Origin of the sequence: Sphingomonas cynarae, assembly GCF_039537815.1 — a bacterium.
Lineage (GTDB): Bacteria > Pseudomonadota > Alphaproteobacteria > Sphingomonadales > Sphingomonadaceae > Sphingomonas > Sphingomonas cynarae.
Map to the genome: position 1 here is coordinate 624,665 of NZ_BAABBF010000001.1, position 89,867 is coordinate 714,531.

The 89,867-nt window shown below is 65.0% G+C and carries 74 protein-coding genes, 1 tRNA gene and 3 pseudogenes (1 of these 78 cut by a window edge); 41 read left to right on the forward strand and 37 right to left on the reverse strand.

Features of this window, described 5'->3' with window-relative positions; all coding sequences use genetic code 11:
- The 6 genes from ABD719_RS02910 to ABD719_RS02935 all read left to right on the forward strand — a co-directional run.
- On the forward strand, window positions 1–645 hold the 3' portion of the coding sequence (locus ABD719_RS02910; RefSeq protein WP_344691859.1) for an acyl-CoA dehydrogenase family protein. The gene continues 498 nt to the left of window position 1, outside the view; the window shows 645 of its 1,143 coding nt (coding positions 499–1,143); its start codon lies off the left edge, out of view; it ends in the stop codon at window positions 643–645.
- A 121-nt stretch (window positions 646–766) separates the two neighbouring features.
- Window positions 767–1,813 carry an enoyl-CoA hydratase/isomerase family protein gene (locus ABD719_RS02915; protein ID WP_344691860.1) on the forward strand — a complete coding sequence of 349 codons (1,047 nt, stop codon included), beginning with the start codon at window positions 767–769 and terminating at the stop codon, window positions 1,811–1,813.
- A 12-nt stretch (window positions 1,814–1,825) separates the two neighbouring features.
- Window positions 1,826–2,602 (forward strand): enoyl-CoA hydratase, encoded by a 777-nt coding sequence (locus tag ABD719_RS02920; protein ID WP_344691861.1) that lies wholly within the window; start codon window positions 1,826–1,828, stop codon window positions 2,600–2,602.
- Window positions 2,603–2,608: 6 nt separating this feature from the next.
- The gene (locus ABD719_RS02925) at window positions 2,609–2,731 is read left to right on the forward strand and encodes a hypothetical protein (protein WP_344691862.1); all 123 of its coding nucleotides are present in this window, start codon (window positions 2,609–2,611) and stop codon (window positions 2,729–2,731) included.
- Entirely contained in the window at window positions 2,731–3,618 is an 888-nt protein-coding gene (mmsB, locus tag ABD719_RS02930) for a 3-hydroxyisobutyrate dehydrogenase (protein ID WP_344691864.1), read from the forward strand. Before ABD719_RS02925 ends, mmsB begins: the two co-directional genes overlap by 1 nt.
- A gap of 109 nt (window positions 3,619–3,727) precedes the next feature.
- Entirely contained in the window at window positions 3,728–4,963 is a 1,236-nt protein-coding gene (locus ABD719_RS02935; RefSeq protein WP_344691866.1) for an NAD(P)/FAD-dependent oxidoreductase, read from the forward strand.
- Window positions 4,964–5,073: 110 nt separating this feature from the next.
- On the opposite strand, the gene ABD719_RS02940 is transcribed toward ABD719_RS02935, so the two are convergent.
- The 3 genes from ABD719_RS02940 to ABD719_RS02950 form a co-directional block, all read right to left on the reverse strand.
- A complete protein-coding gene (locus ABD719_RS02940; protein WP_344691867.1) occupies window positions 5,074–5,829 on the reverse strand; it encodes an SDR family NAD(P)-dependent oxidoreductase in 756 nt (251 codons plus the stop codon).
- Between the two features lie 105 nt (window positions 5,830–5,934).
- On the reverse strand, window positions 5,935–6,855 hold the full coding sequence (locus ABD719_RS02945) for a LysR family transcriptional regulator (RefSeq protein ID WP_344691868.1): 921 nt from the start codon (window positions 6,853–6,855) through the stop codon (window positions 5,935–5,937).
- A gap of 283 nt (window positions 6,856–7,138) precedes the next feature.
- Window positions 7,139–8,425 carry an Hsp70 family protein gene (locus ABD719_RS02950; RefSeq protein WP_344691869.1) on the reverse strand — a complete coding sequence of 429 codons (1,287 nt, stop codon included), beginning with the start codon at window positions 8,423–8,425 and terminating at the stop codon, window positions 7,139–7,141.
- 531 nt (window positions 8,426–8,956) lie between these two features.
- On the opposite strand from ABD719_RS02950, the gene ABD719_RS02955 reads away from it, so the two are divergent.
- A complete protein-coding gene (locus ABD719_RS02955; protein ID WP_344691870.1) occupies window positions 8,957–11,887 on the forward strand; it encodes a TonB-dependent receptor plug domain-containing protein in 2,931 nt (976 codons plus the stop codon).
- Between the two features lie 60 nt (window positions 11,888–11,947).
- Here the strand turns inward: ABD719_RS02955 and clpB are convergent, their stop codons facing one another.
- The gene (gene clpB, locus ABD719_RS02960; RefSeq protein ID WP_344691871.1) at window positions 11,948–14,527 is read right to left on the reverse strand and encodes an ATP-dependent chaperone ClpB; all 2,580 of its coding nucleotides are present in this window, start codon (window positions 14,525–14,527) and stop codon (window positions 11,948–11,950) included.
- 160 nt (window positions 14,528–14,687) lie between these two features.
- Here clpB and ABD719_RS02965 point away from each other — a divergent pair, with 160 nt between their 5' ends.
- From ABD719_RS02965 to ABD719_RS02975, 3 genes are all read left to right on the forward strand, one after another.
- Window positions 14,688–17,531 carry a M16 family metallopeptidase gene (locus ABD719_RS02965; protein ID WP_344691872.1) on the forward strand — a complete coding sequence of 948 codons (2,844 nt, stop codon included), beginning with the start codon at window positions 14,688–14,690 and terminating at the stop codon, window positions 17,529–17,531.
- A gap of 11 nt (window positions 17,532–17,542) precedes the next feature.
- Complete coding sequence (locus ABD719_RS02970; protein ID WP_192128634.1) at window positions 17,543–17,842, forward strand: hypothetical protein; 300 nt, start codon at window positions 17,543–17,545, stop codon at window positions 17,840–17,842.
- 1,298 nt (window positions 17,843–19,140) lie between these two features.
- A complete protein-coding gene (locus ABD719_RS02975) occupies window positions 19,141–19,500 on the forward strand; it encodes a nuclear transport factor 2 family protein (RefSeq protein WP_344691874.1) in 360 nt (119 codons plus the stop codon).
- A gap of 154 nt (window positions 19,501–19,654) precedes the next feature.
- On the opposite strand, the gene ABD719_RS02980 is transcribed toward ABD719_RS02975, so the two are convergent.
- The 10 genes from ABD719_RS02980 to ABD719_RS03025 all read right to left on the reverse strand — a co-directional run bounded on the left by ABD719_RS02980 (window position 19,655) and on the right by ABD719_RS03025 (window position 29,926).
- Window positions 19,655–21,820 carry a sodium-translocating pyrophosphatase gene (locus ABD719_RS02980; protein ID WP_344691960.1) on the reverse strand — a complete coding sequence of 722 codons (2,166 nt, stop codon included), beginning with the start codon at window positions 21,818–21,820 and terminating at the stop codon, window positions 19,655–19,657.
- 89 nt (window positions 21,821–21,909) lie between these two features.
- A complete protein-coding gene (gene thiL / locus ABD719_RS02985) occupies window positions 21,910–22,830 on the reverse strand; it encodes a thiamine-phosphate kinase (protein WP_344691875.1) in 921 nt (306 codons plus the stop codon).
- 179 nt (window positions 22,831–23,009) lie between these two features.
- A complete protein-coding gene (nusB, locus tag ABD719_RS02990) occupies window positions 23,010–23,465 on the reverse strand; it encodes a transcription antitermination factor NusB (RefSeq protein ID WP_344691876.1) in 456 nt (151 codons plus the stop codon).
- A 51-nt stretch (window positions 23,466–23,516) separates the two neighbouring features.
- A complete protein-coding gene (locus tag ABD719_RS02995) occupies window positions 23,517–25,388 on the reverse strand; it encodes a methyl-accepting chemotaxis protein (protein ID WP_344691877.1) in 1,872 nt (623 codons plus the stop codon).
- A 135-nt stretch (window positions 25,389–25,523) separates the two neighbouring features.
- Entirely contained in the window at window positions 25,524–26,819 is a 1,296-nt protein-coding gene (hisD, locus tag ABD719_RS03000) for a histidinol dehydrogenase (protein ID WP_344691878.1), read from the reverse strand.
- Complete coding sequence (hisG, locus tag ABD719_RS03005; protein ID WP_344691961.1) at window positions 26,816–27,481, reverse strand: ATP phosphoribosyltransferase; 666 nt, start codon at window positions 27,479–27,481, stop codon at window positions 26,816–26,818. Before hisG ends, hisD begins: the two co-directional genes overlap by 4 nt.
- A gap of 93 nt (window positions 27,482–27,574) precedes the next feature.
- Window positions 27,575–28,453, reverse strand: a complete 879-nt coding sequence (locus tag ABD719_RS03010) for an alpha/beta fold hydrolase (RefSeq protein WP_344691879.1) — start codon at window positions 28,451–28,453, stop codon at window positions 27,575–27,577.
- Window positions 28,450–28,905, reverse strand: a complete 456-nt coding sequence (locus ABD719_RS03015; protein ID WP_344691962.1) for an NUDIX hydrolase — start codon at window positions 28,903–28,905, stop codon at window positions 28,450–28,452. The genes ABD719_RS03010 and ABD719_RS03015 overlap by 4 nt, the downstream gene beginning before the upstream one ends.
- Window positions 28,905–29,612 (reverse strand): glutathione S-transferase, encoded by a 708-nt coding sequence (locus ABD719_RS03020; protein WP_344691880.1) that lies wholly within the window; start codon window positions 29,610–29,612, stop codon window positions 28,905–28,907. The genes ABD719_RS03015 and ABD719_RS03020 overlap by 1 nt, the downstream gene beginning before the upstream one ends.
- Window positions 29,613–29,641: 29 nt before the next feature.
- On the reverse strand, window positions 29,642–29,926 hold the full coding sequence (locus tag ABD719_RS03025; protein WP_344691882.1) for a BolA family protein: 285 nt from the start codon (window positions 29,924–29,926) through the stop codon (window positions 29,642–29,644).
- A gap of 36 nt (window positions 29,927–29,962) precedes the next feature.
- Here ABD719_RS03025 and ABD719_RS03030 point away from each other — a divergent pair, with 36 nt between their 5' ends.
- A complete protein-coding gene (locus ABD719_RS03030) occupies window positions 29,963–30,571 on the forward strand; it encodes a J domain-containing protein (RefSeq protein ID WP_344691883.1) in 609 nt (202 codons plus the stop codon).
- 18 nt (window positions 30,572–30,589) lie between these two features.
- On the opposite strand, the gene ABD719_RS03035 is transcribed toward ABD719_RS03030, so the two are convergent.
- Window positions 30,590–31,315, reverse strand: a complete 726-nt coding sequence (locus tag ABD719_RS03035; protein ID WP_344691885.1) for a PEPxxWA-CTERM sorting domain-containing protein — start codon at window positions 31,313–31,315, stop codon at window positions 30,590–30,592.
- A gap of 223 nt (window positions 31,316–31,538) precedes the next feature.
- Here ABD719_RS03035 and cobS point away from each other — a divergent pair, with 223 nt between their 5' ends.
- The 8 genes from cobS to ABD719_RS03070 all read left to right on the forward strand — a co-directional run bounded on the left by cobS (window position 31,539) and on the right by ABD719_RS03070 (window position 39,376).
- Window positions 31,539–32,558, forward strand: coding sequence for a cobaltochelatase subunit CobS (gene cobS, locus ABD719_RS03040; RefSeq protein WP_344691963.1), 1,020 nt, complete (start codon window positions 31,539–31,541; stop codon window positions 32,556–32,558).
- A gap of 70 nt (window positions 32,559–32,628) precedes the next feature.
- Window positions 32,629–32,937, forward strand: a complete 309-nt coding sequence (locus tag ABD719_RS18670; RefSeq protein WP_425567101.1) for a nucleotidyltransferase family protein — start codon at window positions 32,629–32,631, stop codon at window positions 32,935–32,937.
- Entirely contained in the window at window positions 32,856–33,197 is a 342-nt protein-coding gene (locus ABD719_RS03045; protein WP_344691886.1) for a HepT-like ribonuclease domain-containing protein, read from the forward strand. The genes ABD719_RS18670 and ABD719_RS03045 overlap by 82 nt, the downstream gene beginning before the upstream one ends.
- On the forward strand, window positions 33,197–35,023 hold the full coding sequence (cobT, locus tag ABD719_RS03050) for a cobaltochelatase subunit CobT (protein WP_344691887.1): 1,827 nt from the start codon (window positions 33,197–33,199) through the stop codon (window positions 35,021–35,023). Before ABD719_RS03045 ends, cobT begins: the two co-directional genes overlap by 1 nt.
- Before the next feature lie 3 nt (window positions 35,024–35,026).
- A complete protein-coding gene (locus ABD719_RS03055; protein ID WP_344691888.1) occupies window positions 35,027–35,326 on the forward strand; it encodes a ribbon-helix-helix domain-containing protein in 300 nt (99 codons plus the stop codon).
- 57 nt (window positions 35,327–35,383) lie between these two features.
- Window positions 35,384–37,891: a TonB-dependent receptor gene (locus ABD719_RS03060; RefSeq protein WP_344691889.1), complete on the forward strand. Its 2,508-nt coding sequence runs from the start codon at window positions 35,384–35,386 to the stop codon at window positions 37,889–37,891.
- A 70-nt stretch (window positions 37,892–37,961) separates the two neighbouring features.
- Window positions 37,962–38,645 carry a Fe2+-dependent dioxygenase gene (locus ABD719_RS03065; protein WP_344691890.1) on the forward strand — a complete coding sequence of 228 codons (684 nt, stop codon included), beginning with the start codon at window positions 37,962–37,964 and terminating at the stop codon, window positions 38,643–38,645.
- 26 nt (window positions 38,646–38,671) lie between these two features.
- Entirely contained in the window at window positions 38,672–39,376 is a 705-nt protein-coding gene (locus ABD719_RS03070; RefSeq protein ID WP_344691891.1) for a hypothetical protein, read from the forward strand.
- A gap of 175 nt (window positions 39,377–39,551) precedes the next feature.
- Here the strand turns inward: ABD719_RS03070 and ABD719_RS03075 are convergent, their stop codons facing one another.
- Both ABD719_RS03075 and ABD719_RS03080 read right to left on the reverse strand, forming a co-directional pair.
- The gene (locus ABD719_RS03075) at window positions 39,552–44,171 is read right to left on the reverse strand and encodes an NAD-glutamate dehydrogenase domain-containing protein (protein ID WP_344691892.1); all 4,620 of its coding nucleotides are present in this window, start codon (window positions 44,169–44,171) and stop codon (window positions 39,552–39,554) included.
- Between the two features lie 33 nt (window positions 44,172–44,204).
- Window positions 44,205–45,257: a PAS domain-containing protein gene (locus ABD719_RS03080; RefSeq protein ID WP_344691893.1), complete on the reverse strand. Its 1,053-nt coding sequence runs from the start codon at window positions 45,255–45,257 to the stop codon at window positions 44,205–44,207.
- A 176-nt stretch (window positions 45,258–45,433) separates the two neighbouring features.
- On the opposite strand from ABD719_RS03080, the gene ABD719_RS03085 reads away from it, so the two are divergent.
- A tRNA-Thr gene (locus ABD719_RS03085) sits at window positions 45,434–45,509 on the forward strand.
- Here ABD719_RS03085 and ABD719_RS03090 read toward each other — a convergent pair.
- Together ABD719_RS03090 and ABD719_RS03095 are read right to left on the reverse strand one after the other, a co-directional pair.
- On the reverse strand, window positions 45,480–47,102 hold the full coding sequence (locus ABD719_RS03090) for a recombinase family protein (RefSeq protein WP_344691894.1): 1,623 nt from the start codon (window positions 47,100–47,102) through the stop codon (window positions 45,480–45,482). The genes ABD719_RS03085 and ABD719_RS03090 overlap by 30 nt on opposite strands.
- Before the next feature lie 6 nt (window positions 47,103–47,108).
- A complete protein-coding gene (locus ABD719_RS03095) occupies window positions 47,109–47,333 on the reverse strand; it encodes a hypothetical protein (RefSeq protein ID WP_344691895.1) in 225 nt (74 codons plus the stop codon).
- Window positions 47,334–47,564: 231 nt separating this feature from the next.
- Between ABD719_RS03095 and ABD719_RS03100 the strand changes: the two genes are divergently transcribed.
- Entirely contained in the window at window positions 47,565–48,140 is a 576-nt protein-coding gene (locus ABD719_RS03100) for a hemerythrin domain-containing protein (protein WP_344691896.1), read from the forward strand.
- Between the two features lie 314 nt (window positions 48,141–48,454).
- Here ABD719_RS03100 and ABD719_RS03105 read toward each other — a convergent pair whose 3' ends face one another.
- Window positions 48,455–50,143, reverse strand: a complete 1,689-nt coding sequence (locus ABD719_RS03105; RefSeq protein WP_344691897.1) for a hypothetical protein — start codon at window positions 50,141–50,143, stop codon at window positions 48,455–48,457.
- A 57-nt stretch (window positions 50,144–50,200) separates the two neighbouring features.
- On the reverse strand, window positions 50,201–51,286 hold the full coding sequence (locus ABD719_RS03110) for a dsDNA nuclease domain-containing protein (protein ID WP_344691898.1): 1,086 nt from the start codon (window positions 51,284–51,286) through the stop codon (window positions 50,201–50,203).
- A gap of 397 nt (window positions 51,287–51,683) precedes the next feature.
- Here ABD719_RS03110 and hsdR point away from each other — a divergent pair, with 397 nt between their 5' ends.
- From hsdR to ABD719_RS03135, 5 genes are all read left to right on the forward strand, one after another.
- Window positions 51,684–54,143 carry an EcoAI/FtnUII family type I restriction enzme subunit R gene (hsdR, locus tag ABD719_RS03115; RefSeq protein WP_344691899.1) on the forward strand — a complete coding sequence of 820 codons (2,460 nt, stop codon included), beginning with the start codon at window positions 51,684–51,686 and terminating at the stop codon, window positions 54,141–54,143.
- 3 nt (window positions 54,144–54,146) lie between these two features.
- Complete coding sequence (locus tag ABD719_RS03120) at window positions 54,147–55,604, forward strand: type I restriction-modification system subunit M (protein WP_344691900.1); 1,458 nt, start codon at window positions 54,147–54,149, stop codon at window positions 55,602–55,604.
- A complete protein-coding gene (locus ABD719_RS03125; RefSeq protein ID WP_344691901.1) occupies window positions 55,601–57,235 on the forward strand; it encodes a restriction endonuclease subunit S in 1,635 nt (544 codons plus the stop codon). Before ABD719_RS03120 ends, ABD719_RS03125 begins: the two co-directional genes overlap by 4 nt.
- A gap of 2 nt (window positions 57,236–57,237) precedes the next feature.
- Window positions 57,238–58,464 carry a DUF3644 domain-containing protein gene (locus ABD719_RS03130; RefSeq protein ID WP_344691902.1) on the forward strand — a complete coding sequence of 409 codons (1,227 nt, stop codon included), beginning with the start codon at window positions 57,238–57,240 and terminating at the stop codon, window positions 58,462–58,464.
- 130 nt (window positions 58,465–58,594) lie between these two features.
- Entirely contained in the window at window positions 58,595–59,617 is a 1,023-nt protein-coding gene (locus ABD719_RS03135; protein ID WP_344691964.1) for a DNA N-6-adenine-methyltransferase, read from the forward strand.
- Window positions 59,618–59,656: 39 nt separating this feature from the next.
- Here ABD719_RS03135 and ABD719_RS03140 read toward each other — a convergent pair whose 3' ends face one another.
- From ABD719_RS03140 to ABD719_RS03150, 3 genes are all read right to left on the reverse strand, one after another.
- Window positions 59,657–60,157 (reverse strand): hypothetical protein, encoded by a 501-nt coding sequence (locus ABD719_RS03140; protein ID WP_344691903.1) that lies wholly within the window; start codon window positions 60,155–60,157, stop codon window positions 59,657–59,659.
- A 55-nt stretch (window positions 60,158–60,212) separates the two neighbouring features.
- Entirely contained in the window at window positions 60,213–60,731 is a 519-nt protein-coding gene (locus ABD719_RS03145) for a hypothetical protein (protein WP_344691904.1), read from the reverse strand.
- A gap of 110 nt (window positions 60,732–60,841) precedes the next feature.
- A complete protein-coding gene (locus tag ABD719_RS03150; protein ID WP_344691905.1) occupies window positions 60,842–61,117 on the reverse strand; it encodes a hypothetical protein in 276 nt (91 codons plus the stop codon).
- Between the two features lie 434 nt (window positions 61,118–61,551).
- Here ABD719_RS03150 and ABD719_RS03155 point away from each other — a divergent pair, with 434 nt between their 5' ends.
- Both ABD719_RS03155 and ABD719_RS03160 read left to right on the forward strand, forming a co-directional pair.
- The gene (locus tag ABD719_RS03155) at window positions 61,552–63,774 is read left to right on the forward strand and encodes a S8 family serine peptidase (RefSeq protein WP_344691906.1); all 2,223 of its coding nucleotides are present in this window, start codon (window positions 61,552–61,554) and stop codon (window positions 63,772–63,774) included.
- A 136-nt stretch (window positions 63,775–63,910) separates the two neighbouring features.
- Entirely contained in the window at window positions 63,911–64,576 is a 666-nt protein-coding gene (locus ABD719_RS03160; RefSeq protein WP_344691907.1) for a hypothetical protein, read from the forward strand.
- A gap of 57 nt (window positions 64,577–64,633) precedes the next feature.
- Here ABD719_RS03160 and ABD719_RS03165 read toward each other — a convergent pair whose 3' ends face one another.
- Window positions 64,634–65,275, reverse strand: coding sequence for a hypothetical protein (locus ABD719_RS03165; protein WP_344691908.1), 642 nt, complete (start codon window positions 65,273–65,275; stop codon window positions 64,634–64,636).
- Between the two features lie 98 nt (window positions 65,276–65,373).
- Window positions 65,374–67,515, reverse strand: a complete 2,142-nt coding sequence (locus ABD719_RS03170; protein ID WP_344691909.1) for a MobA/MobL family protein — start codon at window positions 67,513–67,515, stop codon at window positions 65,374–65,376.
- Between the two features lie 232 nt (window positions 67,516–67,747).
- On the opposite strand from ABD719_RS03170, the gene ABD719_RS03175 reads away from it, so the two are divergent.
- From ABD719_RS03175 to ABD719_RS03185, 3 genes are all read left to right on the forward strand, one after another.
- Complete coding sequence (locus tag ABD719_RS03175) at window positions 67,748–68,404, forward strand: hypothetical protein (RefSeq protein ID WP_344691910.1); 657 nt, start codon at window positions 67,748–67,750, stop codon at window positions 68,402–68,404.
- An 11-nt stretch (window positions 68,405–68,415) separates the two neighbouring features.
- Window positions 68,416–68,631: a hypothetical protein gene (locus ABD719_RS03180; protein WP_344691911.1), complete on the forward strand. Its 216-nt coding sequence runs from the start codon at window positions 68,416–68,418 to the stop codon at window positions 68,629–68,631.
- A gap of 101 nt (window positions 68,632–68,732) precedes the next feature.
- Window positions 68,733–70,136 carry a hypothetical protein gene (locus ABD719_RS03185; protein ID WP_344691912.1) on the forward strand — a complete coding sequence of 468 codons (1,404 nt, stop codon included), beginning with the start codon at window positions 68,733–68,735 and terminating at the stop codon, window positions 70,134–70,136.
- 240 nt (window positions 70,137–70,376) lie between these two features.
- On the opposite strand, the gene ABD719_RS03190 is transcribed toward ABD719_RS03185, so the two are convergent.
- Complete coding sequence (locus tag ABD719_RS03190) at window positions 70,377–71,333, reverse strand: bifunctional helix-turn-helix transcriptional regulator/GNAT family N-acetyltransferase (RefSeq protein WP_344691913.1); 957 nt, start codon at window positions 71,331–71,333, stop codon at window positions 70,377–70,379.
- A 78-nt stretch (window positions 71,334–71,411) separates the two neighbouring features.
- Here ABD719_RS03190 and ABD719_RS03195 point away from each other — a divergent pair, with 78 nt between their 5' ends.
- The gene (locus tag ABD719_RS03195; protein ID WP_344691914.1) at window positions 71,412–71,876 is read left to right on the forward strand and encodes a GNAT family N-acetyltransferase; all 465 of its coding nucleotides are present in this window, start codon (window positions 71,412–71,414) and stop codon (window positions 71,874–71,876) included.
- A gap of 215 nt (window positions 71,877–72,091) precedes the next feature.
- Here the strand turns inward: ABD719_RS03195 and ABD719_RS03200 are convergent, their stop codons facing one another.
- Window positions 72,092–72,460 carry a winged helix-turn-helix transcriptional regulator gene (locus ABD719_RS03200; protein WP_344691915.1) on the reverse strand — a complete coding sequence of 123 codons (369 nt, stop codon included), beginning with the start codon at window positions 72,458–72,460 and terminating at the stop codon, window positions 72,092–72,094.
- Between the two features lie 107 nt (window positions 72,461–72,567).
- On the opposite strand from ABD719_RS03200, the gene ABD719_RS03205 reads away from it, so the two are divergent.
- Window positions 72,568–73,314, forward strand: coding sequence for an NADPH-dependent F420 reductase (locus ABD719_RS03205; RefSeq protein WP_425567093.1), 747 nt, complete (start codon window positions 72,568–72,570; stop codon window positions 73,312–73,314).
- A gap of 51 nt (window positions 73,315–73,365) precedes the next feature.
- Here ABD719_RS03205 and ABD719_RS03210 read toward each other — a convergent pair whose 3' ends face one another.
- The 3 genes from ABD719_RS03210 to ABD719_RS03220 all read right to left on the reverse strand — a co-directional run bounded on the left by ABD719_RS03210 (window position 73,366) and on the right by ABD719_RS03220 (window position 76,517).
- Complete coding sequence (locus ABD719_RS03210) at window positions 73,366–74,358, reverse strand: zinc-dependent alcohol dehydrogenase family protein (protein ID WP_344691916.1); 993 nt, start codon at window positions 74,356–74,358, stop codon at window positions 73,366–73,368.
- A 155-nt stretch (window positions 74,359–74,513) separates the two neighbouring features.
- The gene (locus ABD719_RS03215) at window positions 74,514–75,503 is read right to left on the reverse strand and encodes a zinc-dependent alcohol dehydrogenase family protein (protein ID WP_344691917.1); all 990 of its coding nucleotides are present in this window, start codon (window positions 75,501–75,503) and stop codon (window positions 74,514–74,516) included.
- Window positions 75,504–75,530: 27 nt separating this feature from the next.
- Complete coding sequence (locus tag ABD719_RS03220) at window positions 75,531–76,517, reverse strand: LLM class oxidoreductase (RefSeq protein ID WP_344691918.1); 987 nt, start codon at window positions 76,515–76,517, stop codon at window positions 75,531–75,533.
- A 123-nt stretch (window positions 76,518–76,640) separates the two neighbouring features.
- Between ABD719_RS03220 and ABD719_RS03225 the strand changes: the two genes are divergently transcribed.
- The gene (locus tag ABD719_RS03225) at window positions 76,641–77,570 is read left to right on the forward strand and encodes a LysR family transcriptional regulator (RefSeq protein WP_344691919.1); all 930 of its coding nucleotides are present in this window, start codon (window positions 76,641–76,643) and stop codon (window positions 77,568–77,570) included.
- A gap of 272 nt (window positions 77,571–77,842) precedes the next feature.
- Here the strand turns inward: ABD719_RS03225 and ABD719_RS03230 are convergent, their stop codons facing one another.
- Both ABD719_RS03230 and ABD719_RS03235 read right to left on the reverse strand, forming a co-directional pair.
- Window positions 77,843–79,183 (reverse strand): sigma-54-dependent transcriptional regulator, encoded by a 1,341-nt coding sequence (locus ABD719_RS03230; RefSeq protein ID WP_344691920.1) that lies wholly within the window; start codon window positions 79,181–79,183, stop codon window positions 77,843–77,845.
- Entirely contained in the window at window positions 79,180–80,922 is a 1,743-nt protein-coding gene (locus ABD719_RS03235) for a sensor histidine kinase (protein ID WP_344691921.1), read from the reverse strand. The genes ABD719_RS03230 and ABD719_RS03235 overlap by 4 nt, the downstream gene beginning before the upstream one ends.
- 163 nt (window positions 80,923–81,085) lie before the next feature.
- Between ABD719_RS03235 and ABD719_RS03240 the strand changes: the two genes are divergently transcribed.
- Genes ABD719_RS03240 through ABD719_RS03260 form a run of 5 tightly spaced genes read left to right on the forward strand, consistent with a single transcriptional unit; the run spans window position 81,086 to window position 84,088 of the window.
- Window positions 81,086–81,409 (forward strand): hypothetical protein, encoded by a 324-nt coding sequence (locus tag ABD719_RS03240; RefSeq protein WP_344691922.1) that lies wholly within the window; start codon window positions 81,086–81,088, stop codon window positions 81,407–81,409.
- Window positions 81,410–81,420: 11 nt separating this feature from the next.
- On the forward strand, window positions 81,421–82,698 hold the full coding sequence (locus ABD719_RS03245) for an SDR family oxidoreductase (protein WP_344691923.1): 1,278 nt from the start codon (window positions 81,421–81,423) through the stop codon (window positions 82,696–82,698).
- Window positions 82,691–83,164 carry a DUF2269 family protein gene (locus tag ABD719_RS03250; protein WP_344691924.1) on the forward strand — a complete coding sequence of 158 codons (474 nt, stop codon included), beginning with the start codon at window positions 82,691–82,693 and terminating at the stop codon, window positions 83,162–83,164. The genes ABD719_RS03245 and ABD719_RS03250 overlap by 8 nt, the downstream gene beginning before the upstream one ends.
- On the forward strand, window positions 83,158–83,694 hold the full coding sequence (locus tag ABD719_RS03255; protein WP_344691925.1) for a DUF4166 domain-containing protein: 537 nt from the start codon (window positions 83,158–83,160) through the stop codon (window positions 83,692–83,694). Before ABD719_RS03250 ends, ABD719_RS03255 begins: the two co-directional genes overlap by 7 nt.
- Window positions 83,687–84,088, forward strand: coding sequence for a thiol-disulfide oxidoreductase DCC family protein (locus ABD719_RS03260; RefSeq protein ID WP_344691926.1), 402 nt, complete (start codon window positions 83,687–83,689; stop codon window positions 84,086–84,088). The genes ABD719_RS03255 and ABD719_RS03260 overlap by 8 nt, the downstream gene beginning before the upstream one ends.
- 266 nt (window positions 84,089–84,354) lie before the next feature.
- On the opposite strand, the gene ABD719_RS03265 is transcribed toward ABD719_RS03260, so the two are convergent.
- Window positions 84,355–84,630, reverse strand: a complete 276-nt coding sequence (locus tag ABD719_RS03265; protein WP_344691927.1) for a hypothetical protein — start codon at window positions 84,628–84,630, stop codon at window positions 84,355–84,357.
- Between the two features lie 7 nt (window positions 84,631–84,637).
- Complete coding sequence (locus tag ABD719_RS03270; protein WP_344691928.1) at window positions 84,638–85,558, reverse strand: hypothetical protein; 921 nt, start codon at window positions 85,556–85,558, stop codon at window positions 84,638–84,640.
- Between ABD719_RS03270 and ABD719_RS03275 the strand changes: the two are divergent.
- A pseudogene (locus tag ABD719_RS03275) lies at window positions 85,558–86,269 on the forward strand (IS5 family transposase). The gene ABD719_RS03270 and the pseudogene ABD719_RS03275 overlap by 1 nt on opposite strands.
- 96 nt (window positions 86,270–86,365) lie before the next feature.
- On the opposite strand, the gene ABD719_RS03280 reads toward ABD719_RS03275, so the two are convergent.
- Window positions 86,366–87,823: an O-antigen ligase family protein gene (locus ABD719_RS03280; protein ID WP_344691929.1), complete on the reverse strand. Its 1,458-nt coding sequence runs from the start codon at window positions 87,821–87,823 to the stop codon at window positions 86,366–86,368.
- A gap of 594 nt (window positions 87,824–88,417) precedes the next feature.
- On the opposite strand from ABD719_RS03280, the pseudogene ABD719_RS03285 reads away from it, so the two are divergent.
- A pseudogene (locus tag ABD719_RS03285) lies at window positions 88,418–89,241 on the forward strand (IS3 family transposase); the annotation flags it as partial.
- Window positions 89,242–89,270: 29 nt separating this feature from the next.
- Here the strand turns inward: ABD719_RS03285 and ABD719_RS03290 are convergent.
- Window positions 89,271–89,867, reverse strand: a pseudogene (locus tag ABD719_RS03290) (integrase core domain-containing protein); the annotation flags it as partial.

Consider the following 89,867-nt stretch of genomic DNA (forward strand, 5'->3'; position numbering starts at 1 on the left):
TACGTAACCATGGTCCGCACCGGTGAAGAGGGGCCGAAGGGCATCTCCGCGCTGGTGATCGAGAAGGACATGCCCGGCGTCTCGTTCGGCGCCAACGAGCGCAAGCTCGGCTGGCATTCGCAGCCCACCCGGCAGGTGACGTTCGATGGCGTGCGCGTGCCGGGCGAGAACCTGGTCGGCGAACTGGGCGAGGGGTTCCGGATCGCGATGACCGGGCTGGACGGCGGCCGGCTCAACATCGGCGCCTGTTCGCTGGGCGGCGCGCAGCGCTGCCTCGACGAGGCGATCCGCTACACGAAGGACCGCCACCAGTTCGGCAAGGCGATCGCCGAGTTCCAGAACACGCAGTTCACGCTGGCCGACATGGCGACCGAGCTAGAGGCGGCGCGCGCGCTCCTCTACATGGCGGCGGGCAAGGTGACCGCGAACGCGCCCGACAAGACCCGCTTCGCCGCGATGGCCAAGCGGCTCGCCACCGACATGGGCTCCGCCGTCGCCGACCGCGCGTTGCAGTTGCATGGCGGCTATGGCTATCTGATGGACTATCCGATCGAACGCTTCTGGCGCGACCTGCGCGTCCATTCGATCCTGGAGGGCACCAATCAGGTGATGCGCATGATCGTCGGCCGGGACCTGACACGATGAAACCGCGCGCAGCGCCTTCCATTACCTTCTTCTCCGCGCCTCCGCGTCTCCGCGTGAACAGGAAGATCGGGTTCACGCGGAGACGCGAAGACGCGGAGGGGGTGCGCTTGGAATGGCTGTCATGACCGACCAACTGATCGTCGAGGTGCAGGGGCCGGTCGGCCGGATCGCCCTCAACCGACCCAAGGCGCTCCACGCGCTGACGGCGGAGATGTGCGACGGCATCCTCGCTGCGCTGGAGGCATGGCGCGGCGACGACGGCATCCGCGCCATCATCCTCGACCATGCGGCGGGTACGCGCGGGTTCTGTGCGGGCGGTGACATCCGGATGCTGGCGGAAAGCGGCGCGGGTGACGGTGCGGTGGCGCGGCACTTCTTCGCCACCGAATACCGGATGAACCACCGGCTGTTCACCTATGCGAAGCCGATCGTCGCGGTGATGGACGGGATCACGATGGGCGGCGGTGTCGGCGTGTCGCTGCCCTGCCGCTATCGGATCGCGACCGAGAACACGAAGTTCGCAATGCCCGAAACCGGGATCGGCCTGTTCCCCGATGTCGGCGCGGGCTGGTACCTGTCGCGCCTGCCCGGTCGCATCGGGCAATATCTGGCACTGACCGGTCAGCGGCTGGACGGGGGCGAGGCCCATGCCCTCGGCCTCGCCACCCATTACCTCCCCGCCGACCGGCTGGACGAGGCGAAGGCCCGCATCCTCGCCGATCCGACCGCGATCGACGCCGCGCTGGCTGCGCTGTCCGCGCCGCCGCCCGAGGCCCGCATCCTCGCCGATCGCGCCGCGATCGACCGGCTGTTCGCCGCCGACACGCTGGAGGACATCCTGGCCGCGCTGGACGCGGACGGCGGCGAATGGGCCACCCGGCAACGCGCCACGCTCGATACCAAGTCGCCGCAGGCGATGAAGGTGTCGCTGCGCCTGCTGAAGGACGGGGCCGGCATGGCCAGCTTCGCCGACGAGATGGCGCACGAATATGCCGTCGCCGCCCGCGTGGTGCAGCGCCACGACTTTACCGAAGGCGTGCGCGCGGTGATCGTCGACAAGGACAATGCCCCCCGCTGGAACCCCGCCACCCCGGACGGCGTCAGCGATCACCTGATCGACCAGATCTTTGCCCCCCTGCCGCCGGCAGAGGCGTGGACCCCGGAATAGAGGAAATACCGCATGGCCGACTACGAAACCCTGATCGTCGAACGGCGCGACCGCGTCACGCTCGTCACGCTCAACCGGCCGCAGGCGCTCAACGCCCTGAACGCGCAGGTGCTGGACGATCTGTTGAGCGTGATGGCCGCGCTCGATGCCGACCCGTCGCAGGGCTGCGCGGTCATTACCGGGTCGCCCAAGGCGTTCGCGGCCGGTGCCGACATCAAGGAGATGCAGGCCCAGGGCTTCGCCACCATGTACGGCCATGATTTCTTCGCCGGCTGGGACCGGTTCACCCGCACCCGCAAGCCGGTGATCGCGGCGGTGGCGGGCTATGCGCTGGGCGGCGGCTGCGAACTGGCGATGATGTGCGATTTCATCCTCGCCGCCGACACCGCGAAGTTCGGCCAGCCCGAGATCAAGCTCGCCGTCTCCCCCGGCATGGGCGGGTCGCAGCGGCTGGCCCGCGCGGTCGGCAAGGCGAAGGCGATGGAGATGTGCCTGACCGGCCGGATGATCGACGCCGACGAGGCGGAACGGGCCGGGCTGGTCAGCCGCGTGATCCCCGCCGCCGATCTGGTCGAGGAGGCGGTGAAGACCGCCGCCGCCATCGCCGCCATGGCCCCGCTCGCGGTGCTGGCGAACAAGGAGATGGTGAACATGGCGTTCGAAACCGGGCTGGCGGCGGGCGTGCAGTTCGAACGCCGCCTGTTCCACGGCCTGTTCGGCACCGCCGACCAGAGCGAGGGCATGGCCGCCTTCGTCGAGAAGCGCGCCGGTGCGTGGACGGGGAAATAGCACGCGATGATCTGGCTGGCGCTGGGCGTCGCGGCGATCGTCGCGCTGATCGGCGGCGTCCCGGCCGCGCTGAGTGCCTTTCTCGGCTGGCTCCGCCGGGACCATAAGCACAGGAAGAGGATGAACTGATGGCACGCATCGCCTTTATCGGGCTCGGCAACATGGGCGGCGGCATGGCCGCGAACCTCGCGAAGGCGGGTCACGCGGTCCATGCCTTCGACCTGTCCGCCGACGCGCTCGCCCGCGCCGAGGCCGCCGGCTGTACCGCCGCCGCCAGCGCGGTGGCGGCGGCTGAAGGTGCCGAGGCGGTCGTCACCATGCTGCCTGCCGGTCGCCATGTCGCCGAGGTGTATGCGGCGCTGTTCCCGGTGCTGTCGGGCAACGCGCTGCTGATCGACTGTTCGACGATCGACGTCGCCACCGCGCGGGCCGTCGCCGGCGATGCCGCCGCGCGCGGGCTGGTCGCGGTCGATGCGCCGGTATCCGGCGGGATCGCGGCGGCGGCGGCGGGCACGCTCACCTTCATGGTCGGCGGCGACGACGACGGGTTCGCCCGCGCGGAGCCGATCCTGTCGCAGATGGGCAAGGCGGTGATCCGCGCCGGCGGCAACGGCGCGGGGCAGGCGGCCAAGATGTGCAACAACATGATCCTCGGCGCGACGATGGTCGCGACGTGCGAGGCGTTCGTGCTGGCGGAACGGCTGGGGCTGGACGCGCAGGCCTTCTACGACATCGCCAGCGTCTCGTCGGGGCAGAGCTGGTCGATGACCAGCTACTGCCCGGTGCCCGGCGTCGGCCCCGTCACCCCCGCCGACAACGACTATCGCGGCGGTTTCGCGACCGCGCTGATGCTGAAGGACCTGCGTCTCGCCACCGACGCCGCGGCGGACGCGGGCAGCCCCGTGCCGATGGGCGACCGCGCCCGCGACCTGTACGAGGCGCTGGCCGCCGCCGGGCAGGGCGACCGCGACTTCTCCGCGATGCGCCCGTTCCTGCGCGATGGTAGGAACCACTAGCTTCGTCATTGCGAGCGCAGCGAAGCAATCCAGAGCGTGTCGCGCAACGGCTGGATTGCCGGGTTGCATCGAACGTCGAAGCCGGCACGATACCGCACGGAGGCTCCCCTTGCCCGATCCCCATTACGACATCCTGATCGTCGGCGCCGGCCATGGCGGGGCGGGGGCAGCGATCGCGCTGCGCCAGCGCGGCTTCGACGGCACGATCGCGCTGCTCGGCAGTGAGGATGCGCTGCCCTATGAACGCCCGCCGCTGTCGAAGGAATATCTGGCCGGCGACAAGCCGTTCGACCGCATCCTGCTCCGCCCCGCCGCCTTCTGGACGGACCGGGCGATCACGCTGCTGCCCGGCCGCACCGTCGTGGCGGTCGATGCCGGTGGCCACCGCGTCACCACCGCCGATGGCACGACCATCGGCTATCGCCACCTGATCTGGGCGACCGGCGGCGCGCCGCGCCGGCTGGCCTGTGCGGGTCACGATCTGCGCGGCGTCCACGGCGTGCGGACTCGTGCCGATGTCGACCGGATGATCGCCGAACTGCCCGCCGTGACGCAGGTGGTGGTGATCGGCGGTGGCTATATCGGGCTGGAGGCGGCGGCGGTGCTGACGAAGCTGGGCAAGCCGGTGACGGTGCTGGAGGCGTTGCCCCGCGTGCTGGCGCGCGTCGCGGGCGAACCCCTGTCCCGCTTCTACGAGGCGGAGCACCGCGCCCACGGCGTCGACCTGCGCACCGGTGTCGCGGTGGCATGTATCGAGGAACGCGACGGCGCGGCCTCCGGCGTCCGGCTGGCCGATGGCCGCGTGCTGGCGGCGGACATGGTGATCGTCGGCATCGGCATCGTCCCCGCGGTCGACCCGCTGATCGTGGCGGGTGCGGCGGGGCAGGCGGGTGGCGTGATGGTGGATGCGCAGTGCCGCACCACCCTGCCCGATATCGTTGCGATCGGGGATTGCGCCGCCCATGCCAACGCCTTTGCCGGCGGCGCCACGATCCGGCTGGAATCGGTGCAGAACGCCAGCGATCAGGCGATGGTGGTGGCCAGGACGCTGACCGGCGCCCCCGAACCCTATCAAGCGGTGCCGTGGTTCTGGTCGAACCAGTACGACCTGAAACTGCAGACGGTCGGCCTCTCCACCGGCTACGACGCCACCGTCCTGCGCGGCGATCCGGCGACGCGCAGCTTCTCGCTGGTCTATTTCCGCGCCGGCCGCGTCATCGCCCTCGACTGCGTCAACCGCGTCCGCGACTATGTACAGGGCCGCGCGCTGGTGACCGGCGCCGTCATGGCGGACCCGGCAGCCGTCGCCGATCCCGCGCGGGATTTGAAGACGCTGATCGAATAGAAGGCCGGGTCAGCCGAAAATGCCGGCCGCAGTCGACGTAGCGCGGCACCGCCTCTCCCAAAAACGATCGGATTTCGAAAGAGCGGCAGCTTTCCCGACAAATGGTAACGTCAGAGAGACCATCCGCCATCGATGACGGTCGCAGCGCCCGTGACGAACCCGCCAAGGTCTGAGCACATCCACAGCACCGCCTCGGCGATCTCTTCGGGCTTGCCAAGCCGGCCGACGGGTTCGAGGTCGATCGCCTTCTGAATATCCCCGCCCGTGAAGCGGTCCATCATTGGCGTCTCGATATTGCCCGGCAGGACGGCATTCACGCGGATGCCTTTCGCAGCATAATCGAGCGCGGCCGAGCGCGTCAGCCCGATGATAGCGTGCTTGGACGCTGAATAGGCCGCGCCGCCTGCGACACCGCGAATGCCCGCACCCGACGACGTATTCACCACCACGCCACTGCCCTGCGCGACCATCTGCGCCAATTCATGTTTCATGCAGGTGAAAGTACCGCGCAGGTTGATGTCGAGAATACGGTCCCATTCGTCCATGTGGATTTCGTGAACCGACGCTGCCTTGTTCTCGACTCCGGCATTGTTGAACGCACAGTCGAGCCGGCCGAACCGCTCAACGGTGCGGGCGATGGCCGTCTCGACTTGCCCTGGTTCGGCCACATCGCACGTCACCGCCAGCACCTCGCCACCGTTGCGTTCGATCTCGGCGCGTAGTTGCTCCAGCGCGTCTTCTGACCGGTCGCTGATTGCGACCTTCGCGCCTTCGCGTGCGAAGGCAATGGCGGCGGCGCGGCCGATGCCGCTGGCGGCACCGGTGACAAAGGCAACCTTGCCGATGAAACGTTGAGCGTTGGTCATGTGACGGGTGTCTCGTATGCGGTTGATCCGTCATCGAGATAGGTGGAGTAGCTACATCGGTCAGGCCATTCAGGTCTCATCGAACCGATGAACCTCGTTCATCGCTCACGACCGCGTTCCGAGCGGGGCCACTTCGCGGATAAGGTCGATGAGCAGGCGCAGGCCAATCGGAAGCTGTCGGCGGCTGGGATAATAGACGTGAAAACCCGGTCCGCTCGGGGCCCAATCCGACAAGATGATCTGTAGCGCTCCTTGCGCCACTGCCGGCGCGACGCAGGCTTCGGGAAGATAGGCGCAACCTCCCCCCGCCGCGGCAAGCGTCAGGCCGAACTGGGTATTATCGATCGTCACCGGTCCCGGCACGTCGATCTCCACCCGATCGCCGCCCCGCTCGAATTCCCAATGGTAGAGCCGGTCATCGCCGAGCCGAACACGGATACAGCGGTGGGCGCGCAGATCCTCCGGGTGCGCCGGAACCCCATACCGGTTGAGGTAGGCCGGGGCGGCGACCACCACCCAGCGAAGATCGGCGGACAGGCATTGCGCCACCATATCTTCGGGTACGGTGCCGCCATAACGGATGCCGGCGTCGGCACCGGCCGCAACCACGTCCAGCATGTCGTTGGTCACCCGGACATCCACCTCCACGCCCGGATGTCGTTCGGCGAAAATGGGCAGGACGGGGGCGATGAGAAGCGTGCTGGCATGTTCCAGCACGTTGAGGCGGATGCGCCCCATGATTTCGCCCATAACCCGATAACGGTTGAGGCTGTCGTACGCGGAGCCGATCGCCGACACGGGCCCATCAAGCGCCGCGAATAATTCCTCGCCGGCCGCCGACAGGGTGACGCTCCGACTCGTACGGTTGAGCAGACGGACGCCAAGGCGCGCCTCCATCGCCTTCAGCGCGTGGCTGACCGCTGACGCGCTGACGCCCAGCTCGCGTCCGGCGCGCCGGAAGCTACGCTGCCGGGCAAGGGCCAGGAACGTGGCCGTATCAGCGAGATCGGCGCGACCGGCAGGCATTTTGGATTGCTCCAGCAATAGCTTCTACGAAGCGAATGATCCCGCACGGGCCACCGACTTTCTCACAAACGAATCCATAGCGGAACAGTCGCCCTGCTGATTTTGCTCAAGAGCGCTTGAAGCATCCGCTTTCCCGGAGTCCGTTTCCGAATTGCCGTTTGAAGACGCAGAGACGGGAATGGTCGCGGCGTGCGAATGACGGCTTTCAGGAGTATAGATTTTCAGCCGCGATGTCCGGGTGTGGGCGCTTCCCGCCATTCATCCGCCCGCCCATGCCGCGCCGTCACCCGCTCGCCCAGGCCGCGATGTCGTCCTGTCGCCCGATCAGCGCCAGCCCGTGCGCGATCGACGTCAGTTCGCCGCCGGTCGCGATCCGTCCTTCGCCGAACCGGTCCACGAACAGCCGGCGGATGCGCGGGGTCAGCGAGGTGCCGCCGGTCAGGAACACGCGGGTGATCGCCGCGTCCCCGGTGGCGGCGGCGGCCAGCGCGCGGTCGACCGTCTGGTCGATGCGTGCGATGTCGGGCGCGATCCATGCCTCGAACGCCGCGCGCGTCACCGGCGCCTCGATCGCCAGCCCCGCGCCCTCGAACCGGAACGTCGCTTCCTCCGCGGTCGACAGCGCGCGCTTCAGCCGGCCGACCGCGTCGTACAGTTGATAGCCCAGTTCCTGCTCGACCACCGCGATCATCCGCTCGATCGCCTCGGGATCGATCGCGGCGCGCCGCAATGTGTCGAGCGCGGCCAGCGTGCGGCGGTTGCGCATCAGGGCAAGGCGCGACCAGTCGGAAAAATCGCTGAAATAGCCGCCCGGTATGTCCAGTATCTTGTCGAACGATCGATACTGTCCGCCCTTGCCCAGCATCGGCATCACCAGATGGTCGACGATGCGGGTATCGAACCGGTCGCCGGCGATGCCGACCCCGGCATGGCCCAGCGGGACGCAGCGTCGCGCCGCGCCCGGCGCCTCGACCCGCACCACCGAGAAATCGCTGGTGCCGCCGCCGAAATCGGCGACCAGGATCGTGGCGGGGTCGGTCAGCGTCGCCGCATGGCTGAACGCGGCGCCCAGCGGTTCGTAGACATAATGGACCTCCGCCCCCAGCGACCCGAACACCGCGTCGTAGCGCGCCCTGGCCAGCGCCTCGTCCGGGCGGCTGCCCGCGAACGCCACCGGCCGGCCGACCACGACGCGCGTGGCGCCCCCGTCCATCGCCCCGCCCGCATGCGCTGCCATCTTCGCGACGAACTGCCGCCCCAGATCCTCGAAGCGCATCCGCCGCTCGAAGATCGTGGCATGCTCGAAACTGGCGCTGGCGGCCACCGACTTGAACGACTGGATGAAGCGGCTGCCTTCCGGGAAGTCGAGATATTCGCGGATCGCCCATGGCCCGGCCTCCACGCCCAGTCCGCCCGGCTGGTCCCCGTCCTCCCAGAAGCACAAGGCCGACCGGAACACCGACTCGCCGCCATCGGGGCCGGCCATGGTCACCAGCGCGGCGCCATCGCCCGACGCGACCGCGGCGACGGAATTGGTCGTCCCGAAATCGAGGCCCAGCGTTCCGGTCATCGTATATGGGCCTCCATCGCCGATGTCGTGTCCATTATCGGTCGGGCGGGCGTTTCAACCCCGTCATCGATGCACGACATCGACCGTGCGCTACCAACCGGTTCAAACATCATTGCAGCCATCGTTTCCGTGTCAACGTCGCAGCCCTGCATCGAATAGGCCGGAAGATATCCAGGCAGGGTCTGCCGGACAATGGCGGCGGATTGTGGGTCGGTCGGAGCAGGGCGCCATTATACTGGCGGTATGAAATATTCGGATACCTGTCCCAAATGGCCATCGTTGACCGGCATCCGCTCAATCGATTGTATACTGGTCAGCAATATTCCGACTATAGGACATGCAATGTGCCATTTTGACCACAGCCTGATGTCAAACGTATGTTGATCCTGTTGCAATGGCTTTACAGGAAAATCCCGTCCGATCATGCCCTTCCCAGCGTCCCTCGGTCAATTGATCAGGCTATGGGGCATTGGTAGAACCGACATCGGCATTGTCACAAAGCAAGCCGATGTGGGCAGGCGAGGTATAACCATGAATACGACCCATCGTTCCACGCGGAAGGCTGCGCTGCTTGCGGCAGTGATGCCGTTCGCGGTGATACTATCGACGGCCGCCCATGCGCAGGCCGCGCCCCAGACCCCGGCGGACCCCCAGGCGACGGAAAGTGCCGATGACATCGTCGTCACCGGTTCGCGTATCGCTCGTCCCGAAGTCGACTCGCCCGTGCCGGTCACGACGATCACGAATGCGCAGTTGCTGCAACGTGCATCGCCGAACGTCTCGGATATCCTGAACGAACTGCCTCAGGTCGCGGTCGGATCGACCCGCACCAATTCGAATTTCCTGACATCGGGCACGGGTATCTCCACCGTCAATCTGCGCGGCCTTGGATCGAACCGCACGCTGGTGCTGGTGAACGGCCGTCGCTTCATCGGTGGTTTCGGTGGCGATACCGCCGTCGACCTCAACAATATCCCGGTCGATCTCATCGAGCGCGTCGACAACATCACTGGTGGGTCGTCCGCCGTTTACGGGTCGGACGCCATCGCGGGTGTCGTGAACTTCATCATGCGCGACAGCTTCGAAGGGCTGCAGGTACGCGCGCAGGGTGGCATCACGGAGCGCGGCGATAGCGGTCGCTATCTCGTCAGCGTGACCGGCGGCACGAAATGGGGCGCTGACGATCGCGGCAACGCGCTGTTCAATGTGTCCTACGACCGGGATCAGGGCCTGTTCTCGTCGGACCGGGCCATCTCGGCTCAGGATTGCGCCAATCTCGTCTGCGGCCCGGCGTCGTACAGCTCGTTCGCACCGCAGGGGCAATTCCAGCTCATCAACGGGGCCAACGCGGCGGTATCCGCACTGCCCGGTGGCGTATCGAATTTCTCGTATAATCCCGATGGATCGCTGGCGTTGCTGCGGGGCTATCAGGGCGGCGCCTATGGGTTCAACCGCAACGGCGTCCGGCGTATCTCGGTGCCGCTCGAGCGGTATCTGGCCAACGCGATCGTCAACTACGAGCTGACCGATTCGATGAAGGCCTATGGTGAAGTCACTTATGGCCGGACCAGCTCCAACGCCTCGCTGGAGGCATCCGCGCTGGCCGAAACCGATATCTACGCCAGCGGTGGTATCCCGATCACCAACGCCTTCATCCCGACCTCGATCGCCAACGCGATCAATCTGGCGAATTCGGATGCCAATTCCGCCAATGACATCACGTCGATCGCGTTTCGCCGTCGTCAGAACGATGTGTTCAGCCGCAGCAACCGGGCGAAGCGCGATACGTGGCGCGCGGTTGCGGGCGTACGCGGCGATCTGGGGTCGAAGTTCAACTACGACGTCAGCTACGTCTTCGGCCATCTGAACGACTTCAACGCAAGTCAGGATGTCGATACCGCCCGGTATCGCCAGTCGCTCGATTCGATCCGGATCGGCGCCGGCAACGTCGTCGGCACCGATATCGTCTGTCGCGATGTCGCCGCACGGGCGAATGGCTGCGTCCCGATCAATCTCTTTGGTCTCAACACGGCGGACCCGCGGGCGGCCTCCTATGTCCAGGCGGTCGTGCCTAAGTCGGAGGAGATCACCAACGAACAGCATGTCATCACGGCCAGCGTGTCGTCGTCGTCGCTGTTCGATCTGGGTGCCGGCGGGGTCGGCGCGGCGATCGGCGTCGAATATCGCAAGGAATCGGTGGTCGACGATCTCGATATCCTGACCAACACCGGCGGCAATTCGGGCAACCAGATCCCCGATCTGCGCGGTTCGCAAAGCGTTCGCGAAGTGTTCGGCGAAGTGAACGTGCCGCTGCTGTCGGATCGTGGCCTCTTCCGCTATCTCGGCGTGAACGGCGCGATCCGTTATTCCGATTACAACACGATCGGCGGCGTCCTGAGCTGGAATGCCGGTGCCGAATGGGAACCGGTGCGCGGCCTCCGGCTGCGCGGCCGCTACGCGGTCGCCAACCGGGCACCGAACAACAGCGAGCTGTTCAGCGCCCCGAGCGAGACGTTCGCCGGCGTGACCGATCCCTGCGACGGCATCACTCGTACCTCGACGGGTGGCGGCGATGCGGCCTGTCGCGCCGTCCCCGGGATCGCGGCCTTCTTTGCCGCCAATCCGAACGGGACGTTCGCTTATACGCTGGCCGACACGCAGGGCATCAACGGCTTCGTCGGCGGTAACCGCAACCTGAAGGAGGAAACGGCCAAGACGATCACGGCCGGCTTCACCTTCACGCCCGATTTCCTGCGCGGTTTTCAGTTCACGGCGGACTATTTCGATATCCGTGTTGACGATGCCATCAACACGCTCGATCGCAGCGACACGGTCGAAAAGTGCCTGCTGACCGGTGATGCGGTGTTCTGTGACAATGTGCTCCGCTTCGCACCGACCGGCTATCTCCAGACGGTGAACGCGCAGCTCATCAACGTCGCCGGCTACAAGGTCCGTGGTATCGATGCGTCGGTGCGTTACAGCCGGCCACTGGGTCTGACGGAAAACGACAATCTGTCGATCATCGGTAACTACACCTATCAGATCGACTACCGGTTGCAGACCGATCCGGCGTCCCCGGTGGACGAATTCGCCGGCTCGTTCGGTCGCGGCTTTTCGGAACACCGCGCCAATGTCCGGGCGACCTATCGGACCAATGGCACCGGTCTGAGCTGGCAGACGACGTTCCTGAGTGGAGGGCCGTTCACCGTCAACAATTTCATCAGCAACGATCCGGCGGTCGTCGCCCTCAATGACGTCAAGGATTACTGGCTGCACAACCTGCAGATCAGCCAGGAAGTGACGGCCGGGTTCACCTTCTTCTTCAACATCGACAACGTCTTCGACAAGAAGCCGCAATATCTGCCCGGTACGCCGTTCAACACGCCGACCGGTCTGGAAACGTCCGCCGACTTCGATCTGTTCGGCCGGGCCTTCACGGCTGGTGCCCGCTTCCGGTTCTGAGCAGGGCGACCATCGATCTAGAAAAAGGGGCGGCGCAGCGATGCGTCGCCCCTTTTCGCGTTACCCGACGACCAGCGCCAGTTTGCCGTCGCCCTCGTCGACCGCCACGGTCGTGCCGTCCTTCACCTCGCCGCGCAGGATCATGTCCGCCAGCGGGTCCTGCAAATGGCGCTGCACCGCGCGCTTCAGCGGCCTCGCGCCGTATACCGGGTCGTAGCCCACCCGGCCCAGCCACGCGCGTGCCGCATCGGTCAGGTCCAGCGTCACCTTGCGGTCGGCCAGCAGCTTGCCGACGCGCCCCACCTGGATATCGACGATCGGGCCCATATGCGCCTGTCCCAGCCGGTGGAACAGGATCACCTCGTCCAGCCGGTTGAGGAATTCCGGGCGGAAATGCGCGCGGACGATGTCCATCACCTGCGGCTCCACCGCCTCCACGTCCTGCCCCTCGTCCAGATTGGCGAGATATTGCGCGCCGAGGTTGGAGGTCAGCACGATCAGCGTGTTGCTGAAATCCACCGTCCGGCCCTGACCGTCGGTCAGCCGCCCGTCGTCCAGCACCTGCAGCAGTACGTTGAACACGTCGCCATGCGCCTTCTCCACCTCGTCGAACAGCACCACCTGATAGGGGCGGCGGCGCACGGCTTCGGTCAGGACGCCGCCTTCCTCATACCCGACATAGCCCGGGGGGGCGCCGATCAGCCGCGCCACCGCGTGCTTCTCCATGAATTCGCTCATGTCGATCCGCACCATCGCGTTGGGGTCGTCGAACAGGAATTCGGCCAGCGCCTTGGTCAGCTCGGTCTTGCCCACGCCGGTCGGCCCCAGGAACAGGAAGCTGCCCATCGGCCGGCCCGGGTCCTGCAACCCCGCCCGCGCGCGGCGCACGGCGGTGGAGACGGCGCGCACCGCCTCCGCCTGCCCGATCACGCGTTTGCCGATCGTCTCCTCCATGCGCAGCAGCTTCTCGCGCTCGCCCGCCAGCATCCGGTCGACGGGGATGCCGGTCCAGCGGCTGACCACGCCGGCGATATCGTCGGCGGTCACCTCCTCGCGCAGCATCGCGCCTTGGGTCTGGCCCTCGGCCGCCGCCAGCAGCTTCTGCAACTGCGGGATCGTGCCGTACGACAGCTCCCCCGCGCGGGCGAGGTCGCCGCCGCGCTGCGCCTGTTCCAGCTCCAGCCGCGCCGCGTCCAGCTGCTCCTTCAGCTTCGCCTCGGCGCCGATCTTGTCCTTCTCCGCCTGCCAGCGCGTGGTCAGTTCGGCGGACTGCTGTTCCAGATTGGCCAGTTCGCCCTCCAGCGTCTCCAGCCGGTCGCGGCTCGCCTCGTCGCTTTCGCGGCGCAGCCCCTCGCGTTCGATCTTCAGGCGCAGGATACGGCGGTCGAGGCCCTCGATCTCCTCGGGCTTGCTCTCCACCTCCATGCGGATGCGGCTGGCGGCCTCGTCCATCAGGTCGATCGCCTTGTCGGGCAGGAAGCGGTCGGTGATGTAGCGGTTGGACAAGGTCGCCGCCGCCACCAGCGATCCGTCGGTGATCCGCACGCCGTGGTGCAGCTCGTATTTCTCCTTCAATCCGCGCAGGATGCTGATCGTGTCCTCCACGGTCGGCTCGCCGACGAACACCGGCTGGAACCGCCGCTGGAGCGCGGGGTCCTTTTCGACATGCTTGCGATATTCGTCGAGCGTGGTCGCGCCGACGCAGTGGAGTTCGCCGCGGGCCAGCGCCGGTTTCAGCAGATTGCCCGCATCCATCGCGCCTTCGGATTTGCCCGCGCCGATCAGCTGATGCATCTCGTCGATGAACAGCACGATGTCGCCATCGGCGGCCTTCACCTCGTCGATCACGCCCTTCAGCCGTTCCTCGAACTCGCCGCGATATTTCGCGCCCGCGATCAGCGCGCCCATGTCCAGCGACATCAGCGTCTTGTCCTTCAGCCCATCGGGCACGTCGCCATTGGCGATGCGCAGCGCCAGCCCCTCGACGATCGCGGTCTTGCCCACGCCGGGTTCGCCGATCAGGACGGGATTGTTCTTGGTGCGGCGCGCCAGCACCTGGATGGTGCGGCGGATCTCCTCGTCGCGGCCGATCACGGGGTCCAGCCGGCCGTCGCGCGCCGCCTGCGTCAGGTCGCGCGCGAACTTCTTCAGCGCGTCGTACCGGTCCTCGGCGCCGGCGGTGTCGGCGGTGCGGCCCTGGCGCAGCTGGTTGATCGCGGTGTTCAGCCCCTCCGGCGATACGCCCGCCGCCTTCAGCGCCTTGCCCGCCGCGGTCGTCGTCGCCAGCGCCAGCGCGACCAGCAGCCGCTCGACCGTGACGAAGCTGTCGCCGGCCTTGCTGGCGATCTGCTCGGCCGAATCGAGCGCCCGCACCAGGTCGTTGTCGAGCCCGGGGGAGCCTTGCGCGCCCGATCCGCTGACCGCAGGTATCTTTGCGAGTGCCGCATCGACGTCCGCCACCGCGCGTCGCGGTTCGCCGCCGGCCGCCTGGATCAGCCCGGCGGCCATGCCTTGCTCGTCTTCCAGCAACGCTTTCAGCAGGTGCTCGGGGGCGATCCGCTGATGGTTCATGCGGATCGCAACGGTTTGCGCGGACTGTAAAAAGCCCTTGGCGCGGTCGGTGAATTTTTCGAGGTTCATGATCGGTCCTGTTGCCTTCATGCCAAGATAGTGTTGCCAATATAGCACACAAGTGGTCGCGGAAATAAACCGGCTCACCGGCGATGTAGTGGAGCGAAGCCCATTGCACAGGGGCGGTTTCGATGCTTACCACACGCCATCCAGCAGGAGCCCATGTCGCATGTCGTTCAAGTCCGCCGCCCTCGTCGGCGCCGCCGTGATTGCGTTCATCCCGTCCGTCCACGCCCAGACGAAGGTCGCCGCCGCCGCGCCGGTCGCCAGCCTCGTCAGCCAGGTCGATATTCCCTATCAGACCTTCACGCTGGCCAACGGCCTGCGCGTCGTCGTCCACACCGATCGCAAGGCGCCCGTCGTCGCGGTCAGCGTCTGGTACGATGTCGGCTCCAAGCACGAGCCCAAGGGCAAGACCGGCTTCGCCCACCTGTTCGAGCATCTGATGTTCAACGGATCGGAGAATGCGCCCGGCGATTTCTTCGAACCGCTGAAGCAGGTCGGCGCCACCGATTACAACGGCACCACCTATTTCGATCGCACCAACTATTTCGAAACGGTGCCGACCGCGGCGCTGGAACGCGCGCTGTTCCTGGAATCCGACCGGATGGGCTATCTGCTCGGCGCGATCACGCAGGGCGTGCTGGATGAACAGCGCGGCGTCGTCCAGAACGAGAAGCGGCAGAACGACAACCAGCCCTACGGCCTGCTCGGCTACAAGATCACCGAGGGGCTGTTCCCCGCCGCCCATCCTTATGGTCATGACACGATCGGCTCGATGGCCGATCTCGATGCCGCCAGCGTGCAGACGGTGAAGGACTGGTTCCACGATCATTACGGCCCCAACAACGCGGTGCTGGTGCTGGCGGGCGATGTCGACGTCGCCACCGCCCGGTCGCTGGCCGAGAAATATTTCGGCGGCATCAAGGCGGGGCCGAAGAGCAACCTGCCCGCCGCCCCCGTCGTCACGCTGCCCGCGCCCGTTAACGAGACGATCCGTGATCGCGTGGCCGCGACGCTGATCACCCGCAACTGGGCGACGCCGGGGCTCAACGATCCCGCCGCCGCCTCGCTCGATGTCGCGGCCGGCGTGCTGGGCGGGCTCGCCTCGTCGCGGCTGACCGACCAGCTGGTCCGCAAGGAAAAGCTGTTCACGCAGGTGTCCGCCGACAGCAGCGCCTTCGCGCAGGTCGGCACCTTCTCGATCGACGGGCTGGTGCGGCCGGGCGTCGACGTCGCGCTGGCGACGAAGCGGCTGGACGAAGTGACGGCGCAGTTCCTGAAGGACGGGCCGACCGCGGACGAGGTGTCGCGCTTCGTCACCTCCACGGTATCGCGGCGTATCCGCGGGCTGGAATCGGTCGGCGGCTTCGGCGGCAAGGCGGTCGCGCTGGCGGAAGGCGCGCTCTATTCGAACGATCCGGGCTTCTACAAGAAGCAGCTGGCGGCGCTCGCCGCGCAGACCCCCGCCACGGTGAAGGCGGCGGCGAACAAGTGGCTGACCCGGCCGGTGCTGGCGATCAACGTCGTGCCGGGCGATCGCGACGCCTATCAGGAGGCGCAGGTCCCCGCCGCCGTGCCGGTCGCGGCCGCCCCCGAACAGCCCGCAAAGGGCACGCGCGGCACGCTGCCCGCGGTCGGCGAGGTCGCCGGGCTCAGCTTCCCCGCCGTCACCCGTACCCGTCTGCGTAACGGGATCGAGGTAGTCTATGCGCAACGCACCGCGGTGCCGATCACGCAGGCGGTCATCAGCTTCGATGCCGGCTATGCCGCCGATGTCGCCGGCAAGCTGGGTACCGAGCAGGTGACGCTCGACATGATGGACGAGGGGACGACGACGCTCGACTCCAATGCCCTCGCCCAGGCCCGCGAACGGCTGGGCGCGTCGATCGGCACCGGCATGACGCTCGACCGCACGGTGCTGACACTGGGCGTGCCCAGTGCCAACCTCAACCCCGCGCTCGACCTGTTCGCCGACATCGCCCGCAACCCCGCCTTCGCCGAGCCCGAAGTCGCGCGGCTCAAGAACCAGCGGCTGGCGGAAATCCAGCAGGAACTGACCAACCCCGCCGGTATCGCGGGCCGGATCGTCCCCCGCATCGTCGCGGCGGGCACCCCGTATGAAAAGGCGCAAGGCGGTGGCGATCCCGCGGTGGTGGCGGCGCTGACCCGCGCCGATCTGGTCGCGTTCCAGCAGGCGTGGCTGCGGCCCGAAAAGGCGAAGATTTTCGTGGTCTCCGATCGTCCGCTGGCCGAGGTGAAGGCGGCGCTCGACGCCCGGTTCGGCGACTGGCGCGGCACCGGCGCGGTGCCTACCAAGGCATCGTCCGTCACGCCGCCGGCCACGCGTCCGCGCATCCTGCTGTTCGACCGGCCGGGCAGCCCGCAGTCGCTCATCACCGGTGCGGTCAGCAACGGGCTGACCGGTACGCAGGAACTGCTGCCGGTGCAGGCCGCCAACGATGCCCTGGGCGGCAGCTTCCTCGGCCGGATCAACATGGACCTGCGTGAGGGTAAGCACTGGTCCTACGGCGTCAACGGCGGGTTCCAGCGTGCCGAATTCGCCGCGCCCTATCTGATGCGGGCACCGGTGCAGGCGGACAAGACCGGTCCGTCGATCGCCGCGCTGCAACAGGACGTGAAGGAGTTCCTCACCACCAGGCCGATGACCGAGGCGGAGTTCGACCTGTCGATCAACGGCGCAATCCGGTCGTCCTCCGGCCAGTTCGAAACCTCGGGCGCGGTGCTGTCGGCGATGCAGCAGAACGATCTCTACAAGCGGCCCGACGATTATTACGCCACGATCGCACAGCGTTACCGCGCACTCACGCTGCCGCAGCTGCGCACCGCCATCGGCCAGGCGATCGATCCGTCGCGCATCACCTGGATCGTGGTGGGCGAGGCGGCAAAGGTGAAGCCGCAGCTTGACACGCTGGGGATGCCGGTCGAGTTGGTGACGGCAAGCTCGCTGGGCCTTCCCGCCGCCGCTCCGGCGCCGGCCCCCGCGAAGTAAGGAGAGAGCCGATGGCCACCGTCGATGGCAGCTACGACTGCACCGTGAAATCGCCGCTGGGCGATCAGAAGATGACGCTCACCGTTCGCAGCGAGGGCGACGGCTTCACCGGCGACGTGTCGGGCGCGATGGGCAGCATGGACGTGACCGGCACGGTCGACGGCAACCGGATCGGCTGGAAGCAGAGCATGACCGTGCCGATGCCGATGACGCTCGACTGCGAAGCGACGATCGACGGCGACACGCTGGTCGGCACCGTCGGCGCCGGCGCGTTCGGCAGCTTCCCGATGTCGGGCACGCGCACCGCCTGAACCCCGCCCGTCGCGGCAGTGACGATACGGACCCGCTTCCTCCTTAGGGAGGGGGCGGGTTCTTTCGTATCCGGCGGCGACGATGGTCCACCTGATGACATGGTGGCACCATGATCGTCGCGATGGTATCGGGGACCGGGCAGGAGGCCGTGTATGGCCACGAACTTCTCACGTCGGGGCGAACCCGCGCCGGCCCCCCAAGCCGCCGCTGTCTGGCTATTGCGGCAGCGACCGCCACTGGCGATCCGCCGCTGAAATCCGATCCGGGGGCCGGGCCCTGGAATTCCAGAGCCAAGACCGCCGGCGCGATCGCACAACATGCAGGATTGCCCGGGTTGGTCATGCACGGGGCACCCAATCTCTATCCCGGGGTGAAGGCGACGCGGCATCTGCGGCATTATCTGTTGAACACCGGACTTGCCTACAGGATTGATCTTGAAGACATGGTTCGTTCGGTGCCCAGTGCGCAGGTCGGTATGATGCTGGAATTTCGTCAAGCACAGCAAGTCATTCGAACGCTGCCTGTCGGGCGGCATCTCTTTCGATCCATCTTCGGGGGGGGGCGGTTACAACATTCAAGCCGAAAACGCCGATTGGTACTTTGCGATCGGCGGATATACCCGCCGGGGCAAGGGAGAGGTTGTCATAGCCGAAGGAAAGGTCGGGCGTCATTGCGAAGTAGATTTTGAATATTGCATGTATGATTGTTATAACTGGGATGGAGGCAAGGAGGTCACCATCATGGTGACCACGATCACTGACGAGCTCATCGGGCACCATACGCGCCGGAATTTTCCGAAGAGGCAAATGCCCTTCTGGGACCTCGGGACGGAAACTGGAATCCAGAGGCTGCCAGGGGCTTAAAAACCGGACAGGTCGCTTGGGGTGTCAATGACAGCGGAGGCCCGAACATCGGCTTCGCGCCCGCTGGTGACGGCAGGGTCCGCGTCTTCCTGTTCTGGCACCAGACCTGATCCGGCATCCCGCCCCGGCTCGACCGGTCGATGGGTCCCTGTCCTACACGCCGGCTTTGCGTCTAGAGTTGGATGACATCAGGGTGAACCGGATGTTCGTCATGGCGAGCGTAGCTTGGCGGCTCGGGGCATCCTGATCCGGTGCTGGGTTGCGTCGCTACGCCTACATCGGATTAATATATTCCGCGTTGACGGATACAGGATGAGCAGGGGGAACAGGGTTCATGCGGGCAACATCACGGATGATCGCATCGGTCGCGATGCTGGCGGCGTCACCGGTCGCGGCGCAGGACAGGACGGCGCAGGACGGCGCAGGATGGGGCGGTGCAGGCGCTGGTCGACCGGTTCGAGGACGCACGCACGCGGTTCGATCCGGTCGCGCTCGCCGCGACGCTGGCGCCGGATTACGAGGAGGTCTCGCCGATCGGCACGGTCGATCCACGCGCGGCGGTGCTGGGCTTCTACGCCCCTGCCGCGCGGAGGCCGGCGCCGGAGATGACCGCCGACGACACCGTCGTGCGCGCCAGCGGCGACATGGCGCTGGTCACGCGTCGCCAGTCCTTCACGCTACCTGGCGGCGTCACCCGGTCGATCCGCGTCCGCTATGTCGCGCGGCGGGCTGGGGGCCGCTGGCAATTGCTGTCCGCGCAATACACCCCGATCCCGCCCGCTCCGGCGCGATAAGGGAAGGGATGACATCGGCCTGATCCATCCCGCTCGCCATGACGAACATCTGGATCAACCTCATGTCATCCCGCTCTAACGGGCCGGACAACAGGAGGTCCGACCCCCTGTAGGATGCGACTTTCGTGACTTTCCGGTGTGACTTTCCGGCCGCCTACACCCCCGCCGACAGTACCGCCAGCAACAGCAACGCGACGATATTCGTGATCTTTATCATGGGGTTGACCGCCGGGCCGGCGGTGTCCTTGTACGGATCGCCCACCGTGTCGCCGGTCACCGCCGCCTTGTGCGCCTCCGATCCCTTGCCGCCGTGATTGCCGTCCTCGATATATTTCTTGGCATTGTCCCACGCGCCGCCGCCGCTGGTCATCGAGATCGCTACGAACAGCCCCGACACGATCACGCCCAGCAGCATGGCCCCCAGCGCCGCGAAGCCCGATGCCTGTCCCGCCACCGCGGTGATGATGAAATACAGTGCGATCGGCGACACGACCGGCAACAGCGACGGCACGATCATCTCGCGGATCGCGGCGCGCGTCACCAGATCGACGGTGCGGCCGTAATCCGGCCGGCTGGTGCCTGCCATGATGCCGGGATTGTCGCGGAACTGCCCGCGCACCTCTTCCACCACCGCGCCCGCCGCGCGGCCGACCGCCGTCATCCCGAACGCCCCGAACAGATAGGGCAGCAGCGCGCCGAGTAGCAGCCCGACGATCACATACGGGTTGGACAGGCTGAAATCGACCGTCACGTCGGGGAAATAGGTCTGCAGGTCGGTGGTGTACGCCCCGAACAGCACCAGCGCGGCGAGGCCGGCGGAGCCGATCGCATAGCCCTTGGTCACCGCCTTGGTCGTGTTGCCCACCGCGTCCAGCGCATCGGTACGCGCCCGCACATCGTCGGGCAGGCCCGCCATCTCGGCGATGCCGCCCGCATTGTCGGTGACGGGGCCATAGGCATCCAGTGCCACCACCATCCCCGCCAGCGCCAGCATCGCGGTCGCGGCGAAGGCGATGCCGATGATCCCCGCCAGTTGATAGGTGGCGACCACCGCCACCACGATCACCAGCGTCGGCAACGCGGTCGATTCCAGCGAGATGGCGAGGCCCTGGATCACGTTGGTGCCGTGGCCCGTCTCGCTCGCCTTCGCGATCGACTTGACCGGGCGGTAATTGGTGCCGGTGTAATATTCGGTGATCCACACGATCAGCCCGGTCACCGCCAGCCCGATCAACATGCACCAGAACAGGTCCATGCCCGTAAAGCGCGCGCCCACGGTCTGCGCCCCCACCGTCAGCGCGTCGTCGCCCGCGTCGAGGAAGCCCGCGCCGCCGATCACCGCGTTCATGTCGCCCAATGTCCACTGCGTCGCCCAGTAGATCGCCGGGATCGACAGCAGCGCCGTCGTCCAGAACCCCTTGTACAGCGCGCCCATGATCGTGCCCCCCTTTCCATTTTTTATGGGGCCCAGCCGCACCGCATAGGTGCCGATGATCGACGTGATGATGCACACGCCCCCCACCGCCAGCGGCAGCGTCATCAGCCGCATCAGATCGGCGGCGTCGGTGCGGATCAGCAGCGCGATCGAGATCATCGTCACGCCCAGCGTCACCACATAGGTTTCGAACAGGTCGGCGGCCATCCCGGCGCAGTCGCCGACATTGTCGCCGACGTTATCGGCGATCACCGCGGGGTTGCGGGGATCGTCCTCGGGGATACCCGCCTCCACCTTGCCGACCAGATCGGCGCCGACATCGGCCGCCTTGGTGAAGATGCCGCCGCCCAGCCGCGCGAAGATCGAGATGAGGGACGCGCCGAACGCCAGCGCGGTCAGCGCCTCCACGATCACCCGGTCGCCCGGCGCCAGTCCCGACGGCCCGGTCAGATACCAGAAGAAGGATGCGATCGACAGCAGCCCCAGCCCCGCCACCAGCATCCCCGTGACGGCGCCGGAGCGGAACGCGGTGGTCAGCCCCCCCTGCAACGAGGTCCGCGCCGCCTCCGCCGTCCGCACGTTGGCGCGTACCGAGATGTTCATCCCGACATAGCCCGCCACGCCCGACAGCACCGCGCCGATCACGAAGCCAATCGTCGAAATCCACCCCAGCGTCACTGCCAGGATCGCGGCGACCACGCAGCCGACGATCGCGATGGTGGTGTATTGCCGGCCCAGATACGCCTTGGCGCCTTCCTGGATCGCGGCGGCGATGTCCTGCATCCGGGCATCGCCCGCGGGCTGGCGCAGGATCTGCGCGCTGGTGAAGATACCGTAGATCACGGCGATAACACCGCAGATCATGGCGAGATAGACCGTCGTCATCCGCTGCTCCTTCTCCTGCCCGCGATCCGCCATCGTGGGCGAGTCCGTCGGGATCGTGGAAGGTTATCCCTTTCGAAGGTCTGCGCAAGTCAAACGGCGGCACCATGTTCCCAGCCGATCCGCGCCGGCAGCGGAACGGGTTCGCCGTCATGATGCAGCGTCAGCCCGGCCCCCGCCGCCAGCGTGCCGACGCGCGTCACGGGCAGGGCATCGGGCAGGGGCGGCGGCGTCCAGTCGGGATCGGCGGCGAACAGCAACTCGTAATCGTCCCCCGCGGTCGCCGCCGCCAGTCGGTCGTCGCGATCCTCTCCGCGCCACCTGACATAGGCCGCCGACAGCGGCACCGCACCCAGATCGATCGCCACCGCCAGTCCGCTCGCCGCGGCGATCCGCGCCGCATCGATCAGCAGCCCGTCCGACACGTCCGCCATCGCACGGACATGCGGCGCGATCACCCGCCCCGCCGCCAGCCGCGGCTGCGGCCGGCGATAGGCGGCGAGCAGCGCGGCAGGACCCGCGCGTCCTTGCGCGATGGCCAGCCCCGCCCCGGCGTCGCCGATCGTCCCCGTCACCCACAGCGCATCGCCCGCCCGCGCCCCGGTGCGGGACGGGGCGGGCGCATCGCGGCCGATCGCGGTGCAGCTCAGCACCCGCGCCGCGCCCACCGGCAGCGACACGGTATCCCCCCCGATCAGCGACACCGCGAACGCCGCCAGCACCCCGCGCAATCCGTTCAGGAAGCCACGATCCCAGTCATCCGCCGACAGCGGCACATTCAGCATCACCCCCTCGACCGCCGCACCCTTGGCGGCCAGATCGGACAGGTTCGCCGCCACCAGTTTCCACGCCACGTCGGCGGCGGGATCGGTGGCGAGGAAATGAACCCCCTCCACCAGCGTATCGGTGGTCAGCACGAAACCACCGATCACCGCCGCATCGTCCCGCAGCCCACGTGCTCCGGGATGAAGGGGCAGGGTGCGGAGCGCGGCCAGGAATTCGGGTTCGTTCACTCGCTTCCCCCTTTCCGCCACCCGCAAAGAAAAAGCGTCCGCCAACCATTATACGCCACCCCGGCGGAGGCCGGGGCCCAGTTGGAAAGGCGGCGGTAAATCATCGCGAACCCTCGCCCAACTGGACCCCGGCCTTCGCCGGGGTGGTGGCAAAAGTACATGATTCCGTCAGACGACGCTCAGGAACGCGCCTCCTTGGCGATCGCATCGAGCAACCCGTTCACGAAGCCCGATTCGCGCTTCTCGTAGAAAGCATGGGCGACATCGACATATTCGCTGATGACCGCGCCGACCGGCACATCGCCGCGCGCCAGCAATTCATAGGTGCCGGCACGCAGGATCGCCTTCATCGGCTTGTCGAGCCGCACGAGCGTCCAGCCCGTCGCCAGCTTCCCCTCGATCAACAGGTCGATCTCGCCGGCGCGCGCGGTCGCGCCCTTGACCAGATCGTCGAAGAAATCGACGTCCGCCTCGGCATATTCGACATCCTCGATCGTCGCGCCGATCCGATGCTGATGGAATTCATGCAGGAGAGAGGGGATCACCGTCCCCTCCATCTCATGCTGATACAGCGCCTGGACGGCGGCAAGACGGGCGGCGGCACGCGCTTTGGTACGGGCAGAGGTACGGGACATGCAGGTGCCTGTAGGCGGATGCGACGGATGTGTCAGCCCCGGCCGACGCCGCTAAAAATGCCGCCAGTCGTCGCCGATGCCGGTTGACGCCATCGGCGATACCCCGATCGGCGAAGAAAGCACGGCAGGCCGTGGCCGTGCGGTGGCAGCGGGCGGCGGCGGGAAGGCCGACAGGGAGTGGCGGGGGGCGGGGCGTCGCGTCGCGGCCGGATCGATGACGAAACGGCCGGCCTGATCGGCAAGCTGCCCGACTTCACCCGCCAGATTGCGCGCGGCGGCGGAGGTTTCCTCGACCATCGCGGCATTCTGCTGGGTCGACTGGTCCATCGTCCCGATCGCCGCCGAAATCTGGGTGATCGCTGCCGACTGCGCCTGGTTGTCCGACGCCATCGTCGCCAGCAGTTCGTGGACCTGCGCGACATCGCCCGAGATGTTGGCAAGCGCGCCGTCGACCTTCGTCACCGCCTCGACCGCAGTGACGATGTCGGTCTGCGTCACCGTCAGCTGGTCGCGTGCCCGCTTGGCTTCCTCCTCGGCACGCATCGCCAGCGCCGACACCAGATCGGCGACGACTGCGAAACCACGCCCGGCATCGCCCGCCCGGCCCGCCTCGACCGCCGCGTTCATCGCCAGCACGCGGGTCTGGAACGCGATCTTGTCCAGCCCCTCGATGACGCTGTCGATGCCCTTGGCGCTGTCGCTGACGCGACCCATCGCCTGCACCGCCTCGTCCGCCACCGCGCGGCCACCACCGACCGTGGCGATCGCCTGATCGGCGCGATCGACGGTATGGCCGGCCGCGACGGCGGATGCCTTCAGCCGATCGTCGATCTGCGCGATCGACGCCGTCGTCTCCTCCAGCGAGGCGGCGTTGCTCTCGGTGCGGCGTGCCAGGTCTTCGGACGCCTGCGCGATCTCGCCCGAGCCGGTACGGATCGCGGTCGCACTCTCCGAGACCGACCCGATCAGGTCGCGCAGGTTGGTCAAGGCCGCATTGAAATCGTGTCGGACGGGTTCGTATTCGGTGGGAAAAGCATCGACCAGCTTATGGGTGAGATCGCCGTTGGCGATCGCGCCGATCGCGAGGCGCAGGTCGCCCGTGACCTGGCGTACCGTCGCGGCGTCCCGTTCCTCGGCAAGGCTTCGCTCGACCGCATGGGCGCGGAACACCTCGCACGCGCGGGCCATGCGTCCGATCTCGTCCTGCTGTTCCTGATAGGGGATCGTGGTGTCCTCCCGGTTGCAGGCCAGCGCGTCCATCGTGGCGGCCAGATGATGGATCGGCTGGCTGATGCTGCGGCGTGAGACGATGAAGGTGAACAGCCACACCACCGCCACCGCCACGCCGATCAGGATCGACACGATCTGTGCGATCCGGTTGGCTTCCTCCGCATGGCTCGTCACCTGACCGGCGATATTCAACTGTTCGTCAACGAGATCGCCGATCGCGGCGGAAACCGGATCGGTTGCGGGATAGAGTCGATCGACGACGAACGTGTCCAGCCCGGCCCGGTCGGTCTGGCGCAGGATACGCTGCAACCTGTCGAGGTCCGCATCGGCCACCGCCATCGTCCGCCGGGCCGTTTCCATCAGCCGCTTTTCATGGCCGGTGATCGACGTTGCCGTATAGTTGCGCCAATGGGTATCGATCCGGGCACGTCCCGCCGCGACCGACCGTTCGGCCTCTGCCCAGGTCATGCCGCCGTTGCGGGCCTTGTGCGAGGCGTCGACGATCGTCACGGCATAGGCATCGGCGATGATCTTCAGGTCACGCATCGGCTCGATGCGATCTACCAGCAGCGTCTGGAATGCCGCCTGATTACGAACCAGCCCCACTTGCAGCATGGCCAGCATCACCACGAACGCCACCGCAAACAGGCTTAGGCAGAGGAGCAGTTTTGCTTTGATGGTATAATGCGACATCGATCCCCCGGGGAGCCCTTGGATCGATGCATTATAGGTGGGCCGACCTCTATCGGTTCGGTTTCAGCCATATTGGTTATGTTTCTGGAATTACGGCCTTGTTATCGGTGGGGTGACCGACGGGGATGGTAGTTCCTACCGGTTCAACCGCAATCGCAACGCCACCGATCGCGCATGGGCGGGCAGGCCCTCCGCTTCCGCCAGCGCCACCGTTGCCGGGCCGAGCTCGGCGAGCGCGGTTTCGTCCAGCCCCAGGAAGCTGGTGCGCTTCATGAAGTCCAGCACCGACAGGCCACTGGCGAAGCGGGCGCGGCGGCCGGTGGGGAGGACGTGGTTGGGGCCGGCGACGTAATCGCCGATCGCCTCGGGCGTGTGGCGGCCCAGGAACACGCTGCCGGCATGGCGCACCCGGTCGAACAGCGCCTGCGGATCGTCCACCGCCAGTTGCAGATGCTCGGGGGCGAGGCGATCGACCAGCGGCATCGCCTCCGCCAGCGTCGGCACCACGACGATCGCGCCGTTCGCCTCCCATGCGATCCGCGCCACCGCACCGGTCGCCAGCGTATCCAGTTGCCGCTCCACCGCGGCGGCGACCGCATCGGCATAGGCACCATCGTCGGTGAACAGGATCGATTGCGTCGTCACGTCGTGCTCTGCCTGGCTGAGCAGGTCGGCGGCGGTCCATTCCGGGTCGTTCAGCGCATCGGCGACGACGACGATCTCCGATGGCCCCGCTACCATGTCGATGCCGACGACGCCGTAGAGCTGGCGCTTGGCCTCCGCCACCCACGCATTGCCGGGGCCGGTTACGACATCGACCGGCGCGAGATCGCCCGCGCCGTACGCCAGCGCGGCGATGCCCTGCGCGCCGCCGATCCGCCATACCTCGTCGATTCCGGCCAGATGCGCGGCGGCGAGGACGAGATGGTTGATCTGCCCGTCCGGCGTCGGCGTCACCATTGCCAGCCGGCCGACGCCCGCCACCTTGGCGGGTATCGCATTCATCAGCAGCGACGAAGGGTAGGCGGCCCGCCCGCCCGGCACGTACAACCCGGCCGCATCCACCGGCCGCCACCGCGCGCCGAGGCGGACGCCGGCCGCGTCGACATAATCGGTGTCGGCGGGTTTCTGCCGCTCGTGATAGGCGCGGATGCGGGTGGCGGCGAGATCGAGCGCACGGGCGAGGCCGGGTTCCAGCGCCGCATAGGCGGCGGCGCATTCGGCGGGATCGACCCGCCAGCCGGTGACGTCGAGATCGTGGCGGTCGAGCCGCAGCGTCAGGTCGCGCACCGCCGCCGCGCCGCGCGCGCGCACATCGGCGACGATCGCGGCGACGTCGCGGGCGACATCGGTGGAGGATTCGCGGCGATCCTCGACCAGCGCGGTGAAGGCGTCGGCGAAGCCCGGCGCGGTGGCGTCGAGGCGGATCATGCCGCCACCTGCCTGTCCGAGACAATGCGGCGGAACGCCTCGACCAGCGGTACCACGTCGCCGCGCGTCTTCATCGCCGCGCGGTTGACGACCAGACGACTGGTCACGTTCATGATCCGCTCCACCTCGACCAGTCCGTTCTCCTTCAGCGTGCGGCCCGACGAGACGAGATCGACGATGCGCGGCGCCAGGCCGAGCGTCGGCGCGAGTTCCATCGCCCCGTTCAGCTTGACGCATTCCGCCTGCACGCCGCGCCGCGCGAAATGGCTTTGCGTGACGTGCGGATATTTGGTCGCGACACGGACATGGCTCCATCCGCGCGGATCGTCCTGCGCCGCCAGCGCGACCGGTTCGGCGACCGACAGGCGGCAGTGCCCGATGCCGAGATCGACCGGCGCGTACAGTTCCGAATAGGCGAACTCCGCCAGCACGTCGGACCCAACGATGCCCAGTTGCGCGGCGCCGTGCGCGACGAAGGTGGCGACGTCGAACGCGCGGACGCGGATCAGCTCGATCGCCGGATCGTCGGTGGCGAAGCGCAGCGCGCGGCTGTCCTCGTCCGAAAAGGCGGCTTCGGGATGGATACCGGCGGCGGCCAGCAGCGGCAACGCTTCGGACAGGATGCGCCCCTTGGGCACGGCGATGATGAGCGGGCGGGGCACGGTATCGGACACGAGGGGCGCCTTATCGGGACGGGCAGGGGGGCGCAATGTCGCGCCGTATTGATGTTCCATTAACGTTCCACGTGGAACCGCTCAGATGTTCCACCGCCGCATCGCCGCCGCCACCGCCGCCGGATTTTGCCACGGTACGAAATGACCGGCATCGACGCATTCGATCGTCAGGTCGGGCACCAGCGCGTCCAGCCCCTCCAGTTGCACCGGCAGCAGCGCCTTGTCCTGCGTGCCCCATATCACCAACGTCGGTTGCGTCACCGGCGGGAAGGCGGCGTCGAGAAAGGCGGGGCGGGGCGGCTCCTCCCCCGGTGCGGGGACGATGATCTGCGAGGCGCGGTACCAGTTGAGCATCGCGGTCATCGCGCCGGGCTGGCTCCATTCGTCCAGATAGGCTGCCTTGTCCGCCCCGCCGATCACGCCGGTGATGTGCTGCGCGAAGCTGGTCGCGAAGAAGCGTTCCAGCCCCGCGCCGACCAGCCCCTTGTCCAGCCCGGTGTCGCGGAACCGGGTGATGTACTGGCTGGCGGCACGCTGCGCGGGATCGTCGAACAGCGACCGCTGGAAGACCAGCGGATGCGGGGCATTGACGATTACCAGCCGCCCGATCCGGTCGGGATGGCCGAGCGCCGCCATCCACGCCACCGCGCCGCCCCAGTCGTGCCCGACCAGCGTGAAGCGGCCGATCCCCAGCGCGTCCGCCAGTGCCAGCAGATCGGCGACGATCCGGTCGGGGGCGTAATCCTCGACCTGCGGCGGCTTGGACGAGCGGGCATAGCCACGTTGATCGGGCGCCACGACGCGGTGATCGCGTGCCAGATCGGGGACGATGTCGCGCCATGTCCGGTGCGATTCGGGAAAGCCGTGAAGCAGGATCACCGCCGGCGCATCCTCCTGCCCGGCGAGCTGCACGTCGAGTTCGACCCCGGTGGACAGGGCAATGCGGGTGAGATCGGTCATGCTGGCATCTCCGTCGGGTCGGTGGCGGCTAGCAGGTCGAGCAGGTCGACCGGAAAGATCGGTTCGGGATGCGCCGCCACCTCGTCACGGGTGAACCAACGCCATTGCGTCATGACCCGGCGTTCCAGCGGGGTGTGACCGGTGGTGACGACCTCGTGCGCGTCGACATCGACGCGGAAGTAGCGCTCGTCGGCGTCGACCTCCACGCCCTCCAGCGTCAGGAATTCGACCTGGCGGCGCGCGACCTCCGCCCCGCAGTCGCGCGACAGGCCGACCTCCTCGGCCAGTTCGCGCCGGGCGGCCTGTGCATAGCTTTCGCCGGGATCGACCGCGCCGCCCGGCGTCACCCAGAAGGGCGGGCGATCGGCGGGGTCGAACCGGAACAGCAGCACGCGTCCCCGTCCGTCGACCAGCAGGATGCGCGCGGCGGGGCGGGAACGGCGTGGTACAATCACGCGGCGTCGAGCTCCAGATAGTGGCGGAAGATGCCATCCTCGTTGAAGGGCAGGCGACGATCGCTTCTCAGATAGGCGCGGACCCCGGGCAACGCGGCGACCGCGTCATGCAGGCGGATGATGGCGGGATAGTCCGGCTCCAGCGTCGCCATGCGCTGCGGGAACATATAGCGCAGCCCCGCGACCAACTGGAACAGCGAGGTATCGGCATAGGTCCAGTGATGGTCGATCAGCCAGTCGCCGGGCGTGTCGCGGATCGCGGCATCGAACCAGTCGAGGAACTTGGGCAGCCGTTCGTCGCGGAACTGCGTGGCGGCGCGGATCGCCTCGGCCCGCTGGTCCTCGTAATAATCGCCGGTGGCGATCGGGTGATGGACGGCGTGAACCTCCGCGACGATGTCGGTGATGGTCAGCTGGATCTGGTTCAGCCACAACCGGTCGCGCATCCCGGACGGGACGATGCCGTGCCTTTCCCCCAAGAACATCAGGATGTTCGGCACCTGTGCGACGACCAGCCCCTCGCTCGCCAGATAGGGCGCGGCAAAGGGAGTGCGCCCCCGTCGTGCCGCCAGGTCAGCAATCAGGGCCTCCGCGCCCATCCGGCGCGCGCAATCGTCATAGTCGAGGCCCATCGCCTCCATCGCCAACCGCACGAATTCGCCCCGGCCCGGGATGTCCGGCCAGTACCATAGCTCATACGCCATCTCCGGCCCCCTCCCTTTTCAGCGTCCTGTCATCCATCCGGGGCGCTGGCGCGGATCGCCAGCGCGTGAATGCGGGTAGCCAACAGATCGGCGAGCGCATTGTTCACCAGTCGTTGCCGCGCGACGCGATTGAGTCCTGCAAAAGCAACGCTTTCCACTGTCACGCTGAAATGCGTCTCGCCGGTGCCGTCGTCGCCCATATGGCCGCGATGCTGCGCACTGTCGTTCGAGACGGCGAGGTGGGTCGGGGCGAGCGCGGCGCGCAGTCGATCGGCGATGATCCGGTCGAGCGGTTCGGTGGCGGTGCTGGTCATCGCCCCTATATAGCCGGTTTTGGCGCAGGGAGCGACGTGGCGGATCGGAACGACAGGAAGGAACGGCCATCGCCCCGGTTTCACGGCCGGATCGAGGGAACGGGTCGGGTATGCGAGGCACCGGGGTGCGCGGAACCGGGCGAGTTCCGCGCACCCCCACTGGAAGGCGCGGGCGATGGCGGCGGCCCCCCCAGGTTCCGCTGGATGTGTCTGGACCATGTCCGCGCGTTCAACAGCCGCTATAATTTCTTCGACGGGATGACCGCCGACGAGATTCATCACGCGCAGCGGCCGCTGGCGGGATGGGAACGAGAAACGCGTGCCTTCGCACGGGCGGGCGGCGGCGATCAGGGGCCGCGCTGGTCGGATTTTTCCGATCCCCTCGATGCGATCGGCGCGCGTTTCCGTCGCGAGACGGCACCGGAGCGGACCGATGGCAAGCCGCTGAGCGGGCAGGACCGGGCGAGCCTGAAGATACTGGGACTGGCGGCGAGCGCCGACCGGTCGGCGTTGCGCAAACGCTATTCGGAACTGGTGCGGCGGTATCATCCCGATCGCAACGGCGGTGATCGCAGCCATGAGGACATGTTGCAAAAGGTGATCGCAGCCTATCAGCAGCTGCGGCAGGCGCCGGCATTCGCGTGAACGCCGGCGGGCGGGGCGTCAGGCGGTGGCGGGCATCATCGATGGCCGCCGCCGACGCAAGCCGGTCGCGATCGCGCCGAAGCCCAGGATCATCATCATCCAGCCGGCCGGTTCCGGCACCGCACTGACATCGTCGCCGAAGCTGGCGACGGTGGCGGTGCCGCTCAACGAGCGGCTGAAGTCGACGGTCGCATCACTGTCGCCGGTGCGCGTGAAACCGGCGAAGAAGTCGAAGGTCGATCCGCCCGCCAGCAGGGCGGCCAGAAACGCGTCATCCGAACCGCCGAACGGAACCGCGAACCCCTGATTGCCGATGCCCGTGGCGTAGCCGGTTGTCACGTCGCCTACGACCATCTCGTTCCGCTGGAAGAAACTGACGGCGTTATTGCCCGCGTCCGTCGTGCGGGCCAGCATCACGCCGGCACCGCGTAGTTCGCCGGCCAGCCCGAAACCGGCGGCCAGGTCGTCATGCCCCGGCTCGCGATCGGCGGTGCCGGTGGCCGACAGCAGACGGATGGTCTGGGACGGCGTCTGGATTTCCTGGTCGAGCGTCAGTGGGCCGAAGCGATAGGTCTGGCTGAACCGGAACGGTGCGAAGCCGGTGCAATCGGCGTTGCCGGTCACGTCGCAGGCTGTGACCGCGACATCGAACGTTACACGGGATGCGGCCTGCGCGGCCGATCCGGCACCCCATGCCAAGGTGGCGGCCGCGACCAAGCGCCCGATGCGCGATATTCGTGTCATGTTCGATTCCCCCCAGAACAGCCCGCGCTCTACAGGATCGCCCGCGCATTGCCATCGCGGCGCGGACGGTGCTGCCCCGGATCGGGACATGATGGCCAGGAAGGAACAGTTTTCCCGACGACAGCCGTAACCCGCGCCTTTCGCCCGATGGTCGTGCGATAATGACAGACGACGATGTTGAGTCGGGAGCGTCGCTTCGCCTAAGGCGTTAGGCGACATGACCATGACCGACATCCCCGACACCCGCCCCGGCGCCGCGCCTTCCGACACGCGCGAGACGACGATCCTCGACGCGCCCGACCAGATGGCGAGCGTGCGCGACCTGTTCGGTATCGACAGCGACATGGAGGTGCCCGCCTTCTCCGTGGCGGACGAACGCGTGCCCGATCTCGATCCCGCCTATGTGTTCGACCCGGATACGACGCTGGCAGTGCTGGCGGGCTTCGCCTTCAATCGGCGGGTGATGGTGCAGGGCTATCACGGCACCGGCAAGTCGACGCATATCGAACAAGTTGCCGCCCGGCTGAAATGGCCGTGCATCCGCATCAACCTCGACGCGCATATCAGCCGCATCGATCTGGTCGGGCGTGACGCGATCGTGCTGCGCGACGGCCAGCAGGTGACCGAGTTCCGTGAGGGCCTGCTTCCCTGGGCGCTCCAGACGCCGACCGCCTTGGTGTTCGACGAATATGATGCCGGCCGGCCCGACGTGATGTTCGTGATCCAGCGCGTGCTGGAGACGGAGGGCAAGCTGACGCTGCTCGACCAGAACCGCGTGATCCGCCCCAGCCCGTGGTTCCGCCTGTTCGCGACCGCCAACACGGTGGGGCTGGGCGATACCAGCGGCCTCTATCACGGCACGCAGCAGATCAATCAGGGCCAGATGGACCGGTGGAACATCGTCGTCACGCTCAACTATCTGCCCGCGGCGGTCGAGGCGCAGATCGTGCTGGCGAAATCGGGCGAATACGACAAGCCGGATGGCAAGAAGCAGGTCGATGCGATGGTCCGCGTCGCCGACCTGACGCGCAAGGGCTTCGTCAATGGCGACATCTCGACCGTGATGAGCCCGCGCACCGTCATCACCTGGGCGCAAAACACGCTGATTTTCAAGGACGTCGGCTTCGCGTTCCGACTGAGCTTCCTCAACAAGTGCGACGAGGCGGAACGGCCGCTGGTGGCGGAATATTACCAGCGCGTGTTCGGCAAGGATCTGCCGGAGAGCGTGGTTGGCAAGGCTTGAGGAACGGCGCGTCATGTTGCGGACCGAAGCAGTGGCGCAGCTCAGGACGCATCAGACACCGTTGTACGCAATGGGGATCGAGCATGTAGCGCTGTTCGGCTCTACCGCGCGTAACGACGCATATGAGGACTCCGATCTCGATCTTGCCGTTAAATTGCGACCGGACATGAGGCTCGGCTGGGATTTCTTCACGCTGGACGAGCGGGTCGCGGCAGTGTTTAGGCGCCGCGGTGAACATCGTGACGGAACCGGTGGATCGACCCAGACTGCAAGCCGAGATCGATCGGGACTGCATCGATGCTTTCTAGAAAAGCGGCGCTGCGGCTTCAGGACATCATTGAAGACGTCGATCGTATCGCGATGTTCATCGACGGCATGAGCCTTTCCGCGTTCCGTGCGGATGAGCGAACCATGTTCGCGGTTGCGTGTCTGCCTCAACGCATCACCGAGGCCGCGATCCAGATCGAATCTGACGATGCCGTTCTGCTGGGACCGGATTTGCCGATCGTAAAGATGCGGGCGCTGGGCAATCGCCTGCGGCACGAATATCGTTATATTGACGCTGTCATCATTTTTGACCTTGCGAGGGTCGAAGTACCACTGGCGCGTGCGGCTGCCGAACTGGCATTAGAGGATTGATGGCGAACGAAACTCCTCTCGACCGGTTCAAGGCGGTACTCGGCGGTGCAGCGCGTGCGTTGGCGGACGAGGCGGAGGTGGAACTGGCCTTCACCGCGGACGCGCCGGTGCAGTCGGGCAAGCATCTGAAGGTGCCGATGCCGGCGCGGGCGCTGCCGGCGGATCAGGTGGCGGAAGCGCGCGGCTTCGCCGATGCGTTCGCGCTGCGGCTGCGGTTGCACGATACGGCGATGCATCAGCGGGGCGCGCCGGCGGAGCCGGTGGCTCGCGCGGTGTTCGACGCGATGGAGACCGCGCGGATCGAGGCGCTGGGGTCGCGCGGCTATGACGGGATCGGCGACAATCTGGCGCAGGCGCTGGATGCCAAGATGCGGGCCGACCCGATCACGCGGGCGCGGTCGCGTGCGGAAGTGCCGTTGCCCACTGCGCTGCATCTGCTGGTGCGCGAGGCGCTGACCGGGCGGGAGGCGCCGGCGGTGACCGCGCCGGGACTGGCGCTGGTCCGCGACTGGGTGGCAGACAAGGCCGACCTGTCCGCGTTGGCACTGGCGCTGGACGACCAGCGGGCGTTCCAGACGCTGGCGACGCGGATGCTGGTCGATCTCGAACTGGTCGAAGGGCAGGAGCAGCCCGACGAGACCGACGAGGGCGACAGCGACGAGGAAGGCGAGGCCGAGAACGAGGCGGACGACGATACCGACGACGCGGAAGACGGCGGCCAGAGCGACGGCGAGGTCGAGGCACGCGGCGAGCAGAGCGAGGCGGACGGCGACGAGGGCGAGTCCGACGAGATGGGCGACGACGCACCCGACGACGATATGGACGGCGAACCCGGCGACGAGGGCGAGGAGGGGATGCAACCCGTCCGCCCCAATCGGCCCCCGGCCGATACGGGTCCGCAGTTCGACTACAAGCCATGGACGACGCAGTTCGACGAGGTGGTGACCGCCGCGGACCTGTGCGACGCGGAAGAACTGACGCGGCTGCGCGGCTATCTGGATCAGCAACTGGCGCATCTGCAATCGGCGGTGTCGAAACTGGCCAACCGGTTGCAACGGCGGCTGATGGCGCAGCAGAGCCGGGCCTGGGATTTCGATCAGGAGGAGGGGATGCTGGATGCCGCGCGCCTCGCCCGTGTCGTCACCAGCCCCGGGCAGTCGCTGAGCTACAAGATCGAGCGCGAGACGGATTTCCGCGACACGGTGGTGACGCTGCTGATCGACAATTCGGGATCGATGCGGGGGCGGCCGATCTCGATCGCAGCGATCTCCGCCGACATCCTCGCCCGCACGCTGGAGCGGTGCGGGGTGAAGACCGAGATTCTCGGCTTCACCACCCGCGCGTGGAAGGGCGGGCAAAGCCGGGAAACATGGCTGGCGGCGGGGCGGCCGCCGCAGCCGGGCCGGCTGAACGACCTTCGCCACATCGTGTATAAAAAGGCGGATGAGCCGTGGCGGCGCGCGCGCACCGCGCTGGGCCTGATGATGCGTGAGGGATTGCTGAAGGAGAATATCGACGGCGAGGCGCTGATGTGGGCGCACAGCCGGCTGATCGCGCGGCCCGAGGAGCGGCGCATCCTGATGGTGATCTCCGACGGTGCGCCGGTCGACGATTCGACGCTGTCGGTCAACTCGGGCAGCTATCTGGAAAAGCATCTGCGGCAGGTGATCGGCTGGATCGAGAGCAAGAGCCCGGTCGAACTGGTCGCGATCGGCATCGGCCACGACGTGACGCGATATTATGCGCGGGCGGTGACGATCATGGATGCCGAGCAACTGGGCGGGACGATCATCGAACAGCTGGCGAGCCTGTTCGACACCGACTGAGCAATGCGCGCATCCCCCCCGATCGCAACGCCAGTGGGTGGGTTCGCCGGACCGGTGAAGCGGTCGATCACGATCGCGGGGCACCAGACCTCGATCAGTCTCGAACCGCTGTTCTGGCAGGCGCTGGAGGCGGCGGCGGCGGCCCGGGCCCTGCCGCTGTCGGCGCTGGTCGCGCAAATCGACGCGCTGCGCATCGGCGGCGTCGATCCTCCCAATCTGGCCAGTGCGCTGCGAACGTGGCTGATCGCGGACCTGACGGCGGACAGTACAATTCGCGACAATGATGAAAGCGGTTCGCAATAGCATTGACAGTGCGAACGACTCTCAATAGCTGATCCCTCAAGCTCAAGGGGGTTTTCAGTGTCCAAGTCATCCGCGTCGTTCCTTGCCCTGTCATGCGTTGGTTTCATCGCTTCCGCGCCGGCCTATGCCGCTGATCCGGTTGACAAGGCCGCCATCGCCGCAGCCGCGGCCGCCGATGCGCAGCGCCGCACCGCGACGGGCGTCGACAGCGACCGCAGCCGCGATGACGACATCATCGTCACAGGCGAGATGGAGCGGACGGTGGAAAGCCCCAAGGCGACGCGCGCGCTGCTCGATACGCCGCAGACGATCACCGTCATCGGCGACCAGACGATCCGCAAGCAGAACCTGCTGACGCTGCGCGACGTGTTGCAGACCGTACCCGGCATCACCTTCGGCGCGGGCGAGGGCGGTGGCGGCTATGGCGATTCGATCAACCTGCGCGGCTATTCCGCGAACAACGACATCACCATCGACGGGGTGCGCGATACCGCGCAATACAGCCGCTCGGAGACGTTCAACCTGCAACAGGTCGAGGTCTATAACGGCGCTAACACGGTGTTCAGCGGGTCCGGTTCGGTCGGCGGCAACATCAACCTCGTCACCAAGGTGCCGCAGACGACCGACCTTACCGTGGCCGGGTTCGGCATCGGCAGCGACGGTTATTACCGTGCGACGCTGGACAGCAACGTCCGCGTGAACGATCTGGTCGCGGTGCGGCTGAACGCGGTCGGCCACAAGAACCGCATCCCCGGTCGCGACGTGGAGCGCAACCGGCGCTGGGGCGTGGCGCCGTCGGTGACGATCGGTATCGACAGCCCGACCAGCCTGACGCTGCAATATCTGCATCAGGAAGACGACAATACACCGGTGTACGGCGTCCCCTATTATCGTAACGCGGTGAATGACGGGCCGCTGCCCGGCATCGACGGCAACGACAGCGCCTATTACGGCATCCGCAATCTCGATGCGCAGGATATCACGGTCGATCAGGCGACCGCGCGCTTCGCCCATGCCTTTTCCGATACGCTGTCGATCCGCAACCTGACCCGCTGGCAGCGCGTGCGACAGGATTCGACGACCAGTGCGCCCCAGGGCGTCTTCTGCCTGGGTAACGGATTTCAGCCGCTGCCGGCCAGCGCGCTCGCCACAACCGCGCTGATCTGCCCCGCTGCGACCGCGACCGCCACGGCGCAGAACCGGCCCAATACCTATTATCCGTCCGGTCCGCGCGGCTTCGTCCGCAACCAGCTGAACCAGCTATTGTACAACCAGACCGATCTGCGCGCGTCGTTCGATACGTTCGGGCTGGCGCACACGTTCGTTTTGGGTGCGTCGTTTGCATGGGAAGATTATCATATCCTCACTGGCAACACGCTGCGTACCGCCGCTGGTGCGACGGTGGCACAACCGCCGATCGACCTGACCAACCCGAACACCGTCTATACCGGCCCGGTGAACTTCATCCCGTCCGGCCGGTCGGAGGGCGGGAATACCAATGCCGCCGTCTATGCGTTCGACACGATCGCGCTGCTGCCGCAACTGGAACTGAGTCTCGGCGGCCGGTACGAGCATAACAAGGTCGATTTCCGCGCAGACACTTTCTCGGTCGTGGTGGGGCCGGCGCTGGGCACCTATGCGCGCGGGGCGGATCAGGTAAGCGACGAGAAGCTGTTCTCGTACCGTGCCGGGCTGAACTTCAAGCCGACGCCGGACACCAGTATCTATGTCTCCTACGGCAATTCGAAGACGCCGACCTCCGCCAGCGTGCGCGCCGGATGCGGCACGCTGATCGTCGCCGCCAACGGACAGGTGGGTGACCCGTGCGCCGTCCAGCCGGAAACCGCGAAGAATTACGAGGCGGGGGTGAAGGCCGACCTGTTCGGTCGACGCCTGCAACTGACTGCGGCCGCGTTCCGCAACGATCGCACCGGATACAGGGTGGCGACCAACGATCCGATCATCCCCACCTTGCAGGTGACGGACGGACGCAGCCGGGTAGAGGGCATCGCGCTGGGCGCAACGGGCAACATCACCAAGGCGTGGTCGATCTTCGCCAACTACACCTATCTGGATGGCAAAATCCGGCAATCGGTGTCCGACTTCTGTCTCGCCAATCCGGGGCGGCTGGTGACGACCACGACGGGCACGACCGTCACCGTCACCAACCCGTGCGGCAACACCGCCGCCATTCCCGACGTGCAGGCGGGGCAGCCGATCGGTAACAACCCGCGCCATTCGGGCAGCCTGTTCACCACCTATCAGCTGCCGTTCGGGGTGCAGATCGGATATGGCCTGACCTATCAGGGCAGCTTCCTGCTCAATAACCGGGCGCTGGTGGCACCGACCAATCTTACTTCGACCGCGGTGACCCCGATCTTCCGGTCGGAAGACTATCTGTTCCACCGGCTGTTCCTGTCCTGGTCGCCGGTCGAGCGGATCACCGCGCAGGTCAACGTCCAGAACCTGACCAACGAACGCTATTTCACCTCGATCCGCAACAATGGCTGGGCGACCCCCGGCGATGCGCGGGCGGTGCAGGCGTCGCTGTTCTACAGCTTCTGAACCGACTACTTCTGCTCGTTCCCGTCCCCCGGAAGGCGTCGGGGGCGGGCAGGAGACGATAAGGTCCATCATGCTGATCGCGATCCCCGATGTTCTGGATGCCGCCGGCGTGGTGCGGGTTCGCGCGCTGATCGACGCGGCCGAGTGGGTCGACGGCAACGTCACCTCCGGCCCGCAGGCGGCACTGGCGAAGCGCAACCGGCAATTGCCGGAGGACTCAGCGGCGGCGCGCGAGGCGGGGGGGCTGGTGCTCGACGCGCTGGGCCGGTCGCCACTGTTCGTCGCCGCGGCGCTGCCGCTCAAGGTGTTTCCACCGCTGTTCAACCGTTATGCCGGCGGACAGGATTTCGGCCTGCACGTCGACAATGCGATCCGGATGAAGCGCGGCACCGATTTCCGCATCCGCAGCGACCTGTCGGCGACGTTGTTCTTGGAGGACCCGGCCGCCTATGACGGCGGCGAGTTGGTGATCGAAGACCAGTTCGGTCCGCAGGTGGTGAAGCTGCCCGCCGGGCACCTAGTCCTCTATCCCGCCTCCAGCCTGCACCGGGTGACGCCGGTCACGCGCGGCGAGCGGACCGCCAGCTTCTTCTGGCTGCAATCGATGGTCCGCGACGATGGCGAGCGGCGGACGTTGTTCGAACTGGATCGTGCGGTTCAGACCGTCGCCGCCGACCGGGGGCAGGGGGATGCGGCGGTGGTGCAACTGACCGGTATCTACCACAATCTGCTGCGGCGCTGGGCCGACGCCTGAAGCGCATGGACTCAAGGCCGCCCGTCGTGCAGCGGCGGAGCATGGCGCGGACGGCGAAACGGAAGGCGAAGCGGAAGCGGGATCGCACCCGGCGGCTGTCGATCATCGCGCTGCTGCTGCTGTGGCTGGGCGGTGTCATGCTGCTGTGGCCCGCGCCGATCGACCGGCTGATCCATCCTGCGCGGTTCGCGACGACGGGCCGGGCGCTGCTGCCGCCCGGTGCCTATCCGGCGGCGGCGCGGGCACGGCTGCGACCGGACGACCGGATCGGCGAACTGATCCTGCCGCGGGACGGTGGGCCGGTGATCGTGGTGGCGGGGGCATCGCGGGTGTGGCTCGATCCGCCGACGGCGCGCGTGCTGGCGGTGGATCGCGGCGATCCCGTTGACGACACGGTGAATGTCGAGCCCGCGCAAGGCGTGGCGACGGTGGTGATGCGGGCGCAGGCGGTGGCGCGGGGCAAGGTATCGCATGTGGTGTGGCCCGGCGCGGGGCCGGGCCAACCCGATTGGCTGGTGACGCTGACCGACCATGGTCGCGAGACGATCGTGAAGGTGGCCGACGATACCACGCGCGGCGGTGCCGCCATCGCACGGGCGGGTCGCTGGCAGGGGCGCGGTGTCGATGATGCGCTGCGGTGGCTGCTACTGGCGGCTCCGGTCGTGCCGATAGCCATCATCGGTTGGCGATGGGGGCGGAGAAGATCGGCAAAGCCGGTTCGCCGCAGATAACCGCGCGCCCAGCTTCCCCTCGGTCGTTACCGAGATATGCTTCACCCGCCCAAAGCTACCAACCAGGCGGGGGCCGGGGTCCAGTCGGGTAACCGTCTGCGATGACGAACTGTCGCCCTCCCAACTGGGCCCCGGCCTCCGCCGGGGGGCAGGGAGCGGGGCGGGTGTCGCCGCCTTACCGCCCCAGCAACACCCGTGCCTGTCCGGCCACCTGTGCCAGCATCGCCGCACTGGGTTGGGGGGCGAGGCGGGCGCGGTCCATCATCGCGGCGAACTGGCCGACGCGACGGTCATTGTCGGTCAGCCATGTCTCGATCGCGGCCTGCGGATCGGTGCCGGCGGTGCGGGCAAGGAAGCCAAGGCGCAACTGCTCGAACTCGCGCACCAGGCCCGCGACCAGCAGCCGTTCCCACGGATCGCCCGGCGACAGGCGGGTGGCATGGCCCTGCGCCCAGTCCAGCCCCAGCGCCTGACCCAGCCTGGTATAGGCGCGGGTGAGCGGTGCCTCGTCCAGCCCCAGCCGGACGCCGAGATCGGCGAGGCCGACCGCGCCGTCCAGTTCGAACAGCCGTACGACGCGTGCGACCAGATCAGTGGGGGCACCGGTGGCCGCCAGCTGGTCGGCGATCCGCTGGCCATGTGTGCGCACCTCGTCGAGCAACAGCGTATCGGTCTGTCGGTCGAGCTGGGCGATCCCGTTCGCCAGCCGGTCGATCACCTCTTGCGGCGGGGTGCCGGGGGTGGCGATGCGAAGCAGATCAGCGATATGCGAGCGGACCGCGAGCGCGGTTTCCTCGAACAGCGCGATCCGCGCGGGTTCGGGCATCGCGACGGCATCGATATCCGCCCATAGCGTGCCGAGCCCGAACAGTCGTTCCGCGACGACGAACATGCGCGCGATGTCGGACAGGTCGACGCCTTCCTCCTCCGCCAGTTCGAATGCGGGCAGTGGCCCCAGCCGGTTGACGAGGCGGTTGGCGATCTTGGTCGCGACGATCTCGCCGCGCAGCCGGTGTTCGTCGATCGCGATGGCGAACCGGTTGCGCATCGCGGCCGGGAAGGCGGCGTGAAGATCGGGGGCGAGGGCGGGATCGAGACCCAAGCCGCTTTTCTCGATCGCGTCCTGCAAGGCGAGCTTGGCGGTGGCGAGCAACACCGCGAGTTCGGGACGGGTGAGGCCATGGCCTTCCTGCCCCCGGCGTAGCAGATCCTCATTGCCGGCCAGCCCCTCGACCTGGCGGTCGAGCCGGCCCGACGCCTCGAATATCTCGATCGCGCGAACGTGGCGGGGCGTCGCCTCCGCGCCGGTGGCCTCGGCGATCGACAGCGCCAGCGTCTGGAGGCGGTTGTCCTCCAGCACGAGGTGCGCGACATCGTCGGTCATCGACACGAGCAGGGCGTTGCGATCCGCCTCCGCCAGCCGGCCGTCGTTCATCTCGCGGTTGAGCGCGATCTTGATGTTCACCTCGTTGTCCGAACAGTCGACGCCCGCCGAATTGTCGATGAAGTCGGTGTTGATCCGCCCGCCCGCTGCCGCGAAGGCGATGCGCGCGGCCTGGGTGACGCCCAGATTCGCGCCCTCGCCGATCGCGGTGACGCGCAGGTCCCCCGCATTCACCCGCAGGCGATCGTTGGCGGGATCGCCGACCGCGGCGTTGTTCTCCGCCGCCGCCTTCACATAGGTGCCGATACCGCCGAACCAGAGCAGGTCGGCGGGTGCCTTCAGGATCGCGGCGATCAGCGCGGCGGGTTCGAGGCTGGTCGCCTCGATCCCCAGGGCGGCGCGGACTTCCGGCGTGATCACGATCTGCTTGGCGCCGCGGCTGTGGATGCCGCCACCCGCCGATAGCGGCGCGGCGTAATCCGCCCAGGACGAGCGCGGCAGCGCGAACAGGCGGGCACGCTCCGCGAACGACACGGCGGCGTCGGGGTTCGGGTCGAGGAAGATGTGGCGGTGGTCGAACGCGGCGACCAGCCGGATCGTCTCCGACAGCAACATGCCGTTGCCGAACACATCGCCCGACATGTCGCCACAGCCGACGACGGTGACCGGATCGGTCTGCACGTCCACGCCGCGTTCGGCGAAGTGGCGCTGCACCGAAACCCATGCCCCCTTGGCGGTGATGCCCATCGCCTTGTGATCGTAGCCCTGGCTGCCGCCGCTGGCGAAGGCGTCGCCCAGCCAGAAGTCGCGTTCGAGGGCGAGCGCGTTGGCGACATCGCTGAAGGTCGCGGTACCCTTGTCCGCCGCGACGACGAAATAGGGGTCCTCGCCGTCCAGCACGCGGACATGCGCCGGATGCACCACCGCGCCGCCGACGATGTTGTCGGTGATCGACAGCAGCGAGCGGATGAAGATGCGGTAGCTTTCCGTCCCCTCCGCCAGCCACGCGTCGCGATCGGTGGCGGGGGAGGGCAGTTGCTTGGGATAGAAGCCGCCCTTCGCGCCGGTCGGTACGATGACGGCGTTCTTCACCCGCTGCGCCTTCATCAGGCCAAGGATTTCGACGCGGAAGTCGTCGCGACGGTCCGACCAGCGCAGGCCGCCGCGGGCGACCGGGCCGGCGCGCAGGTGGATGCCTTCGACCCGCGGTGAATAGACCCACACCTCGCGCCACGGCACGGGCGCGGGCAGGCCGGGGATCAGGTGACTGTCGAGCTTGAACGCCAAGGCTTCCGATGCGGCGGGGGCGAAGGCGTTGGTGCGCAGCGTCGCCGCCACCACGGCATGGAGCGCGCGCAGGATACGGTCATCGTCGATCGCCGATACGGCGTCGAGCCCGGTGAGGATCGCCGCCTCACCCGCCTCGATATCGCCCGACCCGGCCGGATCGTGAGCGGCGGCGAAGCGGGCGACGAGCGCGCGCGCGACATCAGGCGCGCGGCGGAGCGCATCGACCACGGTGGCGAGGCCATAGGTCAGCCCCGCCTGCCGCAGATAGCGGAACCACGCGCGCAGCAGCAGCACCGACGATGGCGCCAGCCCGACCTCGACGATCAGGCGGTTGAAACCGTCATTCTCCGCATCGCTGCGCAGCACCGCAGCGATCGCGCCCTCCAGCACGGCGGGATCGGTATTGGTGGTGGGGATTTCGACCACGAAATCATGCACGAAGGCGTCGCCCGCCCCGATGGTGAGATCGCGCAGCCGGGTGGGCAGTTCGCCGATCACGCGGAATCCGAAATTCTCCAGTACTGGCACCGCATCCGACAGTGCGAGCGCACCGCCCAGCTTGTAGATTTTTAACTGGCGGTCGGCCGTCGGATCGCCGTCGGCGGGGATCAGGCGGACGCCGCGCGCCTCCGGCGTCTCCAGTGCGGCCAGCCGCTGGATATCGATCGCCGCCTCCGCCGCGGTCGACACGTTGCGGTAGTTCTGCGGGAAGGCCCCGGCCCAGCGCAGCGCCAGTCGCGCGGCACGGGCGGCGGGCAGCGTCTCGGCCAGCGTGGCCTCGACATCGGGCACCCAGCCGCGCACCATTCGCTCGATCCGCTGGCCGAGCGGCGCGACATCGGGAGCGGGAGCACGCGGATCCCGCGGGTCGAGCATGTAACGAAGAAGCGCGACCTGCCCGTCCTCCAGCGCGATCGACCAGTTCAGCACCTCCGCATCCGCCACTTCGGCGAACATCTCGCCGATCGCGACGCGGCGGCCGGTGGTCACGTCGTCGCGCGGCAACCACACAAAGGCGTTGAGATGGCGGCCGAGCGGCGAGCGGACCAGTACCACCGCCGGGCGCGGACGATCCGCGATCGACATCGCGGTCAGTGCCAGTTCCTCCAGCTGATCGGGATCGAAGCCGGCGACCAGATCGTGCGGCAAGGCGGTCAGCGCATGGGTCAGCGCCTTGCCGGTATGGCCGCGAGGATCGAAGCCGAACTTTTCCTCCAGCGCGGTCAGGCGCGTGCGCAGTACCGGCACGGTGCGCGGATCGGCGGCAAGCGCGGCGCTGGTCCACAGCCCGGCATGGATCGACAGGCCGGTGACGTGGCCGCCCGCCATCACCGGCATCACCACCAGATCGAGGGGCACAGCCCTGTGGACGCGCGCGAGCAGGTTGGATTTCAGCAGCAGCGGCGACTGGCCGCCGCCCTCGAACCATTCGATCGCCAGCTTGCGCGACGCCTCTGCCAGGATCGGGCGGGGTTGCGGGTTGCAGGCGATGCCCAGCACCGCGACAGGCGCGGCATCGTCGCTGGCCAGATCGCGATGTTCGTGGCCCAGCAGCGTGAACTTGCCGTCGAGGAACCAGCGCAGCAGCGCCGCGCCCTCACCCGACCAGAGCGCGTCGGCATCGCGCGACATCGCCTGACGCATCGCTCCCCAGTCCGCCACCGCGGCCCGCACATCGGCCAGCGCGGCGTCGAGCGCGGCGGTCAGTTCGCGCCGGTCGCGCGCGTCGGCCCGCTCCAGCTCCAGATAGATCATCGATTCGTGGGCGGCACCGTTGCCGACCTCGACCAGCTGGCCCTGGTCGTCGCGGGTGACGGGCACGACGGGATGGATGATGCGGTGGATCGCGATATCCAGCCCAACGATCGCCGCGGCGATCGAATCGACCAGGAAGGGCATGTCGTCGTTGACGATCGCGACGCGCATGCGACGGCGGACATCGTCGGTCGCGATCGGCTCCAGCGCGATCACCGGTTGGCCGGGCGCGCGCACCGCGCCGGTGGTCGCGACGAAGGCGGCAGCGGTCGCCACCTCCTCGGGTCCGAAATCGCGCAATTCCGCCGGAAGCGCGCCGATGGTCAGCCGGGCGGCAAGCGCAGCTGCGATGTTGTCCTTCTCCATGGCGGCGATCTATGCGCCGCGCACGGCGGGGCTTCAACCCCGGCGGCGTGCGGCGCGGCGTTCGGCGGCGGCGATCACGTCGATCCCCCCGGCTTCCTCGATGAAGCCGGGCAGCCGGCCGGCAGCGACGCCATGACGACGGGCATGATCGAGCACCGCCGCCCAGCCGGTGCGCTGTGCCGGATCGTGATCCTCGCCGAACACCAGCGCGATCACCGCCGTGCCGGATTCCACGTTGCCGGTGCCCGAAGCGGTCGTCAGTGACAGGTCGTAGGCGTGGCTGAGGGCGCGGGTGAGTACCGCCCGGCGGCGCAGATCGGCGGTGTGGAGCGCGGCCGCAGCATCGCGGGCGGTCGCCAGTGCGTCTTCCGTCGTGGCGAAGCCGGCGGGCGGGATCGTCAGGACGGCATCGACCGGTGGTGCGATGTCGCCGGCATGGGGGCCATCCGCCCATACCGGGGCGTCGTGCAGGCCCTGCAGATCGGCCATGATCGCCGCGCCCAGTTCGGCATCGAGCCGCGCCTGTACCGCGGGATCGGCGACCTCCTTGCCGTTGACCACGCCGTAGACAAAGTCGACCCGGTCGCCGCCGGGCGAGGACAGGGGCATCAGGATACCGCGATACAGCGTCGTCCGGCCGCGCGTGCCGACGAACTCCGCCTCGAAGCCGACCGGCGCCCGATCCGCGACGATTTGCCCATGATGATCGGTCAGTCGGGCCAGCAGCGAGCGTGGCGGCACCTGGCCGACCTGCGTGATCGCCCCGTCGACCCCGCACTCGTCGCGGAGCGCGGACCCGATATGCGCGATGCGGGGATCGGCGGCGTCCTGCGTGAAATCGAGCAGCACGCCGTGCGTGGCGAAGCCGGCGATCGTGGCGGGATCGACGTCGTCGATCGACGGCAGCGGTCGCCCGTGCAGCAACGATACCCAGTGGCCATAGGCCCGCGCGTGCATCCGCCGCTCTGCCCCGCCCACATCGAACAACGGCCCCGCCGTGGTGGCGGCCATCATGGCGGCCGGCGGCGGCATCATCGACAAGGTCGGCCGCGGCGCGGATTCGGCCAGCGTGGCATGCAGGTGCATCGATCGGGTCCCCATAGTCCGGCGACCATGGCCTCATTGTCGTAAACGCGCCGTAAATGAGGACGTTGAACGAGCGGGGATCACGCTGGATGCCATGAAGGCGATCTTGCCGCTTGTCAGCCGCCCCCACTGCTGGTAATCGCGCCGCCTCGACCCGGCACGCCGGGCGCACGAGGGCCGCTTTAGCTCAGCTGGTAGAGCATCGCATTCGTAATGCGGGGGTCACAGGTTCGAGTCCTGTAAGCGGCACCACTTCCGGTCAAAGCCGGGCACCATGGTCATTGCGGCATTGCCGCTTCTGACGACCGCGCTTTCGAGCGCAGCTTTGCTCCCCTGGATGTAGATGGCATCGTTGCTCACGCTGACGCTGTCGATCAGCAGGCGGACGTAAGCTTTGCGCAGGGCCGGGTTGTCCCCTTTTAAATGCTCGCAGATCGCTTTCCCGAACCTGGCGACGGTATCCTGGTCGATCCGGCGTGACCCTCGTGCGAGTTGCAACGACAGGCTGCGTTCGGTGGCATCGAGTTGCGCGATGTTCTGACGATGCTGGGCCAGGCGTTCCGCGAACATCGTATCCTTGGGGGACATCAGGCCCTCTTCGACCATTTCGAGCAAGCGGCGCATCCGCGTTTCCGCCGCGACCTTCTCCCGTCGGACACGGTCGAGATTCTCGAGGCGCTGTATGTCCGCGGCATCGGACCTTTCCAGCACCGCGTGCAGCAGCTCGATCAGCCGCTCCCTCTCCAGGATGCGGTCGGTCAGGACGGAGAGGACGATGGCGTCGAGTTCGTCCTGGCGAATCGCGCGCGTTCCGCAGCGTCCCGCACCGGCGGTGAGCTTCGCATTGCAGGCATAGTAGACATACTGGCCCGACTTGCCGGTGCGGATCGTCATGCCGGCAGCGCAATCCGGTGCGCCGCAGCGCAGGATACCGGTGAGCAGCGTCGGACCGTTCGTGATCCGCGGCGGCGTGACCCTGGGTGCTGCCTTCGCGCGGCGGGCGGCGACCTCCGCGATGATATCGGGCGACACGATCTGCGGACAGGGCACGACGATGCTCTCGTCGATCGACGGCTTGCGACCGGCGCTGTCGGCCGTGCGGTCGAGATAGTAACCCGCATAATGCTGCCGGGTCAGGATGCCGTCGACATTGCTGTGGTAGAATGGTCGCCCGCGCAACCTGTAGCCGAGCGCGTTCAGATGTTCGGCGATCGAGCGTGTGCCCATCGGCGTGCCGTGCAGGCCGGTCCTAGCCAGATCGTAGATGAGGGCGACGATCGCCGCCTCCTCCTCGACCAGGAAGAGCTTGCGTCGTTCCTTGCGGCCTTCGACCGCGACGGTACGTGCCTGATAGCCGAACGGCACGGGGCCGCCGTTGAAGTAGCCGGCCTGTGCGTTGCCGCGCCGGTCCCTCCGCGTGAAGATCGAGGCGTCGATCGCATATTTCTCGTTCATGACGCCGATCATGCCGCGCATGACGCGGCCATTGGCATCGTCGGCGAAGTCCTCGGTCAGCGAGATCACCCGGACGCCGGCCTGTTCGAGCTTGTGATCGCTGACGACCTGCGTCAGCAGGCGTCGGGCATAGCGCGACAGGGCGTAGACATAGATGATGTCCACGGGCCGTTCCTGGCTGGTGGCCTTGGCCACCATGGCGTCGAACTGGCGACGGTGGAGCTTGCGGCCGGAGACGTTCAACTCCTCGAATATCGCGATGATCTGAACGTTGTCGCGCTCGGCTCGGCTTTGGATCGCGGCGATCTGGGCCGCGATGCTGGCGTTATTGCCGCCTTCGTCATCGCTGCTGACGCGGACATATCCGTAGGCGCGCTTGGGCCGGCTCATGGTCTTTCATCCTGCAGTTGGCGTTCCTGCCGTCTTCTGCCCCTTCGAATTCCCCTCTTCCTCTTCGAACAATGCGACCAGCACATCGCCGAGGATGCTGGCGATCAGGTCGGCTTCCCCGGGCAGGAGCGCGATCGTCCGTGGGAGATCGACGACGACATCGCGCGGACGGATGTCGTGACCAGATCGATCGATCGCGTTCTTTGGAGAGGAAGGTGGCAGCGGCGGCATGGCAACCGCTCGTTGTCATCGAACGCCACCTCATGGGGTCCACCTACCCCGAAGCAGGTCAGACTTGGCCACCAAACCAGTGGGTCAGCCTATGGATGGTCGGCATGGAATGGCAGAAATTTCTTCATCGTATAACCGCAGTGTACGAGCCACCAGACCCCGAGGATTTAGAAAGCGTCTGCGGGCAGCCACGATTGCGTCGACCACCATTTAGCTGGAAGGAGGGGAGCAATGATCAATCCACCAGCACTGCGCCTCGGCGATCGGGCAGGTTTGCCTGACGACATCGCTTTTCTCCGGGCGGACTACCCCCGTGGAGACTGGCGCGTGCATGCGAACTTCGGCCAGCTCGCCGACTTCTGGCTACAGGTGCACACCAGCCTGCGACATGAAGGCAGCGAGGTGTCGCGCGTCGTCGACGCATTCCGAAATCGGCAACTTGGTGCAGACGAATTTCAGCGGGCCTTCGTCCCACGGCTGAACGGCTTTCTCCAGCATCTCGATCAGCATCATCGCATCGAGGACGATGCCTATTTCCCGAAGTTTCGGAAACTGGACGAACGTCTCGTCATCGGCTTCGATCTGCTGGAGACAGACCATGAGTTGATCCACGAGCGGCTGGTTGCGACGGTCGAACACGCACGGCAGATGATTGGTGTGTTATCGTCGCCGGCGGCTCACCAAGCGGCAGATGCATATGCCGTCGAAGCCGAAATCCTGCTCGACCTTTTGCTGAAGCATCTTGGTGACGAGGAGGAACTCGTCATCCCTGCCATGCTGAAGCATGGCGAGAGGCCGTTGTTCTGATCGTCAGTCAGAGTGTCTGCGCCATCTCAAGTCAACCGAAACTCAGGATCACGGGCTCTTTTTACCTTTTTCTTTCAGTCGCTCGTTCACGGGGGATAGCGTCGACCGGAATGACTTAGCTTGGGACAAACCAGTCGTTCTCGATCGAGCCACGGAATGTCAGGTTTCGGATGACCCGGTCATTAGTGGATCCGGAGTCATCAGGCGGCCATGTTTGATCGACTACTCATCGCGCCGATGCATGCTCGAGCACGGGAAGCGGCAACCGGATTTCGACCGCGTTAAGCTTGCTGTCGCAATGAACTAATCAAGTATCACTGCAGTAGTTGCCTAGTGTATACCGCAAACCTTTCGTTGACCTCGCCGAACTCAGCTTCGCGCAGCACTTGCCGCCGCTGCACGCCATACGATCGGATATCCACATCGGCCGGCAGACCCTGCGACGCCTCCTCGGCGGCGACGATGACCTGCGCAGCGGCCGGCGCCTGCGCGAAGATGAACTTCAGCATCTGCGGCAGGTGCACTGCGTCCTGGCCCTGTTGATTGGGGGCATCGATCACAATCGGAAAAGCCGTAGCGGTAGCATACTGATCGCGGGTTCTCAGGAACGCATAGTAATATGCCAGCAGTCCGCGAGGGCCCTCGCTGCCACGCGCGGCCTGGATACGGTGGACGGACTGTGCGCCATCCTGCTCGAGCGCAACATCGAGGTCGAATGCATATTTAGCGAGTAGTGCGCGATAGAATTTCAGGATCTCCCCACTTCGCTTGGCGCTGGTGAGACTGGTCATCGTATCTCGATGCTTGTCCACGCGTTCGCGCGCATCAGCGGCGTCGGCGGCCTTCTCACCCAATGAACTCCGTAGGATTTTGGCAGCTTCAGTCTTACCGGCGGCGATCACAACATCGTTGAACGACAGGGCTGCTCGTTCTACCGCAAGAATATGCTCTATTCGCCGAAGGCTCTTCTCGATGTCGTGCAGCTTAGCCTGTTTCTGCCGCTCGCCGTCTCTGACTCGGGTTAGCTTAATGTTAGTAGCGCCGATCACCTCAGTTAGCACGCCCTCGTCCTGGATCAGTGCAAAGCGGCCGGCGAGGTCGTTCGTATAGCCCTGACCGCAAGTCGGGCACTCGATCTCGTCGGGTAGCGCCGCAGCGACATCGAACTCCTCGCGCAGTTCGCGGAGCGCTCGCTCAAGCAGGCTCTTCTCGGACTGAAGAAGGTGCGTTTCCTCGTGCAGTTCGGAAATGTCGCGGCGAAACTCGCGCTGTTGCTTGAGCAGCGTCTCACTTTCCCGAACAAGGTCGTCGACCTCGGCGCGGAACTCTCCCATGTCATAGGTAGGGCTGGCGCCCTCATCGATCTGCTGGATCTGCTCGATTGCGTCCCGCAGCGTCGAGACACTTGCTTCCAGTTCGGACAGCGCGATGCGATCGACCGCGAGGTTGGCGCGCGCCTCATAATAAGCATCGGGCCTCAGCCCCGAATGATAGTCGGCTAAGGTGCGCGCGCTGTCAGGAAGGTAGAAATCCTGGAAGGATGCCCAAGGCCGATTCCACCCCATATCCTGATCGATGTAGAAGGGCGCGAACATATAGGAGGGGGGTGGCACGACAATCTCGCCGTCGCGATCGGTCATGATCAGCTTGAATCCGAAGAAGCGTGCGAGTTGCGGACCCCACTCCTTCACCACCTGCTGACCGGAGAACAGCAACTTGCGATCGGCGTCGAACAAGGCGTGCATGCCAAGCGCCTTTAAAGCGGTGTAGCGCTTGCCCTGATATTCGAAGACCAACGCGCTCGATACGTGCGCAGACCGCCAACGGCTATCAATCTTCTGAGGTAAGGCTCCCAGCGTCTCGTATATACTCTTCAGAATCGCCGATTTTCCGAAGCCGTTTCCACCTTGAATGACGATCCTTGACGCGTTCAAGGGCACTTTCAACGCGCGTTTCTCGGTCTGCGACAACAGGAAGAGTCCGACGAATTTTACGTTGGCCATGGCTAGCGTCTTTCAGCGATCGCAAGATGCGGCGCAGCCGCGTGACATTGGAGCCCGTCATCCGAGCGACTCCATAATTTCGACAGCGAGCGCGGCCTGGCCGGTATACGGCTCGCCCACCGGATCCGATATCTCGCCGGCGAGCTTATAGGCGACCATTGTTCCGACGACCGAATCGCCCACTAGATTTGGGTGCGCGGCGAGCAGCTCAGCCAGTGCTTGATGGAGACCGAGGGCAATCGCGTCGCCGCGTTCGCGGGCCCGCCAATATTCGAGACAGGCGAGCGATAGGCGGCGCAGCGGAATGGTTTTCCACCCGTCGGCTATTAGCTCGGCTTCGACGGTCGGCCACCATTCGGCCGGCGTTCGGCCACGTCGCTTCATTTGCTCAACCAGAGCTCCGATGTCCGAAGCCGCAAGTCCCTTTTGCTTCTTGAGTTCAGGGAGGTTCTTAGCGCTGGAAGCGACGGTCCCGGTGCAACGGGAGATTTCGCTGAGCAGCGCCTGATAAAGCGGTTGGGCGGATACCGCATATTCTGGCCCGATTGCGGTCGCAAACTCGGTGACCATGCCGAGCAGAGTCTGGCGGAAGCTCTGCATGTCGAGCGCGATGCGCTCATAAACCAAGAGCTCGGCGTGCCGTGGATCGATGTTTCCAGCAAAATCAGCTTCGATCGCAGCGACCAAGACGCCATGATCCTCAGCCGATAACGCCGACAGCAAAATCTCTCCATCGTCCGGCCCAGTCTTGCTGCCATCAGGATATTTGGCTTGCAGGTGTTGGTTCGAGATGATCGCTGCCTTGCGGACCAGCGCCCCGAATTCGTGCAGATTGTAATAGGCCTTGCCGACGATGGATTTAGGCAGATCACCTTTCTCTGGCCTGCTTGCTAACCGTTTTGGTGTCCAGGCTGAGCTAGCGCGGGACTTTATCTGGTAAAAGCAGATCTCAGCGTCGTCGCCGACTTCGGTCAAAAAGATTAGGTCGTCAAAGAAGTCGAAATAGGCAACGAACCCTTCGCCGTTTTGATAGGCATCGAGGATGCGCGCCATCGACGCGTGCATTTGGAAGTCAAAAGCGCGTGAGGCCACCGAGCCCGCTTGCTCACGGGGTTTCTTTGCAGTCAGAGCCTTGGATGCCATCAAAATTGCTTCCCCCGCGGCCTAGGATGCCACGTGGAAACACCTTTGCAACCGGCAATGTCGCCGTGCGAGCCGTTGTGGCCCCGAACTGAGCGAATGACTGGTTCTGACGAAAGCCACCATTCATAGCCCGGTCGGCGAAGAACGCATTCTGGTCGACTGCTGTCGGTCGTTCGTCGGACATTGCGGCCATTAGGGGTAGCGCCCGTCAATGGCTGCTTCCGGCGGAACCCGACCCTTCCACTATGAGCCTTCCTATCGCCGCGCTGGCGGCGCCTTGCCTGTCGGCTCCCGAGCGCAGGAGCATCGAGAATGCGCCTGAGTCGGCAAATTCACATGCCAACTGGCAAGATCGTCATCATGCCTCTAGGGTCAGTTCACACGGGATGGGCCTTCGATGTTCAATAAACGATCTCTCAGCGAACGAGACATTTGCACAAAATTCATAACGCCTGCTGTCAAGGACGCCGGGTGGGATGAAATGACGCAGATTAGAGAAGAGGTCAGTTTCACAAAAGGCCGCATCATCGTTCGCGGAAAGATGGTCAGTCGTGGTCAAGGTAAGCGTGCTGACTACATTCTTTACTACAAGCCGAACGTCCCGCTGGCGCTGATTGAGGCAAAGGACAATGCCCAGCCCATAGGCGCGGGTATGCAGCAAGCGTTGGAGTATGCCGAAACCCTCGATATTCCCTTCGTGTTCGCGTCGAATGGCGACGGGTTCGTATTCCATGACCGCACGGGCACAGGCGATGCGCGCGAAATCACGTTGCTCCTCGACGCTTTTCCGTCGCCGGCTGAGCTATGGCAGCGATATGCCGCTTGGAAGGGCCTGACGCCAGAAGGCGAGGAGATCGTCCTCGAAGATTACTATGAGGACGGCAGCGGTAAGCAGCCGCGGTATTATCAGGTCAATGCCGTCAACGCGGCCATGGAAGCCATCGCGACTGGGCAAAACCGCATTCTGCTCGTCATGGCGACCGGCACCGGGAAGACCTACACGGCATTCCAGATCATCTGGCGGTTGTGGAAGGGCGGGCACAAAAAGCGCATCCTGTTTCTCGCTGACCGGAACGTGCTGGTCGATCAGACGATGGTCAACGATTTCCGACCTTTTGGCCCAGCGATGGCGAAGCTTTCCGCCAACGCAAAAACGATCGAACGTGATGACGGCACGAACATCGACCTGCCGATCGCCATGGACAAGAAGCGGCGCGTCGACACGGCATACGAGATTTATCTCGGACTTTATCAGGCCATCACCGGGCCGGAGGAACGGCAGAAGCTTTTCAAGGAGTTCTCACCCGGCTTCTTCGACCTCATCGTGATCGACGAATGCCACCGTGGTAGCGCGGCGGAGGACAGCGCATGGCGCGAAATTCTTGAGCATTTTTCTGATGCCACGCAGATCGGCTTGACGGCCACGCCGAAAGAAACCCGGTATGCGTCCAACATCCACTATTTCGGCGAACCGGCTTACAGTTACACCCTGAAACAGGGCATCCGCGACGGCTTCCTCGCGCCGTATAAGGTCATCAAGGTCCATGTGGATCGCGACATTCAGGGCTACCGCCCCGAGAAGGGCCAGCTTGATCGCGACGGCAACGAGGTCGAGGATCGCATCTACAATACGCGCGATTTCGATCGGACGTTGGTCCTGGATGACCGGACCAAGCTCGTGGCGCGTAAGGTAACGGAATTCTTGAAGGAAAGCGGCGACCGTTACCAGAAAACGATCGTGTTCTGCGTCGATCAGGAACACGCGGCGCGTATGCGACAGGCGTTGATCAATGAGAACGCCGACCTTGTGGCGGAGAGTTCCCGCTATGTCATGCGGATCACGGGCAACGATCCCGAGGGTCAGGCGCAACTCGGGAATTTTATCGACCCCGAGAGCCGCTATCCAGTGCTGGTCACAACGTCACGGCTGCTTTCCACCGGCGTCGATGCCCAGACCTGCCGCCTGATCGTCCTTGACCGAGACGTTGGGTCGATGACCGAGTTCAAGCAAATTGTCGGGCGTGGCACCCGCGTCCACGAAGACACCCGCAAATTCTTCTTCACGCTGATGGATTTCCGAGGGGCAACTAACCACTTCGCCGACCCGGACTTTGATGGCGAACCCGTTCAAATTTATGAGCCGGGCGAGGATGATCCTGTTACGCCACCCGATGACGACAACATTGTCGGCGACCCCGGCGACGATCAGAGCGACGAGCCGGGCGAGGACGAAACCATCATCGACGATGGCGAAACGCCGGACATTACCATCACAGATGACGGCGGCAGGCGTGGCAAGGTGTATGTCGATGGCGTGCCCGTCGTCATCGTAGCCGAGCGCGTGGAGTATCTGGACGAAAGCGGAAAGCTAGTTACCGAAAGCCTGCGTGACTTCACCAAGAAGGCGCTGCGTAAGCACTTTTCGAGCCTGGATGAGTTCCTTACCCGGTGGAATGGCGCCGAGCGCAAACAGGCGCTGGTTGATGAAATATCGGCGGAAGGACTCGCGCTCGATGTCATCGCGGATGAACTCGGCAAAGACCTCGATCCGTTCGACCTGATTTGCCACGTTGCCTTTGATCTCAAGCCACTGACCCGGCGCGAGCGGGCCGAGAATGTGCAGAAACGTGATATTTTCGCCAAATATGGCGAGCAGGCCCGTGCCGTGTTGCGCGCCCTGCTCGACAAGTATGCCGACGAGGGAGTGCTCAATCTTGACGACACCAACGTGCTGCGCATCCCGCCGCTGAACACGCTCGGCACCCCGGTCCAACTTATCAAGGCTTTTGGAGGCAAGGCCGGCTTTGAAGATGCCGTCCACGTCCTGCAAAACGAACTTTATCAGGAAGTTGCTTAATCAATGTCGGTTCGCACTCTCGTCAAGTCCATTCAAGACATTATGCGCAAGGACAGCGGCGTCGATGGTGACGCCCAGCGTATCAGCCAGCTCTGCTGGCTTTTCTTCCTGAAGATCATCGACGATCAGGATCAAGAGTTGGAATTGATGCGCGACGGCTACCAGTCGCCGGTTCCCGAACAGTTCCAGTGGCGCAATTGGGCCGCCGATCCCGAAGGGCTGACCGGCGAGGCGCTGCTCGCCTTCGTCAATGAAGAGCTGTTCCCGGCAATGAAGGGCCTGAAGCCCACTGGCCAACCCGGTGACCGTCGTCGCGTCGTGCGCGACGTGTTCGAGGATGCCTATAACTACATGAAATCCGGCCAGCTGCTGCGGCAGGTGGTCAACAAGATCAACGACATCGATTTCAACAACCTGTCTGAGCGGCAGCACTTCGGCGACGTTTACGAGCAGCTTCTCAACGACCTGCAATCCGCCGGCAACGCGGGAGAATACTACACCCCCCGGGCCGTCACGGCCTTCATGGTTGACCGCATCGACCCAAAGCCGGGTGAGGTCATCTTCGACCCCTCCTGCGGAACGGGCGGCTTCCTCACCTGCGCGATGAAGCACATGCGCGATCGCTATGTGAAGCGGCCCGAGGACGAGGCGCTGATGCAGCAAAGCCTGCGTGCGGTGGAAAAGAAGCCGCTGCCGCACATGCTCTGCGTCACCAACATGCTGCTCCATGGCGTCGAAGACCCGAGCTTCGTGCGTCACGACAACACGCTGGCACGGCCCTACATTTCGTGGGAGCAGAAGGACCGCGTCGATGTAATCCTCACCAATCCGCCCTTCGGCGGCAAGGAAGAAGACGGCATCGAAAGCAACTTCCCCCAGCATTTCCGCACGCGCGAGACGGCGGACCTGTTCCTGGCTCTGTTCATCCGCCTGCTGCGCAAGGGCGGGGTGGCGGCCATCGTTTTGCCGGATGGCAGCCTGTTTGGTGAAGGCGTGAAGACCCGGCTAAAAGAGGCGCTGTTGGAGGAATGCAACCTCCACACCATCGTTCGCCTGCCCAATTCCGTGTTCAAGCCATACGCCTCGATCGGCACCAACCTGCTGTTCTTCGAGAAGGGCGAGCCGACTAAGGACATTTGGTTTTACGAGCATCGGGTGCCGGAGGGACAAAAGGCTTATTCGATGACCAAGCCAATCCGCGTGGAGCACTTCGCCTCCTGCGTGGAATGGTGGGGCGGTGCGGAGCGCAAGGGCCGCGAGATAGGCCCACGGGCGTGGAAAGTCAGTGCCGACGAGGTGAAGGCGCGCGGCTATAACCTCGATTTCAAGAACCCGCATAGCGAGGAAGCCGATCACGATGATCCGGCGGATCTGTTGGAAAAGCTGGATCAGGCCGAGGCCAAAACATCGGACCTGCGCGCGCAACTGCAAGCTGTTCTGGCCGAGGCGCTAGCCCGATGAACCCCGAATTCGTGCGTGATGCCGTGTCGCGTTTTGGTGACGATCCAGAAGGTATGGGCCGTTTTCGGAGGGTGGTCATCGGCTTGGCCATTGCCGGAAAGCTGGCAGTAGAACGTCAGCGGCAGTCGCCTGCGGAGATGCTCGATCAGATAGAGAGCGAAAAGACCAGGCTCCTTCGGGTCGACGAAATTTCGAAGCCAAAACGTCTCCCGCCCGTCATTGACGAACAGCTTCCAGAAGGCTTTGCGGATCCATCAGCATTCGCACCACTCGGAGCCGTCGCTCGCATTGAGAAGGGATTGACTGGTATCCAAGGCGCGAAAAGCGGTAGCTTTCCGCTCGTAGTCACAGCAGCTGAGCGCGGCTCCTGTGACCACTTCGATTTCGACGGCGCGGCGACGATTGTGCCTTTGGTATCATCGACGGGGCATGGCAATGCCAGCATCAATCGGCTGCATTATCAGGAAGGCCGGTTTGCCCTAGGCACCATCTTGGCCGCAATTTTCCCTTATGCGCCAGATCTGATTTCTGCGCGCTTCATTTTCGAATACCTTTCGACCTTTAAGGACGAACTGCTCGTTTCGCGCATGACAGGGACGGCCAACGTCACGCTCAGCATCGGCAGGATCGCGGAAGTGCCTATTCCGCTAATTTGCCCGACAGTTCAGCGTAAGGCAGATGAATTGATGGCCCTGTGTGATCAGCTTGAGGCGGCGCAGGCAGAGCGCGAGGCGGCGCGTGACACGTTCACGCTGGCCACCTTGGCCAAACTCAACACCCCCGATCCTGAAACCTTGGGGCAAGACGCCCGCTTCGCACTGGCCAACCTCGCCCCACTCACCACCCGCCCCGATCAGATCAAGCAATTGCGCCAAACCATCCTCAACCTCGCCGTGCGCGGCAGGCTGGTGGCGCAGGATGCGGCAGACGAACCGGCGTCGGAGCTACTGTCTAAACTTGCTAAGTTCCGCGCAACAGAACGGAGGCGCTCAGACGCCTTTGCTCCCGTAGAGAACCAGACAGATCTTCCTCTGCCGAAAGGGTGGATCGCAGCACGATTTGGCGAAGTTTTTTCAATCCGAACAGGATACGCGTTCAAGAGCAGCACCTATGCTGAGAGGGGCACGCTCATCCTCCGTGTCGTCAATTTTGACCGCCAGGGACGTTTCGATCTGTCAGACGCTAAATATATCGATGGTAAGCATATCGATGATAAGATCAGCAAATTCCATCTAGTCGAGAATGACATTCTGATGGTCATGGTGGGTGGGACAATCGGCAAAACCGCGAAGGTCGGAACACATATTTTGCCAGCTTTGCTGAACCAAAACATGTGGCGAATAAGATCATATGGCGATCAAATGAGCGTCGATTTTTCTTTTATGCTCGTCCGCTTCCTCAACCAAAACATCGATAATCTGACCAACTCCACGCATGGGCATTTCGCTATGGGCGACTACGAGCAGAAGGTAGTTCCCATCCCCCCGCTGGCCGAGCAGCACCGCATCGTCGCCAAGGTCAATGAGTTGATGGCCCTGTGCGATGGGCTCGAAGCCAGCATCACCAAGGGCGAACAGGTCCGCTCCCGCTTGCTGGAAGCTGTCCTGCACAACGCCTTGGAGCCTGCCTGACCATGCCAGTCCGCCGCCGTGGCAACAAACTTGAGCGCTGGGAAATCGCCCTGATCAAGGCCATGGTGGCAGACGGGCGCTGGCCGAACGATCAGGATATTCTCGCCTATTTCACGCGGCCGACGCGCTCGATCAATCACCGCGCTATCAGTGAAATCCGCAGTAACGCAAAGCACGCGGCTATCAAGGCGGCGACGGCGGACGAGCTTGAGGCCTTTGTCGCGTCGTGGCCGGAGGTGGACCCGGAAACTGGCCTCAGTCTGCGAGGTGACGAACTGCTGATCAAGGCGCGGGAAGCGATGATCAGCGCCGTTCACACCTTCAACAGCGCGGGCCTGACCTTTCGTGCCGAACTGTTCATCGTCACTGCCGTGATCGCATGGACCTACCTGTTGCACGCTTGGTTCAAACGCGAAGGGATCGACTATCGCCACACCAAAAACGTAAATGGCGAAAAGGTCGTGGTAAAAACACCCAGCGGTGCCGAAAAATATTGGGAATTGGGCCAGTGCCTTAAACATGCTCGCTCACCGATCGAGCAAGGGGCGATGGACAACCTAAACCTACTGCTGGAAATCCGGCACGAAATCGAACATCGCTCGACCAGCCGCATTGATGATGCGCTGAGCGCGAAGCTGCAAGCATGCTGCATCAACTTCAACGACGCCATAAAGAGCATGTTCGGCGCGCAATATGCGCTGGAACGCCGCCTGCCCATCGCGCTGCAATTCGTGACCTTCAGCCCGGATCAGCGCGCGATCCTGAAAAAGGCAGGCACGCTGCCGCGTCATGTCGAAACCACCATGGACAATTTCGAGCAGAAATTGACGCCGGAGCAGCAGGCCGACCCTCGGTTCGCGTTCCGGGTTTTCATGGTCCACAAGACTGCCAATCGTGCGCCCGGCGCTGATCTTGCCGTGGAGATCGTGCCACCGGGTTCGGACGTCGATCAGAAATTCAACATGGCGCTTAAAGAGGTGGAGAAGAAGAAATATCTTCCTGCTGCCATTGTGAAGGCGATGAAGGACGAGGACTTTGAGGCCTTTACGATGGATAGCCATACCCGGCTTTGGAAGCGTCTCGGCGCAAAAGACCCGGCGAAGGGTTACGGCGCGATCGCCGTTGGCAATCAATGGTGCTGGTATGACACTTGGCTAAACCGCGTGCGGGAAGAATGCCAGCAACATCCCGAGCGATACAAGACCGCTCAGGCTGCCGCTTTGACCTAGCCGATCGGCGGCTTCCGTTACGACCGGACATTTACTATTCTTGGAGCGATTGACCGTCTCTGATCGAAAGCGGCCCAGCCAGTTTTCACTCGCGTTGCCGGAATGCGGACTGTTTGCATCCGCTAACCGAGTGGACAGTGGCTGTTTGGCTGCACGATGTGGCCAGTGGTCTTGTCGGTGCTGCGCAACGTCAGATATCTCCATAGAATCTGAACCCAAACAGGATCATATTCTGATACACGAACTACGTGATGCGCGGCGGGCGTCCGGCTGGTCCCACCGGACCCTGGCGAACCGGATCGGCGTCGACGCCCAGACCATCAGGCGGCTGGAGAAAGGCATCGGCTCGGTGCCGATTCTCATCGCGGCCATGGCAGCACTGAACTTTCGCCTGACCGGTCTCGCGGCAGGCAAGACGCTGCCCGAGCAGTTGCGTGCGGAGCGGCACAAGCGATCGATGTCGCTGAGGGACGCGGCGGAAAAGACCGGCCTGTCGCCGACCACCATCGCCAGCGTCGAGCGGGGTGGCGGATCGGTCGGCAGCCTGCTGCGGCTGATGGCTGTGATCGCACCGACCGCCCGCCGCCGCGCGCCCGAACGAGCCTATTGGGGGCAAGGCGACAAGGACGATCGCGACATCCGCTTCACGCCGCCCGAGTTCATGGCGAACATCTACGCCGCGTTCGGCGAGATCGACCTCGACCCGTGCGGGCATCCGCTCAGTCCGGTCGTCGCGCGTCGCCGGATCCTGCCGGGCGAAGGCGGTGACGGGTTGGTCGATGTTTGGTCGGGCAAGGTCGCCTTCGTCAATCCGCCCTATTCGCAACTTCTACGCTGGCTGCGGCGCGCGCATGATCAGTGGCGGGCCGGCAAGGTGGAGACGGTCGTCTGCCTGGTGCCGGTCCGGACCGACTCCGCCTGGTTCCATGAGACGCTGAGCGCCGACGCGGACATCTACCTGCTGCAGGGCCGCGTCCGCTTTCTCGATCTGCGTGGCAAAAGCCAGCAGACCCCGTTCTCGCTGATGGTGCTGACGCTGGGTGCGACGCCCGAGCAGAAGGACCGCTATGCGGAACTGGTCCCGGGCTTCTGGCTGACCCGCAGCGTCACGGCGGCATCCGCCGATCGGCCTCATCTATCGCTGGTTCGCTGATCCTCCATCACTAGTTGATGGCCGGTGCCGCCGCTACCGTCACGCCGCCTGCGACCAGACCTGGTATCGGCCATCATCGACGGTGTCGCTGCCGAGCGCCAGCTGGCGGGCGAGCCAAGCGTCGGCGCGCGCCATGCCATCGGTGACGTCCCCTGTGGGCTTGCCGTCGATGTGAAGGATCTCGTCAGGCGCCAGGCGGTAGTGGCCACGGGCACCGGGCTGCGGCAGGACGACGCCGCGGGTGCCGCCCTTCGCCAGGAACAGCCGGCACTGCGTCTGGATGTGGCAGATGTCACCGCGCACCATGAAGACGATCATGCCGGTCAGCGCAGGCCTGCCATCATCGTCCGTGCCATATTCGAGGTGCAGGACATCCGTGTCGCTCGCCCGCGCCTGCCGGGCGAGCCGGACCTTGCCGTCCAGATCGAGCCGGTTGCCGCCGGTGAGCACGATGCCCTCCTTCAGCTTACGGTTGCCAAGCAGCAGCCGGGCGACGGCTTTGGTGCAGGCAGTCTCGAACGCATCGTTGGTCATGGTCATCGTCTTGCTTCCTTGTTTCATCCCCGCATCGGGGCCGCTTGCCCTCCTCCTCATCTCAACCCCGGTTCCTGCGGCGGCAGGCGATCACGATCTGTGCAGCCGCACTCTCCAATCCGGCGGCGCGGTCCCACGCGCTGTCCCAGGGCGGCCGGATGCCGAGCTCGAGACCGTCAGGGCCAATCTTCACGGATCGACCCGCGTCGTCGGGTACGAGGTGCAGGCTGCGGTCGCGGTGGCGGAAGAAGCTGAGGTCGGTCAGCAGCAGCGGGCCGCCGACCGAGCGCAGCACGACATCGACACGGACCGGGTCGATGGTCTCCGGGTGGAAGCCGTGCCGGATCAGCATCACGTCGCGCCGGCGGGCCGCGGCACAGCGCAGCAGCGCCTGCCCGAACATCGGGGCGGTGATCGGCGTCACCGAGACGATGACATCGTGGACCGGGAAGTCGACCGCGGCAGGCAGGCCGGTGTTGCCGTAGAGCTGGTCGGGTTCGTCGGGTTCGAGTTCGGCGAGGACATAGTGCATGAGCGCGACCGACGCGGTCGGCAGCGTTTCGTGGATCATGTTGGACATTGGGGGGCCTTCGGGGCTTGGCGTGATCCCCGGACCGGCTCGGTCCGGATCAGGCCCCTTCGATTTTCATTCTCGTCAGGGGCTTCGCTTCGCCCCGACCGTCTTTCCCCTCAGTGCCGCCGCCGGCAGCGGTCGCGGCCATCGCCGCGGAGCAGTTCGACCAGCCGCGTATAGCCCCAGCGGTCGAGCGCGCGGGCGCTGTCGGCGACGCTGTTCCTGCCGGGGTGCTGGTCAACGGCGGCGGGGCAGTGCGCGGCGATGACGGTCAGCATGGCGAGGCTGAGCTCACCGGCGGGCTGGCGCTGCCACCAATGTCCGGCGACCACGCTCGCCAGCAGCAAGGCGGCAGCCATGCGGAACACCCAGGGATACCGGCGTTGCTTCATCTTCTTTCCTCCAGCGGATCAGTCACGCTGGCGGTTGATAAGCATCGACGATTGCTTGCTAATCCTGCGGCTGCTTCCTGCGGGTCCGGCCCATGTCGAGGCGCATGCGTTGCATCACCTGCACAACATGACTTGGTTCGTTAACCGCACCGGCATATGAGTGGGCCGTTCGCCAGCAGGCGGACCGAGGCGTGGAAACCTCGTCAACAAGTAGCCGTATGCCCGGCCCGAACCAGTTTCGGCCGGGAGGCGGACGCGTATGTCCAAGGCCTCCGGGCCTAAAGGCGTCCGCGCCTGTCTTGTTGCAGGTTTCCAACTTCCGGCTCACGGGCCGGCACCGCCTCGTTTCATGGGGCGGTGCCGCCGGCTGGAGGAGCCATGCACCGCCGAACACGGGGGTGTGCATGGTAGAGGGATATCGCCGGCGATGGCGCTTGGCGCTTCATACAGGATCGGTCGTCTCGGGCGCATTGCTGCTCGCGGCGTGTGGTGGTGGCGGCGGCGGTGTCAGCACGCCCGGCACCAACGCGCCGCCTGTCGCTACGCCCGCACCGACCCCGGCACCGCCGCCCACGCCTACACCCACCCCGCCGCCGACGGCTGCTGACGGTTCAGAATACAAGGCGTCCGCCGCTGTGGTCGGCGCCAGGGCCGCCTATGCCTATGACAGGGGCATCACCGGCAAAGGCGTGACCATCGCCGTCATCGACACCGGCATCGCGGTGAACGGTCCCGAGTTTAGCGGCCGCATCTCGCCTGACAGCAAGGCGTTCGAAAACAGGATCGCGCGCTGCCCGATCTGTGCGCCGGAGACGGTGACCTTCGCGCTCGACGATATTCAAGGGCACGGCACCGAGACCGCCTCGGTCGCGCTGGCGGCCAAGAACGGCACCGGCGTCCACGGCATTGCCCCTGACGCCACGCTGCTGGCGCTCAAGATCAGCGGCCCCGACCTCGAAGGCGTCACCGCGACCTCGCCGATCAAGGAAAGCAGCGCCGCCAACGCGATGAACATCGCGCCCGCCATCCGTTACGGCGTCGACAAGGGCGCGTTCGTCCTGTCGCTCAGCCTCAACGGCGTATCGAGCGGTCAGGCCGCGGCAGAGCAGAAGGCGGCGATGGATCAGGTCGCCCGGGCCGACCGGCTGCTGGTGGAATCGGTGTCTAACGATATTGGCGACGACAGCGCCGCGGCCGGCACCATCGCGCGCAACCTCGTCGGCGACACTCTGGAGAACCGGGACTGGTTCCTGTTCGGCATCCGCGTCGACGCCGCGCTGCGGCCGCCCGCCGGCAACGGCCGCCCCGGCGATCTCGCCGACCGCACGCTGGCGGTGGTCGCCACCGGCGTGCAGGTCGTCGGCAAGGATAGCACCTTGGTCACCACGACTGGCAACAGCTTCGCCGCGCCCGCGATCGCGGGCGCGGCGGCCCTGCTCAAGCAATACTGGCCGCAGCTCGGCGGCAAGGCGATCGCGCGGATCCTGCTCGATACTGCCACCGACCTCGGCGACCGGGGCGTCGACCAGATCTACGGCGCCGGCCTGCTCGACATCGAACAGGCGATGAAGGCGCAGGCGCCCGCCAGCGCCTTTGCCGTCGCTGACACCGTGCTGGCGCGCTACGCGTCGCTGACGCTGTCGGGACCGTTCGGCAATGGCGGTGCGCTGGCAGCCACCACCGCCGCGATGACCGTGATCGACCGCTACGGCCGCGACTACCGGATGACCGGGTCGGCCGCGCAGATCCGCCGCGGCTCGGGTCTGCTCGCCGGCGCGATGCTGGCGCCGGTCGATCCGCCATGGCTGACGCCGACGCCGACCGACAGGCGGCTCGGCTTCACCTCTGCCACGACCGGACCGTGGCAGGGCACCCGGTCGAACCGCCCTGCCTCCATCGCCTTCTCGCCCGCGCCGGGTCAGTCGATAACGCTCGCTGCCAATGTCACGGTAGGCCAAGACGCAGGGATCAGCGGCTCGGCACTGCGTGGCGTAGTGGCGTCACCAGTGGGCCAGTCCTTCGCTTGGGTAAGCAGCGGCTGGTCGGCGGGCGTCGCATCCGGCACCGCGCGCGATGGTCGTGCCGCCTTACGCACGGTGTCGCTGACGACACCGGCGGGTATCGGCGTCGAGCTGTCGGACCTGACCGAACACGGACAGGTGCTCGGCCTGCGCGGCGCCACCGGCTTTGCGCTGTCCGGCGGCAGGACGACCCTCGCCACGCTTACCGCCAGCCGGGCTATCGCTGGCGTGCTATTGTCTGCCCGCGCCACGGCCGCGACGACCAAGGTTCAGGGCGGCTCCGAACTGCTGCGCTTCACCGGTCCGCTGGTCGGCAGCGCGTTTGCGGTTGATGCTGCCCGACGGCTGGCCGGAGGCACCGCGACGCTTGGGCTATCCTCGCCGCTCCGGTTGGAACGCGCCCGCGCCACCGTGCAGACACCGGTCGCCTATGACCTGATGACTGGCACTCTCACCACCCGCGCCGCGAACATCGACCTGACCCCGACCGCACGCGAACTAGATGTCGAACTCGGCTGGTCCACCGCTTTCGGCCCGAACCGGTCGTTGCGCCTCGGCATCGCCCATGCCGTCAACGCCGGCCACGTTGCCGGTGTTCACGACACCGCCGGCTTCGCCACGCTGGTGCTGCGGTGATCCGCACCTTCCGGGCTCGCTCGCCGCCCACGCGGATCGCCGCCGACCAGTAGACCACCACCGACATCGGACGTGCCACGCCGGGATGCCTCCCGGCGAACGACGACGCACGTCCCACGCACAAGGATAGATCATGATGACCAGAATCACCGCCACCGCCGCCCTGGCGTTGCTCGCCGCCTGCGGATCTGCCTCCGTCGCCGAACAGGATGCCAGCGCGCAGACCGCGGTTGCCGCAAAGCCGCTGGCGATCGCCGGCGTGCGGATCGGCATGCCCGCGACCGAGGTGCAGGCCGCGCTCGCCCGCGATGGCTGGAAGGTTGAGACCTTCCCCGGCTACGACTGGGCGACCGCTGTTGAGGAGCAGAAGCGCCAGCAGCGCGGCGCCTCCTCGTTCGACCTGCCGCGCACCGGCATCGCGACGATCCAGGCGAAGAAGGGCGACGAGGCGCTGATCGTCGAGTTCCGGCCGGTGCCGGCGGGCGCCGAGGTCAAGGTCGCCAAATACGAGGCGCCGATGGCGGGGCGCACCGGCGCGCAGCTCCGGGCGCAGCTGACGCAGCGCTATGGCGCACCGACCCGCGCCGCTTCCCCACAGCTTCCTCTCGATCTGTCCTGGTGCAGTGCAGGTGAGCCTTGCCGGTCGGCGTACGGAGCTGCCAAGCCGGCGCTGCATGCCAGGGAAGACGTCTACCACAAGGCCAAGCTAATCCTGATTGAAGGCGGCGACACCGAACGCGCCTGGCAGGCGCAGCTCCAACACGCGGCTGGCGGCGGCACGCCAAACAAGTCGTCGTTCTGAGGCTATTATCACGCAGGGATGGCAGACGGGGCGGCGCCAGCCGCCCCGTCGATACTGTCATGCCGCTAAGGCGAGCCGCTCCCAGCCGGCGCGGAACGCTAACCATTCCTCTGCCCAAAGACCATGTGCGGTGTCGGTCAGATCTTCATGCTCGGCAAGCCAGCCGCTCGGGGCATGCTGGCGGGCGAGGATACAGATATGTGCGTGGGGCAATGCCCTGCTCAACTCGTCGCCCGGCATATGCAGCGCGACCACGCTGGTCAGCCGGCGCCCCCGCGCCAAGTGGATCGTGGCGTAGGTCGCGGCCATGTCGAGCAGGTCGTGCCCCGGCATGTCCTCGTCACCGCGCACGGTGATGACCGCCGCCAGCAGCCGCTGGTGCGGGCGCGTCGCCGCGTCGTAATCGTCGAGCAGCCGAGTGAGCGCGGTGTCGGCGACGCCGCGCGCCAGCACGACCCGGTGATCGCGCGCGGTCACCGGCATGCCGCAGGGCGTCACCGGCGCGCTGGCCGCCGGTTTGATCGGTGCAAGCTTTGCGCCGACCAGCGCCGCGACGCTGTTCGCCTTCTGCTTGGCGCGGGGGCGCAGCAGCGCGAAGCCGACACCATCACAGCCGGGTTCACGGACATCGTAAAGCGTGTCCATTACTTCGCTCGGGCTCTGCCACGTCGTCGTCACAGCCGTCGTCTTGGTCTTCATCTGTATATTTCCGTCTTCAAACGGCGCGGGGCTGTTTTCACGCCGCCGGGGTCAACTTTTCACCATCATGGTGCAGCCGACAGGCTTCCCTCCTCCTTTCAGCGACCGGGTCCGGCTCTCCCGCCGCCGGGCGGGGGGCCGGTCACATCATCCAGTCCCTTGCTCAACCTCGGCGGCACGCGTCGCGGTTTGCGATCTGCCTGCGCGCCAGCAATCTTGGCCGACGATGCGGTGCGCGAGGGCTCTCGCATCGCCACCCTGGCGGTTCCGCTTTCCTGTGCCGCCTCCCGCTCGAGGTCAGCCCGGGCCGTATCCATCTCGGCGAGCCGCTTCCGCGTTTCCGCGTCAGGGTTCGGGTCGAGCAAGGCGCGACGCTCGAACGGATCGCCAGCAGGTTCGGGCACCTCGGAAAGGACAGGATTGATAGCGTTGCCCGATCCGGTCGATGCCCCGGGAGGCGCCGCTGCAACCGCAGGCGGCGCAATGCTCAACGATACCGGCACGACCGGCTCGGCCGACACAAGGGCCGCCTGATACTGCTCTGTCGCTGTCATCAGCCGGTCCCGGACAACGTCTGCAACGCGCCGCAGGTCTGGCAGCGACGCCATAGCTTCGGTCAGTCGCGTCCGCATCGTACCAAGACGGTGGCGCTCGACCATGCGTCCCGCCGCTCGTTCAAGCCGGGCGTTCGTCGACGGACTGATCGCCACCTTCGTCTCGTAGAGCCGCGATATGGCGCGGGCCTTGATTGTCGCGACCGCCGTATCCTGATGCTGGCGATCAGCGGCGATGTGCCGCCAACGCGCAATGACCCTTTCCAATGCCGTATAAGACGCGGGCGCCAGGTCTGGCAGCGGTGCGGCCACGCGAGCGGCGATCTCCGTCAATGTCTTGCGCCGCCGTTCCCGTGCCGCGCTTCGCGCCTGCGCGGCGGCAAGCCGCTGATCGATTAGCAGGGGCAATTGAGATTGCGCCTGGGCGGAACGGAGTGCGTCGGCCACGACAGGCTTGGCCACGTCGATCGCCACCGCCGGCGTGCGCACCCGGTCGTGCACGTCGGCCCCGCCCAGTCTCGCGATGGCGACGATGCGACACCCGGCCATTCGTGCGTCATGGGCAGCCATCTGCTTGGCGAGGAAACCCCGTGCCGCGCCAAGGCGATCGATCGCTGTGGCGCATACGCCATCGGCTGTCGCGATGGAGGTCAAGCCTCGCTGCAACACGGCGATGCGCCCGCGCAGGCGGTTAAGATCGTCGGAGCGGGCCTGCGCATCGATCAACCGGCGCAACACCCAGGTCTGCCGCTGCCCCAGCTTGGGCGCGGGGGGCCCCAGTCCGCGCGCGCGGTTGGACAGATGCGTGTAGCGTTGCGCGCTGCCTGCCGCTTTCAATGTCACGTTGATCGCGTCGACCGCCAGTTTGCGCCGCAGGATGATGCCGTCGGGCGTGTTCACGTCGGCCAGTTTCGACACGGCAAAGCTCCAGTCATAGGCGGCCAGCCGCGTGGCGGGACGGAGCGAGTAGATGATGTGGCAGTGAAAATTGCGCCCGTCCCCTGCGGGATCGGGTTTGTGCATGCCGACCGCATAGGCGATGCCGCGTTGGTCGAAATAGCGGCAGTATCTGCGCACGACCCGGCGGCGCTGACGGGCCGTGAGCGACGCGGGCAGGGCGATGATCTCGCTCATATAGACGTTGGCGTTCGCCCGGTCGTGCTTCTCGAGCGCTTCGCTCGCCCGGAAGAACGCCACCAACCCGTTCCGATCCGTGGCGACGTTCGACCACCAGCCGGCCTCGCCGCCCTCCAGCGCATCCTCGCGCGTGATGTATTGGGCGGCGCGCTCACCTTCGCCGTCGCGCCAGGCGCGGCCCGACCTCGAGGCGAAGCCGCGCGCGGTCACCGCGAAATGAATCGACCGCGTGCCCGTCAACGCGCCACCGCCAGTCTGCAGCCTGCCGCCGATCGCCTGAGTGCCGAGGCGGTAGAACAGCGCGCGCGGCGTGCGCCCTCGCGTGCGAGGACGCTCGCTGTTCTGGACCGTCACCCTGATCCGCCGATTCATCGCCCGCTCGCGCTCGCGGTCCTCTCGGGCACGCGCCCGCTTGTAGCGGCGAGCCGATGCACGCTCTTCGGCCGCGGCCATGTGCGCCGCGCGGGAGGCCCGGTTCCTGGCGCTGCGCGCCGCCGCCATCGCTGCGGCGACCGCCGTTGATCCTTTCCTGAGCGTTCCCAGCTTCACCACAACGACCCTTGCCTGACCGTTCCATGGGGGGTGGCGCGCAGCGTTTTCAGGGGCGGTTTGCTCCCGGAAAACACTTTATCGCGCACCACCCCCCAACCTTCCTCTCCCTGTCTCTACCGCTCACGCCGGGTGGTGGGGTCTACCTACCCCCCGCTAGGGTCGCTCTCCGGTTTGGCGTTATCGGGGTAGGTGGACCCTTGCGGGCCTGCCGGCATGTCAGACGTGCGGCATGACCTACGAGGACGAACGCAGACTCGACTTTGCCCGCCTGCGGGCAGCAATCGACGGCACCAGCGAGAAGTTGGAGGCGAAGATCGCGGCAGAGGCGCGACAGGTACAGGAATTGCGCCGACAGGCGCACGCCATGGACAAGCGCCGGGGCGGGGTGGGCTCCGTCGACGCCCGGAAATACGCGCTCGGCTCGGTGCTCGTGCTGATCGGGCTGGGCGATGTCGACGACACCGCGCTGCTCGGCCTGCTGAGCCAAGCCAGCCAGGTCTCGCAGCTGCGCGACCGTCTCCACGCCAAGGACAGCGACGGCGGGTTCGCCGATCGGGTGAAGGCACTCCTTGCCGATTCCGCGATCGGGCCATGGTGCCGGCAGTGGGGCTGCGTCCTGCAGTGGCGTCACCGCGCGCCGCTCTACCACGCCGAGGTCGAGCGCTTCCTCACCTCTGGCAAGGCCGATCCCAGGGCGGCGTGGCGCAAGCGCGACATCACGGCCGGGCAGTTGTTCCTGATCCGGACGCTGGAAGAGCTGCTCGGCAGGTATTTTCCCAATCCCCCCGGTGCGCCGCCCACGCGGGGCGACGCCTTCGACTGGATCCACGCCCATGGCGGCAACCCGGCCTATTGGCAGGAGCCATCCCTGCCACCTTCGCTGTGAAAGGACCGACGATGATCGACATGCCACCCGACCTCGACGACGCGATCGCGCTCTTTGCCGAGAAATCAGCCAACCTCGACGCCGCCGTGAAGAAGGTCGAGGAGGATCAGGCACTCGGGCGCAGTGGCATCTCGGCCTATTCCCGGGCCAAGATGCTGCGCGACGAACTCGAGGTGTTCGGCCGTTCGCTGGAGGTGCGCATCACCGATGCGCTAAGCAAGCTGTGATGAAGGAGATCCGCCCCAGCCGCGACGAAGCGCGTCGCACCCGAACCGCCCGCGACAAGGAAACCCGCCAGCGTCACAAGGCTGCCTCCGCGAAGAAGACGGTGACGTTCCGCGATCTGCCGTCGCTCGTGCGACTGGTCGTGACGGGCCAGGAAGTCGACGTGGACGAGGCCGTCCACTGCCTCCATCACGAAGTCTATTATGGCGGCATCGCCAAGGCGGACTTCGCCGGCACGATCTTCGCGCTCGCGCTGGCGGATCTGACGCGACTGCCGATGGGGATACTCGATCAGAAGAAGGAACTGCTGCCGGGCAGATACCTGCCCGACAGCATCGACGCGTTGCGCGATCACGCCGAGCGCATGATCAGCGCGTCGCGCAACCAAGACCTGATCGAGACAGTCGCCGAAGGATGGCCCGGCCACGGCAGCGGCGAGAGCCGCCTCGCCGGTCATCTCGCCAATCTCTGGCAGATCCACAGCGATCATCCGCCGCTGTACCGCGCGCTGGTCATGGGTCGCCATCGCCCTGTTATCCAGGCGCTGCGCGATCGGCGCTATGCGGGGATGAGTGCCGCCGCGGCAGGTCTGATACAAGAATCCGATACGCTCGCGCGTATCCGGCGGGCGCTGGAATGTCAGACGCTGCTGTGGTGCGCGCATGACGTGCAGATGATCCTCGCCCGCAACGCCAGGGCTGCGGCTTTCCCGCTCGGCGATATGCTGTCGTCGGACAAGACGATCGTCGAGCCCGCCACGGTGCTGGCAGAGGCGCGACCCATGCGAGAGACGCTGATGTCGGTCCTCGACGCCTATCGCGCCCATCAAGAGTCCGGGATGGACGATCGCGCCGTCAACACGCTCATGGAGGAAGATGGCATCGTCCGCAGGCTGCGCCTGCAGGTCCAGCGACAAGCCGAACAACGCGGGATCGACCCCGAGCGAGCGGCAGATCGTGTCGCCGTGCTGATGGACAGGGTTGCAAGCCGGGTACAGGGATCGAACGATGCATTCCTGCAGGCTTTGGCAACTCCGGCGCGTGCATATTCCAGCCCCAAGAGCTTCCATGCCGCATGGTTCTCTGGACTGTCCCCCTTGGCGTCGTCGGGCGTCGCTGTGATCCGCTATCTTCAGGCCGAGACGCAGGTCGCCGCGCTCATCGACGAACTGCTGCCGCTCGCGAATGTCCGCCGTGCCGTCCGGGATCGTTTGGCGCTGCCGGCCTTCGACGAGCGCGACATGCCCAGGGGCTGGAAAGCGCGGTCCCGCGATCTGCTCCATGCCTGGCGAAGCGCGGTGCTTGGCGACAAGGACCTGCATTCGCGGTCCGTGCCCAGCGATGGCCGTGACCCTAAGGCCGGCAAGCAGCCGCTCGAAGCGGCAATCGCATTTCTTAACCGCGCCGGTGATCGCAGGATCGGTGACGATCACGGTGACCAGCATTGTGAGCGCCGGACCTTCTACCTGCTCGACGTCATACCCGAGCATCGGCTGGCCTGTGGTTGATCGACGGATGTGAGCACCGTGCCGACCTCGGATGATCGGGGGCTCGCCTAAAACTACCTCGTCAGACCTCTGTGCGACTTTCCCGATTTCCCGTGCCTAATTGGCCATTTCGGGGAAACTCAATCGGGAACAGATTATGAGAAAACACGCTCTTGGCGAAAGACGGCGCCACGCCACGTGGTAGATTGTCTCGTTGGAGCTTCCTTTATGGGAACATAGCGGCCCTTGGCTGGCACAGTGCTATGCGCTCGCGCGATTGTAGCGCATGGCAACGTCGCACCTGGCGTAGCGAGCGCCGTAATCTGCCATGATGCCGGGATCGTGCTGGAAGCCCAACTTCTCATAAAGGTGAATCGCTGCTGCGCAGCGGCTGTTCGTCAAGAGGTATAGGGGATCGGCACCCAGCGTCTGAGCCTTCGCTATTACGGCGTTCAACAGGAACTCGCCGGCCTTGAGCCCTCTCGCGGCCTTGCGAACCCCCATCTTGGTCAGCTCGAAGCCGGTCGTGCCGGTCTTCTGTAGCGCGCACGTTCCGATGATCCCCATTCCTGCCGCTTCCACGAACAGGACAGCACCGCCGGGGTCGATGATGCTGGCACGCGGATTCTCCAGAGTCTTCCGGTCCGTCTCTTCCATGCGGAACATGTCGGAGATCCATTCGGCGTTGATATCGTGAAACTCTCGGGCGAGATCGTCAGAATAGTCGCGAATGAACAGCACCTCGGGCCGGGCCTGCGCTGCCAGTTGATCGAGCGGGGTTGACGCGAGCGCGTCTTCCACGTCAGCGAGGATCGCCAAAAGCTCTTCGGAGCGTCCGTCCAGAAGCTGATCGACGGCCTTGGTGACGTGCGGCCAGACGAAGAGTTTGGCGCGGGCGATCGCGGCGACACCATCGTCAGTGAGCGATATGGTCCGGTGTCGCTGATCGCTGCCTGTCTCCGCCTGCACCAGCCCCATTTCCACGAGCTGACCGACGCCCCGCGTCACGCCAGGCTGACTTATGCCTACCGCTTGCACGAGCTGGCCGATCGTCAGGGCGCGGCCGTCCAAAGCCACGAGCAGGGGCATATGGGCGGGCTGTACCTTTAGCCCGGCACTGGTGATGACCCGTGCCGCGCCGGCCTGCATCCGTTCTCCTAACCTCTTCAGCCGACTTCCCAGGAAGCCCGCGCCCATTTCGCGGATCACATCGCTCATAAAAACCCCATTGCCTGATATATACCGCGCTATATACTAGCGATGGCAAATTGGAAGTGGGAAAGGCGTCACGGGATTATGGCGATCATCAGGCGTGCAAAGTTTCCGGCGGACAGCTTCGCTGTTCTCGGCATCTGGCGGGAGTTCATCGCCAACTCCCCGGTAAATCTCGATTATCAGGACAACGAAGTCGAGTTCGCGACCTTCACCGAGAAGTACGCCGCTCCCAAGGGCTGCGTGCTGCTCGCGGAGGCGGCTGACGCGATCGAGGGGTGCGTCGCCATGCGACAGGTTACTCCTGCCATATGCGAAATGAAGCGACTGTATGTCCGTCCTCGTGCGCGTGGTCAGCAGCTAGGCCGCGTGTTGGCGGAGCGGCTAATCGGGGAGGCTCGTGCCGCTGGCTACCGCGAGATGCGGCTCGACGTGCATGGGAAGTTTGTTCCAGCCCGCACCCTGTATGCGGACCTCGGCTTTGTCGCGGCCGAGCCCATCTCTTTCAATCCTGTCCCCGGCGCTTCTTTCCTCGGGTTACACCTCTAAGCAATCGAGGTCGGGCTTTCCCAAAATTCGATCGATTCCCAGAACGCCCCGGCCATCTCGCTGGCCGTTCGTTTGTGGGAAAGCAAGATTGGCGGCGTTCGCGATGCTAGCTACGTTAGGTCCAATCTCGTGCGGGCATTCTGACGCGTGGTTCTGACGCCAGCGACCTGCGGAAGTCCGCCGGATGAACTTAGACTGTTAGGACCGGCCCGCTCTTACGCCCGGGCGGGCACCGCAGCGCCCCGTCGCATGAATGTCCAATCGATCAATGCTTCGATGGATGGGCCGAGCGCCAAGCCTATTTCGCTAAGTGCATATTCAACTCGGGGCGGAACTTGGGGGTAAATCGTACGAGTGACGATTCCGTCTTTTTCTAGCTCTTTGAGCTGCTGGATCAGCATCTTCTGGTTCACGCCTTCGACACGTCGTTCCAGCTCCGAAAACCGCAAGGGTACTCGTGCAGCGAACAACTGGAAGATAATCACCATCTTCCACTTGCCTTCGAGCACGCGCAGGGCCTCGCCAGTGGCCGCAGCCCAGACAAGCTGCTGCTGTGGATCTTCGCACTGCCAGTCACGCTTCATGTAAGCTTACCTTTTGGTGGGTAACCCACCTTTTGGTAGGTTCTTGTCGCTTGTAGCACCTAGCCATAGCTTCCGATGTGACGCAATGATCGCAGAGGAACGAGCGCATGAAGATTGGTATTCTTGGAACAGGCCACATCGGCAAGACACTCGTCGTCAGGTTAAGCGAGGCTGGCCATGAGGTGAAGGTCGCCAACTCGCGCGGTCCCGAAACGATCGATGCTGAACTGCTGTCGGCAGGCGCGCGGGCCGTTACAACCGAGGAGGCGCTGGCCGATGTAGAGGTCGTCATCCTTTCCATTCCGCTGAACCGCATCGCCGGTATCGCACCGCTGGTTGCTCGCCTGCCTGATGAGACGGTCGTGATCGATACCTCCAACTACTATCCGTTTCGCGATACGACGATCGCGGCGATCGAAGACGGGCAGGTCGAAAGCCTGTGGGTGGCGGAGCAGCTCGGTCGTCCGATCGCAAAGGCATGGAATGCGATCGGTTCTGCGTCGCTGGCGAAAAAGGGCAAGCCGGCAGGTACATCGGACCGGATCGCCATTCCGGTCGCGGCCGACCGTGACCGGGATGGGCAGATCGCGATGACTCTGGTCAACGATACCGGCCTGGATGCGTTCGATGCTGGCTTGCTTGCGGACTCTTGGCGCCAGCAGCCAGGGGCGCCAGTCTATTGCACGGACTTGACCCATGCCGAAATCGGTGCCGCTCTTGACGCCGCTGAGCGGGACAGGCTTCCAAAGCGACGTGACCTCGGCGTTGCCGTGATGCAGGAGCGCCTTGGTGATGGCACCACGAACCCTGACGAGGAATGGGGTGTCCGCCTAGTACGCGCGATCAACATGTGACCACAGCTGGAATGCGGTGCCGGCTCCCGAGCGAGCCGGCACCGTTGCTCCTTAATCGAGCGTCAGAACAATCTTGCCGAACTGGGTGTTCGACTCCAGGTAGCGATACGCGTCGACGACTTCCTCGAACGGGAAGGTGCGCGCGATTTGCGCCTGGAAGTTTCCAGCGCTCAGGCCTTCGTTGATGAAGGCCTTGGCACGTTCCAGCTTGGCGTTGTCGCTGGTGACTTCGATGAACTCGTAGCCGCGGATCGTAGTGTGCTTGCCAAGGATGTGCATGACCGGGATCGGCGTCGCATCCTGGCTGAGAGCGCCGTAGATGAAGACGATCGCGTCCTTGCTCGTGCCCTTGATGATGCTCTCGAAATCGGGGCCCGTGACCGGATCGAACACCACGCGCGCACCGTGGCCACCGGTAAGGGCGAGGATCTCTCGCTCGAGGTCATGTTCGCCCATCTGGAGGATGTGCGCAAAGCCGGCGTCCTTCAGCTCCTGGACCTTCTCACCCTTGCGGGTAATCCCGATCGGGGTAGCGCCGACATGCTTGGCGATCTGCATGGCGGCGAGGCCGACGCTGCTGGACGCCGCGCCAAGCACGACGAAGTCGCCGGCGCCGAGCTTTGCGATGTCGATCAGTGCGCCCCAGACGGTGGTGAAAGGCATCCAGGTGGCGGCTGCATTCTCCCAGCTTACGCCCTCGGGGAGCTTTACGACTGCGCGGGCCGGTGCGATCGCCAGATCGGCAAACACCGCATATTCGTCGAACATGAAGGCCGGAATGACTGCAACGCGGTCGCCTTCAGCGAAGCCTTGGACACCCGGACCGACCGCGTCGATCGTTCCAGCAGCCTCGTAGCCGAAGGTCGCAGGGAACTGCGGCTCGATCACATATCGCCCCGTGCGAAACATGCTGTCGGCGCGGTTGAGGCCAAGTGCGCGAACGCGAATACGGACTTCGCCGGCCTTGGGCTCCGGGGTCGGAACCTCGTCGATCTTGAGAACTTCGGGACCGCCGGTTTCGTGGAAGCGGATAGCGCGTGCCATGAGGATATGCCTTTCCGATCGGCGTCCGGGGCGGACGCCGTTGATGCAGTTGAAAAAATGAGGGGGTCAGGACGAGTGCCGAACCTGACCGGGACGCCGTGCGGCTCACCGAAGTTGCGAAGGACATTCTTGCGCTCCGCAACTTCAGGTATTTCTCAAAGGGTGACGACGATCTTGCCGATCTGCTCGTTGGATTCGAGGAAGCGGGTTGCCTCCTGGATCTGGTCGAACGGGAAGGTCCGCGACACCAGCGGGTCGAGCTTGCCGCTCTCCAGACCCTCGGTGATGAAGGCCTTGGCGCGCGCGAGCGCGTCGTCATCGCCGACGATCTCGGTGTAAAGGTAGCCCTTCAGGGTCAGGCTCTTGCCCAACACAGCGAACTGCGGGAACGTACCCTCGTCCGGGCTGAGAGCGCCATACTCCAGCAGAATGCCGCCGACAGCCATAACTTCCGCGAACTGGGCGATCGCAGGACCACCGATCGGATCGAACACCACGCGGGCACCCTTGCCGCCGGTGATCTCGTTCACGCGCGCCGCTAGGTCATCTTCCGCAGTGGCGATGACGTGATGCGCGCCGGCATCGAGCAGCGCCTGCGCCTTGGCGTTCGTGCGGGTGGTCGCGATCACGGTCGCGCCGACGCTGCGGCCCATCTGGATCGCGGCAATGCCAACACTGCTCGATGCGGCCGACACGATGAGGACATCGTCAGCGGTGAGCTTCGCCTGATCGATCAGTGCGCCCCAGGCCGTGACATACTTCATCCAGGATGCTGCTGCCTTCTCGAACGAAAGGGCGGCCGGATGCTTCACGACGTAGCGCGCCGGAATGTTGATGACCTCGCCATAGGTGAACCAGCGCGACATATCGAGTGTCGGAATGACGCTGACGGCGTCGCCTTCAGCAAAACCGGAGACATCGCTGCCCGTCGTCTTAACCGTCCCCGCGGCTTCGTAACCGAGGTGCGACGGAAAGTTCGCCTCCTGCAGGTAGGCGCCGTTGCGGAACATGACTTCCGCACGGTTCAGGCCGATAGCGCGAACCGCGATCTGCACTTCGTCCGCGGCAGGTGTAGGCACCTCGATGTCGTCGATGCGCAGCACATCTGCGGGACCGTATTCGTGGAAACGTACAACGCGGGTCATAGGTCGTTCCTTTCGTAAAAGCGCCGGTCAGCCGGCATTGAACAGGGGCAGGACGTGGTCGCCGAGTTCGTCCATCATTTCGGAGGCCGAGCGCCGAGCCATCTTCAGGTTGAGCGCGACATGGCTCACCCCGAGGTCACGTTGGCGCTTCCACAGCTCGATCAGCGCCTTGCGACCGATCGACAGGCCGCGCGCCTTCCGGAGCGGCGCGTCCGGATCACGATCGAGATCGAAGAACGTGCCATAGCCATAGGGCTTGAACTGTCCGCCAGGGATCGCAGCCCGCCAGTTGGCGACCACGTCACCCAGGCGACTGAAGTCGCTTTGATGCCAGATCCAGCCATCGCTATTCTCTGCAAGCCATTCGACGCTCTGACCTGCCCGGCCGACCGTGATGATCGGCAGGCGGTCGCCGATCGGCTTCGGCACCATATCCAGCGAGCCGTCGAGCGTGCCGAAGTGCGTGGAACGGTGACGGGGAAAGTCCTGCTCGGTAACAGCGCGGATCATCGCATAAGCGTCACGGAAGCGATCGGCGCGGCTGTCGAAGTCGATACCGAAGACGGGATATTCGACCGGACGATCACCGCTGGATAGGCCGAGGATGAATCGGTTGCCCGTCAGATGGCTAAGCGTTGTGGCCTGCTTGGCAATGGCAAGCGGATCGCGCAGCGGCATGACGATCCCGGCCGTGCCGATCGCGATCCGCGTCGTGACCGCCGCCAGAAAGCCGGCATAGGCGATCGGATCGAAGACCTGGCCGAGATCACCGAACGATGGATCGTAAAACGGCACATCGCGCAGCCAGATCGCGGAGAAGCCAGCCTCATCGGCTGTGCGAGCGAGCGCCAGATGATCGCGCATCGATGGTGCTGGCTGGTCGGGGTAGCTCTCGAGCGGCGCGATGAAGCCGAACGTCAGCGTTCCCGGCTGGAATACGCGCGAGAAGCCAGCATGGGTCTGAAACCCTTCGGTCCCATACGTCTTGGGCCTCTCTGCCGTCATGGCCGCCATGTTCGCCTTCCTCACTAAAGCGACCGTACCGCCTTGAGGAAGCTAGATAGGCACCGCCTCTGGTAGGCAGAAGCCATCAATCTAGAACTTGATTGTTAGCGATCCGGACAACAAGCTCACGGAATGGATTTCCCGCAGCAGCTTAGCGTTTTCGTGGCAGTCGTAGACAACGGCAGCTTCTCCCGTGCAGCGGAAGCACTTCGAATGGCGCGCCCCAGCGTCACGAACGCGATCAATGCATTGGAGGCGACGCTAGGTGCGCGGCTTCTCCAGCGTACGACGCGGCGCACCAGCCTGACCGCCGAGGGGGAGCGCCTTTACGACCGGGCAACCCGCCTATTGAACGACATATCCGATACCCAAAACCTGTTCGGCGCAAGCTCTGTCGCGCCGCAGGGGCGATTGCGCGTCGACATTCCCGTGGCGCTTGCCCGCCCCCTCATCATCGATCGCATAGCGGAGTTCAGAACGCTCTACCCGGACGTCGACGTCATCCTTGGGGTGAGCGACCAGCCCGTCGATTTGTTAGTGGATGGCGTCGATTGCGTGCTGCGGATTGGCGAACTGGCGCCCACCAGCATGATCGCGCGCAAACTGGCCTCGATTACAATGGTGGTGTGCGGGTCGCCGGCCTACCTTGCAACGCACGGCACACCAAACACAGTCGAGGACCTCCGGCAGCACCAAGCCGTGAATTACTTTGCGGGGCGCGGTTATCGGCCGGTCGCCTGGTCGATGCCCGGAGGCATCGGGATGCCGCAATTTACCTTGCGAAGCGGGATCATGGTCAATGACACCGAAGCATTCGTCTCTTGCGCGCTGAACGGGTTAGGCCTGATCCAGGTGCCGGGGCTCGTGGTTGCAGAACATCTGGCGAGCGGGAAGCTGGTCGAGGTCATTCATGCAATGCGGACAATCCTATGGCCGCTTTCAATCATGTATCCCAATCGGCAGCACCTAGCGCCACAAGTGCGCGTATTTATCGATTGGGTGACGAATGTAGTAGCTTCATCGGAAAGTGAGTGGCTCCGTCCCGGCAAAGCCAAACAATAACGGTGTTGCCCGTTTCGCAACGCGGCTCGTGCTAGCTTCGATTCTTAAAATACCATCCCAAACGAGACGGCTCAAGAGGGGTCATTCACTCCCCAGGCAACACCGCATTGGGGATCAGCGTCGCGGGAGCCAAATTTCCCAACAATCTGAGTGCCCAGTTTCGTCCGATTGGGTGCACCATTCACGCAAACCCGCAAGAAAGCTGGGGTTTAGCGAACCCCATAGGGGACTATCTGGGAACCAACGCGGCCGCGATCCTGATCGCGCCGCAGTCAGCGTAGCCCCATCCGGTCCATCTTCTTGAGCAGGCCGACCCGCGACAGCCCGAGTTCGCGGGCGGTGTGCGTGTGGTTGTGGCCGGTGCGCGCGAGTGCCTCGACGATGCGGCGGTGTTCGAGCGCGGCAACCTCTTCGTCCAACGTTCCGAAGACGGCGTGGATCGGTGCCGCGGGAACGTCACCGACGGCAAAGGCAAGATCGGCCGCGCCGACAATTACGCCGGCCGCTGCAGGCATGGCTAGAGCTGCCGCGCATTCGACTGCGGCACGCAATTCGCGAACGTTACCAGGCCAGTTGCGTGCCGTCAGCCAGTCGAGTGCATCGGGAGCGAAGCTTCCTCGACCCTCGCTCGCCCGACGCAGGAACATGCGGGCCAGAAGCGGCAAATCGCTCATGCGGTCGTCGAGCGATGGCGTTCGCAGGACGACGCCTTTCAGGCGGTAGAAGAGGTCCTCTCGGAAGCTGCCGTCCGCCACCGCAGCGGCGAGATCGCGATGGGTAGCAGCGACGATGCGGACGTCGGCCATGCGCGGTGCCCGCGCGCCGACCGGCTGATAGCTGCCATCGGCAAGGAAGCGCAGCAGCTTCACCTGCATCGCGGCCGGCATCTCGCCGATCTCGTCAAGAAACAACGTGCCGCCGTCCGCGGTCTCGATCAGGCCAGGGCGATCGCCCGTGGCTCCGGTGAAGCTGCCCTTCAGATGGCCGAACAGCTCGCTTTCCAGAAGCTCGGCTGGCACCGCGCCGCAATGGATCGGCACCAGTGGCCGGGCAGCACGTGGTGACATGGCATGAATTGCCCGTGCGACCAGTTCCTTGCCTGTGCCGCTCGGCCCGAGCACCAGTGCGGGCAACCGCGTCGGCGCGACGCGGCGGATCAGATCGCGCAACGCCGTCATTGCGGACGACGCGCCGACCAGACCCATATCCTCATCGCCGCCAGCCTGCGCCTTGAGCATCGTCACCTCTCGCGCCAGCCGCGCGCGTTCGAGCGCACGGGCGACGACCACGCGCAACAGGTCGGGATCGACTGGCTTGGCGAGGAAGTCCCATGCGCCCGCCTCGACCGCCTTCAACGCCAGTGCATGATCGGCATGGCCAGTCATTACCACCACGGGTGCCGGCGCGAACGCCGCGATCAGCGCCAGTCCGGCCTCCGGATCATGGTGCGGCGGCATGGCGAGATCGAGCAGAACAAGGTCGAAAGGCTTGGCCGCGAAGGCCGCACGCGCGGCATCGCCATCGCCCACCACCTCGACCTCATGACCCAAGCCACGCAGCCAGGCGCCGGTCAGTCGCTGGAACGCCGGTTCATCGTCGGCAAGCAGGATCATGGCGTCGCTCCGAAGGTGAGACGGAAACAGGTGGACCATCCGCTACGATGGGCAAGCGTGACGGTGCCGTCATGCGCTTCCATGATGCGGCGGACGATCGCGAGGCCTAGTCCGGTGCCCCCGGGGCGTCGGGACACGAACGGACGGAACAGGCTGTCGGCAATCTCGGGCGCGATGCCAGGGCCGTTGTCGCACACATCGAGGATGATCGTTGGCCCAGGTTCCGCGAATATCGCGACCCGTGTGCCGAGCGCGCGGGCATTGTCGACGAGGTTGGTCAACACGCGCATCAGTGCCTGCCGGTCGGCGAAGAGTGTCAGGTCGTCGGGGACGTAGGTATCGATCCCGAACGCTGCGACCAGATCCGACACGCGCACCGGCTGCGGCGCGATGGTCCAGGCGCGCGCATAGTCGAGGATGTCGGTGACGAGGTGGTTCATGCGCGCGACCTGTTCACCAATCTCCGCCCGAACCTCGGCCGGGGCGCCGGTCGCGGCCATCTGAACGATGCCGAGCGGGTTGCGCAGGTCGTGCGCGATCGTGGCCGCCAGCGCGCCGATCTCGGCGAGGCGCGCCTCCCGCTCTGCCTCGACCAGCAAGTGCGCGGCAGCGAGGCGGCGCGCGCTCTCCGCGACGATGATCGCGAAGCGCTCGGCGACGTGGCGGGTAGCGGGTGGGGCCTCGTCCCAGCCGACCAGCGTCACCGCTTCTCCGGCGACGGTGAGCGTTGGACCATCGCCGGGCAGGCTCAACCGCCGCGTCAGCAGGGCGCGTGCGGTATCAGCCAGCGTCGTCTCGTCCGCCGCAGCCGCCAGTTGGTCGCGCCACTGCGCGACGTCTTCCTCGCTGACCCGCCCGCCGGGGAAGACAAGGCGATCCACAAGGCGCTTCAAGGGCGCCAGGATCACCAACCCGAGCGCAAGCGTTGCCGCGAGCGCCGCCCAGGTTGCGAACAGACCCGCCGGACGCCCGGCAAGCGCGAGCGGCAGCGAGGCGATCAGCGCGCTCGCCGCGCCCGCTCCTGCCACCAGCAGCAGCCAGACCAAGCCGCGTCGCGCCCACACGTCCGCGGCCATGAAGCGGTGCCGCAGGATGCCGTAGACCAGTGCAACCGAATAAAGCGGCAGCAACAGGACCGGCCAGGGATAGGCGTCGATGCCGAGCGCAGGGAAGGCGAAGCCGGTCAGCGCGATGAGGCCGATCAGGCTGGAGACGAACACCGCGCCGGCCTGACGCTGGTGCTGGCCAAGTTGTTCGCGCCAGGTTCGCGCTAGCCGCAGATGACCGGCGATCGACAGCAGCGCTGCCGCCATTAGTACGCCCCAGCCTACTGGCGAGGGTATGAACATGCCCGGAAAGCTACGCCACGGCACCACCTCGCCAACGCCGAACACGAGGCCGACCAGCGCGGCGAAGGCCGCGATCGCATAGCTGGCGATCGCCACGGGCCGCAGCGCGCCGCACAGGGCAAAGGCGAAGACGAGATGGACGAACGCCGCGGCCGGCAGCGGCGACAGCGCGACCAGCCTCGTCGTGACCGACGACGCATCGGGACCGAGGATCGCGGGCAGCGCCTGCGCGACGCTCCATAAGGCAACGCCGCCGAGAAAGATGGCAAGCAGCGTCGATCCGGGTAGGGCCTTGGCGCGCAAGGCAACGAACATCGCGAGGAGCGCACTGGCAAGCGCGGTCAGCGACAACGCGCCGATATAGGCGAAAAGGCCGACAGCCGTATCCATCGTTGACACCATAGCAGGGCATTCCGTTCACTGCGTTAACATCTACGCGTATCTGTTTCGTCGGGAAGCGCGCATTTTCGCCATTCTCCGCAACTGGCATGCCATTCGCATAGCACCTCCCGAGCCGGGCGATCGTCGCACGGCGCTCGAAGGGAGACTGTCCATGTTGCTACCGATCGCAGCCCTGCTGCTGACCTATGCATTGACTGCATTGATCGCGATTCTTGCCGCCGTCGTCCTGTGGCGTCCCTTGTCGATCCTGCTGGCCGAACTTTGCGGCACTGAGCAGCGCTCGCGTTTTTGGGCAACGTGGTCGACGGTGATGATGGTCGCCACCCCGCTGCTGTTCGTGTCGGTGCGCAGCATTGCCACCAGCCCGACCGATCTGGTGCAGGGCACGATGACCAGCGCCTTGTTCGGCGTGCTGCTGGCGCTTGCCGGCATGGGGTTCGCGGTCTGGAGCCGCACGCCCCGCGCCGACGCGTGACGGATCCGACGATGCATGTCCTCATCATCGGGGCTGGCGGCTTCATCGGTCGCCATCTCGCGGGCCGGCTGGTGGCGGAGGGCGTGCGCGTCACCGCCGCCGGCCGTGCCCCGGAAAGACTGGAGCGGCTGATCCCTGGTGCGGCTGCCCTGCGCTGCGACCTGACCCAAGACGACATCGGTGACTGGCGCAGGCGGCTTATCGGGGTGGATGCTGTGGTGAACTGCGCCGGGCTGTTCGGCGACACGCGCGGCTACGCGGATGTTCACGAGCGCGGACCGGCGGCGCTGTTCGACGCCTGCCGTGCGACTGGCGTGGGCCACGTCGTCCAGATTTCCGCGCTGGGCGCGGATGCGCGGGCCGCCAGTGCCTATCACCGCAGCAAGGCCGCCGCCGACGATCATCTGGCCGCGATCGACCCGGCCGGCAGCGTGATGGGATGGACGGTGCTGCGCCCGTCGCTGGTGATCGGTCGCGGCGGACGAAGCAGCGCGCTGTTCGCGGCGCTCGCCGCGCTGCCGGTCATGCCGCGTCTCGCGCAAGCCGGAGGTCTGGTGCAGCCGATCCACGTTGACGATCTGGTCGAGGTCGTCATCCGATTGCTGCGCGCACCGCTGCCACTGGCAAAGCGGCTGGATGTCGTCGGTCCGCATGCGATGACCACCGACGCGCTGACCGCGTGTTTCCGCCAGTGGCTGGGTTTGCTGCCCGCGTGGGGCTTTACCGTGCCGCAGCTGGTGCTGGCTGCGGTTGCGAGGATCGGGATTGGACCGGTCACCCGCGAGGGTATGGCAATGCTCGCCGCCGGCAACGCCGCCGCGTCCGCGCCCATGGTCCTTGCTACCGGCCATCTACCGGCACCCTTGCACCAGGCATTGGCGCGCCACCCGGCGATCGATGCCGATCTTCGTCAGGCCCGGCTCGTGCCAGTGGCACCCGTCCTCCGCCTGATGCTGGCGCTGGTGTGGCTGGCCGGGGGAATCGTCCCACTCGTCTTCACGCCGCAGGCGACCAGTGCCGCATGGTTAGCTCGCGTCGGCCTCACCGACATGCCGGCCACTGCGGTTCTCTGGGCCGGCTCGATGGCGGACATCGCGATCGGCCTGGCGCTGCTCGTTCGCAGCCGCGGCGCGGCGCTCGCGGGCATCGTGCTCATGACCGCCTATACCCTGATCCTGACACGCATCGCGCCCGAGCTGTGGACCGATCCCTTTGGCGCGCTCGTCAAGAACGCTGCTGTCCTCGGACTATCGCTTGCTGTCTACGCGCTGGAGACCCGTCATGGCTGACTATCTGCTGCTCAAGACCGTCCACATCCTGAGCTCGACCCTGTTGTTCGGCACGGGGCTGGGCACCGCTTTCCACGGCTGGATGGCGAACCGTTCGGGCGACGCAGCCGCGCGCCGCGTGGTCAACCGCAACGTCGTAATCGCCGACTGGCTGTTCACGACGCCGGCGGTCATCGTCCAGCCAGTGACCGGTGTGTGGCTGGCGCAGATCGCCGGCTTTCCCTTGACGACGGGGTGGTTGGCGGCGTCCATCGCGCTTTACCTGCTGGTCGGCGCCTGCTGGTTGCCGGTGGTGGCAATCCAGATCGAGATGCGGCGCATCGCCGATCGCACGCCGGTAGGCGTGCCATTGCCGCCGCGCTACTTTCGCCTCTCGCGGGTGTGGTTCCTGCTGGGCTGGCCGGCGTTTATCGGGGTCATTGTCATCTTCTGGCTGATGGTGACCAAACCGGAGATCGCATGGTGACCGTGCCGCTGTTCCGCCGCCTGCTCGGCCCCGCGATCGACACGCTGCCGCCAAGCCTGCGCGCCGCCCACGATAGTGACCAGAATCAGCGCTGGTCGGGGCGCGCCGAGGTCGAGGCGAGCCGCACTGCGTTGGCTCGGCTGCTCTGCCGGATGATGCGACTGCCTGCGCCGGGATCCGACGTGCCCGTCACCGTGACCTTCGAGCGCCACGGTGATCGCGAGCGCTGGTATCGGGATTTCGCTGGCCGCCGCTATGAAAGCACGCTGTCCGAACGGCGCGGCTTGATGATCGAGCGGATGGGGCCCGCCACCAACATCTTCCGCGTGTCCGTGGAAGACGACGCGCTCCGGCTCGACCTAGTCGGCTTCCGCTTCTTCGGCATCCCGCTGCCCTCGGCGCTTCGGCCGCATTGTCATGCCAGCGAGCGCGAGCAGGACGGCCGCTACCTCTTCGACGTGCCGGTCAGCCTATGGTGGTTGGGACGCATCATCCGCTACACCGGCCGCTTGGAGCGCCACCATGACTGAGGGGCACCCGATCATCCTGTTCGATGCCGAATGCGTGCTGTGTTCGGCCAACGCGCAGTTCATCCTCCGCCACGACCGCGCTCGCCGCTTCCGCCTTGCGGCCACGCAGGGCGAGGTCGGTGCAGCTCTGTTTCGCCGTCACGGCATCAATCCCGCCGATCCCGACACTATCATCGTTGTCGATGGCGATCATGCGTTGCGCGACAGTGATGCGGTGATCGCCATCTATGCTGGGCTTGGCTGGCCGTGGCGTGTGGCGGCGGGGGCAAGGATCGTTCCCCGCGCGCTGCGAGATCCGGTCTACCGGTGGGTGGCGCGGCACCGCTACCAGCTCTTCGGCAAGCGGGCGACGTGCTGGCTTCCACATCCCGAGGATGCGGATCGCGTGTTGTGAAAGTTGCGCCGCTCTAACAACGAAGGCCGCTTGGCGGTCGGGACACGTCCACCCTCAGCGGCGGGAGATCGAAATTCTCCAATGATCTGAGTGCCCAGTTTCGTCTGATTGGCGGCACCATGTTTTCAATGACTTAGCAGGCGTTAGCCACCCTCCAGCGGGGCCGCGGTCATTTCGGGCAACGCCCGGATAATAACCGGAACGAATGTCACCGCCAGCCAGCCGAGCGGCGGCGCGACGCCAGCCCTAAGCGTCGCGCCCGGTCATCAATGCAGCGCCACCGACGGCCACGGGTTGGAAAAGGCCGAGAGGATCGCGCCGGCTCGCACCATAAGCGAGTAGCGCCCTTCGGCGGTGTCTAGGAGCTGTTCCTGTCCGATCGGCATCACCAGATCGAACGCGACCCGCGCCGCCTCTTGTTCGCCGCCGATGCCGACAATATCGACCAAGGCGTCTAGGGTGTGTTCCCGGTCATTGACCGACAGATGGAACAGGCGGCGGAAAAAATCCGATGTTAGACCGGGTGGGAGCATATCGATCATGCGGGCCTCAGGGTTGAAGGTTCTGATTTGCGGCTGCGCCTTGGGAATATTGCCCGTCAACTATGCCGGCGCGGTTACCGGGTTCGTTCGGGGCTTCCTCAGCTGCGATTCGTGCCGGCACCGATCCGGCCGCGCCTTGCCCGAAAGCATCCAGCAGCCGGCTTTGCAGCGCCAGCACGTCATTGGCGATCGCCGGTTCGGCGCGGGCGATAGCGGATAGCGCGGCGACGTGCTGGCGCTTGGCTGGCAGGTTCGGCTTTTTTGGCGCCCGTGCGAGCCATTGCGCCACGCGCCGGCTGGATAGCAGCTTGCCCGCGCCAAACTGCCCGGCGACAGACATGATGCCAGCGAGAGGATTCGAGTAGAACGTCCCCAGCGTGACGGCGGCGTTACCTCCTAGAGAGGTCTTGGAGGTGTTGGCGTATTTGGTCGATCCCTTCATGCCGTCGGCAATGCGGACCAGATCGTTCACCGCTTGGCGATGCTCCCCCGTGAAAAGCGAGGATTTGGCGCGCTCACTCAGCTTCGACCATTGCGTCATGAATTCAGCCGGGGAGTAAACCTGTTGCGTCAAGTCCTGCTTGCCGGCGCTGGCGAGCCCCAGCCGGTCGAGGGCGGTAGCGCGAATCATATTGGCATCATCATCCGGCAGCGAGCGCATCAGGCGGGCATATTTGATCGCATCGCCGCCGCGCTTTGACGCCAGCGTCTCCATTGCCCGGTATGCCGCGTCCGGCGACTTGGTGAGGTCATCACCCAGCACGGCGGATAGCACGCCCTCAATGCGGTTCTGCCGTCCGCGATAATAGGCGTTCGCCCGGCGGAAGGCTTTGAGGGCGTCCGGACCCTGCGCCGCCGCCGTGGCCTCCATGTCCGTACTCAGCGAGCCGTAAAGCGCCTTCAGCGCATTGCGCGGCGTGGGCGGCAATCGAGCCGCATCTGCCCAAGAACCAGCCCGGCGCGCGACGGGTGGACGACCGGCGGGTGATCTCGGGGATCGTGCATGTGCTGAAGGTCGGCTGCCGCTGGTGCAACTGCCCAGCCGATTACGGGCCGTCGACTATGATCTACAACCGGTTCAACCGCTGGTCGCGCCGTGGCTTCTGGCTTAAACTGCTCGATGCGCTGGTGGATGCCGGCGTGCTCACGAAAAGTACCGTGATCGACAGCACATACATCAAGGCGCAACGTGCGGCCTTCGGCGCACAAGGGGGCGCCAGGTCCAGGCGATCGGTCGCTCGCGCAGTGGCTGGACGACCAAGGTCCACACGCTCACCGATGTCATCGGCCGTCCCTATGCCCTGCTGCTGACGGCCGGCAATGTCAGCGACGTAAAGGCCGCGCCCGCGCTTCTCGAACGTGCGGGCCGAATGCGTTACCTCCTTGCTGACAAAGGCTACGATGCCGACCGGCTACGCCGATCGCTCCGCGACGCTGGAGCCATTCCTGTCATTCCCGGACGACGAAACCGCAAACGCACCATCCGCTACGACAAGGACAGGTACCGCGGCCAACACCTGATCGAAAACGCCTTCTGCCGTCTCAAAGACTCCCGCGTGTTGCCACCCGCTATGACAAACTCGCCGCCAACTTCTTCTCAGGCGTCGCCATCGCAACCGCGCTCGCCTTCTGGCTCTGATTGAGTCTCAGCCCTAGCATCTGGGCTTCGCTAAACGTCATCGTGTAATAAGGGAAAATATCACCTCCTAATCGTCTATTTTATACATGATCAATACTATGAGTTAACTATAGGATTTTCATGATAGTGAGTAACTATTGCATTGCTTAGTGCGAATAGTAAAAACATTATTAGAATGACACGATAGTCAGTTGGGATGAACGGAAAAATCGAAATGGCGGTAGCGACGACGCCAATCCCTAAATGGGCAAGGCTACCGGCGCCACGAGAAGCAGCTAACCGTCTTCCCGAAAACGTGTTAATTCCTTGAATTAGTAATGAACTTATAAATAAGAACAATCCGATTAAGCCAGAAAAAAGTGCAATAGATAGATAGCCGTTGACGAAATCTACTATACCTTCTCCTTGTTTAAAAGCTGCCATTTGCTCGGCTACAACGGGGATGGGCTGGCCTATCAGAGGATGGCTTTTTACAATTTCAATACCTAAATCACTCATCTGATCGCGATATTCTACACTACCTTTTGCATCTGAAGAGAAGCCTACAATGCCAGCAAATTTATCGTCTATTTGAGCGTATCCAAAAATCAACGCTATTACTATAGCAACAGCAGGAATGTATCCTGCAAACGCTTTTGTGCCGCGTTTAGAAATTATAATAGCAATGCTACCAATGATAGCTCCTAGCCAACCTACTCGAGCCTGCATGGCAAATAGACCCATAGCTACAATGCCAGTAGCAAGGCGATGACCAGTCTTGGTTTTAAATAAGCTGCTTGATGCAAATGTAACGACAAAACATAACGCTAGAACCGCACTGGAAAGAGGTGGGTTCATTGAGGGACCTGAGGCCCGCAATAGACCGCCGCGCATTTTTACATTTGCATTCATTAGGGTTCCAAAGCTTGTACCATAGCCTTGGTATACTGGCCAAACCAAAAAGCTTTCAAAAATAGCTATTGCTGACACAGCTACCGCTGCAACAATAATAAACATTGTCATATTTTTTACGCTAGCTGCATCACGCAGTGAATTTCGCACTAAGAAATACGGCAGCAAATACGCGATCATACTCTCAGTAATATGCCGAATAGAATTCGTAACCGAAGTGTTACGAGCAAATATAAAAACGATAACTGTAACAATAACAAATATTGTTATATCATTAGTGTGCTTGCGGCGATTAAAACTTCCTTTCCATGACAAGCTAGCAATCAGTAATCCCAAAATTACGGCAGTAGCCACTGAAAAAGTAATCAGTTGTAGTGAGCCTATCATTAGTGTTATACTAATGCCAGGCAATGTAATAATAAGAAAAATTGCAATTCCTGGCGCGTTAATACGTCTTCGCCCATAATACGCCACGGTAGAAGCAATACCCGCAAATGCTAACCAAATTTGGCTAACGCAAAAAATTGCTAAAGGTATAGCAGTTGCTAAGATAGCTATTTTATCAAATTTTCTAAATGGTTTTTTAAGTAATTTTCCTAATAAAAATACTGCTAGTGTAGTTAATGCTACTATGATAAAGCCGATTTTTGCAAGATATATCACGGCTAAATATCCATCTTTTTAGATAGCGAGATTAATACTAATTTATAAATTATAATAAAATTATATTTGCTAATAATGCCTGCTATGGAAGGGTAAAGCCCTCGGCGAACTTGCTGTCCATTGCCGGAGGATAGCGGCGAAATAGCAATTAGACAACGCCCTCGCATAGCCGGGTCCCGCTACCTATTCGAACGATCAACCCAATTATATGGCATTTAAGCGTTTGGTGCCTCTGATAGGGCACTAAGACTAAAACCCAATCGGCGAGTTGAGAAGGCCGCGCTTTTTAGCTCATGGTAGCATGGACCAAATGAAATAGGCCATGTCGCTGTTCTGGTGGTCGGACGAAGCACGGGCGGCAATCAACCCACATCTGCCGAAAAACCAGCCGAGCGTACGACAGGTGGACGATCAGCGGGTAACGTCAAGCATCGTGCATGTAAAAAAGATTGATTGCCGCTGGTGTGACTGCCCAGCCCACTATGGTCCGTCGACGATGTAAAGCCGGTTCAACCGTTAGTCGCGCTGGGGTTTCTGACCTGCTCCCCAGAAATCATGCCATTGGTAAGTTAGCTCGTCAGATGGAGACGAGTGATGCGGCGAGGCCGATTTACCGAGGATCAGATCATTGGGGTACTGCGAGAACATGAAGCTGGCGTGAAGACGGCCGACCTGTGCCGCAAGCACGGGATCAGCGACGCGACGTTCTACAACTGGAAGGCGAAGTACGGCGGGATGACCGTGTCGGAAGCGGCGCGGTTGCGGGCGCTCGAGGACGAGAACCGCCGGCTGAAGAAGCTGCTGGCGGAATCGATGCTGGACGTGTCGGCGCTGAAGGATCTGCTGGGGAAAAACTGACCCGGTCTGGAGATCGCTACGCTGCGGTGGAGAAGCTGATGGCCGACCACGGCTTCTCCGAGCGTCGCGCCTGCAGGCTGATTGGGGTCAACCGGTCGGCATGGCAATATGAGCCGCTTCGCGGAAAGGACGAAGCTGTGCGCGAGCGGATGCGCGAGATCGCCAACGAGCGCCGCCGGTTCGGCTATCGCCGGCTGGCGATCCTGCTCGGGCGCGAGGGGAAAGGCATGAACCTGAAGAAGGTGTATCGGCTGTATCGCGAGGAGCGGCTGACGGTGCGCAAGCGCGGTGGCCGCAAGCGCGCGCCTGGCACGAGGGCGCCGATGGCGATCCCGCAGGAACCCAACCAGCGCTGGTCTCTCGACTTCGTGTCGGATGCATTGGCCTGCGGCCGGCGGTTCCGCGTGCTCAACATCATCGACGATGACAGCCGGGAGTGCTTGGCGTGCATCGCCGACACCTCGTTGTCAGGTCGGCGCGTGATGCGCGAACTCACCGCCATCGCCGAACGCCGCGGGCTGCCGTGCATGGTGGTCAGCGACAACGGCACCGAGTTGACCCCCGCCTTTCGTCCAGCGGCAACCAGAGACCGACCGGTGTTGTCGCGCATGAGCGCAGGTGAAGCAACGGGCGGGGTTAACCCCGCCCGTTGCTGTTCGAGTTCGGCGGCGAACGCCGCCGGGGTGGCGTCGCCGAGCGAGGAGTGCGGCCGCTCGGTGTTGTCGTCATCGACCCAGCGGGCGAGGATGGCCCTGGCCTGGCCGATCGTGAAGAACAGCGTCTCGTTGAGCAGTTCGTCGCGCATGCGACCGTTGAAGCTCTCGACGAACCCATTCTGCGTCGGCCTGCCGGGCGCGATGTAATGCCACTCGATGCCGACATCGCCGCACCATGCCAGCACCGCGTTCGACGTCAGCTCGGTGCCGTTGTCGCTGACGATCATCTTGGGCGCCCCCCGCCTGGCGATAAGATCGTCCAGCTCGCGCACGACCCGTCGGCCCGAGATCGACGTATCGACTACCGCTGCCAGACACTCGCGCGTTACGTCATCAACGACGTTCAGCACCCGGAACCGGCGACCGGTGGCGAGCTGATCGTGGACGAAGTCCAGACTCCAGCGCTGGTTGGGCAGCGCCAGCACGGGCGCCGGTGCTCGCGCGCCAACGGCCCGCCTTCGTCCCTTCCT

Excerpts from the sequence above, each read along its gene's own strand:
- ABD719_RS02915 (WP_344691860.1), top strand. The coding sequence starts at position 767 with ATGACCGACCAACTGATCGTCGAGGTGCAGGGGCCGGTCGGCCGGATC.
- ABD719_RS02920 (WP_344691861.1), top strand. The coding sequence starts at position 1,826 with ATGGCCGACTACGAAACCCTGATCGTCGAACGGCGCGACCGCGTCACG.
- ABD719_RS02925 (WP_344691862.1), top strand. The coding sequence starts at position 2,609 with ATGATCTGGCTGGCGCTGGGCGTCGCGGCGATCGTCGCGCTGATCGGC.
- mmsB (WP_344691864.1), top strand. The coding sequence starts at position 2,731 with ATGGCACGCATCGCCTTTATCGGGCTCGGCAACATGGGCGGCGGCATG.
- ABD719_RS02940 (WP_344691867.1), bottom strand. The coding sequence starts at position 5,829 with ATGACCAACGCTCAACGTTTCATCGGCAAGGTTGCCTTTGTCACCGGT.
- ABD719_RS02945 (WP_344691868.1), bottom strand. The coding sequence starts at position 6,855 with ATGCCTGCCGGTCGCGCCGATCTCGCTGATACGGCCACGTTCCTGGCC.
- ABD719_RS02950 (WP_344691869.1), bottom strand. The coding sequence starts at position 8,425 with ATGACCGGAACGCTGGGCCTCGATTTCGGGACGACCAATTCCGTCGCC.
- ABD719_RS02955 (WP_344691870.1), top strand. The coding sequence starts at position 8,957 with ATGAATACGACCCATCGTTCCACGCGGAAGGCTGCGCTGCTTGCGGCA.
- clpB (WP_344691871.1), bottom strand. The coding sequence starts at position 14,527 with ATGAACCTCGAAAAATTCACCGACCGCGCCAAGGGCTTTTTACAGTCC.
- ABD719_RS02965 (WP_344691872.1), top strand. The coding sequence starts at position 14,688 with ATGTCGTTCAAGTCCGCCGCCCTCGTCGGCGCCGCCGTGATTGCGTTC.
- ABD719_RS02970 (WP_192128634.1), top strand. The coding sequence starts at position 17,543 with ATGGCCACCGTCGATGGCAGCTACGACTGCACCGTGAAATCGCCGCTG.
- ABD719_RS02980 (WP_344691960.1), bottom strand. The coding sequence starts at position 21,820 with ATGACGACGGTCTATCTCGCCATGATCTGCGGTGTTATCGCCGTGATC.
- nusB (WP_344691876.1), bottom strand. The coding sequence starts at position 23,465 with ATGTCCCGTACCTCTGCCCGTACCAAAGCGCGTGCCGCCGCCCGTCTT.
- ABD719_RS02995 (WP_344691877.1), bottom strand. The coding sequence starts at position 25,388 with ATGTCGCATTATACCATCAAAGCAAAACTGCTCCTCTGCCTAAGCCTG.
- hisD (WP_344691878.1), bottom strand. The coding sequence starts at position 26,819 with ATGATCCGCCTCGACGCCACCGCGCCGGGCTTCGCCGACGCCTTCACC.
- ABD719_RS03010 (WP_344691879.1), bottom strand. The coding sequence starts at position 28,453 with ATGACCGATCTCACCCGCATTGCCCTGTCCACCGGGGTCGAACTCGAC.
- ABD719_RS03020 (WP_344691880.1), bottom strand. The coding sequence starts at position 29,612 with ATGGCGTATGAGCTATGGTACTGGCCGGACATCCCGGGCCGGGGCGAA.
- ABD719_RS03025 (WP_344691882.1), bottom strand. The coding sequence starts at position 29,926 with ATGACCAGCACCGCCACCGAACCGCTCGACCGGATCATCGCCGATCGA.
- ABD719_RS03035 (WP_344691885.1), bottom strand. The coding sequence starts at position 31,315 with ATGACACGAATATCGCGCATCGGGCGCTTGGTCGCGGCCGCCACCTTG.
- cobS (WP_344691963.1), top strand. The coding sequence starts at position 31,539 with ATGACCGACATCCCCGACACCCGCCCCGGCGCCGCGCCTTCCGACACG.
- ABD719_RS18670 (WP_425567101.1), top strand. The coding sequence starts at position 32,629 with ATGGGGATCGAGCATGTAGCGCTGTTCGGCTCTACCGCGCGTAACGAC.
- ABD719_RS03045 (WP_344691886.1), top strand. The coding sequence starts at position 32,856 with ATGCTTTCTAGAAAAGCGGCGCTGCGGCTTCAGGACATCATTGAAGAC.
- cobT (WP_344691887.1), top strand. The coding sequence starts at position 33,197 with ATGGCGAACGAAACTCCTCTCGACCGGTTCAAGGCGGTACTCGGCGGT.
- ABD719_RS03055 (WP_344691888.1), top strand. The coding sequence starts at position 35,027 with ATGCGCGCATCCCCCCCGATCGCAACGCCAGTGGGTGGGTTCGCCGGA.
- ABD719_RS03065 (WP_344691890.1), top strand. The coding sequence starts at position 37,962 with ATGCTGATCGCGATCCCCGATGTTCTGGATGCCGCCGGCGTGGTGCGG.
- ABD719_RS03075 (WP_344691892.1), bottom strand. The coding sequence starts at position 44,171 with ATGGAGAAGGACAACATCGCAGCTGCGCTTGCCGCCCGGCTGACCATC.
- ABD719_RS03080 (WP_344691893.1), bottom strand. The coding sequence starts at position 45,257 with ATGCACCTGCATGCCACGCTGGCCGAATCCGCGCCGCGGCCGACCTTG.
- ABD719_RS03090 (WP_344691894.1), bottom strand. The coding sequence starts at position 47,102 with ATGAGCCGGCCCAAGCGCGCCTACGGATATGTCCGCGTCAGCAGCGAT.
- ABD719_RS03095 (WP_344691895.1), bottom strand. The coding sequence starts at position 47,333 with ATGCCGCCGCTGCCACCTTCCTCTCCAAAGAACGCGATCGATCGATCT.
- ABD719_RS03100 (WP_344691896.1), top strand. The coding sequence starts at position 47,565 with ATGATCAATCCACCAGCACTGCGCCTCGGCGATCGGGCAGGTTTGCCT.
- ABD719_RS03105 (WP_344691897.1), bottom strand. The coding sequence starts at position 50,143 with ATGGCCAACGTAAAATTCGTCGGACTCTTCCTGTTGTCGCAGACCGAG.
- ABD719_RS03110 (WP_344691898.1), bottom strand. The coding sequence starts at position 51,286 with ATGGCATCCAAGGCTCTGACTGCAAAGAAACCCCGTGAGCAAGCGGGC.
- hsdR (WP_344691899.1), top strand. The coding sequence starts at position 51,684 with ATGTTCAATAAACGATCTCTCAGCGAACGAGACATTTGCACAAAATTC.
- ABD719_RS03120 (WP_344691900.1), top strand. The coding sequence starts at position 54,147 with ATGTCGGTTCGCACTCTCGTCAAGTCCATTCAAGACATTATGCGCAAG.
- ABD719_RS03125 (WP_344691901.1), top strand. The coding sequence starts at position 55,601 with ATGAACCCCGAATTCGTGCGTGATGCCGTGTCGCGTTTTGGTGACGAT.
- ABD719_RS03130 (WP_344691902.1), top strand. The coding sequence starts at position 57,238 with ATGCCAGTCCGCCGCCGTGGCAACAAACTTGAGCGCTGGGAAATCGCC.
- ABD719_RS03140 (WP_344691903.1), bottom strand. The coding sequence starts at position 60,157 with ATGACCATGACCAACGATGCGTTCGAGACTGCCTGCACCAAAGCCGTC.
- ABD719_RS03145 (WP_344691904.1), bottom strand. The coding sequence starts at position 60,731 with ATGTCCAACATGATCCACGAAACGCTGCCGACCGCGTCGGTCGCGCTC.
- ABD719_RS03150 (WP_344691905.1), bottom strand. The coding sequence starts at position 61,117 with ATGAAGCAACGCCGGTATCCCTGGGTGTTCCGCATGGCTGCCGCCTTG.
- ABD719_RS03160 (WP_344691907.1), top strand. The coding sequence starts at position 63,911 with ATGACCAGAATCACCGCCACCGCCGCCCTGGCGTTGCTCGCCGCCTGC.
- ABD719_RS03165 (WP_344691908.1), bottom strand. The coding sequence starts at position 65,275 with ATGAAGACCAAGACGACGGCTGTGACGACGACGTGGCAGAGCCCGAGC.
- ABD719_RS03175 (WP_344691910.1), top strand. The coding sequence starts at position 67,748 with ATGACCTACGAGGACGAACGCAGACTCGACTTTGCCCGCCTGCGGGCA.
- ABD719_RS03180 (WP_344691911.1), top strand. The coding sequence starts at position 68,416 with ATGATCGACATGCCACCCGACCTCGACGACGCGATCGCGCTCTTTGCC.
- ABD719_RS03190 (WP_344691913.1), bottom strand. The coding sequence starts at position 71,333 with ATGAGCGATGTGATCCGCGAAATGGGCGCGGGCTTCCTGGGAAGTCGG.
- ABD719_RS03195 (WP_344691914.1), top strand. The coding sequence starts at position 71,412 with ATGGCGATCATCAGGCGTGCAAAGTTTCCGGCGGACAGCTTCGCTGTT.
- ABD719_RS03200 (WP_344691915.1), bottom strand. The coding sequence starts at position 72,460 with ATGAAGCGTGACTGGCAGTGCGAAGATCCACAGCAGCAGCTTGTCTGG.
- ABD719_RS03205 (WP_425567093.1), top strand. The coding sequence starts at position 72,568 with ATGAAGATTGGTATTCTTGGAACAGGCCACATCGGCAAGACACTCGTC.
- ABD719_RS03210 (WP_344691916.1), bottom strand. The coding sequence starts at position 74,358 with ATGGCACGCGCTATCCGCTTCCACGAAACCGGCGGTCCCGAAGTTCTC.
- ABD719_RS03215 (WP_344691917.1), bottom strand. The coding sequence starts at position 75,503 with ATGACCCGCGTTGTACGTTTCCACGAATACGGTCCCGCAGATGTGCTG.
- ABD719_RS03220 (WP_344691918.1), bottom strand. The coding sequence starts at position 76,517 with ATGGCGGCCATGACGGCAGAGAGGCCCAAGACGTATGGGACCGAAGGG.
- ABD719_RS03225 (WP_344691919.1), top strand. The coding sequence starts at position 76,641 with ATGGATTTCCCGCAGCAGCTTAGCGTTTTCGTGGCAGTCGTAGACAAC.
- ABD719_RS03230 (WP_344691920.1), bottom strand. The coding sequence starts at position 79,183 with ATGATCCTGCTTGCCGACGATGAACCGGCGTTCCAGCGACTGACCGGC.
- ABD719_RS03235 (WP_344691921.1), bottom strand. The coding sequence starts at position 80,922 with ATGGATACGGCTGTCGGCCTTTTCGCCTATATCGGCGCGTTGTCGCTG.
- ABD719_RS03240 (WP_344691922.1), top strand. The coding sequence starts at position 81,086 with ATGTTGCTACCGATCGCAGCCCTGCTGCTGACCTATGCATTGACTGCA.
- ABD719_RS03245 (WP_344691923.1), top strand. The coding sequence starts at position 81,421 with ATGCATGTCCTCATCATCGGGGCTGGCGGCTTCATCGGTCGCCATCTC.
- ABD719_RS03250 (WP_344691924.1), top strand. The coding sequence starts at position 82,691 with ATGGCTGACTATCTGCTGCTCAAGACCGTCCACATCCTGAGCTCGACC.
- ABD719_RS03255 (WP_344691925.1), top strand. The coding sequence starts at position 83,158 with ATGGTGACCGTGCCGCTGTTCCGCCGCCTGCTCGGCCCCGCGATCGAC.
- ABD719_RS03260 (WP_344691926.1), top strand. The coding sequence starts at position 83,687 with ATGACTGAGGGGCACCCGATCATCCTGTTCGATGCCGAATGCGTGCTG.
- ABD719_RS03265 (WP_344691927.1), bottom strand. The coding sequence starts at position 84,630 with ATGATCGATATGCTCCCACCCGGTCTAACATCGGATTTTTTCCGCCGC.